The sequence below is a fragment of the Deinococcus cellulosilyticus NBRC 106333 = KACC 11606 genome, from assembly GCF_007990775.1.
In the GTDB taxonomy this organism is placed as follows: Bacteria; Deinococcota; Deinococci; order Deinococcales; family Deinococcaceae; genus Deinococcus_C; species Deinococcus_C cellulosilyticus.
Window position 1 is genome coordinate 1 of the sequence record NZ_BJXB01000019.1, and the last position, 112,398, is coordinate 112,398.

The window sequence follows — 112,398 nt, forward strand, 5'->3', positions numbered from 1 at the left end:
CATCATGAAAACCTCACATGTCACCCTGCTTTTTGCCACCCTCACCCTCGCTCTGGCCGCATGTGGTCAGCATACCCCACAAGCAGGGAGCAACCCATCTGCGGGCACCATCATTCCCAACGCCGACTACACCCAGGGGGTGAGTGTTTCGGGTTCGACAGCCACCATCTGGTTCAAATCCTCCGTGAACACCAGCTGGGTGGATGTGCACTACAGGGTCAATGGCGGGACCCAGCAGAACTTCCGCATGACCTACAACAGTGCCTCGGCCCGATATGAAAGAACCCTGACTGTGGCCAGTGGCAACGTCATCACCTACAATTTCACCTACAACAATGGCACCCCTGCCTATGACACACCGCAATTTTCCTACACGGTGGGCGGCACAACCAATCCGCCACCCACTGGAACCTCGGGCTCCATCTTTTCTGTGGCAGCTTCTTCCATACCAGTACCCACAGGGAGCGGGGTGATGACGTTTAAAGTGCTCAACGGCACCAACGGAGCCTATGCAGACAGCAACATCTACTGGGGTGTGCTGGGCATCAACCCGGCCAATGGACGCTGGAGTTACCTGGACCGCAATGGCGTTTTGCAGCCCATCAGCACTGCCCTCAATGATGCCTCCAACCGCCTGGTGAAAAACGGCGTGAATTACGCCAACATCTACACCCGCATCAGCGAGGCCAACTGGGTGAGCCTGCCCCGCATCACCTCTGGACGGATGTTCCTGTGCGTCGGCAGCCCCTGCTACATCAAGACCTTCGACAATGGTTTTGCAGGACCGGACATCAACAACCCCACCGACCCCAACCGCAACATCTACTTTGATTTCATTGAATTTACGGTGGATGCCACCGGATACCACGGCAACACCACCCGTGTGGATGGCTTTGGTTTTCCCATCCAGCACCGTCTGGTGAACAGAGCAGGAAATTTTGACCGCACCGTGGGAGAACTGGAGAGTGAAACCCGCTCGGGCCTCTTCACCAAGTACCAGAATGAGGTGCCTGCAGAGTTCAAGCACCTCGGGACCCTGCAAGCCCCCTACCGCATTGTGGCTCCGATCTTTGGCAATTTCAAAGCTGGAGGCAGTCAGGCCAATTATTTCGCCAGTTATGTGAACCAGTACTGGACCACCACAGCGACCAAGCCCACCACCCAGGAGATCTTCCTGTGCAACGGCAATGCTGCCAACGCAGCAGCCTGTGCAGCTGTGAACAGACGGATCTACCACAATCCATCTGCCTGGAACACCCCTTCCCAGTACTATCTGGCTGGTCCAGCGAATTATTACGCCAGATTCTGGCATGACCACAGCTACAACAAACTGGCTTACGGTTTCGCCTATGATGACGTGAACCAGCAGGCCGCTTACCTGGAAGTGGGAGACCCCAAAGGCCTGATTGTGCGTGTGGGCTGGTAAAAGCAGGGTTTGAAAACACTTTGGACCTCCAGAGGCAATTCCCTCTGGAGTTTTTTTGTTGTCTGGAAAGGGAGATGTGGCCTTTTTCTTGATTTTATGAAAGGCCAAGCATGTCCGATGCAGGTTTTGTTGCAAAGGGGAGATGGGTGGGAAAACAGCACCTTCAAGGGAGGCCAGTGGGGCGCTGTGGGGGGGAAAATTCATGAAAGTGGGGAGAAGTGGGGGAGAAGGTGGGGAATTGTGGTAAAAGGTGGGGAAGTGTGGTAGCTTGATGCTTAGGTGACACAAAGATAACACGTCACTCAACTCACTCCTGTTGCAGCAGGGGTAGTGGAGATCTGCTGACATGCCCTTCGGAGAGTACGATTACGCCATGGACGACAAAGGTAGAGTGGTGATTCCTCCTGCCTTTCGTGAATTCGTTGAAGATGGAATGATCATCACCCGTGGCATGGAAGGCTGTCTCTACGTTTTTCCGCTTGATGTCTGGAAGCGCCTCGAGGAGCAGCTTGAAAAGCTCCCCCTCACAGACGCCCCCTCCAGATCCTTCGTGCGGTTTTTCTACAGTGGGGCAAGCAAGAACAGACTCGACAACCAGTACAGACTTTCGATCCCGCAGCCCCTGCGCCAGTTTGCCGCTCTGGAAACAGAAGTGGTGGTGGCCGGGGCGCCGAACCGTCTGGAACTGTGGAACCCGCAGCGCTGGAATGAGGTGCTTTCCGAGGTGCAGACCTCGCCACCCAAACCCGAGCTGCTGGAGAACTTCATCGCCTGAGGAGCATCATGGATTACAGTCACATTCCCGTCCTGGCAAAAGAAGTGGTGGAGGGTCTAGACCCCCGGCCCGGCAAGGTGTTCATTGATGGAACCCTTGGTGGGGCAGGTCACACCCGACTGCTGCTTGAAAAGGGCGCTCAGGTGTACGGCATCGATCAGGACCCTTTTGTCACCTCCCGCACCCCCGAACTTCCCGGTCTCACCGTTCTGAAAGGCAACTACCGGGACATGGTGGACCTGATGCAGGACACCGGTGTATCACAGGTGGATGGCATTCTGCTGGACATTGGCGTTTCCAGTTTTCAGCTGGACGACGCCTCCAGAGGCTTCTCTTACCACGAGGAGGCCCCGCTGGACATGCGCATGAGCCAGGATGGCCTCTCTGCTTTTGAAGTCATCAACGAATACGACCTTGAAGACATTGCCGCCATCCTGTACGAGTACGCGGAAGAGCGTCACAGCCGCCGGATCGCCCGTTACATTGTAGAGGCACGTCAAAAGAAACCCATCGAAACCACCACCGAGCTCGCTGCAATCATCAAGCGGGCCTACCCCGGACAGCATGCCCGGGGCATCCACCCGGCCAGACGGAGTTTTCAGGCCTTGCGCATCCACGTCAATGACGAACTGGGTGCCCTGAAAGATGGCCTGCAGGCCGCAAAAACCCTCATCAAACCCGGTGGTCGCCTCGCTGTGATCAGCTTTCACAGTCTGGAAGACCGCATCGTGAAGCAATTTGTCAAAGGCAACAACGGGTTCAAACCCCTCACCAAAAGGCCCCTGGAAGCAACCGAAGAAGAACTGGAGCACAACCCCAGATCCCGCAGCGCCAAACTGCGGGTGGCAGAACGAACGGAGGAGGATGGACAGTGAGCTGGCAGGACCGGGCGGTTCGATACATGCTGGTGTACTTCATTCTGGCCACAGTGCTTGTGGCCTGGCGGTACATCCAGCGGGACCTGCCCACCCGGATCACCGAGCTGCAGGACCAGGAAGAACAGCTTTACAACGAACGCAGCAACCTGTCCATTGAACTGCAGTCCCTGACCAGTCCGGTGCGCATCCGGGAATGGGCCGTCAAAAACGGCATGATTCCCTTCTCAAAGGCGAAAAAAGAACCCACCGACTTTGAGGCACCCTCACAGGAGACCCTCACCCTGCCGCAACCCAAACCTCTGGAGGTCGAGACCCAGTGGAACTGAAACGCATCAAAATCCGCTCCCGAGTCCTGCTGGGATTCAGCATTTTCATGTTCATGATCCTGGTGATTGCGTACGCCAAACTGGAATGGCACATGCCCACCCAGCCCATGCTGGACCCCGACGTTCTGCGTGGGCGCATCCTCACCGAAGATGGAACCATTCTCGCGCAGACCATCCGGGGCGAAAATTACGGAGAGGTCAAACGCATCTACCCACAAAAAACCCTGGCAGGCCAACTGATTGGGGTGATGGGCAAAGACAGAGGTCTGACTGGACTGGAACTGTTCTACGAGGAAGAACTGCGTTCAGGCCGGGATGTGGTGGTCTCGATTGATCCCTGGGTGCAGAGCATTCTGGAATCCCACCTGCACAAGCAGGCCACCGAAAACATGGGCGAATATGGAAGCGCTGTGGTGCTTGACACCCACACAGGCAAGATTCTGGCAGCAGCAAGCTGGCCCACATTTGATCCCAACAAGTGGCGTGAATACCCTGATTTCCAGAAACAGTGGCAGAACCGTCCCTTCATGGACACCTACGAACCTGGAAGTGTGGTCAAGGCCCTGACCATTGCCTCCGTGCTCAACGATGGCAGGCTCACCCCCAACACCTGGTTTGACACCCCAATGGCCCGCAGGGTCGGTGGGGCAACCATTCACGATTCCGTGTTCCACCCCCCCAGACTGGACACCCGCCATGTGCTCAGGTACTCCAGCAACGTGGGCATCAGCCACATGGTGGAGGACTACAGCAACGAGCAGATGTACAACTATTTCAAAGCCTACGGGATTGGACAGGAAGTTCCGCTGGAAAACATCCCCACTCAGGATGGAATTCTGTACAACTGGAAGAACTGGAAGCTGATCCAGAAGGTCAACATGGGATTCGGGCAGGGCCTGACCACCACCACCCTGCAGATGGCAGCAGCTTACAATGTCATCGCAAACGAGGGACGTTACATCGCGCCCTATCTGGTCAGCAAAGACCGCATCCGTGAAGAAAGGGAAGTGCTGCGCCCAGAAACTGCTCGCACCATGCGGAACATGCTCCGTTCGGTGATTGAAGAGGGCATTCCCACTGCTGCCAGTGTTCCCGGATACCAGTTGGGAGGCAAGACGGGCACGGCACAGGTGGTGGTCAATGGCCGTTACTCCAGCGAGATTTACAACAGTGTGTTCGCAGGATTTTTCCCGAGCAACCAGCCCAGAGTGACCATGGTGGTGATGGTGCACGGGGCCAAAAAGAACCATCACGGCTCACAACTTGCTGCCCCCATCTTCCGGGATGTTGCTGCCGAAATGCTCTCTGCCTGGGGTCTGCCTCCCGAATGGAAAGTGATGGAAGAGCAGAAAGAAGCCCGCAAGAACCCCAACCCCTGAATTTTTTGACACAGAAAAGACCCGCAGATGCGGGTCTTTTTGATTCACGGTTGCTGTGACGGTTACTCCAGCACCATCACAGCAGCATCTTTGATGTTCTGCAACACCTGTGTGGTGAGGGTCTTCCCACCTGCAAGGGTCACCAGATTCCAGCCGGGTTTCAGGACCACATTCAGGCCTTTTTCGCCCGTGATGGTGGTGCCGTCCTCCACGTACACCATCACCACATTGGCCTTGCCGGACATCAGGCTGGTGTCCAGCAGTTTTTCGTTGCTGGAGTGTTTTTTGTTGCCATCTGCATCCAGATAGGTGAAGAGTTTCAGCTCGGTGGTGGCGGTGGTGCCACTGATTTTCACATTGCCCACCACGCCCGGCCAGGTCAGGGTGTCCGCAGAGAGGGACCACAGACCTCTGGTGGGGGGATCATCGAGCAACTGGATGGAGAAGGTGCTGCCTGAAAGGGCAGTGCTGCTCCATTCGTATTGGGGGGTACCTGAGGGGTTCACCACAAAAACGCCCAGTCTGGCATTCCCCTTGACTGGTGTTTTGAGGGTGCCTTCCAGATTCAGTGCACTGGCACTGCCGAGGAGCAACATGACGAGGGTGGTGTGTATAGGCTTCATGGCTTCCCTGCCCTTCCAGATTCACAATATCACGTGAAGTTCTCATAATGAATTTAGCTTTGTTTGTCTCTTGTGCCAGTTCTTTCAGTTGAGCACTTCTCCAGGAAGTCTCAAAGTGAACATCGGAATGTTGACCTGAAAAGGTTCATGTTCAGCATTGAGGCACAGGTAATGGCCTCGCATGAAGGCAGGAAGGCGCTTTACCTGTACCCAGGAGCTGTATTCAAAAGAAGCACCACTCTCGATCACGGGTTGCAGCCCAATCACACCCTCACCTTCCACCACGGTGGTTTCTCCCTGTGCCTCTTCAATGACCCAGTGACGGGCCATCAGTTGAATGCGCACTGGAAGCAGGTTTTCCAGACGGATGTGATAGGAAAAAACATAAAGACCCGTTCTGGACGCGTCGGGTCGGAACTCTGGTGTAACTTGCACAATGACACTCATGCTTCTAACCATGGTATACCTTTTTTCACCGTCAGGTTTCACACCGGGCGGGACTTTTATTTGGTGTACATGTGACATATTGTTACTGAGGTTAGCAAGCTTCTCCACCGGAGGGCAGTGGGCCACCCCGGAGCAGAGAAGCCTCAAACACAGAAGGCGGTTATCCCTATGATTTCTTTGCTCAGCGAAAACCCCATCCTGGTGGTGTTTATCGTCGCAACCCTCGGGTACCTGATTGGACGGGTGCGCATTGCTGGTTTCAGCCTTGGGGTTGCAGGTGTCCTGTTTGCAGGACTGATCGTCAGTTCATTCAGCCCGGACATCAAACTGGACCCCAGCATCTACGAAATGGGTCTGGTGCTCTTCGTTTACACCATCGCCCTGGCCAGTGGTCCCCACTTTGTGGCCGCACTCAAAGGCTCTGGTGTGAAATACAACGTGCTGGTGGCCGGGGTTCTGGTTCTGGCTCCCGTGCTTGTGTTTCTGATCAGCAAGGCTTTCGGCTTCAAAGAAGGGGTGATGGCGGGTCTGTTCGCAGGAAGCCTCACCAACACCCCGGCACTTGCAGCGGTGCTCGAAGCCACCAAAAACCAGACGGACATTGGTGATCCCGTGATCGGGTACTCACTGGCCTACCCCATGGGTGTGATTGGTGTGTTGCTGGTCGCCCACATCCTCAAATCTGTTTTCAAAATCAATTACAAACAGGAAGCCAGAGACCTGCACATGCAGGTGGAGGAACTCGTTACGCAGGCCGTGGTGGTCAGAGACAACCAGGTGCGCAACGTGCGGGACCTGCTTCAGGACAACCACTGGAACGTGATGTTCGCCCGTGTGAAAAGACAGGGTGAAGTCCACATCGTCTATGACGACCTCGTGCTGCAGAAAAACGACATTGTGTCAGTGGTGGGTGCCCCCGACGACGTGAAAATCGTGGTCAAAGTCCTTGGGACACCCAGCGATGAAATGCTGGAAGTGGATCGCAGCCACTTTGACTTCAGGCGCATCTTCGTGTCAAGTGACTTCGCAGTGGGCAAACCCATGAGTGCCCTCAACCTCAGAAAACAGTACGGCGTGATCGTGACCCGGGTTCGTCGGGGCGATAAGGACATCGTTCCCACCCCCAATACCGTGCTGGAACTCGGAGACCGGGTGCGGGTGCTCGGGGAACGTGCCAACCTCGCCGGGGTGGCCAAGTTCTTCGGGGACTCCTACAAACACCTCTCAGAAATCAACCTGCTGACCTTCAGCCTGGGCCTGTGCATCGGGCTCCTGCTCGGAACCATCCAGTTCCCCCTGCCTGGAGGCGGCACCTTCAAACTCGGGATCGCAGGTGGACCCCTGATCGTGGGCCTGATCTTCGGTGCATTGGGCCGCACTGGAAAACTGGTCTGGACGGTGCCCTACAGCGCCAACCTGACCCTCAGGCAGATCGGTGTGGTGCTGTTCCTCGCTGGCGTGGGGGTGCGCAGTGGATACAAATTCGTCTCGCAATTCAATGGAACCGAGAGCCTCTACATCTTCCTGACCGGGGCGCTTGTCACTGTCCTGACCGCTGTTCTGACCCTTACCATAGGATACAAGGTACTCAGAATCCCCATGAGCATCCTGCTGGGTGTCATGGCAGGACAGCAGACACAACCTGCCGTGCTGGCCTACGCCAATGAACAGACCCAGAACGATGCTCCAAACATCGGTTACGCCAGCGTGTACCCACTTGCGATGATCATGAAGATCATCCTGGTGCAGGTGCTGCTGCTGTTCTGAGACAGGAGGCAAAGGTATGACAGGGCACGATTACATTCCCAGGGGAGCCAAACGCTTCGCCATCCTCCCCAGAGGTGCATATCCACTGCAACTTCATCTGCATCTCAAGACACTGCCGGGAGCACGCCTGATGGCACTGGTCACCGAACAACTCGAAGATGTGTTCCTCGACTTCGAATACGACCACCAGTCCTTCCGGATTCTGGAGTTGCCAGATGAATACTGGTTCGTGGTGCGCGATCCCAGGTGCCCTCCTCAGACCATGCGATACGTACTGGAGCACTTTCAGGCGTGACACCTCTCCATTGAAGGCCCACATGGGGCACCTCCAGGTGCCCCACTTCTTTTGCTGAAATACACTGGGGCATGCGGGTGATCATTGCTGGCTCCAGAGACCACGACCATTTTGTTTTGCAGGACCTCTGTCAGGCCATTGAGGAGAGTGGTTTTGAGATCACAGCAGTGCTGGTCACCGGAGATGACGGCGTATCCGAACTGGCTGCAAAGTGGGCCGGGCAGCATCAGATTCCGATTCTGGTGTTCGCCAGAGAGCCAGCAGACCCCACAAAGTCAGCAGCGGCAAAACGCAATTCCAGCATGGCCGATCAGGCGGATGCCCTCATCTGCCTGCACCACGGAACCAAGGGAAGCTGGAGCATCATGCAGGAAATGCGCAGGAGGGGAAAACCTGTGCATGAGGTGCAGTGGAGCGGGAAACTTGGAGAGGCATGAAGCACTGGAATCCTGATCAGCGTTTGAGCAAGACCTCCATTGCCCGGGTCACCGCTTCATCCTGATCTGGAAGGAGGATGGGGGTTTTGGGCAGAACGATGTCGGGTTCAACAGGTTTCAAACCCAGAGGGGTGCCATCGGGCAAAAAGAGCTGTTCAAAGCTGACCCACACCCGTGCACCATAGGATGGCAAATCATAAGCTCTTGCGCTCAACAGAGCATTGGCTGTGGGTTGACCCAGCAGCACAGCCCCTTTTTGCTGGCGAAGCAATGCAGCAATGTGTTCCCCTGCACTGGCGGTCAAATCGCTGATCAGAATGGCGATGGGAAGGTCCAGGGGATCTGGATCTCCAGGCAGGATGGATGCGGTGTATCGCCGCTCTGCTCCACCCCGTCCTTTCTGGATGGAAAGGGTCTGGCCATCCGGCAGGAAGGCACTCAGAAAATGGCTGGTTTCAGACTGCAAGCCACCTTCATGGTTGCGCAAGTCCAGTACGATCCCCCTGGTTTCGCCACCTCTGACCTGATCGGTCAGCTTGCGGCGCAGAGCGATGCTGATCGCCGTTTCCTTAAAATTGTCTATGCGAATGTAAAGAATGCCGGGTTCTTTCTGCAGGCGAGTCACCATCAGTGGCTGATGGGCCCGGACCATGCCCCGAATTCCGGTGAGTTTGCGCACAGGAACCCCAGGTGACTGAACGTCCAGGACCACCCTGGTGCCTTCGGGTCCTCTGATGTCATTGGAGGATGGACATGCCTTGCCATTGGCCGACAGAATGATGTCCCCGATCTTCAGTCCTGCCTGTTCAGCAGGGGAACCCTGAAACACCCAGGTGATCTGCATCTGGTTCTCGTGGTTCAGGACGGTCTGTATCCCGAGGCCATAAAAGCTGTCCTGGGCATTGTTGACCTGGGTGGCCCGATCCACCTGGGCTGGAGAATGGTAGTAGGTGTGGTGGTCCTGCAGGCTCCAGACCAGCTCACGCAGTTGCTGGTGGTAACTGGCATCGTCTGGTGCGGACATGATGCTGGACCGGAGCTGTTCCACCTTCTGCGTCCAGGCTTCCCCTCCCACCTCTGGAGTCATGTGGTTTTCACGGATGGTGCTCACCACCTGATTGAGCAGGTCAAGGCGAGCCTGTTCACCGAGGGTCTTTGATGTTCCATCCAGCTCAGCAAACTCGCTGGCAACGGATTCCACTGGAGGGGGGCAAAGGGGAGACTGGGCGAAGACCTGACCAAACGCTAAACTGAACATCAACATCAAAAGTTTACGATTCACCCAACCAGCCTATGAATGATGATGCAGTCTGGTCAAGCTGAAAAGGAGCTCTGTCTATGTGACTCCCCATGCACCGGCAATCCAGGGCGAGGAGAAACAGAGCTTCATCATCCACTGAAGTTCAACCATTCAGGGCACATCAGGCAATACGTCCCTTTTCGATCCTGCAGAAAAGCTATAGTGTAAAAAGATATGTCGCTGTACCGAGTGAACCACCGAGACGTTCCCGAACAAAAGGTGATCTGCCTGCAGGGTGTGGTCAATGCCTTTGAACTTCCTGCTTTCCTGCAACAGGGCCTGACCACCCTGGCCGGACATGCTGCTGCCCACCAGACCGAGATTGCAGGTGCCCCCTTTGTGCTGTACCACGAACCCGTCAATGAAGATGAAGCCGGAGCGGTGGAACTGTGCTTGCCTGTGGAGGAGGCTGTTCCCACCACCGAAGCCATCTCCCTGAAACTCGACCGTGCACACCGGGAAATGTATGTGACCCTCAAGTACCATCAGGTGCAGGAAGGCAACCTGATGGGGGCATACGACAAAATCCGCCTGCTCATGCCTGCAAAGGGGTTGCGGCCTGAAGGTTCGCCGAGAGAAGTGTACTTCAACTTCAACCCCACCCCGGACCTCAACGAGGCTTTTCTGGATGTGGCCTTCACCGTGGTTCCTCAGGGATGCTGTGGTGGTTCCCTGACCTGCGCTGGGCCCAGTGCAGACCAGACCATCTGCTGACATGGGAAGAAAATTCACCGTTCAGGGCACCAATCAGGGTTTCACCTGTGCCCACTGTGGTTTGGAGGTGCCTGCCCTGCAGAACGGAAGCGTTCGCAACCACTGCCCGCGCTGCCTCTACAGCCTTCACGTGGACATCCAGCCCGGAGACCGGGCCAACCCCTGCAAAGGGGTCATGGAGCCCATCGGGGTGGAACACAACGCCAAAAAAGGCTGGATCATCCTGCACAAGTGCCAGAAGTGCGGGGAGGTGGGTCGCAACAAAGCTGCTCTGGATGACCCGGTGCCAGATGATTACGACCTGATCATTCGGCTCACCCAGGACAGAGAGCCCTTGCTCTAACAAGCCTTACACATCTGGATTGGCAACCCTGTCGGTCCAGATGCTATTGTGTCGTGCAGGCTTTGCAAGACACAGTGACACAGAACAAAGGAGAACAAAACATGGAAGGAGCCTTCTGGTTTCTGGTGGGCCTGCTGGTGGTGGTGCCACTGGGCATTTTCTGGGCGGTGGCTGGACCCCTCAAGGGAACCCACAGTGGCAAGATCCTCAGGAACATTGGCATTCTGCAACTGGCTGTGGCCGTGATTGCGATTCTGGTGAAGGTGGTGCGGGGGTAAGGGCCCCCTGCTTCTCATTGCATTCGAAGCTGTCCCCCGTATCAAGGGGAACTTGTTGTTTGTCTGGGTGCACTGGGACCAAATCCCCCTGCTCATCGCTAAAGCTCTGAGCTGTCGCCCTTAACGAAGGGGGATTTCTGTTGTCCTACACCAATTCCCTTTTGTTAAGGGGGAACCAACAGGCAAAGCGAGCTGCAAGGGGATCTTACCCCTCTAGAGCGAAGACTGTCCCAGCCCTCTCGGTCTGGTTTCATATCCCACTGCATTGAGGGCGGCATGGGCACGTTCCAGCAGCTCTCCTGTCTCAAACCCGAGGCGCAGAGCACCGCCCTCTTCACGAATGGCCAGCACTTCGATGTCTTTGATGTTGATGCCTTTGTCTCCAAGGATGTTGGCGATGCGGCCAATCTCGCCGGGTTTGTCTGGAATGGCGACCACCAGATCAAACAGGCCAGGGATCAGGCTGCGTTTCACGATGGGCAGGCTGTCTCTGGTGCGTTTCCCTTCCATCGCGGACTCGAAGAGCATTTCAGGGCTGTCCAATTGTTCTTCGAGCTGGTCCAGTTCCTTGCGGAACCTGGAAATGGCTTCCCTGAGGGCTTCTTTGTTGTTGATCACCATGTCGCGGCTCATGCGGGGGTCGCCGCTGGCCACTCGGGTGATGTCCCGGAAACCCCCTGCAGCGAGCAGGGCCAGACGTTCATCGCGGGCCACCATGTGCGTGAGGGCCAGGGCCGTCATGTAGGGAAGGTGGGAAATGGTGGCAATCAACTGGTCATGGGCATCGGGGGGCATCACCACAGGATTGGCGCCAAGTTTGGTCACAAGTTGCTTCACCCGATTCAGCAGAGGGAGAGGCGTGTTGGCGGTGGGGGTCAGCACCCAGATGGCATTTTCCAGCAGAGAAGCCCTTGCTGCCGTGACGCCCGCTTTTTCACTGCCTGCCATGGGGTGTCCGGGAACAAAGTTTCGCAGGTCGGAAAGCAGGTCGGTGACTTTTCCCTTCACACTGCCCACGTCTGTGAAAACAGCATCCTCACGGGCGTGGCTGGAGAGGTCGCGGGCAATGCGCGCCAGCGATCCCACAGGTGTGGCCAGAATGATCAGGTCGGCCTGCTGCGCCCAGTCTCCTGGGGTGACGTAACCCTCATCAATGACACCCAGCGCCAGTGCGAGTTTCAGCGTTTCAGGGTTGGCGTCATAGCCGATGATTTTGTCTGCAAGAAAGCGGCCTTTGAGCCCGAGTGCGACCGAACCACCGATCAGTCCCACGCCAGCGATCACCACGGTTTTGAAGGGGTTGGGCGTCACCATACAGGGTAATGTATCACTTTTGTCAGGGTTCGATAAGGGCCATTTGGAGGTGGGAACTGAGGGCTTCAGTCACCATTTTTGAAGTGCAGGGTTGTCATCAGCAAAACCCCTCCACTTTCGCGGAGGGCAGTCTGAAGGAAGGTTGTGGAATTTCAGGATTCAGGGGTGCTGGATGAAAATCCGGTTGCAAGTTGCATTGTTGTTTTCCAGCCATTCGGTGACCTTGTTGCCCGGGTCCACTTTGGCGCAGAGGTAATAGTAACCGGTGGGGGTGTCTTTGGGGATGGTCGCTCCGATGGGGTAGCTCTGACTGGCTCCAGCAGCCAGATCCTGGGTGTTGCTGGCCCGGCCTCCGAGCAGCAGCACATCCTCGCTGAAGTTGGGAGAGTAGATGGCCCAGGTGTTGGGGGTCACGGTGTCAGTGGAGAGCATCAGGTCCAGCATGTAACCATTTGCACCTGCGGTCAGGGTGCCTTTTGCAGTGCCATTTCCGACGTTCAGGGCGGTCAGTTTCACCAGGGAACTGATGTCTTCTCCTGCATGGGCTGCAGTTGGGGAGGAGAGGGCCACTTTCAGGTCCGGCAGCAGAATTTTGACCGGGGTGATGGGCGCAGCTGCGGTTTTGGCACTGGTGATGAACTGGGGATTTCCGGTTTGAACCAGGTCAATGGCGCATCCCTGCAGCAGCAGTGGGTCGACCACGCCGTTGTTCTGGCACTGGGTTTTTGCATTGGTTTCCTGCACGGAGGTCATGGCAGGCAGGGCAGAGGGGAAGTTGGGAACGGTGAAGCCACCGAAAGACTCACCTGCACCGTAATAGAACAGGGATTCAGCAAGGGAGGGAACCCGCCAGCTGCTGGCGTAGGTGGTGTACATGGTGTTGAAGTCAATGGGGTTGGGCAGCACCACGCCACTTCTCAGGGCAAAGTCATTGGCCGTGTTGCCATCGAAGTTTCCGAGGAGCCCCTTAACGCGGGATTGTGCACTGGGAGGGAGGATCAGTTTCACGTCGATGTAACTGCCATTCAGGGTGGCTTCCATCTTTTCGCCACCAGGGTAGCTGAAGGTGTATTTGTTGCCTGCCTGATGGATGGTGTAACCCCCACCCATGTTCAGACCGCCGGCAGGCACGGCAGTGGGGGTTCCAGCAGGACCCATGCGCAGGTTGGGTGCTGCACCGATGTAGATCCCTGCTTTGAAGCCGTTCATGGAGGTGGCAACGGCGGTGTTCACGCTGACCGTGCTGCTTCCACCCCAGGGACGCTGACGCACCTGCACCCGGAAGGGATTGACCGTGGACATGGAGAGGTCGAATTCTCCGGTGCTCTGGAATTCCACGCCCAGACCGTCACAGGTGGTCAGGTGGGGGTCGCCCCAGCTGGTGCAGATGGTGCTGTTTGCGGGTGCAGTGGAAATGTCGATTCCGGCTTCATTGCCGTTGCGGATGGCCATTCTGGAACCAGCAGCAGCCGGACCGCTGAACGTTTCGGTCCCATCGTTGTAGGCGTAAACCCGGATTTTGACAGCTTTGTCAGCAGGGAGTTTGCCTGCAGGAATGGAATAATTTCGCGCTGTCCCAGGGAGGTCGGGGGAAGTCCATCCGGTGCCGCATCCCACCCCGCAGGACCAGGTGGCACTCACCACGAAACGGTCAGGGTTGAGGCCATAACTGTTGTTCCACGCGACAGGCAGGGGTGTGGCAGAGTTGACCACCGTTGACGCCACTGGGGCCGTGACCACTGGAGCTCCAGGTACCCAGTCCTGTGCATGCACGATGCCATCTGGCGTGCGCACATCCAGACTCAACCCATTGCCCACAGCCACAGCGAAGCCCAGATTGCCCTGATACAGACCACTGGAGGTGTGGGGCATGTTGATGGTGTTCACCCGCACGTCAGCACCTGTGTAGGCGACACCTCCATTGGTTACGCGGATGTTCTGGAACATGGGTCCCATGTCGGTGCCCCGGACCAGATAGGTCCCTGCCTGCTGGGAAATCTGGTTGTCCTGTCCACTTTGAACTGCAGGGGTGTTATTACATGATGCGAGAATCACGGCGACAGTCAGGGTGCTCAGGGCAGAAATCGACTTTTTCATGGGCTCCTCCTTGAATCCTCCTGATGTCCTCAGGGGAAACCGAAATCCAGCCTCTTGGTGGGGGGGAACGCTGGATTTCTCTGTTGTTTCAAAGGTACGCTTCCCCTGTTGAACACCCCCTGAACAAAGCATGAACACCCCAGCCTCCTGTACATACACCAGAAAATCCTGTCCAGAGCGGGATCTAGAATGGAAGCATGAAGCTGCTGATCTGGGATTTTGATGGCACACTTGGATACCGGGAAGAGAATTTCAAAACCGCATGGAGCACAACTGCAAAAGAAATCCTGCAGGAGCACCACTCAGAGGTGCCGTATTCAGGAGGTCTCCTGAGCAGTGGATTTCCCTGGCACACCTGGGAGAACCCACATGAGAACCAGCATCCAGATGCGTACTGGAGCCAGATTGAGCAGGTGTACCACCAGTTGTTCGAAACGCTGGGGTTGAAAGAACAGGCCCTGACCCTCAGCAAAAAAGTGAGAGGTCAGTTCTGTGATGTCAACAGGTGGCACAGTTATCCTGACAGTGCTCATGTGCTGGAGGCCCTGTCTCAGAAGGGATACGTGCATGTGATGCTGTCAAACCATGTCCCGGAACTCTCCACAATTGTGGACCATCTGGGGCTGGGTGGGTTTTTTGACCACATTTTCAACAGCGGCATCACAGGATTTGAGAAACCACACCCTGAAAGCTACCAGATGGTTCTGCGAAAGTACCCTCAGGCTGAAACAGTGACCATGCTGGGCGACAATCGCAAAGCAGATGTCATCGAACCCGGGAAGCATGGCATTCGCGGCATTCTGGTGCGTGCAGTGGACACCGAGCTTCCCTGTGTGCCGGGTCTGAACCACCTGTTGCAGGGCGTGCTCTGATCAGGTGCTTTCTTCCAGCCCATGCCGAGAAGATTCATCTTTCAGGTGCACCCCACTGAACTGCAGCCTCAGGGCAGAGGAGGCCAGAAAAACCAGAGAGTGGATGGCTGCTTCATCAGAGAGCCCTTTTGCGTTGATGTTGGAAACGCAATTGCGCTCTGAATCCATGCGCCCCATTCTGGGCTGGAAAGTCAGGTATGCTCCCAGGCTGTCGCTGCTGGACAGTCCTGGCCTTTCACCGATCAGCATGATGGAGAGCCTTGCCTGCAACATCTCTCCGATGGAATCTGCAAGGGCAACCCTTGACTGTGAGGCCAGCACCACAGGTGCAACGGAAAAGCCTTTGCTGCTCAGGGCAGAGACCAGTTTCAGGGCCACCCTTGCAGCATGCTCGTTCACTGCAGTGGCAGACAGGCCATCTCCAATAACGATCAGAATGTCTGTGGGTTCAGGGTGCAGGCTTTGCAGATGTTCAGCGTCTGAGGGGTGCAACGACCGCCCAAGATCAGGACGCTTCAGGTACGCAACGCGATCTGCGGCCTGGGACCTGATGTGCAGCACCTCCAGACCCGCTTTCTCAAGTTGTTCTTGCATTTCTGCAAAACGGGCTTGCTGGTGAATGGCGTCCCGGGCCTGTGCATGAGAAAGCTGGAATTTCAGGTTCTCTTCGGTGGTGACGGCGTGGCCCACCCGGTTGATCGCCACCCTGGCATGGGTGAATTCCTTCAGGACCTCCCAGGGGGTGCGACTCACCTTCATGCCACGCCCCCATCGGGCAGGGCCAGCCTGAGGAGTTGATTTGCGGCAGAGGAAGCAAGCTGACCTCCCCGGGTGATCTGAAACCGCTCCAGCCACGCTTCAAATTCTGGAGCAGGTCTGAGGTTAAAGAGGTCCCGCACATACCACGCATCGTGGTAGGAGGTGCTCTGGTAATGCAGCATGATGTCGTCCGCTCCAGGCACCCCCATGATGAAATTCACCCCTGAGGCGGCAAGCAGGGTCAGCAGCACATCCATGTCGTCCTGATCGGCCTCGGCGTGGTTGGTGTAGCAGATGTCCACACCCATGGGGAGCCCGAGCAGTTTCCCGCAGAAATGGTCTTCCAGGCCTGCCCGGATGATCTGTTTGCCGTCATAGAGGTATTCCGGTCCAATGAAACCCACCACCGTGTTCACCAGATGCGGGTCATACAGGCGGGCCAGTCCGTAAGCGCGGGCTTCCAGGGTTTGCTGGTCCACTCCAAAGTGGGCTTCAGCAGAGAGGGCACTGCCCTGTCCGGTTTCGAAGTACATCACATTGTTTCCGACGGTTCCTCGTTTCAGGGAAAGACCTGCAAGGTGCGCTTCATGCAGCAGGTTTGCATCAATCCCAAAGCCTGTGTTGGCTTTCTCGGTGCCTGCAATGCTCTGGAAGATCAGGTCCACCGGAGCCCCTTTCTCGATGGCCTGAAGCTGGTTGGTGACGTGGGTCAGCACGCAGGACTGGGTGGGAATGTCCAGTTTCTGGCGCAGGTCATCCAGCATGGTGAGCAGGCTGCAGATGCGGTCCACCTGATCGAGGGCCGGATTGATGCCGATCACTGCGTCCCCGATCCCAAGCAACAGACCATCCAGAATGGACGCCAGAATGCCTTTCGGGTCGTCTGTGGGATGGTTGGGTTGCAACCTGGTGGAGAAACGTCCTTCCAGGCCCACCGTGCTCCTGAATCCGGTGACCACCCTGCATTTGCGGGCCACCGTGATCAGGTCCTGGTTGCGCATCAGTTTGCTGACTGCGGCAGCCATTTCTGGTGTGATGGCCCACTTCAGGGCAGAGAGCGTTTCCGGGGTGGTTTCAGGATCAAGCAGGAACTCCCGAAATTCTCCCACCGTCTTTCCAGCAATCATCTGAAAGGTCTGCAGGTCATGCGACTGCAGAATCAGGCGGGTCACCTCGTCCTGCTCTTCTGGGATCAGCTGTTCCTGCAGAAAGGTCTCCAGTGGAAGTTCTGCCAGCAGATGGCGGGCAGCCACCCGTTCGGTCTGGCTTTCTGCCCCAAGTCCTGCGAGAACATCCCCGGATTTCTCCGGAGATGCTTTTGCCATCAGGGTTTTCAGATCATGGAAGAGGTGGGTGGTGGGTCCCAGTTTGATGCGGTACACGGTTCAGGCCTCCAGGGGAACTGCCAGATCGTCTGTCAGGTTGGCACGTTGCTTATGGGTGACACTGTAATACACAAATCCCAGCAGCAGAAGCCCCAGGTACAGGCCAAAGATCAGCAGGTTGAAATACACCATCGTGCAGAGGCTGAGGACAGCAAGAACCAGGGCAACGATGGGAAGAATGGGGTAGAGGGGGGTGCGATAAGGTCTTTCCAGATGGGGTTCAGTCTGGCGGAGTTTCAGCACACTCGCCATGGAAAGGATGTACATGGTGATGGCCCCGAAAACACTCATGGTCACGATGTTGGCAGTGAGGGGCAACCCTCCGAGCTTGATGAAGCTGTCGCTGTAAATCGCCAGAATGCCCACGACGCCTCCAGCCAGAATGGCCCAGTGGGGAGTGCGGGTTGATGGGTGGATGCGGCTCAGGCCTCTGGGCATGAAGCCTGCGCGTGCAAGAGCAAAAAGCTGCCTGGAATACCCCATGATGATCCCGTGAAAAGAAGCAAGCAGTCCAAATAGCCCGATCCAGATCAGCATGTGCAGCCAGGTGCTGTTTTCTCCCACGACCACTTTCATGGCCTGGGGCAGCGGATCATTGATGTTGCTGAGGGTTTTCCAGTCCGTGACCCCACCAGCAAAAACCATCACTCCGAAAGCCAGCACGAGCAGGGTCAGGATGCCGCCAATGTAAGCACGGGGGATGGTTTTCTTCGGGTTTTCTGCTTCTTCTGCAGCCATTGCAGCCCCTTCAATGGCCAGGAAAAACCAGATGGCAAAAGGAATGGCGGCAAAAATCCCACTGAATGCCTGTGCCGAAAAGGTGTCGCTGCCTGCCCAGCCATTCTGCACAAAGCGGACCAGTGAAAACCCTGGCGAAACCACCCCCATGAACACCAGCAACTCCACGATCGCCAGCACGGTGACGATGAGTTCAAAGGTGGCGGCAATGGTGACCCCGAGGATGTTCAGGGCCATGAAGACCACATAGGCTCCAACAGCAACCAGTTTGGCGTCCAGTGCAGGGAACTGCACGTTCATGTATGCACCGATGGCCAGTGCGATGGCGGGTGGGGCAAAAACGAATTCAATCAGGGTCGCCAGACCAGCCAGAAAGCCCGCTTTTTCACCAAAGGCGCGTCTGGCATAAGCAAAAGGACCACCGGCGTGTGGGATTGCGGTGGTCAGTTCGGTGTAACTGAAGATGAAGGTGGTGTACATCAGGGCGATCAGAACGGTGGTGATCAGGAACCCCAGAGTGCCTGCAGTGGCCCAGCCGTAACTCCATCCGAAGTACTCTCCAGAGATCACCAGGCCCACCGCAATGCCCCACAGGTGAATGGCCTTGAGGCCGCGTTTGAGTTGAGGTGCAGTCATAGGTACCCCCGCCATCAATCAAATTTGAATTGACTATAAGAGGCAGAAGTCTGGCTGTCAATGCTTATTGAAAAAACAAAAATCAGATTGAAGATTTTTCCTGTTGTTGAAAAATTTACTTGAGGTGCTGCCAGGAAGTGTCTGCTGGTGGGGTATCAGCGACATGAAAAAACCCAGGCATGGGGCCTGGGTTTGCATTTGATTTCCGCCTTATGCTTCAACTTCTGCGGTCACTTCGACCGGGCAGTTCAGGCTGGCGGCAACAGAGCAGTATTTTTCGTGAGACAGGTGGGCTGCTTTCTCAAGCTGCTCTCTGGTCACCCCTTCACCCTTCCCGATGTGCCTGAGGGTGATTTTCACGTAACGGGCAGGAATGCCTTCTGCCCGCTCCCCTTCAGCCTCGATGCGGTAAGCGGCCAGAGGGGTTTTTCTTTTGCGCATGATCTCAACCACATCCACTGCAGTGCAGGCGGCCAGGGCGCCCAGCAGCACTTCCATGGGGCTCGGGCCCACTTTGGTGGCACTGTTGTCAATGAGCACCTGCTGCCCTGTTTCATTGAATCCGACATAACGCTGTTCACCGAGGTGATGCAAAACCATTTTCTTCACAGCCATGAGGTTCAATGTAACAGATCGGGTACGGGACATTGAGAGCCTGTCCACCCTTTAAAATAAGGACATGCGTAGCCTTCACGTTCTTCTGACAATCTTGGTGGGTGTGGCAGGCAGCCTGGTGGCTTACGGAGCGGTGTACAACCACTTCCGTCCCCGTGCTGGCATTGCCGATCCAGAACTTGCTTTCCGCATGATTCCCCTGGAGCTCATTTTCGGACTGTTGATGGGCTTCTGGGTGTACCGCACTTTTGGTTCAAGGCTGCAGGATGGAGCCCATCCCAGGCTGGACATTCAGGAACGGATGCTGTTCAGGCTTCTGGCCCGTAAGGGAGGAAAGATCACCTGGAAAGACATACAGGATTCCACCCCCCTCTCGGAACAGGATGCCCGCAATCTGCTGCAAAAATGGGTGGCAGAAGGCAGACTCCGTGAAGTGGGACAGCAGGAGTTTGTTCTGAATTGAGCACCCCGGACGGTCTTTTTGACACCATCATCAACCGGGCGGATGGCTTTCTGAGGATCTCCCGTCCCACCAACCGCCTGGACGCCCTGCAAGAATGGCATGCCCGGACCCGCTTTGCCCGCAGGGTCTCTTTTGACGATCTGGTGCACATTCTGGAAGGCAGGCCCGAGGGCCAGTACCACTGGGAAGGTGGCCTTCAGGGAGCGTGGATTGAGGGGGAGCCCCGGTTTCCATGAAGGGTTTGGTACGGCCCGCGCCTGCGTGGTCTCTGAAATGTTTCCGGCCCACCCTCTCTGGATTCTCGACATAAAATAAACCCGATGAAACTCTCTCACCTGCTGGACCTGAGTGCTTTCCATTTCCGGCCTGTGACAGGGGTGTCACTGGACCAGGACATCCGCTGGGTGGCGGTGATTGACATTCCCAATGCCTGGAACTGGATTCAGGAGGGGCAGTTGCTGCTCACCACCGGGTACACCTGGCCACATGATCCTGAGGAATTGCAGGTTTTCATCGCCCGGATTGCCGAGCGCAGGCCTGTCGGGATTGCCCTTGCGGTGCCGCATTTTTTTGAGCAGTTCCCGGAGGCGGCCCGTGAGGAGGCAGAGCGGCAGGGTCTGGCCGCCTTTGAGCTTCCCTGGGAGATCCCATTTGGGGTGCTGACTGAGGCCATCCACAAGGAACTCCTGAGGGAGCATTATGTCCTGCTGGAGCGTTCCGAGCAGATTCACCGGGCACTGACACAGGCGGTGGCAACCCTGGCTGGATTCAGGGAACTGGCGAGGGTCCTGGCTGACCTGCTGGACCGGGAAGTGATTTTTGTGGGTTCAGGAGGGGAGGTGCTTGGTGCCCACCCTGCAGTTCAGCCTTTTCTGCTTCCAGAGTTTGCCTACAGCCTGAAAGGTGCAGTCCTCAAAAAAGAAGGTGTGGTGTCCCCAATCCGGGTGGGTGAGCAGCTTTCCGGATGGGTGGTGGTGCGGGGAGGGAAGACCCCTCTTTCAGAACTCGATGTGCGGGCAGCCGAGCATGCCTCGGTGGTGGCGGCCCTGCAGATCGTGCACGAGCGTGCCCTGAGCCTGCAGGAGGCCCGTCTGGGTTATGCCTTTTTTGAGTCGTTGCTGGATGCTTCAGAAAGCATGTCCTCACAGGTGATTGAGCGCGCGGCACGTCTGGGCTTCAAGAAGGACCTGAGGTTCAGGCTGGGGGCAGTGCAGCTTCATACGCCAGTTCCCCTGTCCGAAGCGGCTTTCAAGGCCAGAGAAGCCCTGGCATCGGACCTCAGAGATGCACTGAAAAGCTGTTCTGCGCCGCAACTGCTCAGCTTGCAGCAGAACCATGTGATTTTTGTGCTCCCTGAAGACCATGCTCCAGTGCAGCTCTGGAGCAGGATCAGGCGTCCGGGGTGCAGCATGGCCTTTTCTCGCCTGTACCAGGGGCTTTCTGAGGTGGGACTGGCCTATCAGGACCTGCAAATGATGTTGCCCCACTCGAAAGAGGGGCAGTTGCACCATTATGATGACCTGCTGATTCCCAGGGTGCTTGCCGGAGACAGAGAAGCCAGGACAGCTTTTCTGGATGACCTGTTTTCCAGGCTGCCCCGCGAAGATCTGCGTGGCACCCTGATGGCTTTTGTGCAGTGTGGCTTTCAGTTGAAGAAAACTGCCATGAAGTTGCAGGTCCACATCAACACCCTGCGGTACCGTCTGGAGCGGATTTCGGAGGCCACAGGCTGGGATTTGGAGGATGTGCAGACCCGCTTTAAGCTGCAACTGGCCGACCACCTGTTGTTGGAAAACCACAAAAAGTAGCCTGATTTTTGGATGTTGTCTACATGGTTTGTAACCGTCTAGACAGGTAGCGTAAAGAACAACAAAAGTCTGTGGGAAGTGCTGGAATCCAGCACCCTGAACGTCCGGTGTGTCACCACATCCGGGAAGGCATTTCACATTCCGCCAGACTTCAGACACTGGGAGGTGTCCCTTGACCCGAGCAGAATCGCGAACCCGACACTTGCTGGACCTGAGAGCGAAACATGTTCCCCGGGGGGTCAGCAATGCCCACCCCATCTTTGCAGCACGGGCAGAGGGGGCCAGGCTGTGGGATGTGGACGGCAGGGAATACCTGGATTTCGTGGGGGGCATCGGAGTGCAGAATGTCGGGCACAGCCACCCCAAAGTGGTAAATGCCGTGCAGGCCCAGCTTGAGCGCTACTCCCACACCTGCTTTCAGGTGACCATGTACGAGCCTTACGTCAAACTGGCAGAGCGCCTGAACCAGCTGGCTCCCGGGGACTTCGAGAAGAAAACCATCTTCCTGACCACCGGTGCGGAGGCCGTCGAGAACGCCGTAAAAATCGCCCGGGCCTATACGGACAGGCCTGCCATTGTCAGCCTGACCAGTTCTTTCCACGGGCGCACCCTTCTGGGCATGAGCCTGACGGGAAAAGCAGCATACTACAAACAAAACTTTGGCCCTTACGCACCAGAGGTCTACCACGCACCTGTGCCCCATGCCTACCGAGGAAGGGACACTGCTCAGGCCCTCGAAGCCCTGAGGGAACTCTTCCAGACCACAGTGGACCCCTCCAGGGTTGCTGCCATCATTTTTGAACCTGTGCTCGGAGAGGGTGGATTCATTCCTCTTCCAGCAGCCTACCTGCAAGGCCTTCGAGAACTGGCAGACCAGCATGGTTTCCTTTTGATCGCAGATGAAATCCAGTCTGGGTTTGGTCGCACCGGAAAAATGTTTGCCATTGAGCACTCTGGCGTGGTGCCTGACCTGATCACCGTGGCAAAAAGCCTTGCAGGCGGACTTCCCCTCTCTGGTGTGATCGGCAGGGCAGAGGTGATGGACGCACCCGCCCCAGGAGGACTCGGAGGTACCTATGCAGGGAATCCGCTGGCCTGTGCTGCAGGTCTTGCAGTGCTGGACATTCTGGAAGAAGAAGGGCTGGCACAGGCAGATGCCCTTGGAGCCCTGTTGAAAGACGAATTCCAGCGCCTCTCCGAGAAGCATCCTTTTGTGGGAGAGGTGCGAGGGCTCGGTGCCATGATGGCCCTCGAAATCGTGCAGAATAGAGACAGTCGCACCCCCGACGCGGCCCTCACCCAGCGGATCATCGATCATGCGCGGGACAGAGGTTTGCTCCTTCTGAAGGCTGGAATGCACGGATCGGTGATCCGGGTTCTGGTGCCAGTGACCGCAGATTTGACAGATGTGCAGCGTGGTTTAAACCTTCTCGATGAAGCCATGACGGCAGCCAGTGGGGTGATATGAGCGCACAGGGACTCAGACTGCAGAACATCCACAAGACCTTCGCCGGGGTGGAAGCCCTCGGCAACATCAACCTCGACATCGAGGCCGGAGAGTTTTTCACCCTGCTCGGGCCATCAGGGTGTGGAAAAACCACCTTGTTGAGGATCATTGCCGGATTTGAAGTGCCAGACCGGGGCGAGGTCATCTTGCACGGTCAGGACATCTCCCAGAAAAGCGCCATGCAGCGGCCTGTGAACACCGTGTTCCAGTCCTACGCGCTTTTTCCACACCTCAACGTCTATGAGAATGTGGCTTTTGGTCTGCGCAGCAAACGCATTTCCGGCGCAGAGGTGGACAGAAGGGTCAAAAACGCACTGGAAATGCTGCGTCTGGGAGAATTTGCAAAGCGGTTCTCCCACCAGATGTCCGGCGGTCAGCAGCAACGGGTCGCCCTCGCCCGTGCCCTGGTCAATGAACCAGAAGTGCTGTTGCTCGATGAGCCCCTCAGCGCACTGGATGCCAAACTCCGCACCGAGGTGCAAATTGAGCTGCGCAGGCTGCAACACCAGCTGGGCACCACCTTCATTCTGGTGACCCACGACCAGGACGAGGCCATGAGCGTCTCGGACCGCATTGCTGTGATGCGCAAAGGAGCCATTGAACAGGTCGGGTTGCCCAGAGAGGTGTACGCAACCCCAAAAAGCCGTTTTGTTGCCGAGTTTCTGGGCCTGGCAAACCTGATTCAGGCCAGAATGGACCAGAAGACCGCCACCACTCCATTTGGTCGCTTGCACCTGTCAAATGCCCCCTCCTGGCAGGAAGGCATGCTGGTGATCCGCCCCGAGCGGGTTCAACTCTGTGAAGATCCACCCCTGGTGAACACCTTCCCCTCAAAAGTGCGGGATGTGGTGTACCGGGGGTCCTACCTTGAGGTGTGGCTGGACCGGGAAGACCTGCGGGTGCGCACGCCTCCCCACCAGAACCTCAGCGTCGGGCAGGAGATCTACGTGCACTTTCCCCAGGAAGCCCTGGTTCCCCTGGAGGCAACCCCATGAGAAACGTGCTGGTCTGGTACGGTGAACTCACCTCTGCCGGGAGCCTGCGCAGACGGGGCCTGGTCTTTCTGCTTCCTGCCCTTTTGTGGCTTCTGGGTTTCCTGATCCTGCCGGGTCTGGTCCTGATCGCTGTGAGCTTCGCAGAGCGTGGAACATACGGGGACATCGTGTGGAACCTGAGCCCTGAAAACTACAAACGGGCGCTGGGTTTTGGATTGTTTGGATGGAGCCCTGATTATCTGCTGATCCTCTGGCGCTCTGTTCTGGTGGCTGGGGTGACCAGTCTTTTTTCCGTGCTGCTGGCCTACCCGCTTGCTTTTTTCATTGCCTCCCGTCCAGAGCGCACCCGCTATTTGTGGCTGACCCTGGTGATCATTCCCTTCTGGACCAATCTGGTGATTCGCACCTACGCATGGTTTCTGCTGCTGGCCCCCGAGTCTCCTTTTGTGAAGCTGCTGGCTTCCCTGAATCTGGTGCAGCCTGGAGACGCGCTTTACCCCAGTGCATTCGCCGTTTACCTGGGGATGGTCTCTGCTTTTCTGCCTTTTGTGGTTCTGCCCCTCTACAGCAGTGTTGAGCGCCTCAACTGGAGGCTGGTGGAGGCCGCGCAGGACCTGTACGCCAATCCGATCCGGGTGTTCATGCAGGCGATCTTGCCCCAGACCCTCCCTGGCCTCACGGTGGGGGTGATCCTCACCTTCATTCCGGCAATGGGCATGTTTGTGGTGCCAGACCTCCTTGGAGGGGCAAAATACCTGCTGGTGGGGAACCTGATCCAGCAGCAGTTCGGAGCGAGCCGTGACTGGCCTTTCGCTGCTGCCATCGCTCTGGGTCTGATGCTCATGACCCTGGTGGCCCTGAGGATCTACCGCACCCGCGCCACCGAGGTGGACCTCGTATGAGGCGGCATCTGGTTTCCGGCATCGCCCTGGCCACCCTGGCCTTCCTGTACCTCCCGATGCTGGCCGTCGCCGTCTACTCGGTGAATCAGGCGAAATATGGCATGGTCTTCACCGGATTCACCCTGAACTGGTACAGGCAGCTCATTCAGAACCAGGAGATTCTGGAGGCTGCCAGAAACACCCTGTTCCTGGCGCTGGTTTCCACGCTGATTGCCACGGTGCTCGGGACCATGCTTGCCATTGCCCTGGAACGCTACCCGTGGGGCAAGCGGGCGCAGAACTTCTTCAGCACCGTGCTCTATCTGCCTGTGGTCACTCCAGACATCATTCTGGCTGCCTCACTGGTGGTCGGATTCAGCCTGCTCAGGGTGGTTTTCAGTGGATTTGAACTGGGCATGCCTGCCATGATCATCGGGCATGTGACGTTTCAGGTGGCTTTTGTGACCCTCGTGGTGCAGGGCCGCATGAAGGCCTTTTCGCGCGATCTGGAAGAAGCGGCCCGCGACCTCTACGCCAGCAATGCAGATGTGCTCAGGCGCGTGCTGCTTCCGCTCCTCACCCCCGGAATCGTTGCAGGGGCCATGCTGGCCTTTACCCTCTCCCTTGATGATTTCGTCATCAGCTTCTTCACCGCAGGACCCGCAAGCACCACCCTTCCCCTTTTCATTTACGCCTCGGTCCGGCGCGGGGTCACCCCCGAGATTCACGCCCTCTCCACCCTGGTTTTTCTGGTCACGGTCATTCTGGTGCTTGTCGCAGAGCGCCTCTCAAGGAGGAAGTCACAATGAAAACTTCAAAATGCTGGATGCTGGGCCTCACGCTGATCTCGGGAATGGCTTTTGGTGCAGGAAAAGAACTGCGCATCTACAACTGGTCGGAATACATGGACCCACAGATCCTCAAGGACTTTGAGAAGAAAACCGGCATCAAGGTGCGCCAGGACCTCTTTGAATCCAACGAGGAGATGGTTGCCAAGCTGCAGGCCGGAGGGGTGAGCCAGTACGACATCATCGTGCCTTCCAACTTCATTGTGCCCACCCTGATCAACCTGAAACTGGTGCAACCGCTGGACCTCAAGAAAATCCCCAACCTCAAGAACCTCGATCCCAAATTCAAGAAACTCCCCTTCGATCCCAACAACAAGTACTCGGTGGCTTACCAGTGGGGCACCATTGGACTGGTCTACAACAAGGATGTGATCAAAAAGCCTCCAACCAGCTGGGCAGTGATCTTCGATCCCAAACAGGCCAACAAGAAATTCGTGATGTTTGACTCCATCCGCGAGATGATGGCCATTGCACTCGGATACCTCGGACACGACATCAACACCGTGGACCCCAACCAGGTGAAAGCCGCTGGCAAACTCTTGTTCGACACCAAAAAGAACAGCAATTTCCAGGGATTCGATGCGGGCGTGGTGGGCAAGAACAAGGTGCTGGCAGGCACCGTCACCATGGCCGTGGCCTACAACGGCGACGCGGCCCGCGCCATGAGCGAGAGCCCCAAGATCGGCTATGTGCTTCCCAAAGAAGGGGGCAGCATCTGGGTGGATTCCCTGATGGTTCCAGCCAAAGCGCCCAACAAGGACGCCGCCATGCAATTCATCAATTACATTCTGGACGCCAAGGTGGGAGCGCAGCTCTCCAATTTCATCCAGTACGCCACCCCCAACAAGGCCTCGCTGCCCTACATCAATGCGAAAGACCGCAAAAACCCTGCCATCTACCCCACAGAAGCAGAGATCAAAAACCTCAAGTACATCGTTGATCTGGGCAAGAACAACCGCCTCTACGATGAAGTCTGGACCGAGGTCAAGTCGAGGTGACATGCTTCCGCTGACTGCGTGCATTCCACCTCCGGTATGGAGTGAGTTGACCGTTCACTGAAGCATGGCGGTGATGCCGAGGGCCAAGAGCCGAGGGCCGAGGGCATGACGAACAGCCTTTGCTTCAGCAACAACCTGAATCCGTGGGTCTGGGCGAGGGCTTTTCTGGCTCTCGGCCCTCGGCCCTCGGCCCTCGGCCCTCAAGGAGACATCCATGCCCCACATCCAGCTCAACACCCCCATCCCAGGCCCGAAAAGCACAGAAATCATGAAACGCCGCATGGAGGCCGTCTCCAATGCCCTCGGTCAGGCCATGCCCATCTCGGTGAAACGGGCAAAAGGTTCACTGGTCGAAGATGTCGATGGGAATGTCCTGATTGACCTTGCCGGGGGGATTGGCACCCTCGGGGTGGGCCATGCACCTGATTTTGTGGTGAAAGCCATCCAGGAGCAGGCAGAAAACCTGGTTCACATGTGCTCCATCGTGGCCACCTATGAGCCTTATGTGGAGCTCTGTGAGGAACTGAACCGCATCACCCCCGGAGACTTCAAAAAGAAAACCCTGCTGGCCAACGGTGGCTCTGAAGCCGTGGAAAACGCTGTGAAGTTTGCCCGCAGGTACACCGGACGCCAGGGGGTGATTGTTTTTGAAGGGGCCTACCACGGACGCACCAACCTGACCATGAGCATGACCAGCAAATACGCCCTGTTCAAAAAGGGATTTGGTCCATTCGCCTCGGAAATTTACCGTGTGCCTGCCCCCAGCTTCTACCGTGTTCCAAAAGGCATGACGCAGGAAGCCTACCTGGAGTGGTGCTGCAACAATCTGGAGCATGCCCTGATCTCCCATGTGGATGGGAGTGCTCTGGCTGCGATTGTCATTGAGCCTGTGCTCGGAGAGGGGGGCTTCATCCCGATGCCTGAACCCTTCCTGCGCAAAATCCGCGAAATCTGCACCCGTGAAGGGGCTGTGATGATCGCCGATGAGATCCAGTCTGGCTCTGGCCGCACTGGAAAACTCTATGCCATTGAGCATTCTGGGGTGGTTCCTGATCTCATCATCAGTGCCAAGAGCCTGGGTGGAGGAATGCCCATCAGTGCCGTGACGGGACGTGCAGAGATCATTGATGCACCGCACACCGGAGGGGTGGGCAGCACCTACGGGGGCAATCCGGTGGCCTGTGCTGCAGCCCTGGCCGCCATAAGGCACATCAACACGCCAGAAGTGCTGTCTCAGGCCGCCAGGGTGGAGCGTGTGGTCCGGGAGGTCTTTGAGCCTTTAAAAGGCAAAGTGGCTGCCCTGGGTGATGTGCGTGGGGTCGGGGCCATGATGGCCGTTGAGTTTGTCAAAGACCACGATACGCTGGAGCCCTGGTCGGACTTCGTGATGGAAGTGGTGAAACGCAGCCTGCAACGGGGTGTCATTGTGATCCGGGCTGGCCTGTACACCAATTGCATCCGCTTCCTGCCTCAGCTTGACATTCCTGAAGACCAGCTTCGTGAAGCCCTGCAGGTGGTCGCAGAAGTGGTGCAGCAGGTGGACCAGGACCTGGGGGTGGTCCGTGCCTGAGCGTTTTCGGGTGGTGCAGTCCACCCCGGACATGGCGCACAGGCTCGCTGAAATCCAGCGGGCCTGCTTCCCCGACCTTGCCGAAGGGGAACTGATGCGGGCAGAGCACTACCTCTCCCACCAGAAGGTCTTTCCGGAAGGTCAGCATGCCGTTCTGGATGAAGAGACTGGACAGGTTGCAGCATCAAGCAGTGACCTCAGGATGAATGTGGATTTCGAGCACTTTGAGCACCGCTACATGGACGCTGTGGACAACAATTACCTCACCAATCACAACCCGGCAGGGGAGTGGCTGTATGGGGCAGACATTGCCGTGCATCCAGAGTACAGAGGTCATGGTCTGAGCACACTCCTGTACAACGCCAGGCACGATCTGATCCGCAGGCTGGGTTTAAAGGGTCATGTGGCTGGAGCGATGCCCAAAGGCTACCACTTGCATCCAGATTTGAGCATCGAAGAATATGTACAGAAAGTCGTGGCAGGCGAACTCAGAGATCCGGTGCTCAGTGTGCAATTGAAAAGGGGCTATCAGGTGCATGGCATCATTCCGGATTATCTGGAAGACCCGAGCTGTGGACATTACGGGGTGTTCATCGTCTGGCACAACCCTGAGGTGTCCCAATGAGCACCCTGTACCGCAATGCCAACATCTGGGGCAGTGAAGCCACCTCCATTCTGGTGCGAGATGGGACCATTGAAGCCATAGGGTGGGAAGGAGCAGCAGATCAGGTGATCGACCTGCAGGGTGCCCACCTGCTTCCTGGTTTCAATGATGCCCATGTTCACATCTGGAAAGTGGGCCAGCTTCGCACAACCACCCTGGACCTCAGGGGCATTCAGACCCTGCCCGATCTTTTTGACCTCATCAGGGACAGGTTGCAGACCCTGAAGCCTGGAGAGTGGCTGTATGCCAGAGGCTGGAATGAGGCGAACCTGCAGGAAAAACGGCCACCACTGCGCACAGAGCTGGATCAGATCGCACCAGAGAACCCAATCCTGCTCACCCGCACCTGTGCCCACATTCATGCTGCAAATTCTCTGGCCTTTGAGCTTGCTGGAATCCATGCGGAAACCCCCAGTCCTCCTGGAGGTGAGGTGCACTTCGAGAAAGGCTTGCTGCTCGAAACGGCCCTCGGCCTCATCCAGAAAGCCATGCCAAGGCCTACCGTGCAGGACTACGAACGCTGGGTCCTGGCCGGGTGCGAACACCTGCGGGACCAGGGCTGCACCCACGCCACCGATCCAGCAGTTGACCCCCCACTCCTGCAGGCTTACATCAACCTGGCAGAGCGGGGTGAGCTGCCCATCCGGGTGAATGTCCTGTACATTCGCAGGCCTGATGGAGGCAAGGAAACCTACCCCCTGCCTGAGCCACATGAGCACCCTTACCTGCGTGTGAAGTCCGTCAAGTTCTTTGCAGACGGCGGTCTTTCTGGAGCCACGGCAGCGCTCAGCGTTCCCTACCAGAACACCCCTGAGCCATCCCAGGGGGTCTTGCGTTTTGACACCGATGAACTTTATGAGCTCATGCTCGAAGCCCATCTGGCAGGGTTTCAGATTGGCACGCACGCCATTGGAGACCGGACCCTTACACAGGTCCTTGGCATCTACCAGAGGCTGTACACAGAGCATCCCAGCAATGTGCGCCACCGCATCGAGCATTTCGGTCTTCCTGACCCACAACACCTGAATCTCGCCCATGAACTGGGGATCATTGTGGTGCCCCAGGCGATCTTCCTCAGGGAATTGCGGGTCAACTTTGAGCGTTACCTCCCTGAAAGTTTCAAAGCCAGATGTTATAACCTCAGGCAGATGCTGGATGCCGGACTCACTGTGGCCCTGTCGAGTGACGGTCCGGTGGTGAAAGAACTCCGGGTGCTAGAAGGCATCCAGGCCGCCATACATGAAGGCATAAGGCCAGAGAACAACCTCACCCTTGAAGAAGCTGTGGAAGCCTACACCCTTGGAGGGGCGAAAGCCCAGCAGCAAGAACACCTGTACGGAGACCTCACTCCAGGCAAGAAGGCAGATTTTGTGCTGCTCAGCCACTCCCCTGATGATCCGCAGGCCCGCATTCTCAGAACCATCCTTGCAGAGGAGCACCCATCATGACCACCCAGGTACTGGATTACCCCACCCAGGCTTACATCAACGGACAGTGGACCTCCACTGGACGCACCTTCACCATCACCAACCCGGCCACTGCAGAAAAACTCTTTGAAGTGACCGACTGTGGTGCACCCCAGGCAGAGGCTGCACTCCAAGCCGCTCTGGAAGCACAGAAGACCTGGAGGAAAGTGAACCCCTTCGAACGAGGACGCATCATTGCAAAGTGGGCCGCCCTGATGCACGAGAACAGTGAAAAACTCGCTCGCATCATGACCCTGGAGATGGGCAAACCCATCATCGAAACCAGAGGTGAGGTCAAGTACGCTGCCAGTTTTGCGGAGTGGTACGCCGAAGAAGGCAAGCGTTACGCAGGGGAGATGCTGCACATGCCTTTCGACCACAAGCGGGCCATGGTGCGCTATGACCCGGTGGGCGTGTGCTATGCCGTCACCCCCTGGAATTTCCCTGCTGGCATGGTCACCCGAAAAGTGGCACCAGCCCTGGCCGCAGGTTGCGTGATGGTCCTCAAACCCGCAGAACAGAGCCCGGTCACAGCCCTTTATCTGGCTGAACTCTGGGAGCAGGCCGGAGGTCCAGAAGGCACCTTCCAGGTTCTGCCCTCACTGGACCCAGTGCCGGTCAGCAAACCTTTCATCGACAGTGCAGACTGCCGCAAGATCACCTTCACCGGAAGCACCGAGGTCGGGCGTATCCTCTTCACCCAGGCTGCGCAGACCCTCAAACGCATCTCCTTTGAGCTTGGGGGACACGCGCCTTTCATCATCTTCCCCGATGCAGACCTCGATCTGGCCGTCAAGGAAGTGATGCTGGCAAAATACCGCAATGCGGGGCAGACCTGCGTGTGCGTGAACCGCCTGTACGTGCACGAGGACATTGCAGAGGCCTTCACAGCAAAACTGGTGGAGAAAGTGAAAACCCTCAAGGTGGGCAACCCCATCGAGCAGACCACCAGCATCGGGCCACTGGTGGAAGAACAGGGCCTCAGAAAAGTGGAGCGCCACGTTCAGGATGCTGTAGAAAAAGGCGCGACGCTGGACTTTGGAGGGGAAAGTCTGGGTGGACTGTTCTACTCCCCCACCGTGCTCTCCAACGTCACCTCAGACATGCTGATCATGAACGAAGAGACTTTTGGACCCGTGGCCGCCATCACCACCTTCAAAACCACCGAGGAGGCCATCGAACTTGCCAACAACACCCCCTTTGGTCTTGCCGCCTACCTGTGGACCAAAGACATTGCCACAGGCTTCAAGGTCTCAGAAGCCCTGGAATACGGCATTGTTGGCGTGAACGATGGTGTCCCGAGCGCTGCAAGCCCTCACGTTCCCTTCGGAGGCATGAAGTTCTCGGGGGTCGGACGTGAAGGGGGGCACTGGGGCCTGATGGAGTACCTGGAGCCCAAACTGGTCAGTTACGGCCTCTATGACTGATTGACCTGCCACACAAAACCAAAAAGGCGTTCCCCCCGACCAGGGAACGCCTTCCATTTGCTGTTGAGGTGTGCTCTCTATTCTCAGTAGTAGTGGTACCAGCCAGCGGCACGCACGGCTGCATGGTACGCCTCGGCGCTCTTGTTGCAGGCGTAACGCAGGGGGTTGTACCAGGCGTAGTTGCTGGAGCAGATGGAGAGCATGTTGCTGTAGAACTTCGAGTCGATTTTCAGGCGGTTCCACTCATTGGCCATGCCGAACTTCCGGTAATTGCGGTAACCAAAGTCATGCTGGTTGCAGGCATTGCGGAAGCGGCTGTTGGCATCTCCGAAAATGGTGGAGACCCAGCCAGGCGCAGAGCATCCATCCCGGCCCCAGTTGAATTGGGGGTAAGATCCACGTCTGCTGTAGTAGGAGTTGTAGTTGGACATGCTGCCCAGGGCAATGGAGACCATCAGGGCATTCTGGGGTTCAATGGCAATCTGTCCATCTGCCTCTGCGGACTGTTTGAGGGCTTCACGGAAGCTCTGGGCCACCTCGGGCTGGTTGGCCTCCAGTTCCTGCAACAGGGCCTGGTCTTCTGCGCTGATGCCGCTCTGGATGTCGGCGCCAGGCACCTGGGTGCTGGAACAGGCCGCGAGGGTCAGGGTGAGCAGGGCTGCGGGAAGAATCATTTTCAGGTTCATGTGCGCCTCCTAATGCAGTGGTGTGGAATCTGGGGAAGAGAAAGACGGTGACTGTGCCCCTTTGCCTTTCACTGGGATCATGATAGCCAGGGGCTGTAGAATGGGCGTAAATCGAAAAATGGTGTCTGGAAAGGCGGGAATACGCATTTCTTGGCTGGGCTTCAGGTGTGCAGGGGAATTCCCTTAATCCAGAGGCTGCTGCCTTTTTTGTTAAACTGGGTCAAGAAGCAGTGCAAGTTCGCTGATCACTGGTGCTGAGAGCATCAGCAGTTGTCTTTTGCCGTTTCACAACAGCAGAAACAGCGATGACCTGCCTTCTGGACGATGTATGACATGAAAAGATCCCGCAAGCCTGACATGCAGATCTGCTGCCTGGGGCTCCCGGTCCTGATCCAGGGGTCCAGAAGCCATCCGTTGCCCAATGAACGCTCCCTGTGGTTTCTGACCTACCTGGCCGCACAGGAGGGCTGGGTGATGCGAGAAGAACTGGCCCGTGTGTTGTGGCCCGATGCAGAATCCAGTGTGGGACGGACCCGGCTCAGGCAATTGATTTTGCGCATCAAGGACCAGGATCTCGCTCCGCAACTGGAAATCGAGCCACACCGTCTGCGCTGGAATTCGGGCTGTGATCTTCATGTTTTCCGGGAGGCTTACCAGCGGGAAGACTGGGAGATGGTGAACCAGATTTACCGGGGGGCTCTGCTCATGGGGTGCTCCACAGAGGCATCCGATGAATTCACGGCCTGGCTGGATCTGGAGCGTTTCAAATTGCAGACCCAGTGGAGGCAGGCGGCCCACCAGCACGCCCTTGTGCTGCAGAAGCAGGGCCAGGTGCAACAGGCACAGGTCGTGCTGGAACGCATTCTGGATTCAGATCCTCTTGCAGAGGATGTGCTCTGTGATTACCTGCGCATGGCCACCCACAATGGTCATGCAGATGCTGCCACATCCCGTTACCGGCATTTTGTGCGGGAACTTCAGGAGCAGCTGCAGATGAAACCCAGACAGGAAACCCAGGATCTTTTTGCCCTGCTCAGGCAGGAATTGCCCCAGGAGGGAACAGAAAAACCTGCTTTAGAGCGTTCTGCTCCCATGCAAATGACCTCCTCGCTGATGGGCAGAACGCAAGAATTGCAGGAGATCCTGACCCAGCTTTCCCAGGCACAGGTGCGTCTGGTGTCCCTGACCGGAGTGGGAGGGGCAGGGAAGACCCGCCTGGCCCTGGAAGTGGCCCGACAGTTCCCGATGCCCTCGCTTTTTGTCAGTCTGGTGGGACATCCAACGGAAGAGTCCATTCTGCCCCGTCTGGCACAGGAACTCGGAGTGACCCTCACCTCCCTCCAGCAGGGATCGGAGCAGGTTCAGAGGGCACTTTCAGGCAAACAACTGCTGGTGATTCTCGACAACGCTGAGCAGGTTCTGGAGCACACCCGAGAAGGGGTGAATGTGCTGCTGCAGTGCCCAGATGTGAAGGTGCTGGTGACCTCCAGAATTTGCCTGGGTCTGCCAGGAGAGCATGTGCATGCCCTTGGGGGTCTCGATGCAGGTGAACTTGAAGCGGAGGTGTCTCCTGCCCTGCAGCTCCTGATGGAAGCCGCCAACAAGGTGATGCCCCAGAACCAGTGGACTGAAGAAGAACGGGACGCTGCACGTCAGATCTGTAATCGGGTGCAGGGGCTCCCTCTGGGTCTGGAACTCGCCGGGGCCTGGAGACGGCTGCTGGGCTGGACGGAAATTCGGGATGAACTGGAGCAGAGCCTCGATTTCCTGACTGGAGCCCTTCCAGGTCTGCCAGAAAGGCATTCTGGCATCCGCATTGTGTTTGAGCATTCCTGGCGTCTGCTTCCCACAGGATTGCAGCAGGCCCTGCTGGACCTGATGGTGTTCCGGGGCAGTTTCGAAAGGGCCTCTGCCCTGAAGGTCACCGGCATCAGCAACCGCGACCTGCTTTCCCTGGTGGACCACTCCCTGGTCAAACGGGTGAGGGGAAGCGACCAGCGTTTTGAGGTGCATGAACTTATAAGGGAATTCGTCGCAGAGAAACAACCTGGGGGCAACGTTCAGACCCAGGTGCGTCGGAACCACGCCCGCTATTTTGTGGGGTTCATCCAGCAGCATGATCCGTATGCTCCCGGGGCCAACCAGCAGTGGGCCCTGCAGAAATTGACCCAGGAGTACGACAACCTCCAGATTGCCCTGCATTCCCTGTATGAGGCCTGTGACACCCGCACACTGCTGTCCCTCCTCACGCCTCTGTGCCTGTTGTGGGTCACCCGCAACATGACCCTGCAGGCTTACGACTGGCTGGGCAGAATCCGGGACATGCCGGGCGTGCAATCCGACCCTGCCCAGTACGCAGAACTGCTGCTGAACTACGGCAACCTGGCCCGTTTTCTCGGAGACTTCTCCACAGCAGAGCCTTACTACCTGGACAGCCTGAGCCGTGCCGAGGAGCATGGCCTGCATCACACAGCTTCTGCTGCCCGCAACAGCCTGGGGGCCATGTACCTGATTCACCGGAGGGTTCAGGAAGCACAGCGGCTGTTTCAGGAGAACCTGCACAGGCTTTCCACCCAGCAGGACGCATGCACCCACCAGCAATCCTTCAGCCGACTGGGGATGGGACATGTGTGCCGCTTTCACGGCGATTTCGGGGCTGCAAAACAGTACTTTCAGGACAGCCTGAGGCTCATCCAGTGCCGTGGGACCCACCATTTCCTGGCTTACGTGTATGAGGGGCTTGGCATTCTCGCCCTGGACCAGGGGGAACTGGAAGACGCCCACCTGTGGATCTCTCGCTGTATAGCTGAAAAAAACCGCATGGACAACAAGTTCGAACTGGCTGTTTCATACTACGATCTGGCGTGCATCGCCAGGGCTCAGGGGAACACCACCGAGGCCCTCACCCACCTGGTGAACAGCATTCAGCTGTCTGTGCATGGAAACCAGTTGCAATCCCTCCCCGCGGCGGTGGAACAGCTTGCGGAGGTGATGGCCCTTCTGCGGTGCCCTCTGGATGCCCTGCAACTGTGGGGTACAGCCTCCGTGCTCAGAAACCGCATTCAGCTTCCATTTGCCCGTCCCTTTCCTGAACGCTCCAGAGCGCTGTACCGCAGCGCCAGAGAAGTGGTGGGTCCTCTGGAAGCCAGCCAGCACGAGGCAGAGGGCAGCAGGTTGACCCTGGTTCAACTGTCTCGACTGGTGACAGACCTGTCCTGCAGGGTTCAGAAGCAGCCTTTGCCTCTGGCAGGTGGGAATGGAACCCAGCGCTGGTCTGTGCACTGATCGGGGAAAGACCTGATCGGCAGCTTCCTGATGGCGCACTGCAGTTCTGGACGCTAGATTGGGTCAGGAGGACCAGCCTTGATTCCTTTTTACAATGCCCCTGCCCTGAACCAGCCACCTGCTGAACTGGTGGTTTATGTCAAGGAGCACACCCTCAAAAAACCCCAGACCCTGCAAATGCTCACCATTGATTTCCCGGATGGGATGCGGGTCAAATACGCCCTGACCAACCAGAAGAACTGGCAAAAAATCACCGAACAATCCAGGTGCCTGAACCCACAGCAGTCTGTTCTGGTGACCCTGATTCCCCGCAAGGAGAGCGCAAGACACTCTGCCATCAGTTACACCCTGCTTTGTGAGGACATCAAAAACCACGTGGTGCTCAGTTTTGCCCAGAGCAGTTCCGGGGGCATCACGGTGAAACAGACCTCCAGTCCAGGTGACAGCATGAAAAAGGCAGCCCTGCTGAAACGCTGAGCTGCCTGCGCCTGCGTGTGTTCCTTACTGTTTGAGTTCTTTGCGTTCCTCTCTGGCCGTGCGGATCAGTGAGAAGATCACTCCACCTGCCAGCAGTCCCAGGGTCACGCTGAGGGAGAGCACAGGGTCCATCTTGCCGAAAATCTGGTTGTAGAAAATCTTGAATCCAATGAACACCAGCACCAGGGCCAGGGCATACTTCAGGTATTCGAAGCGGTTCACCATGGCGGCCAGAGCAAAATACAGTGCCCTCAGGCCCAGAATGGCGAAAATGTTCGAGGTGTACACGATGAAGGGGTCCTGGGTGATGGCGAAAATCGCTGGAATGCTGTCCACTGCGAAGATCACGTCTGCAAACTCGACCATCACCAGGGCCAGGAAAAGGGGTGTGGCATAACGCACGGACTTCTGGGTCACTGGATCTTTCAGGCGAACAAAGAAGTTCTGGCCGTGCAGGGTGGGGGTGACTTTGATGCGCTTGCGAATGAAAGACAGGATCTTGTTGTTCTCGATGTCCTCTTCTTCGTCTTTGCTGAAAAGCATCTTCAAACCTGTGAAGAGCAGGAAAGCCCCGAACACATACAGCACCCAGTCAAAATTGCTGACCAGCGTTGCCCCCAGACCAATCATGATGGCCCTCAGGACAATCACGCCCAGAATGCCCCAGAAGAGCACCCGGTGCTGGTACTTTCTGGGAATCGCCAGTGCAGAAAAAATCAGGGAGATCACAAAAACATTGTCCAGCGAGAGGCTTTTCTCAACGGCGTAGCCCGTGTAGTAAGACAGGGCAGCTTCAGATCCCATCTGCCACCAGATGAAACCACCGTACAGCACAGCAATGGCGATGTAGAACGCCGAGAGTTTCAGGCTCTGGGCCACCCCGATTTCTTCGGTCTGGCGTCTCTTGCTGAGAATGCCAAGGTCAAAGGCCAGCAAGCCCAGCACCAGCACAATGAACATCAGCCAGGTCCACAACGGCTTTCCGAGGTAACTGAGGGTCAGGAGGTCCATCACAACGCGCACTTCCTTTCCGACTGGTGGTCTGCAAAACGACAGAAACCCTGAGCAAACCAAACACAGTCTGCTCAGAGTCTCGCGATTTTCTGGTCCTGACCGGGCACTGTGCGTGCCGTACTGACGATCAACACCACCACCGGAAAGTGGGTGCTACTCCCTCTGAATGGTTTCATGCTAAACAAAAATGATGAGAATCTTCTTTGAACCTGTGCAGGGAAGCCCCTGGATAGTGCTACAGATCACAATAGAAATCATGAACCAAAAGAACTCCACATGAAGGCCGCGTAAGTCAGGCCTCCCAGACCTGCAATTTTCTTCGCCAGTTCAGGGTTGGAAGGGGCCACAAAACAGGCAATGGCCAGAAACACCCACACCAGACTGTGCCCCCAGCGTTGCAGAAAATACCGCAAGCCCACAGCAGGACGGTGGGGAAACACAAACACAAAGACCGTCGCCACCCCCATGCACAGCAAACCCCAGATCCAAAAAGGCACACCAAACAGATTCATTTTTTACCTCTCATGAAGAGTGAAGCCACCAGCAGGGCCAGCAGGGCCAGGCTGGGAACAAGTTCAGGTGACAGGGGCACAAGCAGCACAGCAACCCCCAGCACCACGAGAGCCACACTGAACCCGTACCTGTCCCGGAATGAAGTGAGGTGCTCGGGCACCTGCCATGCAAACCATCCTGCGAGGGAAAAACACACCAGGGTCCAGATCCAATGGGGCAGTCCAAAGAAGTCCATGTCTGAATTCAGGTACGAGGTGATGGGGTTGGGGTTCCCTGAAGGAGGCGTTGATGGGAAGGCGTGCAGAAACAGACAGCCAAAAATATGGAGCAAGACACAGTTGGAGTTTTTCCTGCTTCAAAGAAGTTCCCCCGGTGTGCACCGGGGGAAACCAAAGAGCCTGCGGGTTTTGCGCAGATTGTTATTTTGAAGAGACCACTGGAATTTTGCGCAATTGCAGAGCGTAATAGCTTTTGGCGCCTTCCGTGTTTTTCTGGTTGGAAACTTTCAGGTAATAAAGGCCGCTGCTGGGTGCAGTGTAAACCACTGCACTGTCTGCCATGCCCATTTGCACACCTGTTGCAACCTGCTCCTGTTGTGAATTGTAGATTTCGATCTGTGCAAAAGCCTGTGACCCCAGGTTGGAAGCCAGTGCAGCAAACTGGAAGGTGTCACCAGCATTTATCACAGCACTGTAGATGTCCACATCTGCACCCTTGGTGGGAACAACGGGCCTGTAGTTCTCATTGTCGAAGGTGCCACCCACCACCACTCCTTTTTCCAGCCACTCTTGTGGTGCACCAGAGGTGTTTGTCGCATAAGTGAAGGTGTTGTTGCGGGCATACCCTCCCTGGACATACTCGTACAGGTCAGCTGACATGGTGTAATTGAGCATCACTGCTTTTTCCACTCCAGATGCCACGGTGATGTTCCCGGTGAGGGTGGTGCGCTGTCCGCCAATCCCAAAGAGGTCTGGACCTCCCACATTGACCTGATAGCGTCCAGGTTCCACCCCTGCGAAGACAGCGATGCCCTGGTTGTCCAGAAGCCCGGCACCCGTTTTGGTCAGGTAAGGCAGCCCTTTGTTTTGCCCATCCTGTGGAACCAGGGTTACATCCACTCCGGGCAGACCAAAACGGTCAATCAGCGAGGTGACCCGCACTGCCAGGTAACCCCCGTCCTGTGGGAGGGTGTCTTTGCTGAAGGCCAGGGCTTTTTGCAGGTTCAAGCGACCCTGGGGCTGGTCTTTCATGGGGTCCGTGCTGTTCACCAGGATTTTCTTGACCTGATAAGGGGTGAGTGTGACACCCAGTGCAGCTGCCCTTTCGAGCACCAGGGCTGCTCCCCCTGCCACCACTGGACCGGCCATGGAGGTTCCACCGAAGAGGCCATAACCGTTGTTTGTGCTGCCATAGGTGGTGAGCCCATCTGTCCCAGGAGCGAACAGGTCCACCCGTGGACCAATGTTTGAGAAGTTGGTTTTGGTGTCGGTGTTGGTGCTGGCACCCACCGAGATCACACCAGGGAAGGCCTCAATGCCGTTGTGCAGGTCGCTGTAATCGTTGCCCGCCGAGGCGACCACAACCACATTGTTGGCAAGTGCGTAATCCACGGCATCTTTGAGCAGGGGGCTGTAACCGCCTCCACCCCAGGAGTTGTTGAGGACCTTGGCGCCATGATCCACAGCCCACATCATTCCGAAAGCAATGGCAAAATCATATCCGAATCCCCAGATTTCAGAACCGATACGCACGGGCATGAGGATTGCATCCGGGGCCACACCTGCGCCACCCACCCCGTTGTTCATGCGTTCGGCAATGGTTCCGGCACTGCCGCTGCCGTGGGTGCTGTCGGTGAGTGGATCACTGGGTTGCAGCAAGTTGGGTTTTGTGAAGTCGGTGGTGGTGAAGGCATCAATGCCAGTGACAATTTTTCCATCGGCTTTGAGGTCTTCATGCAGGCGGTTGAAATCCGTGTCCACCACGCCCACAATGATGCCTTTGCCTGTGGCGATGTTCCGCACCTGATTGGCCTTGACGTTGTTCAGCCACCACTGTTTGATGACCAGCGGATCACTGGCAGTGCTTTGTTTTTCAAGGGTGGGTTTGCTGGTCAGGGGTCCAGAAGTGCCCGCAAGGGGCACCCTGGGCATCAGATGCTTTTGAGCGGACTGGGCATATCTCAGCAGGCCAGTGTTGCTGAGGGCACGTGATACTTTGCTGGCAGAAAGGTCCCCAGGCAGGGTCAGCACGGCAAACCGGTTGCTGCTTCGGGCGGGCACCATTCGGGTCGTGAGGGTGGCTCCCAGTGAACGCACCATGACTTCAAAGGCGTTTTCCGTCTGGGCTGTGTAACTGACCACCACCTGGTTGGTGCTGTCCTGGGTGTCCTGGTCTTTGAGCAGGGCTTCACGTGGAGGCAACTGCTGCTGAACCATTCCAGCGAGTGAAGGGTTGCTGTAAACAGACTGCCATGCTTTTTCAGTGTTCTGTTGGGCTTCTGGGGTGACGCTTCCACATGCGGCCAGCGTCAGGGCCAGACTCAGCCCCAGAATGGATTTGGTGGTTTTCATCAATTGCTCCCATCCCCGGTAGAGAAAGTGCTGAGTTTTCCGTCACAAACAGGACCGCCGAAGTTGCACTGACCAAACGGCAGGAAGATGAAACTCCAGTCCTGGGCCACAGAAATGGCGGTGAAGTCCTTGTTGAAGGCTGCAGCAGAAAGGGCAAAGGTGTACGAGTGGTAAGACTGCAGTTTTGGTGCTACGGCTTTCCCGTTTTCATTGAACGGCAGGCTGTAGATGTTGCCAGCACGCTTCAATCCCGGGGTTTTTCCATCATCGGAATACATGTAGTCCGGGCTCCCTTTGCAAAAGGCCATGCCCCAGTAGCATGTGGAGTTCTGCGATGGGTAATCCCAGATGGCGGGATAAAAGTAGCGCACATCACCCACCAGTTTGTCCACCGTCCAGGTCAGGGTGGGATTGACAGACACATTGGTGCTGTGGTTGTCGGGACCCAGTGAAACCACATTGAAAGCGTCCAGAGGGGTGGTGCTGGTGGTTTTGCCATAAGAATTGGTGGTGCTGTTGTAGGCTTCCACCTGATAGTAGGTGGTCTTTCCGGCTTCCAGGGTGGGATCAGAATCCCAGATGGTGCGCTGGTTGCCTGCCACCTGTGTGAGGGGCCTGAACACCTTGTTGTCGTAGCTTTTCCAGATGCGGAAGCCCAGCGGCTCACCACTGAGGTTGTTGTAATTCCAGCGAACCTGCACAAAGAGGTTGGTGTTGGCCGCAGGAGCAGCCATGGGTCCGACAGGGGTGCTCAGGTTGAGATCCGTGGAAACCGTGTAGGCCAGAGCCGAGGCTGTGGGGCCCTCTCCAAGGGGAGTGGTGCTGGGTGCAGACACCACATTCACTGGAATCAACTTCTGGATGCGGTTGCCGTTGAAATCATAGGCCACCACATTGAGCACCGTCAGGCCCTGGGCACCATTGAAAATGGGACCTCCCAGTGCAAAAATTCCGGTGTCCAGTTCAGTGTTTTTCGGATCATTGAAGAAGCGGAGTCCCGGGTCCATGTCGCTGTTGTGGTTGCCAATGGTCACATAAGCAGAAGTGGCACTCAGGGATTCATCTGCAGCTTTCACCTTGACCTGCAGGGCGAAAGGACGGTCGGTGGGGATGACCGTGCCGGGGGTCACATCCACCATGCTGTCTCCGACGGGGGTCTGTACAGCAGTCACCACTGGGGGTTTTGCCACCAGGGCATGAATCGCAATTTTCTGGATCACTTTGAGGGGCACTGCAGTTCCCGATTCTGTGACAATCACCCCTTCAATGCGGGATGCCGCATGGCCCTCCCTGCTGAAGTTCAAATTGTATACACCAGGATTCAGGTCCAGACTGAACTGGCCATTGCTGTCGGTTTCAATCGCGATGTCTGGCAGACCATCAACGGTGATGTGGCTGTCTGACACTGCAGCCCCAGCGTTGCTGGACACCACATTGCCTTCCACTTTGACCGTGCCTGTGCCATTGGCGTCGTAATTGATTTTGAAGGTGCTTTCTTTCTTGTTGCCTGCCTCATCGGTGGCGAGAATGAGCACGGTGTTGCTGCCCACCTGCAAGCCTGTCACTTCGGTGCTGAAGGTTCCATTTGCTGCCACGTTCAATGGCTGTGCAGGTCCAGCATTCAGACTGATGGTGGCAGCTTTGAATTTCACGTCATCGGTGATGGTGCCTTCAAGCAGCAATTTGGTCTTCGTGGTGGTCTGGTTGTTTGGAGTGCTGAATGTGATGGTGGGTGGGGTTTTGTCATTCAAGGACGGATTGTAATTGACCTTGAACTCGAATGTTTTTTCATTGTTCGACCCATCCACCACTTTGAGCAATACGGTATTGACTCCGGATTTCAGGCCAGTGACCTTGACCGTGAAAGCCCCTCCTGTGCCAAGGGTGATGACCTGCACTGCTCCACCATTCAGACTGTAGCTTGCAGATTTGATGCTGCCGTTGTCTTTGATGGTGCCCTGCAAGGTGACAGAATCTGTGCCCAGGGTCTGGTTGTTTTCAGTGACGACTTTAATCTCCGGTGGGGTTGTGTCTTTTGGGACCGAAACTGTTCCGCATGAAGCAAGGAGCAGTACAGCTGTTAAAGACAGACCAAACAGCTTTCCATTCATTTATCACCTCACAAGTCGCTTTCCGCATGAGGTTCGGGTATTCATTCAATTCCCCTGCCACAATGAGGATTATGGTGCTCATTCAACCCCATAAATCAGCTTCTTGTGATGCCAATCATATCTTTTCAGGAAATGCACTGTCAATAAGCAGGATGTCAACTTGATGGGTGAGGTTGTCAAAAGACAATTGACTGATTGTGACAACGAAAAGTTCAATGTACAACAGATGTTTTGACATGATGTTTGTGGTCATTCATGCCTCAATTTCACCTGATAAGAAAGTGCAGGTGAAAGATATAGATAAGTATGCATCAGACAATTGATGCTTCACCAAACCCTATTCGGCCTGTTTCATCCTCTTTCCCATTGTGATTGCCATTGAACAATAAAGTCCAGATTCCATTACACGACTGCCAGGAAAACTGCACAATCCCACAGCCGACTGATGTCTCACAACCACTTTAACAGCAAACGATGAACACGTCTGTGCTCAATGCTGAACCAGCAGCCCAGCCACCTCCTGCATGGTCCCACCTCCTGCATGGTCCCACCTCCTGCATGGTCCCACCTCCTGTGCAGGAGGTCACACAACTTCCTGTTTTCTCGCAGAAATATGGATTCAGCAGAAAGGGGCACGCCCGGCAGGGAGGCAGACGAAGGGTTTTCAAAAGATCGAGCAATTTGCTTTCACCTTTTGCACCAGGTGCCTGAGGGTACCCATCCTGACTCTATCCTTCAGGGCAACCCAGTCGGCACAGGACTGCAGTCCTTCGTCAATTGACCATTTTTCCATCGCTTTCTCTGCTAACCTATAGCGTATGTCGCGCATCACGCTGAAAAACGCACAGGACATCGAAGCACTGCGAAAGGCCGGAGGACTGGTTGCGGAAACCTTCCGTTACCTGGAACCTTTTGTGAAGCCCGGAGCCAGCCTGCTCGAACTGGACAAACTTGCGGAAGATTACATCCGCTCCAAAGGGGCCATTCCAGCCTACATCGGGTACAGGGGTTTTCCCAACACCATCTGTGTCGCTGTCAATGAAGGCATCTGCCACGGCATTCCCAGCCCATACCGCCTCAGAGAAGGTGACATTGTGGGCGTAGACATTGGGGTGCAGCTGAATGGCTACTACGGAGACGCCTGCTACACCTACACAGTGGGCCATGTTTCCCCTCTGGCTCGCAAACTGGTGGAAACCACCCGCGAGTGTCTGGAAGCCGCAATCAAGACCGTCAAACCTGGTTCTTACATCAAAGACATTGGTTTTGCCATTCAGGAACTCGCAGAATCCAGAGGGTTCAGTGTGGTCCGGGAATACATCGGGCACGGCATTGGCAAGAAATTGCACGAACAGCCGGACATTCCCCACTGGGTGCCAAAATCCCGCTCCCTGAACAGCACCTACAACACCCGTCTGAAAGAGGGAATGGTCTTCACCATTGAACCGATGATCAACGCTGGACATTATGCCACCAAGTTGCTGGCCGACCAGTGGACCGTGGTGACCGCCGATGGCTCTCTGTCTGCGCAGTTCGAGCACACCATTGCGGTGACCTCAAAGGGTGCAGACATTCTGACGTTATAGCCGAGAGCCAAGGGCCGAGGGCAAAAAGCCTCAGCTTTTAGCAGTCAGCGCTCAGCACTTGACACAATGCCTTTGCCAAAGCACCTTACGCTCTCGGCTCTCGGCTCTCGGCTCTCGGCTCTCGGCTCACTCACTGTTAAGCTCGCTGTCTAGGTTGAACACAGACTTGTGAATCCAGAACCGTTAGCATCAGGATAGATGAGCACGCAAAGACCAGCCCCTAGCTTCAGCTTTTATTATTTCGCTCGGTAACTTCCCGGGTGCGCTAGGCTTGCTGGATTCACTGCGCTCGGGAGACACCGGGCGCAGTTTTTTTGTGCTTTTCGATTGCCAGGACCAACGCTGAGGAGACTGAGATGCATAAACTGGAAAACCTGCACGTCACAGAGGTGCGACCCCTGATCACTCCCAAAGAACTCAAGGCCGAGTTGCCCCGCACCGAGAAGGCTGACCGTACAGTATTTGAGTCCCGTCAGATCATTGAAGACATTTTGACCAAGAAAGACGACCGTCTGCTGGTCATCACCGGTCCCTGCTCCATTCATGATGTGGATCAGGCCGTGGAGTACGCCACCCGTCTGAAAGCCCTCAAGGACAAATTGGAAGACAAGCTTTTCATCGTGATGCGCGTTTATGTGGACAAGCCCCGCACCACGGTGGGCTGGCGTGGTTTCATCCATGATCCTGAAATGAAGTACCAGAGCGACTTCAACCTGGGTTTGCGCAAGACCCGTGAAGTGATGCTGAAGATCAATGAACTCGGGGTGCCTGTGGCCACCGAGCTCCTCGATCCTTTTGTCCCCCAGTACATTGCGGACCTGCTGGTGTGGGGGGCCATTGGTGCCCGCACCACCGAGTCCCAGACGCACCGCACCATGGCGAGTGGCGTATCCATTCCGGTGGGCTTCAAGAACTCCACCGATGGCAATGTGAAAGTGGCCGTTGATGCGATCATTGCAGCGCAGAACAGACACACTTTCCTGGGCATCGACGAGAATGGCCAGGCGGCCATGATCGGTACCGAAGGCAACCCTTACGGCCATGTGATTCTGCGCGGTGGCCGCAATGGCCCCAACTACTCTGCCCAACATGTGCAGGAAGCCGCCCGTGAATTGCGTGAGGCAGGTCTGAACCCGGCCATCGTGGTGGACTGCTCCCACGCCAACTCCAACAAGGATTTCCGCAAGCAGAGCATCGCCTGGAATGAAGTGGTGACGCAACGCCTGGCAGGAGACCACGATCTGGTGGGTGTGATGCTGGAAAGCCACCTGAACGAGGGGGCCCAGAAGATCCCCGAGGACCTCAGTCAGCTCAGGTATGGCGTGAGTGTCACCGATGCCTGTGTGAGCTGGGAGGTCACCGAGCAGCTTTTGCAGCAGGCCCATGATGCCCTCTCCCAGAGTGTGGTTTCCAGGTAAGCCCGGAACACTTCATTTGCCGCCCGGACAGGGCGGCTTTTTGCTGGCCTATTTGATCGTAAGCGTTTCAAAATGGGTTCAAAAAGTGTATTTTCTGGATGAATTCAAACATTTAAACATCATGGTGAACATTAAAAACGTTTATCAACTCTGACTTTTATGGGTCAGAGTTCTGTGGGAGCGATTCCAGTACACTGCACTTCAAGCACAGGGTCCTGGACTTCAGGCAGGGTGCAAGGTCAGGAGCCAGATGTGAACATCGATCCCGCACAACCCATGTTTCGGAAGGACAGCCAGACCCGACAGAAGGAGAATTCCCGGTTGAAACTCAAATTCCGACCCCCCAGAGTGGCAGCCCTGCTTGGTCTGCTTTTCGCATTTCTGGTGCCCCTTGCTGTGATGCTGTTCTTTTTCCTTTCCGAGATCAATGACCGGATCGCGTTTTCGAAGAAGGAACTTCGCGGACTGGAATACACTCAGGGGGCAGCAAGGGTTCTGGAAATTCTTTCCCGCCAGAGGCTCTTGACCTCCTACAATCTGGCTGAAGGAACAGCACTGGTCGACCCTGAACTGGACCGTGAGCTGGAGCAGGCTGTGTCTACCCTCGAAGCCCTCACCAGGCAATATGGCAAGTCCCTGGACCTTTTGCAGGACTGGGAAAGCTGGCTGAATGGCTGGCGCAATGTTCACCAGCAAACCTCAGACTCCCAGCTGCTCAATGCCGCATCTCAGGCCTTCCTGATTCAGGAGGTGCAACACCTGATGGCAAAAGCAGGGGACACCTCAAACCTGATTCTGGACCCTGAACTCGACACCTACTACCTGATGAATGGTCTGATCAACATCCTGCCACAGCTGGCCTCCCAGCGGGGAGACATCTTGCATTCTGCCATGCAGATTGCGGCCAGCCAGAGAACCCTCATGACAGAGGGAAACCACCTGAGTGTGAAACTGGGCCTGCTTGCAGAGACCCAGGACCGCCTGTGGCACAGCCTTGAACACGCCATGACAGACAGTCCAGACCTCTCTGGGACCCTGAAGCCTGTGATGCAGCAAAACCTCAACTTTCAGCACCTCTTTGAAGACACTGTGCAGAGCAAGTTGCTGGACACCTCTGACATTTCTGTTTCCTCCAGGTTGTTCTTTGAACTTGGCGACCAGGCGCTCAGCCTGCAGTCTCAGCTGGACCGCCAGATGGCCCATGAGCTGGCCGGGTTGCTGAACATCCGCATTGGAACTCTGGAAACCCGAAGAAATGTGGTGCTGCTGCTGGCCCTCATCATGGTTGGGGTCAGTTTCGTTGTGGTGCAGGGTTTTCTCAGAACCATGCGCCGCCAGCAAGGCCTGGAGGCCAATGCCCAGCTCATCTCCACCGTCTTCTCAACATCTGGAGAAGCCTTTTTCATTGCGGACCTCAAGCAACGGATCACAGGGATCAACCCTGCATTCGAGCAGATCACGGGATATGGTCTGGAGGATGTCCTGCACCATCCTGCCCTCATGCTGGCCGAGCGTGCCTATGACAATGAGGTGTACCGGGGACTCCTTGAAGAACTCACCACCAGTGGGCAGTACAAAGGAGAGGTGTTCTTCAGGCGTCGCAACAACCAGGTGTATCCTGTCCAGCTCAGCATCACTGTGCTGAAAGATGCTCGGGGAGTTCTGTCCGGATATGTGGGCAGTTTTGCAGACATCAGTGAGAAGAAGGAGTTTGAACACAGCCTGCTTCACCTGGTGCACCATGATGTGCTGACTGGCCTTCCCAACCGTGCCCTCTTTGAAGATCGCGTGCAGCACGCCCTTGTTCAGCAATCCCATGGCAATGGTCTGGTGGCGGTGCTTTTCCTCAACCTGGACCATTTCAAACAGATCAATGAGGGATTCGGACATGCCACCGGGGACCTGATCCTCTGCGAAGTGGCGTCCCGTCTGAAGCAGGCGGTCTGCGAGCACGCGACTGTGGCCAGACAGGGTGGGGATGAATTCATGGTGCTGCTGCCAGATGCCGCCTCCTGGGAAGCCGTGGCAGATGTGGCACAGCTGTTGCTGGACGCCCTCTCGGTGCCTTTCCGGGTGGAAAACGATGAATTTGCCCTGCTGGGAAGCATCGGGATCACCATGGCCCCCAGGGATGGTCAGGACGTGGGAACCCTGCTGAAAAATGCGGACACTGCTGTCTCAAGAGCAAAACGCCAGGGTCGCAACACCTTCCAGTTCTACACCGCCGAGATGAACGCTGTCACCCTCGAGAAACTCAGGCTGGAAAACGAACTCAGGCATGCCCTGTCCCGCAAGGAACTGGTCCTGCACTACCAACCCCAGGTGAACCTGCAGACCGGACAGGTGATCGGTGTGGAAGCCCTGATCCGCTGGAAGCATCCCACAATGGGCATGGTGTCACCTGCCAAATTCATCCCTCTGGCTGAAGAGTCGGGCCTGATTGTGCCCATCGGGGAATGGGTTCTCAGGGAAGCCTGCCAGCAGAGCATCAGGTGGCAGGAGATGGGACTTCCCGCGCTCAAGATGTCGGTGAACCTGTCTGCCCTGCAATTCAAGAAACAGGATGTTGCCGAACTGGTCAGGCTGGTCCTGGAAGAAACAGGTCTCGCTCCTCACCTGCTGGATCTGGAATTCACAGAAAGTCTGGTGATGGAGGACACCGAACACATTCTCGCCGTTCTCGCCTCCCTCAAGCAAATTGGGGTCAGGCTCTCTGTGGATGACTTCGGAACAGGGTATTCCAGCCTGAGCTACCTGAAACGCTTCCCGGTGGACACCATCAAAATAGACCGTGCGTTCGTGCAATCCGTGCACCACACCCAGGAAGATGCCATGCTCACCCGTGCGATCATTGCGCTGGCCCACAGCATGAACCTGAAAACGGTGGCCGAAGGGGTCGAAACCGAAGCGCAACTGGATTTCCTGATGGAGCACCAGTGCAATGAAGTGCAGGGGTTTTACTTCAGCAGACCTCTGGTGGTGCAGGATCTGGAACAGTTGCTCTTGCAGCGGGCCCACTTCGAGATCAAAACCAGTGCAATCAAAACCAGTGAGATCAGAGACTGGGCCTGAAAACAGAAAAGTGCTGCTTTTTCGGCAGCACTTTTCGGTCTGTTCACTCAGAGTTTTGAGTAGGCCACTGCAATCTGGGCACCCAGACGGGCGTTGTTCTTCACCAGGGCGATGTTTGATTTCAGGCTCTGTCCGGCGGTGATCTCACTGATCTTGGCGAGCAGGAAAGGGGTCACATCCTTGCCCTTGATGCCGTTTTCCTGGGCCTCCTGCAGGGCCTGTGCGATGTGGGGATCAATCACACTGGCTGGAATTTCATCCTCTGCAGGAATGGGGTTGGCAATACTGAGGCCTCCGGTGAGCTGCAGGGTCCACTTGTCCTTCATGACCTTGGCGATGTCGGCAGGATCTGAAAGGGTCATGGGGACCTTGAAGCCAGAGACCCTGGAATAGAAAGCAGGGAAGTCCTCTGTGCCGTACCCGATCACTGGAACGCCCAGGGTTTCGAGTTTTTCCAGGGTCAGGCCGATGTCCAGAATGGACTTGACCCCTGCACTGATCACGGCCACATTGCTGAGCGTGAACTCGGTGAGGTCGGCAGAGACATCAAAAGTGGTTTCTGCTCCCCGGTGCACGCCGCCGAGGCCCCCGGTCACAAAGACGGCAATTCCGGCCTGGTGGGCAATGCGCATGGTGCTTGCCACGGTGGTCGCCCCATTGAGCTTCAGGGCGGTCACGTAAGGCAAATCCCGGATGGAAACTTTGAGGACATCTTTGCTGGAACCGAGCATTTCAAGTTCCTCATCGCTGAGGCCCACCTTGATGTCTCCGTTCAGGATGGCGATGGTGGCTGGGATGGCCCCCTGTTCACGGATGATGGTTTCCACTTTGCGGGCGGTTTGCACGTTCTGGGGGTAGGGCATGCCGTGGGAGATGATGGTGGATTCCAGGGCCACCACGGGCTTGCCTGCTTGAAGGGCTTCACGGACTTCAGGGTGTAACGTGATCATTTCTCCTGCTTTCTAAAGAACTGACGCTCAGTTCGGGATTGACGGTGCTGGAACTTTCCAGGGTGAGGACCGCTGCGGCCTGACCGTAATCACAGGCGGTTTTGAGGTCCTCATTGTGGCTGAGGGCATACAGCATGCCCGAGATGAAGGCGTCTCCGGCTCCGGTAACGTCCTGCACGGTGGCCGGAAAGGCACGAAGCTGAATGCGGTTTTTGGGGCTGGAGACGTAAACCCCCTCCTCACCCAGGGTGACCACCACATGTTCCACATTCAGGGCGTGCAGGTTCTTGCAGGCCTGTTTGAGGTCGCGGGTGCCGGTCAGGGCCTCAAGTTCATCCAGGTTGGGGGTGATGGCGAAAATCGGGTGGGTGCCAATCACGGTTTTGAGGGGCAGGGATTTGCTGACACTCACCGGTTCAAGCACCACCTTGCCCCGTGCGGTTTTCAGGGCGTATTCCAGGGTGTCTGCCCTGAGGTTGGCGTCGAGCACCAGGTAAGGTGCGCTCTTGATGTGCTGCTCCCTCTGCCTGAGCACGTCAGGAGAAAGCTCCTGCATGATGCTCATGTCACTGATGGCAATCAGCAGGCTTCCATCCGGGTTCAGCACGGCGTTGTAGGTGCCCGTCGAGGTGTCAGAGTAGAAGCTGAGCCTGAGGTCCACCCCGGCACTCTGGGTGTGCATTTTCAGGCGTTCTCCACTGGCGTCCCTGCCCAGCATGCTGATCAGGCTGACCTGCACCCCGAGTCGGGCAAGGTTTTCAGCAATGTTGCGTCCCACACCACCAAAGGTGGAGGTGGTCTGCCCGGGGTTGGAACTGGCCATCACTGGTGCGGCAAGACTGCGGGCCTTGAAGTCCAGGTTAGCTCCGCCGATCACCAGCACACTGCTTTCCTGGCGCACGATGTACCCACGCCCCAGAATCACCCCTTTTTTGGTGAGGTTGGAGAGGTGCACAGCAATGGCACTCGGGGTGGTTTTCAGACGTTCTGCAAGCTCTCTGGGAGAGAGCAGGGGATTGTCGTTGAGGAGAGAAAGCAACTGTTGTTCCCGCTCGGTCAGGGCCATGCTTAAATGATATAAAGAATTTTAAGAAATTTAAAGGGAGGCATCAGGCCTCCCAAAATCGCCAGACAGGTTGAGACCTTATTCTGCGTTGATCACCTTGGTGCTTTTCTCAAAAGAAATGACCAGCACCCCATTGCGGAGCCTCGCCTGCGCCGAACCGGGCATGGTGTCACGGGGCATCTGGAATTCACGCACAAAATCTGCGCCAGGACGCTCTTTGTGGATGGCCGTCCCTGGGATTTCCAGGTCTTCACGCTTGCCAGCCACCGTCAGAAGGGTGTCCTCCTCCTGAATTTCCAGGCTCTCGGGGTCAATGCCCGGCAGGTCCATCACCAGAATCACATGCGAATCGGTTTCCAGCCAATCAGAAGAGGGTGTCCAGCGGCCTGTTCCAGACAGGACTTCAATGTCTTCACGCAATTTCATCAGCGAACCGAGTCGCTTGAGCACCAGATCATCCATAGGGGTATTTTAACGTGATTTTTCCCACAGGATTCAACCGTGTGTAGTTTACATTCGGGGCATCTGGGCGATTAATGCGCAGCCCTTTCCCTGTCGGTCACATCAACATGGCCTGACAGGGTGGGTGCAATCTGGATGAGGATTCCTGCCTCTAAAGGGCGAGCCGACGGCCCGCCGCTACTTGCATGTCTCCAGACGATTTCTCTACACTGAAACCCCATGAAGCCCATCCCTGTCCTGCTCGGTCCCACTGCCAGTGGCAAAACAGCCCTTGCCCTGGAGGTGGCCCGGAATTTTGAGGTGGAAATTGTCTCTGCAGATGCCATGCTGGTGTACCGGGGACTGGACATCGGGACAGCCAAACCCACCCTGGCCGAGCTGCAGGCCGTGCCCCATCACCTGATTGACATTGTCGAGCCAGAAGAGGATTACGATGTGGCCCAGTTTGTGCAGGACGCAGAACGTGCGATTCTTCAGATCACTGCTGTGGGCAAGGTTCCCCTGATTGTGGGAGGGACGGGATTCTACGTCAAGGCCCTCAAGCAGGGTCTGCCTCTCACCCCCAGAGCAGATGAAGAGGTGCAGCAGCAGATCTGGGCAGAGCTGGAAGAAAAAGGACTGGACCACCTGCTGGGAGAGATCTCCGCAGTGAATCCCCAGGAGGCCGGGCGCATGCAACGCAATCCGAGACGTGTTGTGCGTGCTCTTGAGGTGTTCCGCAGAACAGGACAATTTCCTGGAGAGTTTGGATATTCCACGCCAAAGTTTGAATACCGACTTTTTGGCCTCTCTCCGGACCTCCCTGTTCTGGAACAGCGCATTGCCAGGCGTGTGGAGCGCATGTTTGAAGAGGGTTTGCTGGATGAAGTCAGGCAATTGCTGGTCCGCTGGTCTGACCACCCTTCCCGCAGGCCCACAGCATTGCAGGCCATCGGGTACAAAGAAGTGCTGGAGGGAATGGAGAAAGGCGAGGACCAGAACACCATGATCCAGAAGATCACCCTGGCCACCCGCCAGTATGCCAAACGTCAACTGACCTGGCTGAAGACCCAGCTTCAGGTGGAGTGTCAGGATGCTGCCCAGATGAAACCCGAATTGCTGGCTTATTTGCAGGATTTCTGAAGGGATGTGCTGCAAAAGTCCAGCAAAGACACAAGGACACGGGTAAAGCACTTCCAGTGGGCACTTCTGGCTGAGGCAAAAGCCTGACGGTGTTGCTGATGGCTGAAAGCTGACAGCTGATGGCTATCTTCAGCATCCTTTCCCTGCGTTTCGAGGTGATGGTTGTATCATTGTATTATAGTTATGATACATTGATACAGGAGGTGAGGTTAGACCATGTTGCATCTCAGGGTGGACCCACACAGTGGCATCCCCATATATCTGCAGATCCTGACCACCATCAAGGATGCCATTGAACACGGCGTTCTCAGGCAGGGAGACACCCTCCCCACGGTCCGGCAACTTGCCACTGAGCACCGCATTGCCCCCAACACCGTGATGAAAGCTTACAGCGAACTGCAACGGGAAGGCCTGATTGAATCCCGGCCCGGGGTGGGAACGGTCATCATTGCACCGAGCACCACCACCCGGGACCTCAGGGTGAACAGTGCCATCGAACACTTCAGAGACGCCGCCCTCAGGCTCAGAGGGCTGGGTGTGCCCCGCACCACCTTGCAAGAGGTGCTGTCAGAAACCTACGGAACGGAGGAACCATGACCCAGAGTTTTTTGTCGTCTGCAGCTGTGCAGGCCCAGCAGCATCTTCCCCTCAGCATTCAGGGCCTGACCGTCAGGGACCGCAATCAGGTCATCATCGAAGACCTGTGGCTCGACCTGCAGTCCGGACAGACCACCGCACTCCTCGGCCCAAACGGGGCAGGGAAGAGCACCCTGATGCATGCCCTGATGGGCCTGGTCCCCCTGAGCAGTGGTTCGGCCAGCATTCTGGGACACGACATCACGACTTCGGGTGTGCAAGCCAGAAACCACACCATGCTGATCAGTGACAGCATCGGACTGCTGGAAGATTTCACTGCCCTGGAGCACTTCGAGTACGGTCAGGACATGCGCTCTGCCTGGGACCAGAATCAGGCCCTGGAGGTGGCAAAACAGTTTGGCTTGCCCCTCAACCAGCCTGCTCGCAGGCTTTCCAAAGGCCAGAGGATGGCCCTCAGAACGGCGTTTGCTTTCGGTGCTCAGCCTGAATTGCTCCTGCTGGACGAGCCCACCAATGGACTGGACCCTGAAAACCGCTCCAGATTCCTGTCTCTGATGGTGGATTTTGTGGCCACGGGAGGCACGGTCCTGATCGCCACCCATGTGCTCTCCGAAATCGAGACCATTGCCGACCGTCTGGTGATCATGAAGCGCGGTACCCTCCTCATGAATGCCGAGATGGAAGAACTCCGGCAGCACCGCAACCTGCTCCATGTGAATTTTGACCGCGAACTGACCGATGCAGAGACGACCCGCCTGCGCAATGTGCCGGGCGTGTACCGGATGGGCACACGGGGTCGCAGCCTGACCCTGCATGTGCGCGGGGAAGTCACCCTGCTGACCCAGATGATCGAACAGGAGTTTCCGGTGCAGAACATTCACATCCAGCCCCTCACGCTGGAACAGGTCTATGTCGAAACCATGGGAGGACAGCTGTGAAACCTTACGAACTCAAGCCCCTGCGCTGGATTCTGCTTGCTGCAACAGCCATTTTCCTTCTGCTTTTCCTGACAGGGTTTCCTGCCGACTGGACCGACACCCACACCATCTATCGATATGGTGATGACCAGACCACCTTGACCGTTCCTTTCAGGGCACCCTGGTTTCTGGTGGCCGGTCCCATTTTTCTGAACACCCTAGCGATTCTGATGGCTGCAGCCATGGGAGCGAGTCCTTCCCAGTTGCGTTTCCAGTTGATCCAGCCTGTGTCCCGTTCCACGTTGCTCTTCCGTCAGATCAAACAGATGGCCCTAATCCTCGCTGCTTTTGCGGTGGTGGGCAGTTTCTGGGCTTGCATGAGCAGCGGTGTTCCACTGGTCTGGGGCCTGACCCCCCTCAAGAACACGCTCCTCCTGTGGGCTGTTGCGATGTTCTGGGGCACCCTGACCCTGGGCCTCACCTACGGCTTAAAGGTGCCTGCGGTGCTGGTGGTGCCTGCAGTGCTGGTTTGCTGTTTCGTCCTGGTTGGAATTTTCAGCAGCCATGATGCATTGGAACTCCGACCCATCTACCAGATGCAATTCAGCTTCCAGGGAAGAATGCTGGAAGCTCCGCTGTCACAGACAGAAATCTTGCAGGTCATGCAGGAGAGCACCCGGCCTCACACCATCAGTGGAGACCTGAAACTCCTCTGGTCCCTGTTGGTGCTGGCACTTGTTTATGGTGCTGCCCTGCTGGGCTTCAACCGCCGCAGCCTGGTCTGACTTCAAAACCCAGAAGGGAGGGGCATCCAGCCCCTCCCTTTTTTCTTGTTGCATCACCAGAGGGTACTCATGCTGAACTGCACATCTGCATCTCTGGAAGCATACTGGAATTTCTTCATGGTCTCTTCCCACTCGGGATCTCCCACCGCTTTCTGGGAGAGGGCAAGACCATACAGGGCCCTGGGACTGAGGGGTTGTTTCTTCAGGGATTCCTTAAACACCCGCACCGCCGCCTGATACTGCCGGGTCTGGAAATACGCTGCCCCGAGTGCATCTCTGGCAGGGAAGAACCAGGGAGGGGGTTCGTCATAGACCAGGGCATCATCGCTGTCCACAGTCAGTTTCAGGAGTTCGAGGGCCGCGTCCATGTTTCCCTGTGCTGCAGCAAGTTTTGCCCGCAGGAGGTTGCTGGCCACAGCCAGAATGGCCTGGGCGGTGTTGTTGCCGTAAGACAGGTTGTAAGGGATTTCCTGCTGAACAGCAAAGAACTGCTGCTGTTCACTTTCTGCTTCTTTGAGCTGTCCCAGAGCGGCCAGGGCATAGCTTCTGGACCAGTGCCACAGGGCTGTGGCGGCCTGCAGGGACTCCAGGGGTCTGGGTTGTGCCAGGATGTCCTGCCATTTCTGAAAGCCGACCTGCATCAGGGAAAGACCACCCACGTAGTGTTCCAGTTCAGGCTGTCCCACAATGAAAGCCAGAGCGTTGTCGTGGGTTTTGCGTGCTGTGGCCAGGGCGTCTTTTGAGGCCCCCATGAAGGCGTAGGACTCTGCAAGAAACATCAGGTTGTGGCTGTAGTAGTGCCCCACATAGATGGGCAGGCAGTCCTGCTGCTGCACTGGAAAGCACTTCTGGTAATACGACTGGTCCACCTGCACAGCGTTCAGGTTGGCATCCCGACTCATCTGGTAATTGCCCAGCCGCATGAAAATGTGGGACGGCATGTGCTGCATGTGCCCTGCATTGGGCACCAGCCTGGACAGTTTCAGGGCACTGTTCAGGGCAAGTTCTGGACGGTCTGAGGCCTCAAGTGCATGGATGTTGTAGTGGTTCGCACCGAGGTGGTCCGGGTCCTGTTTCAGCACAGTGTTGATGTTGCCCAGAATGGTGCTGGTTTCGGTGTTGGGTTTGCCGTTCAGCCACAGCATCCACGGGCGCAGGTCCATCAGACCTTCCACGTAAACGATTCGGGCGTCCGTGTCCTGGGGATACCGTTCGGTCAGGCGCTGCTGGGCCAGTTTGAAATCCACGGCCAGACGCACCAGATCCGGGTTGGGCCTTCCGGTGTAACGTGCAGCCAGTGCATTGATGTAGGCCTTTTCCGCTGCAGTGGTGGGGTAGGTGCCTGCGAGCCTCTGGGCTTCTGAAATGGCTTGAAATGCCACCTCTTCGCAGGCTGGATCAATGTTGATGTTGATGTTGGCTCCAGAGGCCATGGCAATTCCCCACTGTGCCATTGCCAGCTGGGGATCAAGTTTTGCCGCCTGCCGGAAGGACCGCACAGCATCCTCAAAGTTGTAGGAAAACAGCAGGGTCAGCCCCTGGTTGAAGAAAGCCTGGGCCTGAGGATGCTGCGTGCTGACCTTGTGAAACAGGTGCCCGAGGTCGGGGATCAGGGTGGCTTCCGTCTGCATGGCGGGTTCGGTGCACTGGGAGAACGTGCTGTGCATGGGATGGGCAGCAGCCAGACCTGCCAGGGCACACACGGTCAACAACAGGATTTTTCTCATGGTTTTCCTCCGGTGATGGGTGATTGCAGCATAGAGGCCACAACTGCAATCGGCACTCAGGGGAACACCCTATAGACAACGGGGACCGGCAAAAGAGATGCGGTGCTTTTCGTCGATGCCTCCGGCAAGAACACCATTCTTCTGCTTTGAACAGAACCGTGATAACCTGTTCTTGATGCAAACGAGCCCATCTCTGAGCTGGCTGTTCGGAAATGATCCCACACCAGGGATCATCAGCGCATGGGCCGACTGGAAAGGACAGGCCCTGGTCTGGAGGCGCACCGACAGAGGCCTGACCCTGGAAAGGCACACGTTCGCTCCCTGGGTGTATGCAGACCACCTGACCGATCTTCAGCTGTCCGGGGTGCCCTTCAGAATGGCCGAGGAAGAGCGTCCAGAAGGCATCATCACCGTGCAGGCTTTGCCTGGACAGGAGGGCAGTTCAATGTATCTGCTGCAATGCACAGATGGCAGGACCCTCAGAAATGCCATCTTGCAGGGTGCCTCGAAACGTCTGGGTCGCAGTGTGAAACACCTCGCAGACCTGCACGATTATTACGTGATGGCTCCCCTCGAACAGTACCTGATGCTCTCAGGGCGCACCTACTTCAAGGACATGAAATTTGACGACCTGCACCGAATGCAGATCGACCTTGAAACCACCAGCCTGAGCCCTGAGGACGGCCACATCTTCCTGATTTCCGTGAAGGACTCGCAGGGATTTGAAGCCGTTCTGGAACATCCCGACGAAAAAGAACTCATCGGGTCCCTGACCCGCCTGATTCAGGACCGCAATCCGGACGTTCTGGAAAACCACAACCTGATGGGTTTCGACATGCCTTTCCTTGTGCGCCGTGCTGAAAAACTGGGCCTGAAGCTGCTCTGGGGCAGGGAAGGTGCACCCCAGGAAGTGGTGGCCCTCAGGTACCAGGATGGCACCCGCTACAGTGTGGCAGGCCGGGAAATGATCGACACCCTGGACGCTGTGCGCAGGCACCAGTTTGTGGCCCGCGACATGCCCAGTCAAAGGCTCAAAGACGTGGCAAGGTACTTCGGGGTGGCAGGCCCGGACCGGGTGTACATCGCTGGCGAGAAAATCCATCAGACCTACCTCACCGATCCCGAACAGGTCAGGCACTACGCTCTCGATGATGTGCGGGAAGTGTCCGCCATTTCCGAACGCCTGATGCAGCCTGCTTTCGCCCTCAGTCAGATGGCCCCCAGAAGCTTCGAGCGGGTGGCCTACGCTGGAACGGCCACAGGCATTCTGGAACCCATGCTGGTGCGGGCCTACCTGCAGGAAAGGCGGGCATTGCCCTGTGCCCAGCATGGGGTTTCTGAAGCACCCCATGAAGGTGGAGCGGTGTACCTCTTCCAGGCAGGGGTGGCCCGGAATGTGGTCAAGGCAGACATCTCCTCTCTGTACCCATCCATCATGCGGCAGTACCAGATTGGCCCCGCCTGCGATGAACTCGGGGTGATGACCACATTGGTGGATGAACTCACCCGCAGACGCCTGCATCACAAAGAAATGGCAAAAGGCAGCGGTGAGGACGCCCCTTACCACAATGCCATTCAGGCTGCCATGAAACTGGTGATCAACTCTGCATACGGTTACCTCGGGGCAGGGAAGATGGCCCGGTTTGCAGATCGGGACGCTGCAGACCGCATCACCTCACTGGGCAGGGAGATCCTGCACCATGTGCTTGAAGAACTGCAATCCAGAGGCATGACCCTGATTGAAGCCGACACCGATGGGGTGTTCTTCTCGATGCCTGAACACTGGACCGAAGCGCAAGGCAAGGCGCTGGTGCAGGACATCAGCACAACGCTCCCAGAAATGATCCATCTGGATTTTGAAGGCTGGTACCCGGCCATGTTCAGTCACCAGGTGAAAAACTATGCCCTGCTCACCCGCGACGACAAACTGATCCTGAAAGGTGCCTCGCTGCACTCCATCCGCTCAGAGGCGTTTGGAAGCCATTTTCTCCGTCAGGCCCTGATGGCCCTGCTGCATGGAGATGTTGAGGGGGTGCATCAGGCCTTCAATGAGACGGTGGAAAAACTTCGGTCCAGGGCCTTCAAAACCCGAGAAGTGACCATGCGGGTGCGCCTGACCAAATCCTCGCAACAGTACCTGCACCGCCGCACCGAACGCAAAGAATCCCCCTACGAGGCCATGCTGCACTCTGGCAGAGAAAGCTGGAGCAAGGGGGAACGCATCCTGATGTATCAGGCCCAGGGCAAAGGGGCCAGAATTCTGCAGGACCAGGACCTCCGCGACTACGATGTGCGGCACTACATCGATGCCCTGAAAAAGCATTATGCAGAACGCCTTTCCAGTGCCTTCTCCAGAGAAGATTTCGATGCTGTGTTTCCTGCTCAACTTCAGGGCAGGCTGTTCGAGCGGAGTTTGACCGAGGTACAGATTCAGTATGTGGCGTATGGGGAGGATTTGCAGGGATCTTGAAGGGCCGAGCGCAGCAACAGCATCAGCTGATGCATTTAAAAGAAAAATGCAGTTTTCCCGAGTGAATGGTGTTTGAGTCGCATGAACACATGGGTTGCTCTGAATCCAGCAGCGTTGGACAGCACTCAGCCCCTGGCCCTCAGCAGGCCAGCCCCCTGCTCCGTTCTATTGTCTTTTCCCCCTCCAAAACGCTATAATCCCTGCGATTGATGAAGAGAAGCCAGCGCACCATCCTGTACACCATCGGTGCCCTGCTGGTTGGTGCGGGTGCTTATTATGCAATGGATTCTGCACTGACGCTTTATGCACAGCGTCAGATTCAGGGAGAACTCTTCAACACCCTTTCCGGGCAGCGCATTTCCCTGGGGGATTTCCTGATCCGCTGGGATGGTCACAGCCTGAACGTGACCCACGCTCTGGAGCCAGAGCGCACCCTGTTCTCGACCCTGCCTGATCAGGGGTTCATTGCCTCGGCCATTGGAGAGGAAAGTGTCACCGAATCCGGGAATGCCCTGAGCATCACCGACCAGCGCTTCAACACCTGTCGGGACCAGACCATGAAACAGGTGGTTTCCAATGGGGGATACGCCCTTTTCAAAGGGAGGTTGCGCTGTGCTGGTGGTGGGCAAGTTCCTTATGAACTGGCCTTCGCCCTGAAAAGCAACAACCAGCTTGGGTTCAGCATCAAGGTGCAGGACCCCCGGTACAACCGCCTCTACCTGACATATGCTTCTGACCCGGATGAGCGCTTTTATGGTTTTGGTGAACAGTTTTCCCGCTTTGACCTGAAAGGCAGCAGACTGGCTGTTTTTGTGCGGGACCAGGGGGTTGGAAGAGGACTGGAACCCCTCACTTCCGGAGCCAATGCCCTCACCCAGTCTGGTGGAACCTGGGACTCCACCTCCATCAGCGTGCCCCATTACCTGACCAGCAAGATGCGCTCGGTGATGCTGGAAAACAGCGAGTACATGGTGTTTGATCTGCGAAAGAAAGACCGGGTGCACCTGCAGCTGTTTTCTGGAGAAATGCACGGCCAGATCCTGTACGGCAACACCCCGATCCAGCTGATCAAGGCCTACACCCAGGTGGTGGGACGCATGCGTGCCCTGCCCGACTGGATCACCCGTGGGGCAGTGGTGGGCATGCAGGGCGGAACCCAGAAAGTCCGTGAAGTCTGGGAGAAGTTGAAGGCCCTGGGCACCCCCATCTCAGCTTTCTGGTTGCAGGACTGGGTCGGGCAACGCAACACCCGTTTTGGCAAGCAGTTGTGGTGGAACTGGGAGCTCGACGAGGAGCATTATCCTGAGTTCAGAAAACTCACTGCGGACCTGCAAAACGCAGGCATCCGTACATTGGGTTACATCAGCCCGATGCTGGCAGATGCCTCCCGAAAACCTGGCGTGAAACGCAACCTTTTTCGGGAAGCCCTGGATCACGGGTATTTCGTTCGCAATGACGATGGAGAACCCTACCTGATCCAGTTGTCCGATTTCCGGGCAGGTCTGATTGACCTGACCAACCAGGAAGCTGCACGCTGGCTGACCGAAGTGGCTGAACAGAACTTGATCGGCAGTGGTTTTTCGGGCTGGATGGCCGATGGAGGCGAAAACCTGCCCTATTCGTCAAGGCTGTATGCCGGAGGAACAGGCAAGGACAACCACAACCTCTATCCAGTGATGTGGTCCATTTTCAACCGCAACCTCGTGGACCGCCAGAAGCACCCCCAGGATTACGTGTTCATGATGCGCTCGGGGTTCACGGGAAGCCCGTATTTTTCCTCCCTGTTCTGGACTGGAGATCAGCTGGTGAGCTGGGACGACCGGGACGGCATCAAGACCGCTGTGCTGGCCCTCCTCAGCAGTGGCCTCTCAGGGTTCAGCTTCAACCATTCAGACATTGGTGGGTACACCACCGTGAAAACCCCTCTGAAAAGTTACACCCGCAGCAAGGAACTGCTGAAACGCTGGATGGAGCTCAGTGCCTTCACCCCGGTGTTCCGCACCCACGAAGGCAACCTCCCAGAGGACAACGCCCAGTTCTATACCGACGATGAGACCCTGAAGCAATTTGACCGCATGGCAAAAGTGTACAAAGCCTGGGGATTCTACCGGACCCAGCTGATCGCAGAAGCCGCCAGCACAGGGGTTCCGGTGGTCCGTCCGATGTTCCTGCACTTCCCGAATGATCCTGAGGTGCTTGGGCTCTCCTACCAGCAGTTCATGGTGGGAAGCCAGCTTCTGGTGGCCCCCGTGCTGGACCCCGGCCAGGAAGAAGTGGAGGTCTACCTCCCGGCAGGAAGCTGGGTGGAAGCCTGGACCGGAGAAAGCTTCCTGCACGAAACAGGGGAGAAAGTCCGGGTCAAGGCTCCCATCGGGTATCCAGCGGTGTTCTATCCAGCAGGATCAAAGGTGGGCGAGATCTTCAGCCGCAACCTGCGCAATCTGGGCCTGATTCCCCTGGAGACACTGCAGCAGCACTGCCTGCACATCACTCCAGCTTGCCTTCCCTGAGCCTGCGGATGTTCAGGGGGTTGCTCTCCTGCAAGGCTTCAGGCAGCAGATCATCTGGGAAATCCTGATAACAGCTGAGCCGTGTGAATCGCACAATGGCCCGTGTGCCCACTGAAGTGCTTCTGGGATCTGTGGTGGAGGGATAGGGTCCACCATGCACCATCGCATGACAGACCTCCACACCTGTGGGGTATCCATTCACAATCACACGACCTGCCCGGTCCTGCAACACAGGCAGCAAGTCAGCAAAGGCTCTCCTGTCGCTGTCTGCAATGTGGGCACTGGCTGTCAGCTGTCCTTCGAGGTGCTGCAGAATGCTTTCCACCTCAGAGAGGGACTGGTACAGGCACAAAACCGTGCTGGGTCCGAACACTTCTTGTTGCAAGGCATCGTTCCAGTCTTTCGCTTCGACACGGAAGACATGAGCCGGGCAGGCTCCAGACCCCTGGGCCAGCAGGTCCACACCCGTAGATGTTTTCAGCTGTGTGATGCCAGAAGCGTAATGCTGTTCAATTCCTGAAGTCAGCAGGTGGAACGCACCTGTGGTTTCTGTAAGGGTCTTCAGTTCTTGCAAGAACACCTCACTGCCTGCTGGAACACAAACCAGTCCCGGATTTGTGCAGAACTGTCCAGCACCCAGGGTGAAAGAGGCATGAAGTCCTCGCGCCAGAGCTTCAGGCCGCTCGTGCATGGCTCCTGGAAAGACCACCATTGGATTGATGCTGCTCATCTCTGCGTAGACAGGAATGGGTTCTTTGCGTTGCTGGGCAAGTCTGGTCAGTGCAAGGCCTCCTGCCCGTGATCCGGTGAACCCCACCGCTTTCACCGCTGGATGCTGGACCAGAGTCTCACCAATCTGGTTGTCTGCACCGAACACCAGACTGAACACCCCCTCGGGAAGCCCACAGGACTGAACTGCTTTCTGGATGGCCTCTCCGGCCAGATAACCTGTTCTTGGGTGGGCATTGTGCCCTTTGACAATCACAGGACATCCTGCGGCCAGGGCACTGGCGGTGTCTCCTCCTGCAACAGAGAAAGCCAGTGGGAAATTGCTGGCCCCAAACACGCCCACCACCCCCAGAGGAACCAGCATGCTGCGGATGTCCGGTCTGGGAGGAGTGCGTTCTGGCAGAGCGGGATCAATGCGCGCATCCACCCAGGAGCCTTCTTGCACCACATCTGCAAAGAGTTTCAACTGCCCGGTCGTGCGGGTGAGTTCACCGTTCAGTCGGGCCATCGGAAGTGCTGTTTCCAGATGGGCCGCACTGGTGATCTCCTCCCGCACGTTTTCCAATTCAGCGGCTATCTGTCGCAGAAATGCAGCCCTGAGGTCTTTGTGCAGGTTGGCATAAGGGCGCACCGCTGCCTGAGCCCTTTCAAACACCTGCTCCAGTTCTGCGGCAGTGGTGAGGGGAACGCCCTCCAGACGTTCCCCGGTCACCGGATTGATGCCCTGTATCACGATTCCACCAGCAGAGAAGGACGGTTTTCGAGCGCTGTTTTCAACAGACCCCTGGCATATGCGGCTTCCTCAGGATTCAATTCCAGTCTGGGAGGACGCACCCGTGCAGAACCCATGCCCACCTCTTCCTGCACAAATTTGATGTACTGCACGAATTTCACCACCGTGTCCAGCCTCAGGAGGGGCAGGAACCACTCGTAAAGCGCCCGGGCTTCATCCCATTTGCCTGCCATGCTGAGGTTGTACAGGCGAACAGACTCCTCCGGGAAAGCATTGACCAGACCTGCAATCCAGCCTGTGGCCCCTGCAGAAACCCCCTCCACCAGCAGGTCGTCCACACCCACCAGGAGGGTCAGTCGGTCTTTCAGCAGGGCACGGATGCTGCTGACCCGGCGCACATCGGCACTGGATTCCTTCACGGCGTGCAGGTTTTCATGTTTTTCTGCGAGTTCCAGCATCTGTTCCGGCAGGAAGTCGGTCCTGTAAGCGATGGGGTTGTTGTACAGCATGCAGCTCAGGGAAGTCGCCTCAATCACACTGGACATGTGGTGTTTCATCTCAGCCCAGTCGGAAGAGTACACGTAAGGGGGCAGCACCATCAGGCCCCGACAGCCCACTTCTTCCGCAGCCTGGGCAAGCTGCACCGCTTCCCGGGTGGAGAGGGCAGCAATGCCTGCGACCACAGGTGCATCTCCTGCAGCCTCCACACAGGCTTTCAGGATCTCCACTTTCTCCTGAAAACTCAGGGTGGCACTTTCACCAAGTGAGCCCAGCGCAGTGATGCCTGTGCAGCCATGCCCCAGCATCCAGCGAATGTGGTTTTTCAGAAAATCAAAATCCACAGAGAGGTCTTCGTGAAAGGGGGTGGTGATGGCCGGAATGACACCTTTGTAATTCATGGGTTGGTTCATGGTTGTTCCTCCAGAAGCAGGTTTTTCAGTGGGGTGGCGAAAACGGGTGGGCGGCTTTGTGGGGCATCAAACCCCAGGAGGGTCTGGCAGATGGGACCGCAGGTTCTGCCCTGGCAGCCCCCCATCCCCAGACGGGTGTGCAGTTTGGCACTGCGCCAGCCGGAATGGCCTTCAAGCTGGGACAGTTGCACATCCTCACAGCGGCAGATCACAGTGTCGGGTCTGGCCCGTTCAAGAACTTCTTTTCTGAGGGCAAAGCTCTGTCTGAGCTTGCGGACAAACGATTGGGTTTTCTGGAGTCGGGGAACCAGCTTTGGGATGGGCTGACCTGTGGCTGCCAGACCTGCGATTTCACCTTCCAGCAGGGCCTTGTCCAGCCCTCCAATGCCAGTCACTTCACCGGCAGCGTAGACATCCCTGACTGAGGTCTTGCAGGTGTCGTCCACCTGAATGAAGCCCTGATCGACCTTGCATCCCAGTTGCAGGGCCAGTTCCAGATTGGGCACCAGACCATCCCCGACAGCAAGCAAGTCACAGCTGATCTGAAGTGTTTTTCCCTGAATCTGGCAGGTGACCGTTTCCAGCTTATGTGCTCCTGAAGCATGGAGCACATAAGCATCCGGGACATACCTGGACAGCAGGGCCGGTCCCATTCTGGCCGCCTGAAGCAGTTTCCCGGCAGACAGAGCTTGCAAGAAGGGGAGAAGCTGTGATCTGGGAGCCTGCTCCAGAATGTGCAGCACCTGTGCACCTTTCTGGTGGGCCAATTCGGCCACTGCGAGAAGCAGAGGGCCTGAACCTGCAATCACCACCTGTTTCCCATGAACATCCAGACCACTTTTGATCATGGCCTGCAGTCCTCCTGCCCCGACCACTCCGGGGAGGGTCCATCCAGGGAAAGGCAGAAACAGTTCACGGGCTCCGGTGGCAAGGATCAGCTTTTCAAAATGCAGGACGTGCCCTTCTACCAGCAAGGTCTTTTCACCCATGACTCCGGTGATGCCTGTCGAGGGAAGCCAATGAATCCCTGGTGGCAGGTCAAGGTCCTTGCGGTTTCGCCAGATCTGTCCTCCGGGTCTGGGATTGTCATCCAGCAGGGTGACCTGGGCGTTTCTGGATGCTGCTTTAGCTGCTGCGATCCCAGCAGGACCTGCACCCACAATCAGCACTTCAGTCTGCATTGAGCATCACCTGCATATTCTGCTGCACGATCACCTGACAGGTTTTCTCGGTTTTCCCATCGACCTGCAACCTGCATTCATAACAGACGCCCATTCCACACAGGGCTCCACGTGCCTCACCAGACACACTGTTCCTGAGTTTCCACATGCCCAGGTTCTGCAGGGCAGCCAGTACGGTGATGCCCTCTTTGACCTGAAAGGTTTTGCCACCCACGTTCAGTTCAGGCATGGGCCACCTCTCTTGTGGGCAGGTAGGGCCTCGGGTCAATCTGGCACCCTGCTCCGCTGATGTGCGAGAACACCAGTTCAGCGGTGCCCAGGGAGGTGGTGATGCCCAGACCTTCATGACCCGTGGCCAGAATCAGTCCTTTCCTTGCAGGATGTGGACCGATCAGGGGCAAACTGTCCGGTGTGGCAGCACGAAAGCCTGTCCACACACGGGTGACAAGCACCTCCCTCAGGGCAGGCATGAAGGTGGTTGCTTTCCTCAGCATGCGACTGAGGATGTCAAAATCCACCTTTCCATCGGGAGCATCAAATTGCCTGCTCGATCCGATGAGGACCTGTCCGGTGCTTCTGGGCTGCACATTGAAAGCCACACTGTCCCGGTCCGACCCATGGGCACTTTTCAGGTAGGACAGTTCCACAAGTTGGTGTTTCACCAGCCCGGGCATCCGGTCTGTGATCGCTAGATGCCCTTTTCTGGGTCGTATGGGAAGCTCTGGAATCAGCTTTGTGGATGGTACGCCAGCAGCAAGAATGATCCACGGGGCATTCAGAACCTCTCCACCCTTCAGTCTGACCCCCTGATCCAGAATTTCAGAAACCTCTCCTTCCATCACCTTCACCTGACTGCTTTCCAGAAGGTATGCAGCAACCCTGGGCGGATAGACCACACTGTCATTGCGGATCAGCAACCCTCCTTCCAGACCGTCTCGCAGATGGGGTTCAAGTTGTCTGAGCTGCGAGTTGGAAATCAGTTCTGCCTTCATTCCATGTTGCAGGTAACCAGCTTGTTTTCGGCTTGCCCCTGCCATTTCTTCCTCATCGGAGGCCACCCAGAGGGTTCCGGCATGCACACGCTCAGCATCTGCGGGCAGATCCATCCTGTCCCAGAGCATCTGGGAGTAATGGGTCAGGGCGAACTCGGGTTCATTGTCATCCATCACCACCACATGTCCCATTCCCGCTGCTGTCGCACCTCCTCCGATGCAACTGCGCTCGATGACCGCCACCTTCATTCCTGCACGGGCCAGGCGGTGGGCGCAGGCAGCACCAACAATGCCCCCTCCGACCACAATGGCGTCCGTGTTCATGCCTGAATGCCCCAGCAGTAAGGGTCCGTTTCGTCCAGCACCAGGACGCCCCGCATGTTCACGAAAGCCGTTCCGGTGATGCTTGGAACCACCTGATTGCCCTGCCACTGGTAAGTCCCCTCAAACACACTGCCGATGATGCTTTCCTGCTTCCAGACCTCGCCTTCCTGCAACTTGCCCTCTGCGGCCAGACAGGCCAGTTTGGCACTGGTGCCTGTGCCGCAGGGACTGCGGTCATAGGCCTTGCCAGGGCACAGCACGAAATTCCTGCTGTCTGCCTTCTCAGATGGTCCAAACACCTCGATGTGGTCGATCAGGGCCCCGTCTTTTCCAGTGATGCCCTGGGCCTCCAGGGCTTTCCGTACGGCCCAGGTGAAATCGGTGAGTTTCTCCAGGTTGTTGAATTCCACAGGAACCGGACCATCCTGAATCAGGAAAAACCAGTTCCCTCCCCAGGCGACATCTCCCGTCACGGTGCCGTATTCTGGCACCTCCACCTGCACCTGTTTCAGATGCCGGTACGCAGGCACGTTCTGCACGGTCACCCGTCCATCTTCGTGAAGGGTGGTGCGAACCACACCCACTGGGGTCTCCAGCAGGTGTTCTCCCGGAGTGATCCTGCCCATGGCCTGCAAGGTGCGAACCACCCCGATGGTGCCGTGCCCACACATCCCCAGCACACTGACATTGTTGAAAAAAATCACCCCGGTGACACAATCAGGATTTGTAGGTGAAACCAGCAGGGCACCCACCACGGTGTCTGAGGCCCTCGGCTCATTGCACACAGCACGCCTGAAGTGATCCCACTTTGTTTTGAAAACCTCTCTTTGCTCTGCCAGAGAGCCCTCTCCAAGGCTGAAAGGAAACGCCACAACCACGCGGGTGGGTTCACCTGCGGTATGGGAATCGATGAAAGGCACCTCCATGTCCTTCCTCCTGTCCCGGACCAGAAGATCACCATCCTCTGTCCGGATGAACTCGGTCTATGCGATTTACATTAATCCCTGGCATGCCATACTGTCTTGTAGAAAATGGATGCCAGAACTGCCCGTTTGATACAAATCCCACTTCCTGCCCTGGAAACCATCTTTGACCGCTCGCCCGACACGGTCTTTTTTGTGAAGGACACAGAAGGACGTTACCTCTCCGTCAACCAGACCCTGCTTGATCGTCTGGGCCTCAGGTACCCACAGGAACTCATCGGCAAGACCCCTACAGAAGTGTTCCCCCCCTCTCTGGGGATGGGTTTTGCAGATCAGGACCAGCTTGTGCTTTCTGGAGAAACGCTGCTGGACCAGCTTGAGTTGCACCTTTACGCTTCGGGCGGTGCAGGATGGTGTTTGACCCACAAGGTCCCGCTCACCGACGATGCAGGCAACATCTGGGGCATGATCGGCATCTCAAAGGACCTGGGCATGCCTGACATGACCGGAAGTGTGTACGCAGAGGTGGCCCGTGCTGTGCAATTCATCCAGACAGATTACATGCAGCCCCTGACCTTGCAGGATCTGGCAGATGCAGCAGGAATCACCATCAACAAACTGGAGCGCCAGATCCGCCGGATTTTTGGGATCACCACCTATCAACTGTTGTTGCAGACCCGCATTGAGCAGGCCTCCAGACTCTTAAAGACCACCCGGGACAGCACCGCTCAGATTGCGCTGGCCTGCGGTTTTTATGACCAGAGTGCTTTCTCAAAACAGTTCAAGGCTGCGGTGGGCATGACCCCCAGCCAGTACCGGGCGTTTCATGCTTTGCAAGACGGCTGACCCTGACCTGGACCCGCGTGCACTTGCCAGAATTTTGAACCCGGTTGTATGCTCTTTTCAGTTTTGTAACAAAATCTCTGGGGAGTACACTGAATTGTGACCAAAAACCGTCGTTCACAGGGCCGCATCCGGGGCCACATTTTTACCGTTCTGGGCATCATTTCCGCCCTCATCGGGGTGGGCATGCTGGTGGCCGGATACTACGTCAAGGATGTGATCATGCTGATCGGGGCTGCCTTTCTGGTCTGCTGTTACGGCATCTGGCAGTACAAATCTTCCGATTACTGAGCATTGAGATATCAAGAAAAACGCCCCTCTGATCAGAGGGGCGTTGCGTTTGAGGGCTCAGGTCAGGCTCTGGCCACAGCCAGTTTGCCACCCTCAACTTCAGCCACAAAACCGTCTGTGTTTCCAGAGAACAGCACATCCACAGAGAGGGTTTCCTCTGCGATGGTGTCTCTGAACGCCTGTGCAGCTTCCAGCATGTCACCAGAGAAATCCAGGGTCAGTCGAATGCGGTCACTGACCTCCAGACCTGCATCTTTGCGGGCATTCTGCACGCTGCGCACGATGTCACGCATCAGGCCCTCAAGTTCCAGTTCACGGGAGATCTGGGTGTCAAAGGCCACCAGGTACCCCTGGTCTTCCAGTGCAGCGTAGCCTTCGGGAGACTTGGCATCCACCAGCACCTCATTGGGCTGCAGCTCAAAGCGGACCCCGTCGGCCTCGACTTCAAAAGCGAGGTTGTCCCGGACCATGCGGGCCACATAACTGGCATCGGCCTGATCCAGGGCTTTTTTCAGCACAGGAACCTGTTTGCCCACTTTTTTGCCGACCACGGGCAGGTTGGGCTTCAGGGTGTACTGCACCAGATCGGCGTACTGGTCTAAAAGCTCAACTTCCTTGACGTTCAGTTCTTCCTTGATCTGTTCAACAAAGCGTCCCAGCGACTGGGTCTGCTCTTTGCTTCTGGCTCTGAGGAGCACCCTGGGCAGAGGCTGACGGTTCTTGATGTTGTTCTGACCACGCACGGCACGACCCAGAGCCACCACCCGGATCACGGCATTCATCTCATCGACCAGTTGGCTGTCCTTCAAAGCCTCGTTCACGGTGGGCCATCTGGTCATGTGCACAGATTCGGGGGCGTCACTTTTCACGGAGAGCACCAGATTCTGGTACAGCACCTCTGCGATGAAAGGAGTGAATGGAGCCGTCAGGTGGGTCACGGTCACCAGTGCTTCATGCAGGGTGGCGTAAGCAGAGAGGTCCACACCATCAGACTTCCAGAAACGGCGGCGGTTGCGGCGAACGTACCAGTTGGACAGGTCCTCGACCACAAAGTCCTGGATCAGGCGTCCGGCAGTGGTGGGGTCGTACCCTTCCAGGGATTTGGTGACATCCTCGATCAGCACCTGCAATTGCGCGATCAGCCAGCGGTCCACCTCCGGGCGGTCCTTGACTTCAGGGGCACTTGCCAGATCGGGTTTGTCCAGATTGGCGTACATCACAAAGAAGCTGTAGGTGTTCCACAGGGTCAGCAGGTAATTGCGCAGCGCTTCACCCACCAGTCCGGGACCAAATCGGCGAGACAGTTCAGGTGGGGCAGAGGTGTACATGTACCAGCGCACCGCATCCGCACCAAACGAAGAGAACATCTCCCAGGGGTCCACGATGTTGCCCTTGCTCTTGGACATCTTGAAGCCCTTCTCGTCCAGGATGTGCCCGCAGCAGATCACATCTTTGTAGGTCACAGAATCAAAGAGCATCGTCCCGATCTGGTGCAGGGTGTTGAACCAGCCACGGGTCTGGTCGATGGCTTCAGAGATGAAATCTGCAGGGTACCGCTCCTCAAAGACCTCTTTGTTCTCAAAAGGATAGTGGTACTGTGCGAAAGGCATGGCCCCGGAGTCGTACCACACATCAATCACGTAGGGCACGCGTTTCATGGGTTCGCCAGACTCGGGGTGGAACAGCACGATGTCATCCACCATCGGTCTGTGGGGATCAAAGTCAGGGCTCTTCGGATCGACGGCCCCTCTGGAAAGCTCAGCGAGTTCAGCGTAACTGCCGACCACGTAATGTTTGCCAGACTCGGTTTCCCACACAGGCAGAGGGGTGCCCCAGAAGCGGTTTCTGGAGAGGTTCCAGTCCACCAGATTCTCCAGCCAGCCACCGTAACGGCCATTCTTGATGTGTTCGGGGTGCCAGCCCACGGTCTGGTTCAGCTCGATCAGGCGCTCTCTGTACTTGGTGTTGGCGATGAACCAGCTCTCGGTGGCGTAGTACATCAGGGGCGTACCACACCTCCAGCAGTGGGGGTAACTGTGGTTGAAGTTGTGCAGCTTCCACAGGAACCCTTTTTCCTTCAGGTCCCGGTTGATCTGGCTGTTGGCATCCCGGAAGAACACGCCCTGCCAGGGACCGAAGCGGTGCTTGCCCTCATTGTCCACACCCACGATCACGGGGAAGCCATAATTGCGGGCCAGACGCAAGTCATCCTCACCGAAAGCAGGGGCGGTGTGCACAATGCCCGTACCATCGCTGTCGGAAACGTAAGTGTCCAGGCCGGAGAACCACACAGGTTTGCCTTCCCCTTCAGCCTCGTAAGCCTCGGAGTAAGGGGCAGTGTAAGCCACCCGTTCCAGTTCGCTGCCCTTGAAGGTTGTGACCACTTCTGCAGACTCCCCCAGAACTTTGTCCTTCAGGCTGGAAGCCAGGATCAGGACTTTTCCAGCTTCATCTTTTGCCGCGGTGTACTCAAATTCGGGGTGGATGGCCACACCCACGTTGTAAGGGATGGTCCAGGGGGTGGTGGTCCACACCAGGAAAGCAGAACCCTCAGGCAGGCCCAGTTTTTCAGGTTCCTTCAGGTCAAAGGTCAGGTAGATGGAGGGGTCCTGGATGTCCTTGTACCCGTCGCTCACCTCTGCGTTGGACAGGGTGGTGCCGTCCTTCGGGCAGTAAGGAGCCACACGGAAACCTTTGTAAAGCAGGCCTTTGCCGTTCAGTTCTTTCAGGGACCACCAGATGGACTCGATGTAGTCCTTGTGGAGGGTCATGTAAGGGTTGTCGAGGTCCAGCCAGTACCCCATGCGTTCGGTGAACTCACGCCACTTGTCCTCGAAGACAAAAACACTGTCCCGGCACTCCTGGTTGAATTTCGCAATGCCGTACTCTTCCACTTCACGCTTGGAGCTCAGTCCGATGCGCTTCTCCACACCAAGCTCAACAGGCAGACCGTGGGTGTCCCATCCAGCCTTGCGGGGCACGTAATACCCCTGCATGGTCTTGAACCTGGGAAAAAGGTCCTTGTAGGCCCGCGCCTGCACGTGGTGGATGCCGGGCGTTCCGTTCGCAGTGGGTGGTCCTTCAAAGAAGGAATAGGTGGGCTTGTCCTGATCTTCAACGGTTTTCTTGAAGATCTCTTTCTCCTGCCAGAACCTGAGGACACTCTCTTCAAGTTTGGGGAAACTGGGGTTGGATTCTACGGGTTTGAACATGCTGGGTTGCTCCTGTGAGGGGGAGATGGGGTTTTCTGGAGGAAACTCTTTTGCCGGGGGCCCAGAGCCGAGGGTCGAGGGCAGGGATCAAAAAGATTGGGTGGTTTCACTTGGACAGAAAAGGCCATAGCTCAAGCTTTTTTAGCTCTCGGCTCTCGGCCCTCGGCTTCGGGCTAATCCACAATGAACAGCTTCGCCCCTTGCGGTGCCCTGGACCTGTGGGCTTCAGCCTGATCTGCCACCTGATAGCTCATGCCGGGTGTAAGCGTGAACATTCTTCCATCTTCGAGTTCGGTGATCAGTTCGCCTTCTAAAACCAGCAGAATGTGGCCTTTTTTGCACCAGTGGTCGGAAATGTAGCCAGGGGTGTACTCCACCATCCGCACGCGCACATCTCCAAACATCTGGGTTCGCCAGAAGGCTTGCCCTGCTTCTGCTGAGTGCTCGGTGGGGGAGATGTCGTCCCACCGGGTGGTGTGAAAGGGCAGGTTTTCTATTCGCATCATCCCTCCTTCGCCTGAGCCTGTTCGCTCTGAAAAACGAAAATCCCGGCATTCCTATGCAGAAATGCCGGGACGTTGTTGACCAACGTGGTACCACCCGAGCTTCAAAAGCAGCTTTTGCTGACTTTCCTTGTTCTTTCCTCTGACGGGGGAGGTCCGTTCCGTTCTACTCAAAGCCTTGCTGATCTCTAAAGCTTTTTTCTTCGGACAGCGTCACCAGAATCCTCTGGCAAAGTGAGGTGATTTTCAGAAACGTCCGGACCTGCTGGACTCGCACCATCTCCAGCTCGCTGAAGGCGTCCATTTCGTACTCTTCTCACATGCGCTTTTGCTTGTTCGAAGGTGTTCTGACCTGCTAGAGGACCAGATCCCCTTCTTAAGGCCTATGGTAAAGGTGAAAGGTAAGAAGAGTCAATCCGCATGAAAGCCGAGGGCCGAGAGCAAAAGACCCTGAACAGGAAGATGGAAAGAATTGGCAAAAGATCAGGCCACACACGGACAGAGCACCATCAAGAAAACAGAATCAGCATGCCACAAGCTGAAGTCATGGCTGGTTTTGAGCTCTTGGCCCTCGGCATCACTCCCTATCAGCCCCCGCTCATCCCCACCCCGTACAATGACCATTGGAGAGGTCCGCACCTCCCGAACCCCAAAACAATCCAGTCTTTCCATCTCCAGACTGTCCTTTACACAGGTACAGATGTCCTTTTCTGGGGTGGTATCTTCTGCGTGAAGGCCGTCTGATTGGGGCGGCCCGGGACACGCAAGGTGGGCGGTTTCAGTCACCCTTCAGGAGGCAGGTCTTGTGATAGACTCTGCTTGAGGTGGCACCTGGCTGCCACGCCTCCCCCCAAAACTCAGCAATCAATGATCCGTCAGCCGTTGACTGACACAACCATGAAACAGTTGATGGAAGACTGGGCCAGAAGGAAACAATGAGAAAACAGCACAAGACCGACGACAGCCTGAAATTCCAGGACCTTCAGAGCAAACTGCTTCCTGAGTTGCACCTGCTGGCAACCCAGGTGGGCATCGACAATTACCGCAAACTCAAGAAAGACGAACTGGCCATTGCCATTCTGGAAAAGCAGGCGGAGCAGGACGGTTTCCGTCTGGCCCGGGGCTTTCTGGAGATTTCTCCTGATGGTTACGGTTTCTTGCAGGACAACCTGCTGTCCACCGAATCCCGCAGTGTGATTGTCAGTGCAGGCCTGATCAAGCAGTTCCAGCTTCGCACCGGAGACAAGATTCTGGGCCGTGCCCGTCCTCCCCGCGAGAACGAGCGTTACGGCACCCTGATGCGGGTGGAGGCCGTCAACGGACTTGATCCCCTGACAGCTTCTCGCCGCCCCAAGTTTGATGACCTGATCCCCACCTTCCCGGACCGTCAACTGGTGCTGGAAGACCCCACCATGGACGATAACCTCGCTCTTAGGGTGATCGATCTGCTGGTGCCGATTGGCCTGGGTCAGCGTGGTCTGATTGTGGCCCCTCCCAAGGCCGGTAAGACCACCCTGATGAAGAAGATCGCCAACAGCATCGTCAAGAACTATCCCGAAATCACCGTGATGGTTCTGCTGGTGGACGAGCGCCCCGAAGAAGTGACCGATTTCCGTGAATCCGTGAAGGGTGCACAGGTTGTGGCTTCCACTTTTGATGAGCCCCCACAGAACCACGTGCGTGTGGCCGAGTTCGTCCATGAGCGTGCCCGTCGCATTGTGGAAGAGGGTGGGCATGTGGTGATCCTGCTGGACTCCATCACCCGTCTGGCCCGTGCCAACAACCTGGTGACCCCTCCCACAGGCCGCACCCTCTCCGGTGGTCTGGATTCCAACGCCCTGCACTGGCCCAAACGTTTCCTGGGTGCAGCCAGAAACATCCGTGGTGGCGGAAGCCTGACCATTCTGGCAACGGCTCTGGTGGAAACCGGGTCTCGCATGGATGATGTGATCTTCGAGGAGTTCAAGGGAACGGGCAACATGGAACTGGTGCTGTCCCGTCGCCTGGAAGAGCGCCGCATCTTCCCTGCACTGGACATTCTGAAGTCCGGCACCCGCAAAGAGGAACTGCTGCTGGCCCCTGAAGTGCTGCACAAAATGTGGCTCCTGCGCAAGGTGATCAGTGAGATGGACCCTGCCGAGGCCATGGACATGTTGCTCAACCGCATGTCCAAGACCCGCAACAACGCCGAGTTCCTGTCCACACTGGCAGGGGCAGGCGCATAACCAGCCAGACAAGAGTCTTACAAACAGGCCTCTGCACTGTGGTTTTTGCCGCAATGCAGAGGCTGACTTTGACCTTTTTAAGCATTTTCGCTTAAATGTTGAAGTCAAATTGACTGAAGCCAGTCTGAGGGAAATTTGTTGCCTGACAAAGCAAACAGCTACAGCCAGCATTCAGGTCTAAAGTGAACGTTTCATGTTCTCATCTTGTGTTTTGGTGTCTGAAACACAAAAACCTTGAAAGGCCTGAAAATGAGCCTCTCATGAGCTGTCATTGAAATTGCTTAAGGCAGCCCTTAGTATGGCTTCTGGGAGGAAGAGTTGAAGTCATTTTCGAAAAACGCCCGTCGGATCACGGCGGCCGCGATTGCTCTACTGCTTCAGCAGGCGGTTGCAACACCTCTGGTGTTCCCCTACAACTTCCGTACTGCGACCAAAACCATCTCCGTCAAATCTGTGGAATCGACGGTTGAGCGTGGGTCTGCCATCGTTCGCATTCAGCCCGGAGATTCCCTCACCCAGATCGCAGCCGATTACGGGGTGCGTGTCAAATCCATCATGTGGGCCACAGGCATCAAGAAAGACCAGCTCAAACCTGGAATGCTCGTCCGGGTTCCGCTGGTGGCCGTGGTGGAAAACAACATCACCAAATTGCCCCCCGGAGTGTTTGTGCACGAAGTGGAATCAGGGGAGACCCTCTCCACCATTGCCCGGCGCTACGGCCTGTCGATCATCGAACTGATCAGTGCCAATCCCTACACTTCCAGTCTGGACCGCATGAAAGAAGGAGACAGGCTCTTCATTCCCAGTGCCCAGCGGGGTCTGATTGTCAAAATCAAACCCGGTCAGGACCTGGTGAGCCTTGCAGAATTCTACGGTGTGGATGTGGGACAGGTGGCCAAGGCCAACAATGCCACCCTGCCCTCCGACCTCTCTGAAGGCGACTATGTGCTCCTCCCGGGCGTGATGGCTGAAGGAACCCTTGAAGCCCTCAACACCCGCCGCCAGAACGAAATCGAAAACCGCAAGAAACGCGAGCTTCTGGAGCGTTACCAGCGTTACCTCGTTTTCGTGAAGCGCAAGAAACAGCAGCAATACGAGCGTTATCTGGCATTCCTTGAAGAGAAGAAGGAGCGCAAGGCCAGAGAGGCTGAACTGGCCAAACAGCAGGCCATCGAAGAGGCCAGACAGCAGGCCATTGCCCGTGAGCAGGCTCGCAAAGCGGAAGCCAGAGCAGCAGTCCTGGCCAAACAACGCCAGCAGCAGCAGGCCGCCCTGGCCCAGCAGGCCAGAGCCGCCAGACGCAGCACCAGCAAAACAAGCGTGGTGCGCACCTCTTTTGATTCCAAACCTGCAGCCTCAACAGGCTTCCAGTGGCCCATGCGCAGCTTCACCATCACCAGTGGATACGGCAGACGTGGGTTCTGGATTGGTTCCAGCAACTTCCACACCGGTGTGGACATGGGTGCACCCACAGGTACACCCATTTATGCTGCCTCAAGTGGTCGCATCACCGCTTCGGGCTGGGGAAGTTACGGTATCAATGTTTTTGTCTCCAATGGTAATATGAGGGTCATCTACGGACACATGAGCCGCACTGCAGTGCAGGTCGGGCAATATGTAGACCGTGGAGATTTGCTCGGGTATGTGGGCTGTACAGGCATTTGCACCGGACCCCACCTGCACTTTGAAGTGCAGATCGGCGGAAGCCACGTGAATCCTTACAACTACCTGCCCTGAAATCTGCACCATTTTATCTACAGATGTCCACGGGGTGATCATGCAACGCATTTTGCTGGTAGATGATGAAGAACAAATTCTGCAACTGCTGGAGATGTTCCTGGAGATGAACGGGTACCGTCCGGTGCTCGCTCACTCCAGGCAGGAAGCCCTCCGTCAGGTGGCCAGCAATGACATTGATCTGGCCATTCTGGATGTGTGCCTGGATGATGCCAATGGTTTCGATCTGGGCCGAGAGATCAAAGCAGACCACCCACAGCTTCCTCTGGTCTTTCTGACTGGACTCAGTGCCGAGAAAGACCGGGAGACAGGCCTCAGCATTGGGAATGCATACCTGGTCAAACCTTTTCAGCCAGATGTGCTGCTGAACGTCATCCAGCAACAGCTTTCCAGTTCACCTGCTTAAACTGGTACCTAAAAAGTCTGAAAACTGGTTCTTCTAAAGAACCAGTTTTTTCTTTAACATGCAAGACATGGAAAAAGGCACCTTACCCATCAAAACCGGTTTCGCAGAAATGTTCAAAGGCGGCGTGATCATGGACGTGGTCACCCCCGAACAGGCCATCATTGCAGAACAGGCCGGAGCCACTGCCGTCATGGCCCTTGAGCGCGTTCCTGCAGACATCCGTGCAGACGGTGGCGTTGCCCGCATGAGTGACCCCAAAATGATCAAAGGCATCATCGAGGCGGTCTCCATTCCCGTGATGGCCAAAGTGCGCATCGGTCACTTCGTGGAAGCCCAGATCCTGCAGGCCCTGGGTGTGGACTTCATCGACGAATCCGAAGTGCTGACCCCCGCAGACGAGTCCTACCACATCTTCAAGCACGACTTCAAAGTGCCCTTCGTGTGCGGAGCAAAAAACCTCGGGGAAGCCCTGCGCCGCATCGGTGAAGGTGCCGCAATGATCCGCACCAAAGGCGAAGCAGGCACCGGCAACGTGGTGGAAGCTGTGCGCCATGCCCGCACCGTTCTCGGTGAAATCCGTGCCATCCAGACCAAGCCCGTTGAGGAACTCATGACTGTGGCCCGTGACCTCCAGGCTCCCTATGAACTGGTCCGTTACATCCACGAGCACGGCAAACTGCCTGTTGTGAACTTCGCCGCAGGTGGCGTGGCCACCCCAGCAGACGCTGCCCTGATGATGCAACTGGGCCTCGAAGGTGTGTTCGTGGGCTCCGGCATCTTCAAATCCGACAACCCCGAAAAACGCGCCCGTGCCATCGTGAAGGCCGTCACCCACTACAACGACGCCGACATCCTGGCCGAAGTCTCCGAAGACCTCGGGGCACCCATGACTGGCATTGGCATCGATGAAATCATCGAAGCCGACAGAATGGCAAAACGGGGCTGGTAAGACCCTCTTGGTGGGCGTTGCACGTTGCGCCCCTACACCTGGGTGCTAACGTAGGGGCGCAGCGTGCTGCGCCCTTCTTTGCTGGAGGAACCACATGAAAATCGGCGTTCTGGCCCTGCAGGGGGCCTTTCGTGAGCACAGACAGATGCTGGAAAAGCTGGGGGTGGAGGTCACTGAGGTCCGGCTCCCGAAACATCTTGTAGGTTTAAGTGGACTGGTGATTCCCGGAGGGGAGTCCACCACCATGGGCAAACTGATGATGGATTATGACCTGAAAGAACCCATCCAGAAGTTTTATCAGGAGGGTGGGGCCATTTTCGGGACCTGTGCCGGGGCGATCATGCTGGCCAGTGAGATTGAAGGGCAACCGAAGCACATCCAGGGCAAACAGCCCTCCCTGGAATTGATGGACATCACCGTGGCCCGCAATGCTTTCGGGCGTCAGGTGGACTCCTTCAAAGAACCCCTGACCATCAAAGGTCTGGAGAGCAGCTTTGATGCGGTCTTCATCCGGGCTCCAGTGATCACCCATGTGGGTCAGGATGTGGAGGTGCTCTGTGAGCACCAGGGGCAAGTGGTGCTGGCCCGTTCTGGTCGCCTGATGGCTGCGAGCTTTCACCCAGAACTGACCAGAGATGCCAGGGTCCACGAACTCTTCCTGAAAACTTGCGTGAAAGCGTAATCTCAAAAGTTCAATTGTGCAGAGGCAGATTTCTTGTGCCTCTGCACCTTTTTGGGTCTGCCAATTGTCTAAATGCGTATAAATGTCCGTTTCACACCATCCCTGAAGCTGATACACTACACACCGAGAGCTTGCAGGATTGGCCCACGCCAGGACTGCCAGAGCACATCAAAGCTGACATGCTGTGACCAAAGAAAGCTGGGTTTTTCAGCATCTGGCGCAGCTTCCAACGGGAGGTCTGGATGATTATCATGAAATTCGGTGGCACGCTGATGGGCTCAGCGCAGGCCATCCAACATTCCGCAGGTCTGGTGGCACATACCGTCCAGCAAGGGGAGAGAGCGGTGGCTGTGGTGTCCGCCATGTCGGGTGTGACCGACACCCTGATCAAGGTGGCAGGCAGTGCAGAAAACGGCGACATCGCCTTCGCCAACGACGAACTGGCCCTCCTGAGGAACCGTCACCTGAACACCGCCCATGAACTGGGTGCTGCTCCAGACAGCCACACCATGCTGGAAATCCGCGAACTGCTTGAAACCCTGCGCCAGACGGTGGTGGGTGTGTACCTGCTTCGCGAACTGAGCCCCAGAAGCCGTGACCTGATCGTGTCCTTCGGAGAGCGTCTTTCTGCCCCCCTGATGGCCATTGCCCTGCAGCAACTCGGTGTGCATGCCCACAACCTGACCGGGGGTCAGGCGGGCATCCTCACCGACCAGCACTTTGGCAATGCCCGTCCGCTGCCGGAGGCCTTTGATCGCATTCCTGCTCGCCTGGAAGGACTTTTTGGTGCAGGCATCACCCCTGTGGTCGCTGGTTTTATCGGGGAGACCAAAGAGGGCGCCATCACCACCCTCGGGCGTGGAGGCACGGACTACACCGCCACCATCATCGGTGCTGCCCTCAAAGCCGATGAAGTGTGGGCCTGGAAGGACGTGGATGGGGTCATGACCACCGATCCCCGCATGGTCCCTGAAGCCCAGAACATCCAGCACCTCTCGTACGCCGAGATCATGGAGCTGGCTTTCTTCGGGGCAAAAGTGCTGCACCCCCTGGCCGTGACCCCTCTGCAGGAGCACGCCATCCCCCTGCGTGTGAAGAGTGCCGCTGATCCTTCCTTCGCAGGCACCCTGATCACTGGCAAGGCCGTGCGCAACAAGCCTGTGAAGGCCGTAACGGCCATCCGTCAGGTGTCCATCATCACCGTGGGTGGAGCCCTGGTGGGTGTGCCCGAGACGGTTGCTGAGATCTTCGATACACTGGCCCGGGCCCAGATCCCGGTCCTGATGATCTCCCAGAGTTCCAGCATGGCCAACGTGTCTCTGGTGATCCAGAACGCTTACGCCAGAAAAGCCATGTCTGAGCTCAAGGCTGCTTTTGCCAAAGCGGACCTGGTGCGGGATTTTGAATTCCAGGAGAACATCGCTGTGGTCGCCATCGTCGGTGAAGGCATGCGTGGGGCCAGAGGGATTGCTGCCAAACTCTTCTCTGCACTGGCAGAAGAGGGCATCAACCTGCTGATGATCTCCCAGGGGTCTTCCGAGTTCAACATCTCCCTGGCCATTGAGGACCGGGATGTGGCCAAGGCCGTTCAGGCCGCCCACAAGGCTTTCGAACTGGAAAAAGCCGACTGAGACTCTGGATCTGTGGGGGCGGGCCGCTGGCTCGCCCTCTTTCTTGCAACAAACAATCTGGGCGGCGAGGAATCCCTCTGCCGCCCGGCATCATGTATGTGTATTGCAGGGTCCTTAAGAGAACTTTCCGGTCTGGATCACTTGAACGAGCACCGGAGGCAGGTTCCAGGCGAGAATGTCGAAGGCTGCGGCATGGAAGTCGTAAACCACTTTGTGCATCTTGATTTTGACTTCCTGCTCACCGATGTCCATGATGCACACGTCTGCTCCGGGCTCACGGTTGAGGGTGAGGCCCACCGATCCGGGATCAACCACGTACCCACCATTGCGCAATTCACGCACCATGGGGATGTGGCTTCCGCCGCAGACCAGAATCTTGCAGTTGAGCGAAGTGAGCAGGTCCTCGAGGGTTTTGCTGCCCTGAGAGAGGTCCAGGCGTCCTTCTGGACTTAAAGGACTGCCGTGGCAGTAGCGCAAGCGACCATAAGGGGTCATGAGCCTTCCGGTGGGGCTGAAGGATTGCAGATAGAGCTTGTCTTCTTTGGAGAGCACCCCTCGGGTCCATTCCAGGACCTCCTCGGAAATGCCTTTGCGTCGCTCGGCTTTGGCGACGCCTTCAAAGCTGACTCTCAGATCGCTGCTGCCCAGTCCGCAGGTGATGGAGTGGTTGCGCACAAACTCGATGCACTCTGCGGGGCTGGCTCCGTAACCTACCAGGTCACCAAGGGAGATGACCTGATCCACTCGGGAGTCCTGGATGACTCTCCAGGCGGCTTGCAAGGCGTGGATGTTGGCATGGATGTCGCTGATGAAGGCCAGTTTCATATTCCCGTTCCTTGCATGATTTTACAATATCCGAATTGATGTTGTGGTGCATGAAAATGAGTGGATTACACAATAATTACAGGACTGGACAGCAAATTTCAAGGCCCTGTTCTGAATCAAAGCTGTGGTGTAGCTGAAAAACCTTCAGTTTGACGGATTCCGACTTCAGCTTCGGGCTAGACAACCTGAGACTGGCTTCAGACTGGAAGAGCGACCCTTCAGGGGGCCAAAGAGAGAAGCCCGATGCTTCTCAGAAAACTGCGTTAAAATTTGGGGGTGTTTCTCCTCCCTTTCATTTTTCTGGCACTCAGCAGCCTGAACATCATCTGGGGCTTTTTGACTCCGCTTTTTTTGGCCTGGGTATTTAAAGTTCTGATTGACACACAGACCCGCCGTGCTGCCCTGCGCCGCATGTTCTGGGGAATGAGCCTGTTTTTTGCCATTTTTCTGTACTGGCTTCCCATCAGTTTTTATGGCCAGTATGGGATTTTTGGAGCGGTCATCTTCATTCCGCTGTGGTTCATTGAGGGGGCATTCTGGATGCTGATGGCCGCAGTGGTCTTCAACCTGAGCCGTGACCGCTACACCAGACTGTGGTTGTTGGCCTTTGGCTGGGTGCTGCTGGAGTGGTTGCGTCACCTCGGCATGTTCGCCTTCCCCTGGGGGACACTGGGGTACACATTGCTGGGCACCCCTCTGATTCAGGCCGCAGACCTTGGAGGAGTGATGCTGCTGAGCCTTCTCACCACGGTCACGGCTGCAGCCCTGGTGAGTGTGCTGGAAGGACAGTTCATTCCTGTTGCCTTGACGGCCGCTTTGTGGGTGGGCGGCTGGTTCTATGGCATCACGCGCGATGCACCCACGGGAACCCCCCAGCAGGCCACACTGGTGCAGGGAAACATTGATCCCAGACTCAAGGCGCAGGATGTGAACCACCAGATGCGGTCCATCGACATCTACAACAACCTGAGTCAGGGGACAGGGCTTTTCATCTGGCCCGAAACCGCCATTTACGACCACAATCTGGAAGAGGCGCAACCTGCACAGCTCATCACCGGCATGAGCGACCAGACCACCATCCACAACCGCGTGGTGGCCCGTGAGGTGGATGTGGCCTCCAACCAGACCCGCGTGACGACCCACGACAAAATCCGCCTGGTGCCCTTTGGTGAGTGGTATCCCATGCGTGAACAACTGGCCTCCGTCTATGAACCCATCGAGAAACAGCTGGGCGTGTACCTGGGAAGCTGGCGTGTGGGCGAAAAAGCCGAGCCTCTGGAGATGGAGGGTCAGAAACTGGGCACTTACGTGTGTTACGAGAGCGTTTTTGGCTGGATTGCCCGCCGCATGGTCCTGAATGGTGCAGATGTGCTGGTCAATGTTTCAAACGATGCCTGGTTCGGCACAGGTGCAGGCCTGAGGCAGCACTATGACATGGGACGTGTGCGTGCCATCGAGACCCACCGTTACATCCTGAGGGCCGGGAACACCGGGGTCACGGCAGTGATTGACCCTCTGGGGCGCACCCTGGAGCGCCTCCCCCTGTGGGAGGAAGGCACCCTGAAAGCAAACTACCAGTCCCTGACCGGAGCAACAATTTACATGCTGGTCGGAGACTGGCTGGTGATTGGCATCTGCCTTTTTGGCAGCATCTGGGTGCTGTTTACAGGGTCCAGGAAAGCTCGAGTGCTTCTATAAGGCCGCCTTCATCCACATGGCCCACATGGTGGTTGGCGGCAGCACGGGCTTCGTCATCGGCGTTGGCCATGGCGACTCCATGACCGACCACCCGCATGGCCTCGGCGTCGTTGTGACCATCGCCCACCATCATCACCTGATCCACTGTCAGACCCAGCCTGGCAGCGATTTTTTCAATCCCTGAGGCCTTGGAGACGCCCCTGCGGGTCATGGAGATGAACATGGCATCCGGCATGATCGGACTTCCAGCAGGGGAGAGCGTGACACTTTCAGGCATCAGGGCCATGCATTCCTGGGTTTGCTCGATGGGCACCACCCACTGGGCACGCACAGGGGTCCCTTTCAGTGCACTGAAGGGCTTGGGATCAAAAGGGAGCCCGAGCAGGTCGGCATGTTCACGGGCGAACCTGTGGGTGTCCTCAACGGCATAATCCGTGTCAGAGTACAGTTCCAGCACCCAGTTTTTTTCTTTGCCCAGTCTTTCAAACTCAGGCAGCAGTTCCTCTGGGAAAGGCACAGAGAGGGTTTCTTCCGTCTGAACGTGATAAATGCTTGCTCCATTCTGGAAGATGTGCCAGCCTTCAGGGTCGAGTTGCTTTGCATATCCCAGGGCCTTGCCAAAGGCCGGGCGTCCGGTGCACAGGACCAGATGCTGCCCCCGTTTTCTGGCTTCCCGGGTGGCTTCCCAGACTTCTTCGAGAACGGTTCCACTTGAGCCGACCAGCGTTCCATCCACATCAATGCATACCAGTTTCAACACCGTAACAGCTTAATGGATTTTGGTGAGGAAAAGGTTCTGCTGAATAGCCGAATTGATGAGTGTATGGAGTATCATGTGTAACATGATCATCTGGATCAATGGACCATTTGGTGTGGGCAAGACCCAGACTGCATTTGAACTGCATTTTCGCCTGCCAGGAAGTTTTGTCAGTGATCCGGAACAGCACGGCTTTGCATTGTTCAAAACCCTTCCACGTGAACTCAGAGGAGACTTTCAGGACCTTCCAATGTGGCGACAGACCACCTTTGAAACCCTCAGGTACCTGGACCAGAGCCACCATGGAGTCACCATTGTTCCCATGACCGTGGTCAACCCTCAGTACTTTGCGGAAACCGTGGGTCAACTCAGGGAGGCAGGGGTGGATGTCCAACACTTCAGCCTTCTGGCCTCCAAAGAAACCCTTCTGAAAAGGCTCAGGAGCAGGGGAGATTCTTCCCGCTCCTGGGCTGCCCAGCAGGTGGAACGCTGTATGGATGGCTTGCAAGATCCAGTGTTTGCCACCCATGTTCAGACGGAAAACCTGACCATTGCGGGGCAGGCAGAGACCATAGCAGAAGCCTGCGGTCTGACCCTGTTGCCTGCCCAGAAAAACCGGATTGCTCAGGCGCTGAGGAGGTTCTCAACGGTTTTGCATCACATCCGCTGATCCCTCGGCGGCGGCTTTCACGGCCAGGGGCATCACGGTCAGGCCCTGCACGAGAATGCTGAACACCACCACCCCATAGGTCAACGTCAGAATCAGTTCACGGTAAGCACTTTCAACAGGGATGGAAAGGGCCAGAGCAATGGCAATTCCTCCTCTGAGTCCTCCCCAGGTCATCATGCGCACAGTATAGGGCTGCAAGGCAAAAGGTTTGCGCAAAAGGGAGACAGGCAACCCCACGCTGATCCAGCGCACCGCCAGAACCACAGGAACCATCACCAGCAGGAGCAGGTGACCGTTGTCGGGCCATTTCAGCAGCAGCACTTCCAGACCGATCAACACGAACAGCACTGCATTCAGGATCTGGTCCGTCATTTCCCAGAACTGGTCCACGTGTTCACGGGTTTTGTCACTCATGGCATGCTGCCTGCCCTGCTGCCCGATGATCAGGCCCGCAATCACCATGGCAATGGGGCCAGACACATGTAAGGTCTGGGCCAGAGCGTACCCTCCCATCACCAGGGCAATGGTGATCAGGAGTTCTGGAATGTACTGGTCGATGCTGCGCAGCATCAGAAAAGCGAAATAACCCAGCACAGCTCCGAACAGGGCACCTCCCAGAGCTTCCTGGGCAAACAGACGCAGGATGTCCAGTGCTCCCATTGCCTCATGCCCACCATGCCCACCTCCAAAGGCCAGACTGGCGATCACTGCAAAAACCACCACGCCCACACCGTCATTGAACAGGGACTCACCTGCAATCAGGCTTTCAAGCTTTTGGGGGACTTTTGCCCGCTTGACCAGATCCAGCACCGCAATGGGATCTGTGGGAGAGATCAGGGCCCCGAACAGCAGAGCATAAATCAGAGGAATCTGCATGCCAAAGAGTCCCAGAATCCAGTACGTGAGCCCACCAATCAAAAAAGTCGAGATCAGTGTGCTGAACACGGCCATCACCAGCACAGGAGTCTTGTACTTTCTGAGCACCTCTGCATTGACATTCAGGGCACCTGCAAACAGCAGGAAACTCAAGACCCCTTCCATCAGGAAGGTCCCGAAATCGATCTGCTCCAGCACTTTCTGAGCTGTTGGAACAAGGTTTGCCCCCATGGCATTCACAGCAAGCAGGAACAATGAAGCCACCAGACCCACCAGGGTCACCCCGATGGTGGATGGCAGTTTGAGGAATTTCTCGTTGAAATAGGCGAAAAGTGCGGTCAGGGTGATGATCAGAGCAAAAGCGTCAAGTAGCTGCATGGCAATCTCCTGCGGGGTGTGAAATCGTGGCAACACAGACATTCTGGGCCGAAGGGACCAGCCCTGCTGTGGCATTGGGCAAAAGAAAAACGGAGACCGTGTGAACAGTCTCCGCCAGGCCAACATATGGAGGTTGGTCTCCGGCCCATGGCCTCATTTCTTTCATGATACCGTCTGGCAACCTGCGCTGCAAGCCCTGCAACACGCAGAAATACAGAATGAAAACCAGGAAAATGAAAAACAGGGAGGATCATCCTCCCTGTTCATGCCTACAGCTTAAGCCTGGGCAGCAGGAACGTAACCTTCCAGGGAGGCATAATCGTCCTGGAAGTGCATCAGCACACCGCTGAACAGGGTGTCAAAGGTGGTCTGGGGGAATTCGCAGAGGGTGGGGTAGAAGCCCACGTACTCCAGCCACACGTTGCCATCGTCGTCGATGCTGCGGGAAAAAGCGCGTTCACGGTTGCGCTGGTTCAGCATGGTGACCACTTCGTCACGGCGCTCGGTGTAGGTCTTCTGGGTCACGCAGGTGATTTCTAGACGGCTGGTGTCGTTGGGACCGTCAGAAACACTGACCAGAACAGCAGCGTCGCCCATTTCAAATTTCCAGCCCATGCGGATGAAGCGTTGACCATTGTTCTCCTGGACATCCAGGTGCACTTCTTTTTCTTTCAGGTACTTCGCGATGGTATCGAGCGTCAGCAGAGCGACATCAGACATGATTTTTCCTCCTAGAATTGATGGACAAAGCCTAGCACATCCTACATGATTTTGTTGAGGAATGCTCCTGCATTTGCCCCGACGTTGTGGCTGATGTTTGCCCTGCAATAACCCCGTGTTCAACCGTGGAATCTGGAGCTTCAGTTGCCTGAAACAACCCGGATTTCCACAGGTGCAACGCCCTCAGAGATGATTCCCAGTGCTTTTGCAGCAGCGATGGACAGATCAATGATGCGCTGTTTGTTGCCAAAAGGTCCCCGGTCATTGATCTTGACCCGGATGGTTTTTCCGGTCTTCTGGTGTTTGACCTCCACCCAGGTGCCAAAAGGCAGGGTGGGGTGGGCCGCTGTGAGGGGGGTTTCTTTGTCTTTGAGGCCGCCATAATACACGGCATAACCGGTCTGTAGGGCCTGGGTCTGGGCCATGCCCATCATGGGCACAACCAGCAGAAGAATGGCCAGAAGGTACTTCATTTACACCTCCGCAAAGGGAGCGTGGCTCAAAACCTCGCAACCCGTTTCCGTGACCAGCACAAGCTCTTCCAGGCGGACGCCACCCACCCCGGAAATGTAGAGGCCAGGTTCGATGGTCACAACCATCCCGGCCTGCAGTGGGACGTTGAATTGTGGACGCTCCGGGCTGAATTTCGCCAACCTGGGGTCCTCGTGAATGGCCAGACCCACCCCGTGACCCAGGGAGTGCACGAAGTGTTCTGCCAGGCCCTGCTCAGCCAGATAACCTCTGGCCACCTGGTCAATGTCACTGGTCATGGCTCCGGGCCTGACCGCCTGAAGGGCCAGTTGCAGGGCCTGATGGGTGTGACGGTACAGGTTTTTCAGCTCCTCGCTGATTTCACCCACAGGGAAAGCACGGGTGGTGTCGCTGTGGTAGCCCTGGTAGCGGGCCCCCCAGTCAAAAGTCACCAGTTCACCCTCCTGAATCACCTTTTCACTGGCGGTTCCGTGGGGCATGGCGCTCCGGTAACCACTGGCAACGGTGATGTCAAAAGCCCGGTCCTCTGCCCCATGGGAGCGCATGTAAAGCTCCATCTGCAAGGCAAGGTCCACTTCACGCACTCCAGCTTTCAGCATGGGGAGCACATGTCGCATGGCCTCATCTGCAATGCGCTGGGCTTCGCGGATCTTCTGCACTTCCTCGGGGGTTTTGATCAGGCGGATGCCTTCCAGCAGTCCCTCGGTGGGCACCAGTTGTGCGGCGTGCAGGCCGTCCAGTTGCCGGAGTTTGTTCACCATCAGGGCATCGGCTTCAAATCCAACCACCTTGCCCTCCAGCAGGGTGCGGGCATGTCGGATCACATCAATGTCGCGGGCAATGTGCTGTGGAACAAAGCACTCTTCCTCGGCCTGAACGGTGTAACGGGCATCTGTGTACAGCAAAACCCCGTCTTTGTGCAGCAGCACCAAACCGTCTTTTGGGGTGGAAAATCCACTCAGGTAGCGGACATTCTCAGGTTTGCTCACCCACAGGGCATCCAGGCCATGAGAAGTCAGCAGGTCAGTGAGTTGTTGCATACGGTAGAGTATAACCCGCTGACCCGTGCTCCCGTCTAGCCCCTCTCAGGGTTTTATCTGTCCAGCAGCCCATTTGACGGCATCACGCAGGGTGGTGCCGGGTTCGTCGGGGACAACCCCCACCCCTTCCCAGGTCTTGCCACTGAAGGGTGCAAGCTGTCCAGAAGCGAGAAAAAGCATGCTTCCGTCATTGAAGCAATACGGATAGATGGCTTCAACGTTTCCTGCACTGGTCTCCCCGAACACCCTGGCACGGCCCACACGCTGCAATCCACCACTGAAGCCCTCGGCAGCACTGTTCACATGCCTGTCAATGACCAGGGCCAGGGGGACTTGCCCGTAACTGCGGTTCCCAAGGGCAGGCAGGGGAATGGGAAAAGACCCTTTCAGGCGCATGCGCCACAGAAAACCTGACTGAAAGAACCCTGCTGCACGCATCATCTCCACGGCAAGCCCACCAGGGTTGCCTCTGAGGTCAATCACAAACGCTTTTGCTCCCTTTGCTGTGAGGGCATCGAGCGCCTCTTTTACACCTGCGCTGCGGTCAAATCCTGCAAAGTCTTCAATCAGGATGATGCCCACCCTGGGATCTTCCGCCGAGATTTCATACTTCACCAGTCCCGTGGCCCGGGTGGGAGTGGCTTGCAGGGCGTAATTCAGGCAGGGGAGGTCTCCATAGGTTTGCTTGATGGCCTTTGCTTCAATGGCACTGAAATACACGGAGTGGTTGTCTCCCAGCCAGTCCACCACTGATTTCAAGGCAGAATCTACAGAACTGGGGTCCTGGGTGACCTGATTCCGGTGGTGTTTTTTGACCTCTTCCCAGTTGTTGGAATTCTGAATCAAGGTTTGCTGAAGGCCACGGGGCGTCTCAGACAGTAAGGAAGCAGGCAGAGCCAGCGTGCGGGGCGCGGTTAAATGGGAGGTGTAGATGTATTTTTCAGTGATCATGTCGGTGATTTTCTGGAATTTGTCTAATTCTGGGCTGAAGACACCGGTCAGGAGCACTGCAGAAAGCGTTACACTGGAAAACATGCTTTCACCATAGCAGGAGAAAGCATAAGGAAAATACATGAGCCAGAATACAGATCTCCTTCTTTTGACTCCAGGCCCGACGCCCATCCAGCCTGATGCACTCCAAGCCCTCCTGATTCCCATGGTTGGACACATGGACCCTGCGGTTTTCGCGCTGAACGCGCGCATCCAGGCGAACCTGAAAGTCCTCTACGGAGCGGCGGCGGATGCGTTCACGGCACTGGTGGCGGGCACCGGCAGTCTGGGAATGGAGACTGGCTTTGCCAACCTCATTGAACCCGGCGACACCGTGGTGGTGGCCACCAACGGCTCATTCGGGGACCGCATGGTTGAGATGTGCGAGCGTTACGGTGCAAAAGTCATCGTCGTTCGTGCCCCCATCGGCGAAGCCGTGCGTCTTGAAGACGTGGAAAAAGCCCTCAAGGAACACCAACCCAAAATGGTCAGTGTGGTCCACGGCGAGACCAGCACGGGTGTCCTCAACCCCGCTCCAGAAATTGCCCGCATGGCCCAGGACATGGGCATCCTCGTGACCGTGGATGCTGTGACCACTGCTGGCATGATGCCCTACGAGATGGAAAAATGGGGCATCGACTACGCCTACACCGGTTCTCAGAAGTGCCTTTCGGCCCCTCCTGGAGTTGCCCCTGTGGCAGTGAGTGCCCGCGCCATGGAAGTGGTCCGCAACCGCAAGACCCCCGTGACCCTGTGGTACTCCGATTTTCTGGGACTGCAGGCCTACTGGGACCACCGGGATTACCACCACACCATTCCCGTGCAGCTGCACTACTCTCTGGACGCAGCCCTCAGTGCCGCCCTCAATGAAGGACTGGATGTGCGTGCCCGCCATGCTGCCGAACTGAGTGTCGCTGTGGCCCGCACCCTGGAAACCATCGGTTTCTCCCACTTTGTGAAAAACCCCAGGGAGCGCCTCCCAAGCGTGCTCTCCCTGCGCCTCCCAGAAGGCATGAATGACCTTCAGGTGCGCACCGCCCTCCGTGAAAAAGGCATCAGCATCACCGGAGGACTGGATGCCACCCGTGGCCTGATCTGGCGACTTGGCCTGATGGGCGAAGCCGCCCGCACCGAACACTACATGCGCTTCATGCGCACCCTGGACGAGATTCTGGGCCACAGGCACCTGGAAAGCACCCTCGAACAGAACCTCACAGCTGTTCACGCCTGAGACCGAAACCACCAAAAAAGCCCTCCTGGGTCACAGGAGGGCTTTCTGTTTTTACGGCACCTGTTCTCAGGCCATCTGCATTCTGGAAATCAAGGCATCCACAATGCGCTCAGGGCTTCCCTCACGGGTGTCTGCCCAGGAGAGACGGGCTTTCAGTTCAGGCAACTCGGCAAGGTGATGGATCAATTCTTCTTTTTGCTGGTGGTCCAGGATGAACACAAACCGTTCTGCCTCAAGTCGATACACGTGTAGGGTGCGCTGGGACAGGATGCGCACCACCTGCAGCACCAGCAGGTCATTGAAGGCTTGATGGGAGGTTTCCTCAGGAGACATCCTCGACACTTCCAGCAGACCCACATGGTAGGAAGACAGCAGCCGACCATAGGCATCAAGCTGTCGATACAGCTGAAAGCGGTGCGGCAGTCCAGTCAGCCAGTCCCGTCTGGCCTGGCGGTCCAATTCCTCCTGAAAGGCAACCAGTTTGACTGCACGTTCAAATTGATTCAGGAAAGCGTCCAGCAGGGTCTTCTCTGTTTCGTTCAGTGGATTTTCGAGCCTGACCCGATACGAAAGGGGAGAGGGCGGAACACTGATGTATCCTCTGAATTCCACAGGGGAAAGCCAGCCCACAGGCAGCAGGGTCTCCTCGTCCCGTCTGAATTGGCTGCCCGGAAAAAGAGCGGACAGGGCGGCTTCCATGGCAGCAAGCACTTCACGGATGCTGTTGCCTTGCAAGTCAATGCAGGCCTGGGCAAATCGGATGGTGGTCTCAGAGGGATTCTGCATGGCGGGCTCCATTGAAGGGAAAGGGCAATGAACAACCGGGTTCATCAATAAGGCACCTGCAAGCCTGACGTGCAGCTTGCAAAGGTCACCTGGATGCACCCAGTATGACAGGCAGACTCTGACACAATTATGAGCGACGCATCCGTCGGACCATCCATGCAATGAATGCAATGACCACCACCAAAATCAACACATTGAAAATCAGGCTGAGGATGCCCATGAAACTGAAAGGACTGTACCCATACCCCAGGTGTCCAAATCCAAAAAAGGGAATGAAAATGAAGCTCGGGAATCCTGGGGCACGGTATCTGGAGTTGTAAGAGGTTCTGGGGGCCACATACGGCCTGGAGGGGGCCTTATATGGAGTGGAATAACTGGGCTTGGACCTGAGGGACCTGCCAAAGCCTCCCCCAGTGCGTCTGGCTGCAAAAGCATCTGCTAAAAAGCCAAAGAACAGGAGGCCCACCATGAGCCACACAAACGAGCGCTTCATGCTTACTTATAAGCGCTCTGGTTTTCTGCTGTTGCAAGAAATTCTCAAATCTACACGGTCCATCAAGGCCTTTCTCAGATTGCTGATGCATATTACAGAATTCTGAATTCGGCTTTGTAACGCTGCCGTGAGCAAAAAAAGACAGAGGGAATACCTCTGCCTCATTCAACACGAATGGATTTATTTCAGGGCTTCAACCATGCCGACCACTCCGGCCACCTGCAGGCTTGCGCCACCCACCAATGCACCATTGACGTTGGGCTGGCTGCAGATTTCACTGATGTTGTCGGGTTTGACACTGCCCCCGTACTGCACCACGATCTGGTCAGCAAACTGGGGGTACAGTTCCTTCAATACACCACGAATGGCAGCGCACAGTTCCTCTGCATCCTGAGCGGTGGCGGTTTTCCCGGTTCCGATGGCCCACACAGGTTCGTAAGCAATCACGAGGTCATCTGCAGATTTCAGTTCCACACCTGCCAGGCTTCCGCGAAGCTGGTTGAGGGTGTAGCTGACATGCTCGCCTTTTTCGCGCTCGGGCAGTTTCTCACCGACACACACGATGGGCACAATGCCGTTCTTGATGGCCTGAACAGCTTTGGCAGCCACCACTGCATCAGACTCAAAGTGGTACTCGCGGCGCTCACTGTGCCCGATCACCGCATACTGAACACCGAGGTCTTTCAGCATGGCAGCACTGACTTCTCCGGTGTAAGCACCAGACTCATGCTGGGAGATGTCCTGTGCACCCAGGCCCACCTGAGCGTCACCCAGAACACCGCTCAGGCCAGCAAGGCTGACACTCGGGGCCATGATGGCAAGCTTGATGTTCAGGTCACCGAGTTTGTCCAGCAGTTCTTCCGCCCACTGCACGGACTCGGAAGGGGTTTTGTTCATTTTCCAGTTTAAAGCCAGGAAAGTCTGGGGTTTGGTCATGTTGGGTTCCTTTCGTCACAACAGAAGGCAGAAGGCCAAAGGCTGAAGGCAATGTTGCTTTAGCTTGAGCTTGTTGTGCCTTCTGCTTTCTGCTTTCTGCCTTCTGCAAATCTTTTATTTCACTGCTTCAACGCCGGGCAGTTTCTTGCCTTCGAGCAGTTCCAGGCTGGCTCCACCACCGGTGGAGATGTGGCTGATTCTGTCGGCCTGACCGCTCTTGTTGATGGCACTCACGGAGTCGCCACCCCCAACCAGGGTGTAAGCGCCTTGCAGGCCTGCGACGGCAGCAGCAATGGCGTTGGTGCCGTTGGCAAACTTGCTGAATTCGAAAACGCCCATGGGGCCGTTCCAGAATACGGTTTTGGCTCCCTGCAGGGCAGTGGTGAAGGCTTCAATGCTGGCAGGACCGATGTCCATGCCTTCCCACTCGTCGGGGATGTTGAAGACATCGAAGACTTCCACATTGGCGTCGTTGCTGAAGGCGTCACCTGCGAGGGTGTCGGTGGGCAGCACGATCTTGTCGCCGTACGCTTTGAGGAGTTCATTGGCCTTGTCCAGGAAGTCGTCTTCATGGATGGATTTGCCAATTTTGCCGCCCTGTGCCTTCACGAAAGTGTAGGCCATGCCTCCACCGATCAGGATGCGGTCCACTTTGGGCAGCAGGTTTTCGATCACCAGCAGTTTGTCGGAGACTTTGGCTCCACCGATGATCACCACATAGGGGCGTTCGGGCTCTCCCAGCAGGTTGCCGAGGGCGTCCACTTCCTTCTGGAGCAGGAAGCCTGCTGCGGAGGGAATGAGTTCTGCCACGCCAGAGACGCTGCTGTGGGCACGGTGGGCACTGCCGAAGGCGTCCAGCACGAATGCGTCTGCCAGTTTTGCAAATTTGGCGCTGAGTTCAGCGTTGTTTTTCTCTTCGCCTGCAGCAAAACGCACGTTTTCAATGAGGGCCACTTCACCGGGCTGGAGTTGCTGCACGGCAGCAAGGGTTTCATCGCTGTCGGGACTGCCAGCAATGAATTTCACGGGCACACCCAGGTATTTTTCCACCACAGGAGCGATGGGCTCCAGGCTGTACTTGGGATCGGGTCCGTTCTTGGGGCGTCCCAGGTGGCTGGAAAGCACCAGGCTTGCGCCCTGATCGAGCAGGTGCTTCAGGGTGGGGATGGAGGCCTCCACGCGGGTTTCGTCCTGCACCACACCTTCTTTGATCGGCACGTTGTAATCGACGCGCACCAGCACGCGTTTGCCCTGTACGTTTAAATCTTCCAGTTTCATGGTCACTCCTTGAAGTTGAAATGCCCCCCTGGGCTGAGGCAATCCCTCTCATCAAGAAGGATGTCCATCGGACAGGGGGGCAGACAGGATTAAGCTTTGTTCTGGATGAGTTCGACGAGGTCAGCAATGCGGTTGCTGTAGCCCCACTCGTTGTCGTACCAGCTGAAGAACTTCACCAGGTTGCCCATGGCCATGGTCAGACCACCATCGATGATGGCGCTGTGGGGGTCGCCCTGGATGTCGGTCAGCACGATGGGATCTTCGGTGTAGCTGATGATGCCCTTGTGGGAACCTTCGGCAGCAGCCTTGAACACAGCGTTGACTTCGGCAACGGTGACTTCCTTCTTGAGGATGACCACCACGTCACTGATGGAGCCAGTGGGGGTGGGCACGCGAAGGCTGGTGCCGTCGAATTTGCCTTTCAGGTTGGGGTAAACCTGAGAAACAGCCTTGGCAGCTCCGGTGCTGGTGGGGATGATGTTCACGCCGGCAGCACGGGCGCGGCGCAGGTCGCTGTGGGGCAGGTCGAGCACGCGCTGGTCGTTGGTGTAGCTGTGCACGGTGGTCATGATGGCTTTTTCGATGCCGAAGGCTTCGTCGATCAGCTTCATGGGTGCGCCCAGGGAGTTGGTGGTGCAGGAGGCGTTGGAGATGATGTTGTGGTTGGCGGGATCATAATCCTGCTCGTTCACGCCCAGCACGATGGAGATGTCTTCACCTTTGGCAGGAGCGGTGATCAGCACCTTTTTGGCTCCGGCTTCGATGTGCAGACCGGCCTTGTCGCGGCTGGTGAAAATCCCGGTGGACTCGATGACCAGATCCACGCCGAGGTCCTTCCAGGGGAGCTCTGCGGGGTTTCTGACGGCCAGGGCAGCAATTTTCTTGCCGTTGACGGTCAGGGACTCTTCGTCATATTCCACGGTGCCTTTGAAGCGGCCTGCGGTGGAGTCATATTTCAACAGGGTGGCGAGGGTTTTGTTGTCGGTGAGGTCGTTGATGGCAACAACTTCAATGCCGCGTTCGACGAGAATACGGAAGACCAAGCGTCCGATGCGTCCGAAACCGTTAATGCCTACTTTCATGGTCATTTCCTCCGCTGAGTAGTTTAACACCATTCCATCAGGACAAATACCCGACTTGTTTGGATTTTGGTGTCGATGTGACGCTAAATACCAGGATGCTCCTCAATTGGTGTAGAAGCCCTCTCAACAGATTAATCTGCAAGAGGTGATTTTTCTGAGAAAGAGATGGGATTTAGACCGGGTCTAAGTAAAAAATAAAAAACTCACAAGTATGGTACTCAATTCCAGGTCTCCCAATTCATGATTTCTGTCCCTTCAGGCCCTACACTGCTTCCTATGAAAAGAAACCTGATTCAGACCACCTTTGTCTCTGTGCTCATGGCTGGCATGGGCAGTGCACTTGCAGACACAAGCCTCGGTTTTGGAGCCTCCTATCAATTCCTGACGGGGAACAACAATGTGAACAACACCGGGCTTTTTGTCCAGTTTGACCAGAGCGGTCTGCTGGTGGGCAGTCGCCTTGAGGCCGGAATTCAGCAGGGAAACAATCCTGGTTTCAACCTCAAAGCAGCAGTGATGGCCGAACTGCCTGCTGCACTCGGGCTCACCCTGAAATTTGGTGCCGGTCCAGAAGTTCTCAGAGACACCAGAAACAACAGCTGGGCGGTCAGTGGTTACGTGTTTGCCAGCCCGGAGTTTGATCTGGCACTGGGATTGTCTGCTTTTGCAGAACTGTCTTACAGCAAGGTGCTTTATGCTCAGGTGCCCACACCAGATGCGTTTGGGGTCAAGGCAGGGGTGCGTTTCACGTTCTGAGGTTTCATGGCGAAAAAATTGCTTCTGAAAGCCCCTTTAACGCTGGAGTGGGAGGACCATCCCGTTCCAGCGTTAAAGCAAGACCATGTGGTCCTCAGGACCCTGAAAACGGCAGTCAGTGTCTCATCCACCCTGTCTGAATACCTTGGAAACATCCCGGTTTCCTATCCCAGAGCTGCAGGTTATGAAAGTCTGGCCCTGGTAGAGGAGACCTCCGACCCGGAAGCCTTTCCAGTGGGCATGCGGGTGGTGGCAACATATGGTCACACTGACCATCTGGTTTTGCCGGTCCATCGACTTGTTCCGGTCCCGGAACCCATCTGTGATGAAGTGGCCCTGCTATCCATCCTGGTCTGCGATGCTTTTAAAGGGGTGTACCGTGTCCGGCCACGCAGTCAGGATCGGGTTCTGGTGATGGGAGCAGGGGTGATGGGAATCTTGACGGCATGGAACCTGCTTGCACTCGGTATGCAGGTGGACATCCATGATCCATTGCATGATCGCCTGGAGCTTGCGCGACACATGGGAGCCAGACCTGTTGATCCCACCAATCAATCGGGTGGGTACACCTGTGGTTTTGAATGCAGTGGAAATCCAGAGGCCTTCTCGATGCTGCAGTCTGCCATGTCATCAGAGGGGAGAATCTGTGTCCTTTCGGATGGGAACTGGGGAAGTTTGCAACTGACCAGGGATTTTCATCAGAGGGAACTGGCAATTCTGGCCGCAAGTGATGGTTTGCGTTACCAGGACCATGCCCGCATTTTTTTCCGGGAAGTGGAAGAACAGCAGTCTCTTCTCAAACGGCTGTATGACCTCGAAGTGTCTTCTGCAGACCTGATTCCAACCTTTGAATGGCTGGCTGTGGGTCCCCGACCCCGGAAGATTCTGGTTCACTGGTGATCCCACAGTGCACTCTGTATTGCCGAAAACAAACGTGAACCTCCAAATGGACGTTTAAAGCAGGAGGAGATCCCTGATGGCCGATCAGGATTCTCCCTTATTTGGGATAAGCGTCTTGCCCTAATGTGACCACAACAGGGCCTCTCAGGGTCTCATAAACCCCTTAAAAACAGTGGCGTCATACGTATGATTTTGTAACAAGTTTGTTCGCTGCAGGACCAGAAATTTCGTGACAAACGTGTGCGTTTTTCTGGCTTCAGCTTGCTCCAGGGGAGGATCAAAGGCTGTAATCCGGCAGGGTTCTTTTTGAATTTGGACATGACCGTGCTCACATCGGAAGAGAAGGGCACCCCCCATACTGAATCTCAACATGAAACCTCATACTTCCCCCTTTAACCCTGTACAACAACAAGAAATGCAACATGGAGATACACTTAGTTCCTCATCCGTGGCCTCTTCCAGTTGCCCCAGAAGTGTGGCCTCCGAAGGCACCCTCCGTTACCTTGCACAGAGACGCACCCAGAAAACCCCAGTCGGTCCTGGCTGCCAGACCCCATCACTGGAAGGTGTGATGAACCCGGATTTCCTGGCGCTTGGCCTCGGTGGAACCAACATGCTTGCCATGCTGTGGGCTGTTGCCATGGGCCGCCGTTCCGTGGGTGTCGAAATGCGAGGAGATCCTTTCCTGGGCGTGCACTGGAACATCCGTGAGGACCTCTACCACCAGCTGGGCCTGATCGACCAGATGATGCTGGAACGTTACGGTGAATCCCGCATTCCCAGAAAAGACGATGGCACCCTGATCAGCCTTGCAGACTGCTTTTACCACCCCAGCACCCGTGCAGGGGACATCGTGGCCGACGAAGTGATCGACGGTTACGACAGAGACCAGCACATTGTCGGAACCATCCACCATGTGGAGTACATCGATGACCGCTGGAAAGACGGGATGCCCAGCCGTGTCATCACCGAACTGCAGCCCCCCATTCCCCCCATGACCCCCGATCCTGCAAAGATTCGCAGTGACATGCAAGAAGTGCTGGATGGCCCCTCCACGTTCCAGGCCTCAGCTGCTTCCATCCAACTGTTGCTTCGCAGATACCTGGAAAAGCTTGAAGAACTTGACCTCAAAATGGGCCTCTTTCCTCGGGTCCGGCTCTTCACCCACCACCGTGTGGTTCAGGCTGCAGGAGACGGATTCATTCCCCAGGCGGATGGTCGCATGCAGGTCCGCATCGAAGAGATCACCGAAATGGACTTCAAAGGCAAAATGGTCCGTCTGCGCACCCCTGGCAGTGAAACCATTGACCTCGGCGTTCCTGAGCTCTTCAGCATTGCCCAGGGATTCCACAGCAGCGATGGTGAGCGTCTGGGATTTGTTCAGCAGGATGTCATGGTGGATCACGGAGATGGACGGGGTCCAGTGGTTGCCCAGGCCGACTTCATTGCAGGACTCATCGAGATTCTGGTGGATGGTCGTCTGCGCCGCCGCATCGCCTCCGAATTCGACAAAGACGGCAATGAATACTGGGTGCGCCAGATTGCCGTGGGGCACGAGAATGATCCTGAAGTGGGCTGGGTGCTGGTTCAGGTCCCCGATTACATGACCTTCTGCCCGATTGAAGCAGGTCTGGTGCCAGAAGGCACCTGTAAAAATTCTCCCGAGTATTTCTCTGCCTACCAGATCCTGCTGTATGACTTTTATATAGAGCAATCTGCCCTGATTCTTGAAGTGGAACCCCATGAACTGAGACGCATCCAGATGGTGTACGGACCCAAACTGTTCAGCCTGATTGAACGCATGGGAGAAGATGCCCGCATTGCCCCCAACGGTGTGATCGCCGGAGATTCCTTTGGAAACGGTCACTTCCTGACCAGTGCAGGGGCCATGACCGGCATGATCGGCCACTCCTACCGCTTTCTGGAGTACTGGCAGCGCAGAGCAGAAGGCAAGTGTGTGGAATCCTCCATCCGCCTGCTCGCAGACCGCATCAAGAGTGACACCGAAGCCTGGCTCGGCGTGAGTGCCAAAGAGTTCAGTGAAGCCATCCCAATCAACTTCGGGGCAGAGCGTGGTGCACAGATCGCCGCTGCCAGTGGGATTGATCCACACAAACACGCCCACAGCATTGCTGCAGGCCGCAGACAGCGTCACTCCCTGCTTCCCCTTGATCCCTCCGACTGGAGAAGGCTGTTCCTGCGCAATGGACGGGTGGTGTCTGCCAGTTTGCCCCCCCTCAGCCCGGAACACCCTGCATTGAGGGAATGGGAGAAGGCCATGAACATGGACCCCATGATGTCTTCCATGCTGGAACCTGCGCTGGGCGACTGATGCTTTCCTTTTAACCCCTGATTTCAAGACCAGAGCCATCTCAAACTTGAGGCCCGGTGCCAGACGCCAGGCCTCAGGGAACCCGTGTGCCTTCACACACAAACCCTACAGGACGGTATTTGTGCACCTGACATTGATGTTTCTTCAAATTGCCATCATCCTGCTGCTCTCCAGACTGGTGGGCCTCCTCATGAAACGCATGGGCCAGCCCCAGGTGATCGGCGAAATTCTCACAGGCATTGCCCTCGGTCCTTCACTCCTTGGTTTGTTCTTTCCCCAGGTTCAGCACGCCCTTTTTCCAAAAGAAAGTGTGGACCTGCTGAAAAGCCTCAGCAGCATCGGTCTTGTGCTGTTCATGTTCCTGGTCGGCCTGGAACTGGACATGGGACAGATCCGCAAGATGTACCACAAGGCCATCAGCATTTCTCTGGGAGGCATTCTGTTTCCCCTCTTGCTGGGGGTTGGGGCAGGGGCACTTCTTCTGAATTCTGCTGATTTTTTCCCACCCACCCAGGACCCTCTGGTCAGTGTGGCCTTTCTGGGGGTGGCCATGTCCGTGACCGCTTTCCCGGTGCTGGCCCGCATTCTTTCGGAGTTCCGCATGACCCGCTCCCGCATCGGGTCCCTGGCCCTTGCAAGTGCTGCCATTGACGACCTGCTGGCCTGGATGCTTCTTGCAGTGGTGATGATCCTGTCCAAAGGCACCTCACAGGCAGCCATCGTCACCGGACTGGGCATTGTTGGAGTCAGTGCCGTGTCTTTTCTGCTGCTGCGACCTCTGTTGGCAAAACTCGCAGTGTGGCTGGAAGAACACAAACACGAAAACTGGATTCTTCCCATCTGGATGGTGCTGCTGCTGCTGCTGGCCTCTGTTACGGAGGCTGTGGGCATGCACTTCATCATGGGGGCGTTCATTCTGGGTCTGATCACCCCCAGAGGCTGGATTGCAGAGCAACTTGAGCACCGCATCGCACCCCTGGCCACCCAGCTTTTCCTGCCCATTTTCTTCGTGATTTCTGGCCTGAACACCCAGGTCAACCTGCTCAGCGGCTGGCATGCCTGGATGGTTGCTGGGGGCATCATTCTGGTGGCAAGCCTCGGGAAACTGCTGGGTTGCGGCTACGTGGCCTGGCGTTCTGGCGAGACCCCAGGAGACGCCCTCACCGTGGCAGGCTTGATGAATGCGCGCGGCCTGATGGAACTGGTTGTGCTCAACATCGGCCTGCAGATGGGACTGATCAGCCCCCTGCTGTTCAGCATCATGGTGGTGATGACCGTGGTGACCACGGTTCTGGCCACACCCCTGTTCAGGCTGGGAACCCGCTGGAACCAGAAGCAGGAAGCCCAGGTGGGTCGGCTCCCTGTGGTATGAAGTGAGCAGAGGGCCTCTGACCAGTGACATGGAACATGCTGTTGAAGAAGTTGAACGTTCACAGTGAACAGTTGACAGCGAACAACGTCTCAATGTGCATCATCTCAACCGGGATGAACAGCAAAAGCCAGTCTGAATGAGACTGGCTTTTTTGTTGTTTGTGTCTGGATCTCAGGGGTACATGCGGGTGAGCATTCTTGGGAAAGGGATGGCTTCCCGCAGGTGGTCAATTCCGGTGATCCAGGCCACCAGACGTTCCAGACCCAGACCAAAGCCACTGTGAGGGACACTGCCGTAACGGCGCAGATCGAGGTACCATTCAAACGCTTCCAGTGGGAGGTGATGCTCCTCAATGCGGCTCTTGAGAAGTTCGTAATCGTGGATGCGCTGTGAACCTCCGATGATCTCTCCATAACCTTCTGGAGCAATCATGTCGTCACAGAGCACGGTTTCAGGGTTTTCAGGGTCAGGCTGCATGTAGAAAGCCTTGATGGCGGTGGGGTACTTCTCGATGATGACCGGGCGGTCAAAGTGGTTCCCGAGGATGGTTTCATCGGGGGCACCGAAATCCTCACCCCAGGGGATGTGGCGGTCGTAGCCCTTGAGGATCTCCAGAGCTTCGGTGTAGGTGATGCGAGGGAAATTTCCCTCGGAAGCAGGCCGGAGTTTCTCAATGTCGCGTTCCAGGATCTTGAGTTCCTCCTGGCAGTGGTCCAGCACACGCTTCAGGATGAAGCTGATCATGCCCTCCTGCAGCTTCATGTTGTCCTGGTGGTCGGCGTAGGCCACTTCCGGTTCGATCATCCAGAATTCCAGCAGGTGCCTTCTGGTTTTGCTCTTTTCGGCGCGGAAGGTGGGACCGAAAGTGTAAATCTTGCCGAAAGCCAGAGCGCCTGCTTCACCGTAAAGCTGGCCGGACTGGCTCAGGTAGGCCTTGTCCTCATCAAAGAGGTTGATTTCAAAGAGGTTGGTGGTGCCTTCTGCTGCGTTGGGGGTGAAGAAAGGTGAATCAAAACGAATGAACCCTTCCTGATGGAAAAAATCATTGATGGCCGTTTGCACTGCATCTCGAACCCGGATGATGGCCCAGGGGCGCTTGTGGCGCAGCCAGAGGTGGCGGTGCTCCAGCAGAAAATCAATGCCGTGTTCCTTGGGGGTCAGGGGGTAGTCGGCAGCATTGTCTGCCACCACCTGAATTTCACGGACGCTGAGCTCGACACCTCCAGGAGCACGGTCATCGAGGCGGGCAAGTCCAGTCAAAAGGACGCTTTCTTCCTGTTGCAGGCGCTTTGCCGTCTGAAAGACCTCTTCTGTGACATCTCCTTTAAATACGGTGGCCTGCATGAAACCAGAGCCATCTCGGATCTGAAGAAAGTGAATTTTGCCGCTGGAGCGGATTCCGGTCAGCCAGCCCTGCACGGTGACAGTCTGGTCGGCATGTTGTTTGAGGTCGCGGATGAGCGTCATAACGCCATGATTATAAGTTGTCCAGTCAAATTGTGGGAGGGGAGAGAGGGGAGGGGATCTGTTTGGAAACCTTTACGGATCTTTGTAAGGTTTCTGCAAACGCATGAGGATATACTGAAACTGTTCTGGGAAACGGTGTGATTGAAAGTCGTGGAAGCAGTTCCCTTTTTCTTGAAAGATCTTGAAAGGGGGCTTTACAGGCTGGGGGGAATTCTGATACCTTTAGTTTGTTCTGAAAACTAAGTATGCTGTTTGTGCCGCGAACAGCATATGAAGACTGCTTTAGATCCCACTTCAAGCACCGCCACTCACGTGTTGCCGCCACGTTCTGAGTGTGTATGGTCGTGCGGTTGCAGGTACATCAGGACACATGGGAGGCCTTGACAGAGATTGTTTTGGGCGTTACGGTTTGAGTAACGACTTCACAATCTGATCAAGGTGGAAAGGGAGCAACTATGAAGAAAGTACTCGCCGCCGTTACTGTTTCACTGCTGGCTGCATCTGCAGCAGCCCAGTCCAAGCAGCTTGAGATCTTCTCCTGGTGGGCTGGAGACGAAGGTCCCGCCCTCGAAGCACTCGTCAAGCTGTACAAAGCCAAGTACCCCTCCGTGGACGTGCAAAACGCCACTGTGACCGGGGGATCAGGTGTGAACGCCCGCGCCGTCCTCAAAACCCGCATGCTCGGGGGAGATCCACCAGACTCCTTCCAGGTGCACGCTGGTCAGGAACTGACCGGCACCTGGGTGGCTGCAGGTCGCATGGACGACCTCAGTGCCCTCTACAAAGAGCAGGGCTGGAGCAAAGTGTTCCCCAAGGGCCTGATGGACCTGATCAGCACCAACGGCAAACCCTGGGTCGTTCCCGTGAACGTCCACCGCAGCAACGTGATGTGGTACAACCCCGCCAAGCTGCGTGAATGGGGCATCACCCCTCCCAAGACCTGGGACCAATTCTTCACCGTCTGTAAGACCCTGCAGGCCAAAGGCGTCACCCCCCTGGTTGTGGGTGAAAACTGGACCCAGCAGCACCTGTGGGAGAGCGTTGCCCTCGGCACCCTGGGCCCCGCCGACTACAACAACCTCTGGAACCGCAAGCTGAAGTTCAACAGCCCCAAAGCCATCAAGGTGTGGGAAAACTTCGGCAAGGTCCTCAACTGCACCAACAAAGACGCCTCCGGCCTCAGCTGGCAACAGGCTGTGGACCGCGTGGTTGACGGCGAAGCTGCCTTCAACATCATGGGTGACTGGGCTGCAGGCTACCTGAGCACCACCAAGGGCCTCGAAGCAGGCACCGGATTCGGCTACGTGCCTTCCCCTGGCACCGGCGGCAGCTTCATCATGCTCGCAGACGCTTTCGGTCTGCCCAAAGGCGTGAAGAACAGAACCGAAGTGCTGAACTGGCTGCGTCTGCTCGGCTCCAAAGCTGGCCAGGATGCCTTCAACCCCCTCAAGGGTTCCATCTCTGCCCGCAATGATTCCGACCTCAGCAAGTACAGCAAGTACTCCCAGTCTGCTGCCAAGGACTTCCGCACCAACAAGATCGTCGGAAGCCTGGTGCACGGTGCTGCTGCGAACGAAACCTTCATGAGCAACTTCGCCACCGTCATGGAAATCTACCTCTCCACCAAGAGCGCCAGCAAGGCCGCCAACGCCGCCGAAGCCATCGCCACCCAGAGCAACCTGGGCAAGTAAGATTTCCACGCACAACCCCTAAAACTCCCGAGGGTCAGTTCACCGGAGGGTGAGCTGGCCCCTTTTTCATCGGGAGACCGAACGTCGTCTCTTCATCCTTCCTGAACTGGTGGGATTTTTTTGGCGTTCTGGTTGTGCGACAGAGTAGGAGCCGAAACATGGCGAATGCAAAACAACCCATCCTGAAAAACACACCCACCCCGAAAGCAGCCAGCAAGAAACCGCTGGATGCAGACCGGATTGTCGCAGCATTGCTGCTGATCCCGAGCATCATCCTGGTGGGTATTTTTGTGTACGGCTTCATCGGTCAGACCATGTACACCTCGCTGACCGACTGGGGACAGAACCCCGCGCAAGCCCTGGCCCTCAACCCTGAACTGAAGTACATCGGGTTCCAGAACTATGCTGACCTGTTCACCGGTCTGCTGGACTCCCGCTTCAGACAGGACCTGGTGTCCACCCTGTTCTTCACCCTCTTTTTCATCGTGGGCAGCCTCGGACTGGGCCTGGTGCTCGCCGTCATGCTGGACCAGAATCCCAAAGGGGAAAGTTTCTTCCGTACGCTCTTCCTGTTCCCGATGTCCCTGTCTTTCATCGTGACCGGAACCATCTGGCGCTGGCTCTTGCAACCCGAAGGGGGCTTCAACCAGCTGCTGGGCACCAAATTCCAGTGGCTGAACTCCCGTGAACAGGTCTTCCAGTTCAACTGGCAGGACATCCCCTTCTACACCGCCCTGGTGGTGAGCCTTGTCTTCTTCTGGATTGCTTTCCAGGCTTTCCAGAACAAGAAGACCAACCGCCTGATTGTGGCTGCGGCCTCTGGCCTGGTGCTGCTGTTGTGGGGCATCATCTTCGGACGCAACGCCGAATGGGTGTACCCCATCCCTGAAACCCACGGTTTCAACCTGGCCTTCATCGGGATCATCATTGCGGCCGTCTGGCAGATGGCCGGATACACCATGGCCCTGTACCTTGCAGGCATCCGTGGGGTTCCCGAAGACCTCCGTGAAGCTGCCCGTGTGGACGGTTGCACCGAGATCCAGATCTACCAGAAGGTCATCTTCCCCCTGCTGACCCCCATCACCCTCTCGGCCATCATCATTCTGGGCCACATCAGCCTGAAGATCTTTGACCTGGTGTTTGCCATGGCCGGAGCAGACAACGCAACAACCGACGTGCCTGCCCTCCTGATGTACCTCACCAGCTTCCGCAGCAACCAGTTCGCCAAAGGTGCCGCCATCTCCATGGTGCTCCTGGTGATGGTCGCCGCAGTGATCGTGCCCTACCTGTACACCTCTCTGAGAAAGGACCGCAGATGACCAAGGCTGCTCCTGCTGCTGCTCACGGCAGCTCCCACAAAACCCTGATTCCCTTGCCGGTGGTTTACGTGGTCCTCGGGATCATGACCCTGTTCTTCCTGATTCCCATGTACATGGTGGTCATCACCGCGTTCAAAGATCCCGCCAACATCAACCTCGCCACCGCCTGGGTTCCACCCACCTCTCCCAACTGGCAGGGGTTCGCGCAGGCCATGCAGATGTTCCTGCCCAAATTCCAGAACAGCCTGGTGCTGACCATCTCGGCCACCCTGCTTTCCGCCCTGCTGGGCTCACTGAACGGATACATCCTGTCCAAATGGAAATTCATTGGCAGTGACATCCTGTTCGCCCTGATGCTCTTCGGGATGTTCATTCCCTACCAGAGCACCCTGATCCCCATCTTCCAGACCCTCAAGGACCTGGGCCTTTACGGTTCCATCTGGGGCCTGGTCCTGGTGCATGTGATCTACGGCATTCCCATCACCACCCTGATCTTCAAGAATTACTACTCTGAAGTTCCAGACGAACTGATGGAAGCTGCCAAAATTGACGGTGCTGGATTCTTCCAGGCTTACCGCCACATCATCCTGCCCATCTCCATCCCCGGATTCGTGGTGGTGATCATCTGGCAGTTCACCCAGGTGTGGAACGAGTTCCTGTTCGCAGTGACCCTCACCAACCCCGATTCCCAGCCCATCACGGTGGCCCTGGCGCAACTCGCGGGTGGTGAAGCCGTGAAGTGGAACCTCCCCATGGCAGGAAGCCTGCTGGCTGCCCTCCCCACCCTGCTGGTGTACATCTTCCTCGGGAAGTACTTCATCCGTGGTCTGCTGGCAGGGTCTGTTAAAGGTTAAGTCAAGCTTCTTAAGCACTCCGGCGGTTTCGTCGGAGTGCTTTTTTCTTTAGGATGTCAGGATGGATGTTTCAAGACCCATTGTTGAATTTTATGGATCAGGAAATGAAGCCGAGCGTCTTTCCAGAGGCATTGGACCTCTGGAATTTCTGCGCACCTGCGAAATCCTGCAACAGGTTCTTCCAGAAGTTTCCATTTCCATCTGTGATGTGGGTGGGGCACATGGGGTGTATTCCTTCTGGCTTGCAGGTCTGGGCCATCAGGTGCATCTGCTGGATCTGTCCCCAGAGCTCATTGAGGCAGCACGCAGAACTGCACAGCAGGTGGATGTTCCCGCACTGGCCAGTGTTCAGGTTGGAGATGCCAGAAGCCTGCCTTACGATGACAGGACCATGGATCTGGTCATTTTGCAGGGGCCTCTGTACCATCTGCAGGACCATGAAGACCGCTTCAGGTGTCTCAGAGAGGCCTTTCGTGTTCTGAAGCCCGGAGGTGCCTTGCTCGCTTTTGGAATCACCCACACTGCCTCACTCATGGTGGGCCTGCAAAGAGGGTGGATCTGGAATGACGACCACTTCAAGATGGTGCAGGGTGAAGTGACCACTGGTGAGCACCTCCGTCCTGAAAGCTGGCCCAACCTGTTCATGGATGCTTACTTTCACCGCCCAGAGGGTATGAATGCAGAAGTGCAGACCTGTGGATTTCAGGTGTTGGGCACCCTGGGCATCGAGGGACCTGCCTGGATGGTCGACCGGTATGATGAACACTGGAAGGACGAGGTGCACCAGCAGCGCATTTTACAGGTGGCCCGTCTGGTCGAGAGAGACCCCATCCTGAGCCCTCACTTTGTCTGTGTTGCCCGCAAACCACAGGATTCCTGAACCCTGTGTGATCTAAGGACTCTTTCAAGAAAAGAGGATAGAATGTCAGTCGTGTACGTTAACCGTCGTGCGAACTTCGAGTATGAAATTCTGGAGCGTTATGAAGCCGGGATCGTCCTGACCGGTACGGAAGTCAAAAGCATCCGTGCAGGAGGGGTGGATTTCCGGGACGCTTTTGCCCGCCTGGAAGATGGCAACATTGAGCTGGAAGGGCTTTACATTCCCACTTACGACAAGGGCTCCTACAACAACCACGAGCCCCGCCGCAAACGCCGCCTGCTGCTGCACCGCTCTGAAATCCAGAAGCTGCGCAAGGCCCTGGTGCAAAAAGGCCTGACCCTCGTTCCGACCAAAATGTACTTCAAAGGCCAGTACGTCAAGGTGGAAGTGGCGGTTGCCAGGGGCAAGAAGCTGCACGATAAACGCCGTGCCGAGGCTGAAAAAACCATGAAACGGGAACTGCGCGAATTGTGAAACGTCTTGTTGTCCTGCTGCTTTTGCTTCTGAATTCTGCTTTTGCCCAGTACACCCTGCAGAGCACCAGGGTGGGCGACAGGACATTCCAGAGCATCAGCTATTACGGCATTGGCTTCATCCGTGCGGAATTCCTCAGTCCTTATTTTCTGGTGTCGGTGGACAGCAGGTCTGTGCGGGTCAGCTACGGTCCCAACAGTCTGACCTTACCCATCGAGAACAGTCCTGAGCGGGGCATTTACCAGTCATATTACGTGGAGGTCAACAACGAAGTCCGCACGGGATTTCCAGCCATTGTGGTCAATCGGGGCATCTTTGTTCCGGTGCAGGCGGTGGCAGAAGCACTGAAAATCAACCTTTCTGGCAACACAATGGTGATTCCCACGGCCAGACTGGGCAATGTGGCGTCAAAAACCGATGCAAAGTATGACCGTCTGGTGTTCGAACTGGACCAGAACGTGGTGATTGAAGACCAGTCCACCAGCAAAAACATCAAACTGGTGGTGCGCAATGCCTGGGGAAAAAGCACCACCTACACCACCACAGGCAAATACCTCCCCAAGGTCAAAGCAGAAGTCGTGGGCAAGGATCTGGTCTTCACGGCTCCGCTCCCCAAAGCTTCCGGGTACCAGTTTTTCTTCACTCCCCTGAGCGACAGGAAGGCCCGATTGGTGCTTGATGCTGGCTCTCAATTCACACCCAAACAAACCGTGCTGGAAGAACGCATCCTCAAACCTGTGATTGTGCTGGATGCTGGACATGGGGGGAATGACACTGGAGGCACCAAAGGGGTCACCGAAAAGGACCTGACCCTGGAAGTGGTGCGCAAAATGGGGCAGGCCCTCTCCAAAGCGGGTTGGACAGTGAAATACACCCGAACCAGCGATACGGCGGTCTCTCTGGCAAACCGCGCTGCGCTGGCCCGCAGCAGTGATGCTTTTGTCAGCATCCATCTTGGGTATGGCCTGGGTGCGTCCCAGAGTGGTGTGGTGCTGTCTTACCCCTCGGGAGATGAGCACCTGGAGTACATCCGGCAGGTGAGGGGAGAAACCCAGCCCAGTCTGGGAGTCAGTTCGAACGAGCAGATCAAGACGTTTGCCCAGACGGTGCAGAAGGAACTGTCCAGGGTCAAGGTGACAGCAAAATTGCGACCGACCAGAGACCTGTACCTGCTGTCAGAGGCACCCAAAGCCGCCATGATGGTGGAACTCGGTTTCCCTGAAAACCCCCAGGACCTGGTCCTTCTGAAAGACCCCACGCATCTGGATGCGCTGGCCCTTGCCCTGGCCCGGGGGATCACCGTGTACCTGACCCCCAAAGACCAGAAAACCGCCCAGACCCCCAAAAAGGACGCCAAGCCATGAACAAAGTGCTCACCCCTGTGAACATCATCTGTCTGCTGCTCCTGGCTGCAGCAGGGATTTTCTATTACGTTGTGACCCTGCCCCCGAAAGTGCCTGCATATGAACTGAACAATGGTCCTGCCACAGTGACCAAAAGTGTCAGGTTGTACTTCAACGATGCAGCACTTGAAAAATACCGCACAGAAGAGCGGGACCTCGAACTCTCGGTGGACAATGAGACCACGCTGGCCAACATGGCCATCAAGGCCCTGATGGATGGCCCGAAAGCCGAAGGAAGTGTCAGCAGCCTGCCCAGAACCGAGGATGCCCCAAGTGTCTTCACCCGTGAAGGCCACTATTATGTGAACCTTCCTGCATCCTGGCAGAAACTGAATTACGGGAGCACGGCAGAGTTGCTGCTGATCTGCACCATCACCCGCACCCTGCTGGATCTCAACCCCAACAACCTGGATGTGGCCTTCATGGTGGAAGGCAAAACCGTGGAGAGTCTGGCGGGTCATGTGGATCTGCGCAATGCATTCAATCGGGAGAGTTGCCCTTGAGAATTGAGTCCATCAGCCTGCAGGGCTTCAAGAGCTTTGGAGAAAAAACCCGCATCGAATTTGTTCCCGGAATCAATGCAGTCATTGGGCCAAACGGCAGCGGTAAGAGCAACGTGATTGAGGCGATCCGCTGGGCCACCCACACGGCCCGGGTGCGTGAGTTGCGGGCAGGAAATGCCACAGAACTGATCTTCCATGGGAGCCAGGGCAAAAGTTCACTTGGACTTGCAGAGGTGATGCTGGAACTGTCTGGCCTGCACCGCAGCCACCTTCCCGAAAGACTGAACCTTGCCCGTCGGGTGTACCGGGATGGGGACACCGAGCAGGAGCTGCTGGGCAAGAATGTACTGGTCCGTGACATCCAGAATGCCCTCCGGGGAAGCGGCCTCGGGCCAGGGGGGCTTGCCGCAATTGGACAGGGAGAGGTTTCAGGGGTGGTGACTGCAGACAGCAAGACCCTTCTGGGTTACCTGGAGGAGGCCGCCGGGCTCAGTGCCCTGACCCACCGTGAAAAGCAAACCCTGGACCGTCTGGTGGAAGTGGAAAGGCACCTTGAACAGCTGGAACTGGTCGCTGCTGGGGTGCGAGAGCGCACAGAGCAACTCAATAGAGAAGCAGAAACGGCCCGCAAGCACACCCAATACACCCAGGAACTTCAGCAGTTGCAAGACGCTGTGCAGTGGGCAAAACACCAGACCCTGACCCAGGAACTGCAGGATTTGCAGGTCCAGGAGGAGAACCTTCAGGGGTCTGTCCAGCAAACGGCAGCAGACCTGAGAGAAGTACAGGCGAAACAGGAAGAACTGCGCCTGACCCTGCAGGCCGCTGGTGTGGAGCGTGCCGAATACGAGAGCACCCTGCGCCTGATCAAAAACGCCGAAGAGCGGGTGAGGGACACTGAAAAGTACCTTGAGCTCCTGCAGCTGGACCAGCAGAACCTGCTTTCAGAGATGGAAGTGCTCGAAGCCCTCGCACCCGTGGAAAAGCCCACTGCAGATCCTGTGCAGATCGAGGCCAGCCTCAGGTCGCTGAAGATCCGTTTGCAGAGCGCTGAGCGCCGACTTCAGGCCAGTGAAAACGAACTGAAACAGGCTTATGCCCAGGCCCAGGAAGCCGCCCGTGAAGAAGCCCAGAATGCCACTTTGCAGGAGGAAGCCAGCAAGCTGCAAGCTCTGGTCGAACAGGAAACCGCAAACCTGAAGGCCACCGAAGAACAATTGGTTGCAGTGCGTGGACTGCTTTCTGTCACTGAAGAGCAGTACCGGACCACACTGGAATCTTTTGAAACGGCCCGCAAAAATCTGCAGGTCGCCAAAAGCGACCTTTCCAGGGCCAACAATGAAAAGGCCCCACTGGAGCGTGAACTGAAACGCCTGGAGGTGGTGCTGAACAGTTATGCCCGTTATGGAGAAGGGTCCAGAAACGCCCTCAACAGTGACATTGAAGGCATCGTGGGCAGCGTTGCCGACTGCCTGAATGTCCCCGAGGAGTATGAAACTGCCATCACTGCCGCCCTCGGACGCAGGCTTGAACAGGTGGTGGTGCAAAATGCACAGGTGGCCCAGGAAATCATCGAGCACCTGAAACGGGCAGGAGGGCGGGCCACATTTCTGCCCCTGGACCTCATCAAGTCCCGCGTGCGCCCCGACAGTCGCCTGCTGACCGAAAGGGGGGTCCTGGGCTACGCCCACAACAAATGCCCCAGTGATCCTCCTCTGATCAGTGAACACCTGCTGGGTGACACCCTGATGGTGCAGGACCACCCCACCGCCATTCGCATTGCCCGCAATCATGCCCAGAGGCCCCGACTGGTCACCCTGGATGGTGAGGTGATCGAGGCCACAGGAGCAGTGACCGGAGGAAAACTCAAGGACTCTGGCCTGACCGTCCTTGCAGACCAGCGCCGCTACCATGACCTGCAGGATGAACTCGATGACCTGGACCGCAAGGCTGACAAAGCACGCAAACAGGAACGCAGCATCGAAGAGAGCCTGAAGAAGCTTGAAGACCAGGTGCGTGAGCTGCGCCTCAAACACCAGCAGGAAAAGGGTCAGGAAGCCGTGCTGGAACGCACCCTCACCCAGGCAGGAGCCAGACGCGACACCCTGCAATCCCAGCTGAGAAGCGTGCACAGCCGAATGCACGAAAGCTCAGGCACAGAACGCTTCACCGGAGTGCAGGTGCTGGAAGACACCATCACCCAGATCCGTCAGGAAATTGAGGTTCTGCGTGCCCAGGAACAGCAATTCACTGCAGACCTGCACGGCATTCGAGAGCAGCATACCGCACACCAGCATCACCAGCAGGAAATGCAGCGTCTGGCTGCAAACCGTGAAAAGTATCAGCGCCTGCAAGGACAGATTCAGGGATACCTGCTGAACCTCGACAACCACCAGCGTGAACTTGCGGCCCACCAGAGCAAGCTGGCCTCCCTCAGCAGGCCTGAGCTTCTCCCGCTGGAAAAAGAATACAAACAGCTTTCCGAACAGCACGCTGCCCAGACCCGCAAGATTGCAGAGCTGCAGCGCACCCTGGAAAACACCCGATTGAACCTGGCCCGCAAGGAAACCCAGCGGCAGGAACTTGGAGAGGTGAAGGCTCCAGAGGTGCTGCCGGAAGGGGATGCCAGACGCTGGACTGGCCGCATCCAGACCCTGGAGCGCCTGTTGATGGAACTCGGGGCCATCAATGCCCTGGCAGAGCAGGAACATGAGCACGAATCCCGGCGTCTGCAGACCATGGAAAAAGACATTCAGGACACCCGGGGTGCCATTCAGCAGATCCGGGATGCCCTCAGGGACCTCAGGCAGGACATTCACAGCAAGCTGTTCCTGGCCTTTGAACGGGTGAAAACCGCGTTCTCAAACTATGCCCAGGAGCTTCTTGGGGGCCTGGGAGAACTGCAACTGGAGCAGGACGAAAACGGCAAACCCACAGGCATGGGCATGGTGGTGCAGCCCCGCAGCAAACGCACCCGCAACATCCACCTGCTCTCGGCAGGAGAGAGGACCATGGTCGGACTGGCCTTCCTGTTTGCCCTGTCGGAAGCCCCAGAAGACCAGAGGGGCCTGCCCATCGCCATTCTGGACGAGGTGGATGCCCCCCTGGACGAGGCCAACATCCGCAGGTTCACGCACTTTTTAAAACTGCTGGCCTCCAAGGGCAGCCAGTTCATTCTGGTCACCCACCAGAAAGCCACCATGGAAATCGCCCATGCGCTCTGGGGGGTCACCACCGACGCCAAAGGGGTGTCCAGAACCTTCAGCATCAAAAACAGCGACATAGAGACTTTTGTTCAGTAAGAAACTCCAGTAGAGGACAGCCCAGTGAAGAGGGCTGTCCTTTTTTGCTGGAAAGTGACCCACTCATGCAGGACCTTCCAGGGAAACGCGTGCCGCAGTGCAGCCAGAGAGGCATCCCCAGAGTCAAATTCTCCCTGAAGCCGTTGAAAACCCATCTGGTGTGCCTGCCATGCGGCATGGCTGAAAATGCTCAGGAGAAGAGCCTCTTCCAGTTCTGGATCAAGCCCTGCACTCCCAAACCATCCCATCTCCAGCAAGTCCTGATCATCCGTGGCCCTGAAACTCCCAAGTGCCCTGGGTTGGTCGTTGTGCATGGCCACCCACATGAGTTTCGAAATGAGATCCCCTCCCATGAATCGGGCCTGTGCAACCTCAGCGGAGGACAGAACGCTGGGATTGTGCCCATGGGAATTCAGGTAGATCTGTTGATGCAAAGCTGTTAGCACTGGAACCCATTCTTGTCCCAGGTCTGCCAGAGAACCCAGCTGAAAACCTTCTGGCGGTGGAATCCGATCCATGATTTCACGGATCTGCAGTTCACCTGTCCAGGTGCTCAGGGTTTCATGAAATCCGAGGTGCTGCAAAGCCTGAATGCCCTCAGGGAGGTGCCTGTAGGTGGCAGATTGCAGAGGCCTGCCCTGAAAACCACCGTTCTTTTGCAGCAGGGTTACCAGAAGTCCATGCCCCACACCTTGCCTCCTGTGTGCTGGATGCACATGCAGACCGACATAAAAAGGAACCGGGTGCAAGGTGCATTCTGTGAGGCTGCCATACCCTGCAATCTTTCCAGCGGTTTCAAAGACCACATGGAACTGGGTGCTTCCAGACCTGCGAAAATAGGGGAGAACGTCAGAATCTCCATGCCAGACTTCTTCGATCAACTGCTGAATCTGTGGTTCATCCATTGGATTCATTTCTCGAATCTTGGCTATCATTGTACAGACGGCAAGCAAAAACCCCCTCCTGATCAGGAAGGGGCTGAAGGTCAATGCAATCAATGCCCGAGGATCTGACTCAGGAACAGTCTGGAGCGTTCATGCTGGGGGTTGTTGTAGAAATCATTCGGGGTGGCCTCCTCCACAATCGCCCCCTTGTCGAAAAACACCACCCGGTCTGCCACCTCTCTGGCAAACCCCATCTCGTGCGTCACCACCAGCATGGTGATCCCCGAGTGCGCCAGTTCCTTCATCACGTCCAGCACTTCCTTGATCATCTCCGGGTCCAGCGCGGAAGTCGGCTCATCAAACAGCAG

General features: G+C 56.5%; 100 protein-coding genes. 58 read left to right on the forward strand and 42 right to left on the reverse strand.

What is annotated here, in order from left to right:
- The 5 genes from DC3_RS18955 to DC3_RS18975 all read left to right on the forward strand — a co-directional run.
- Positions 1–1,426, forward strand: a 1,426-nt coding sequence (locus DC3_RS18955) for a glycoside hydrolase family 64 protein (RefSeq protein WP_222594797.1), incomplete at its 5' end; no start/stop codon positions are given.
- 346 nt (positions 1,427–1,772) lie between these two features.
- Positions 1,773–2,201 (forward strand): division/cell wall cluster transcriptional repressor MraZ, encoded by a 429-nt coding sequence (gene mraZ / locus DC3_RS18960; protein ID WP_146887115.1) that lies wholly within the window; start codon positions 1,773–1,775, stop codon positions 2,199–2,201.
- A gap of 8 nt (positions 2,202–2,209) precedes the next feature.
- A complete protein-coding gene (rsmH, locus tag DC3_RS18965) occupies positions 2,210–3,076 on the forward strand; it encodes a 16S rRNA (cytosine(1402)-N(4))-methyltransferase RsmH (protein WP_146887117.1) in 867 nt (288 codons plus the stop codon).
- Positions 3,073–3,405 carry a cell division protein FtsL gene (locus DC3_RS18970; protein WP_146887118.1) on the forward strand — a complete coding sequence of 111 codons (333 nt, stop codon included), beginning with the start codon at positions 3,073–3,075 and terminating at the stop codon, positions 3,403–3,405. Before rsmH ends, DC3_RS18970 begins: the two co-directional genes overlap by 4 nt.
- Positions 3,396–4,784 carry a peptidoglycan D,D-transpeptidase FtsI family protein gene (locus tag DC3_RS18975; RefSeq protein WP_146887120.1) on the forward strand — a complete coding sequence of 463 codons (1,389 nt, stop codon included), beginning with the start codon at positions 3,396–3,398 and terminating at the stop codon, positions 4,782–4,784. The genes DC3_RS18970 and DC3_RS18975 overlap by 10 nt, the downstream gene beginning before the upstream one ends.
- 62 nt (positions 4,785–4,846) lie before the next feature.
- Here DC3_RS18975 and DC3_RS18980 read toward each other — a convergent pair whose 3' ends face one another.
- Together DC3_RS18980 and apaG are read right to left on the reverse strand one after the other, a co-directional pair.
- Complete coding sequence (locus tag DC3_RS18980; protein ID WP_146887122.1) at positions 4,847–5,407, reverse strand: hypothetical protein; 561 nt, start codon at positions 5,405–5,407, stop codon at positions 4,847–4,849.
- An 84-nt stretch (positions 5,408–5,491) separates the two neighbouring features.
- Complete coding sequence (apaG, locus tag DC3_RS18985; protein WP_146887124.1) at positions 5,492–5,854, reverse strand: Co2+/Mg2+ efflux facilitator ApaG/CorD; 363 nt, start codon at positions 5,852–5,854, stop codon at positions 5,492–5,494.
- Between the two features lie 168 nt (positions 5,855–6,022).
- Between apaG and DC3_RS18990 the strand changes: the two genes are divergently transcribed.
- The 3 genes from DC3_RS18990 (at position 6,023) to DC3_RS19000 (ending at position 8,353) form a co-directional block, all read left to right on the forward strand.
- Entirely contained in the window at positions 6,023–7,621 is a 1,599-nt protein-coding gene (locus DC3_RS18990) for an aspartate:alanine exchanger family transporter (RefSeq protein ID WP_146887126.1), read from the forward strand.
- A 16-nt stretch (positions 7,622–7,637) separates the two neighbouring features.
- Positions 7,638–7,916, forward strand: coding sequence for a hypothetical protein (locus DC3_RS18995; RefSeq protein ID WP_146887127.1), 279 nt, complete (start codon positions 7,638–7,640; stop codon positions 7,914–7,916).
- 71 nt (positions 7,917–7,987) lie between these two features.
- Positions 7,988–8,353, forward strand: a complete 366-nt coding sequence (locus tag DC3_RS19000; RefSeq protein WP_146887129.1) for a DUF2493 domain-containing protein — start codon at positions 7,988–7,990, stop codon at positions 8,351–8,353.
- A 16-nt stretch (positions 8,354–8,369) separates the two neighbouring features.
- On the opposite strand, the gene DC3_RS19005 is transcribed toward DC3_RS19000, so the two are convergent.
- The gene (locus tag DC3_RS19005) at positions 8,370–9,611 is read right to left on the reverse strand and encodes a S41 family peptidase (RefSeq protein ID WP_222594798.1); all 1,242 of its coding nucleotides are present in this window, start codon (positions 9,609–9,611) and stop codon (positions 8,370–8,372) included.
- 216 nt (positions 9,612–9,827) lie between these two features.
- Between DC3_RS19005 and DC3_RS19010 the strand changes: the two genes are divergently transcribed.
- The 3 genes from DC3_RS19010 to DC3_RS29255 all read left to right on the forward strand — a co-directional run bounded on the left by DC3_RS19010 (position 9,828) and on the right by DC3_RS29255 (position 10,988).
- Positions 9,828–10,367 (forward strand): GyrI-like domain-containing protein, encoded by a 540-nt coding sequence (locus DC3_RS19010; protein WP_146887133.1) that lies wholly within the window; start codon positions 9,828–9,830, stop codon positions 10,365–10,367.
- A gap of 1 nt (position 10,368) precedes the next feature.
- Positions 10,369–10,710, forward strand: a complete 342-nt coding sequence (locus tag DC3_RS19015) for an RNHCP domain-containing protein (RefSeq protein ID WP_146887135.1) — start codon at positions 10,369–10,371, stop codon at positions 10,708–10,710.
- Between the two features lie 101 nt (positions 10,711–10,811).
- On the forward strand, positions 10,812–10,988 hold the full coding sequence (locus DC3_RS29255; protein ID WP_186816126.1) for a hypothetical protein: 177 nt from the start codon (positions 10,812–10,814) through the stop codon (positions 10,986–10,988).
- Between the two features lie 213 nt (positions 10,989–11,201).
- Here DC3_RS29255 and DC3_RS19020 read toward each other — a convergent pair whose 3' ends face one another.
- Entirely contained in the window at positions 11,202–12,302 is a 1,101-nt protein-coding gene (locus tag DC3_RS19020; RefSeq protein WP_146887137.1) for a prephenate dehydrogenase, read from the reverse strand.
- A 159-nt stretch (positions 12,303–12,461) separates the two neighbouring features.
- Positions 12,462–14,399, reverse strand: coding sequence for a VWD domain-containing protein (locus DC3_RS19025; RefSeq protein ID WP_186816127.1), 1,938 nt, complete (start codon positions 14,397–14,399; stop codon positions 12,462–12,464).
- Positions 14,400–14,596: 197 nt separating this feature from the next.
- Between DC3_RS19025 and DC3_RS19030 the strand changes: the two genes are divergently transcribed.
- Positions 14,597–15,271, forward strand: a complete 675-nt coding sequence (locus DC3_RS19030) for an HAD family hydrolase (RefSeq protein ID WP_146887141.1) — start codon at positions 14,597–14,599, stop codon at positions 15,269–15,271.
- Here DC3_RS19030 and eutC read toward each other — a convergent pair whose 3' ends face one another.
- From eutC to DC3_RS19050, 4 genes are all read right to left on the reverse strand, one after another.
- Positions 15,272–16,030, reverse strand: a complete 759-nt coding sequence (gene eutC, locus DC3_RS19035) for an ethanolamine ammonia-lyase subunit EutC (protein ID WP_146887143.1) — start codon at positions 16,028–16,030, stop codon at positions 15,272–15,274.
- Entirely contained in the window at positions 16,027–17,412 is a 1,386-nt protein-coding gene (locus tag DC3_RS19040) for an ethanolamine ammonia-lyase subunit EutB (RefSeq protein ID WP_246130742.1), read from the reverse strand. Before DC3_RS19040 ends, eutC begins: the two co-directional genes overlap by 4 nt.
- A 3-nt stretch (positions 17,413–17,415) precedes the next feature.
- The gene (gene eat, locus DC3_RS19045) at positions 17,416–18,789 is read right to left on the reverse strand and encodes an ethanolamine permease (RefSeq protein WP_222594799.1); all 1,374 of its coding nucleotides are present in this window, start codon (positions 18,787–18,789) and stop codon (positions 17,416–17,418) included.
- Between the two features lie 210 nt (positions 18,790–18,999).
- Positions 19,000–19,404, reverse strand: a complete 405-nt coding sequence (locus DC3_RS19050) for an OsmC family protein (RefSeq protein ID WP_146887147.1) — start codon at positions 19,402–19,404, stop codon at positions 19,000–19,002.
- A 64-nt stretch (positions 19,405–19,468) separates the two neighbouring features.
- On the opposite strand from DC3_RS19050, the gene DC3_RS19055 reads away from it, so the two are divergent.
- The 12 genes from DC3_RS19055 to DC3_RS19110 all read left to right on the forward strand — a co-directional run bounded on the left by DC3_RS19055 (position 19,469) and on the right by DC3_RS19110 (position 32,031).
- Entirely contained in the window at positions 19,469–19,867 is a 399-nt protein-coding gene (locus DC3_RS19055) for a hypothetical protein (protein ID WP_146887149.1), read from the forward strand.
- The gene (locus DC3_RS19060; RefSeq protein WP_146887151.1) at positions 19,864–20,103 is read left to right on the forward strand and encodes a hypothetical protein; all 240 of its coding nucleotides are present in this window, start codon (positions 19,864–19,866) and stop codon (positions 20,101–20,103) included. The genes DC3_RS19055 and DC3_RS19060 overlap by 4 nt, the downstream gene beginning before the upstream one ends.
- A gap of 84 nt (positions 20,104–20,187) precedes the next feature.
- A complete protein-coding gene (locus DC3_RS19065; protein ID WP_146887153.1) occupies positions 20,188–21,675 on the forward strand; it encodes a PucR family transcriptional regulator in 1,488 nt (495 codons plus the stop codon).
- 172 nt (positions 21,676–21,847) lie between these two features.
- Positions 21,848–23,143: a 4-aminobutyrate--2-oxoglutarate transaminase gene (gene gabT, locus DC3_RS19070; RefSeq protein ID WP_146887155.1), complete on the forward strand. Its 1,296-nt coding sequence runs from the start codon at positions 21,848–21,850 to the stop codon at positions 23,141–23,143.
- Positions 23,140–24,177 carry an ABC transporter ATP-binding protein gene (locus DC3_RS19075; RefSeq protein WP_146887157.1) on the forward strand — a complete coding sequence of 346 codons (1,038 nt, stop codon included), beginning with the start codon at positions 23,140–23,142 and terminating at the stop codon, positions 24,175–24,177. Before gabT ends, DC3_RS19075 begins: the two co-directional genes overlap by 4 nt.
- Positions 24,174–25,079, forward strand: coding sequence for an ABC transporter permease (locus tag DC3_RS19080; RefSeq protein WP_146887159.1), 906 nt, complete (start codon positions 24,174–24,176; stop codon positions 25,077–25,079). Before DC3_RS19075 ends, DC3_RS19080 begins: the two co-directional genes overlap by 4 nt.
- The gene (locus tag DC3_RS19085; protein ID WP_146887161.1) at positions 25,076–25,867 is read left to right on the forward strand and encodes an ABC transporter permease; all 792 of its coding nucleotides are present in this window, start codon (positions 25,076–25,078) and stop codon (positions 25,865–25,867) included. Before DC3_RS19080 ends, DC3_RS19085 begins: the two co-directional genes overlap by 4 nt.
- Positions 25,864–26,904 (forward strand): polyamine ABC transporter substrate-binding protein, encoded by a 1,041-nt coding sequence (locus DC3_RS19090; RefSeq protein WP_222594800.1) that lies wholly within the window; start codon positions 25,864–25,866, stop codon positions 26,902–26,904. The genes DC3_RS19085 and DC3_RS19090 overlap by 4 nt, the downstream gene beginning before the upstream one ends.
- A 214-nt stretch (positions 26,905–27,118) precedes the next feature.
- Entirely contained in the window at positions 27,119–28,474 is a 1,356-nt protein-coding gene (locus tag DC3_RS19095; protein ID WP_146887163.1) for an aspartate aminotransferase family protein, read from the forward strand.
- On the forward strand, positions 28,467–29,099 hold the full coding sequence (locus tag DC3_RS19100) for a GNAT family N-acetyltransferase (RefSeq protein ID WP_246130743.1): 633 nt from the start codon (positions 28,467–28,469) through the stop codon (positions 29,097–29,099). Before DC3_RS19095 ends, DC3_RS19100 begins: the two co-directional genes overlap by 8 nt.
- Positions 29,096–30,586 carry an amidohydrolase gene (locus tag DC3_RS19105; protein WP_146887165.1) on the forward strand — a complete coding sequence of 497 codons (1,491 nt, stop codon included), beginning with the start codon at positions 29,096–29,098 and terminating at the stop codon, positions 30,584–30,586. The genes DC3_RS19100 and DC3_RS19105 overlap by 4 nt, the downstream gene beginning before the upstream one ends.
- On the forward strand, positions 30,583–32,031 hold the full coding sequence (locus tag DC3_RS19110; RefSeq protein WP_146887167.1) for an NAD-dependent succinate-semialdehyde dehydrogenase: 1,449 nt from the start codon (positions 30,583–30,585) through the stop codon (positions 32,029–32,031). Before DC3_RS19105 ends, DC3_RS19110 begins: the two co-directional genes overlap by 4 nt.
- Before the next feature lie 83 nt (positions 32,032–32,114).
- Here DC3_RS19110 and DC3_RS19115 read toward each other — a convergent pair whose 3' ends face one another.
- Positions 32,115–32,717: a phospholipase A2 gene (locus tag DC3_RS19115; protein ID WP_146887169.1), complete on the reverse strand. Its 603-nt coding sequence runs from the start codon at positions 32,715–32,717 to the stop codon at positions 32,115–32,117.
- 333 nt (positions 32,718–33,050) lie between these two features.
- On the opposite strand from DC3_RS19115, the gene DC3_RS19120 reads away from it, so the two are divergent.
- Positions 33,051–36,002 carry an AfsR/SARP family transcriptional regulator gene (locus DC3_RS19120; protein WP_186816128.1) on the forward strand — a complete coding sequence of 984 codons (2,952 nt, stop codon included), beginning with the start codon at positions 33,051–33,053 and terminating at the stop codon, positions 36,000–36,002.
- A gap of 78 nt (positions 36,003–36,080) precedes the next feature.
- Positions 36,081–36,479 carry a hypothetical protein gene (locus DC3_RS19125; protein ID WP_146887172.1) on the forward strand — a complete coding sequence of 133 codons (399 nt, stop codon included), beginning with the start codon at positions 36,081–36,083 and terminating at the stop codon, positions 36,477–36,479.
- Between the two features lie 24 nt (positions 36,480–36,503).
- Here DC3_RS19125 and DC3_RS19130 read toward each other — a convergent pair whose 3' ends face one another.
- The 5 genes from DC3_RS19130 to DC3_RS19150 form a co-directional block, all read right to left on the reverse strand.
- The gene (locus DC3_RS19130; protein ID WP_246130744.1) at positions 36,504–37,502 is read right to left on the reverse strand and encodes a TerC family protein; all 999 of its coding nucleotides are present in this window, start codon (positions 37,500–37,502) and stop codon (positions 36,504–36,506) included.
- 245 nt (positions 37,503–37,747) lie between these two features.
- A complete protein-coding gene (locus tag DC3_RS19135; RefSeq protein ID WP_146887174.1) occupies positions 37,748–38,005 on the reverse strand; it encodes a hypothetical protein in 258 nt (85 codons plus the stop codon).
- Complete coding sequence (locus DC3_RS19140) at positions 38,002–38,241, reverse strand: hypothetical protein (RefSeq protein ID WP_146887176.1); 240 nt, start codon at positions 38,239–38,241, stop codon at positions 38,002–38,004. The genes DC3_RS19135 and DC3_RS19140 overlap by 4 nt, the downstream gene beginning before the upstream one ends.
- Positions 38,242–38,425: 184 nt before the next feature.
- Complete coding sequence (locus tag DC3_RS19145) at positions 38,426–40,576, reverse strand: S8 family peptidase (protein ID WP_146887178.1); 2,151 nt, start codon at positions 40,574–40,576, stop codon at positions 38,426–38,428.
- Positions 40,576–42,687 (reverse strand): carboxypeptidase regulatory-like domain-containing protein, encoded by a 2,112-nt coding sequence (locus DC3_RS19150; RefSeq protein WP_146887180.1) that lies wholly within the window; start codon positions 42,685–42,687, stop codon positions 40,576–40,578. Before DC3_RS19150 ends, DC3_RS19145 begins: the two co-directional genes overlap by 1 nt.
- A gap of 818 nt (positions 42,688–43,505) precedes the next feature.
- Between DC3_RS19150 and map the strand changes: the two genes are divergently transcribed.
- The 3 genes from map to DC3_RS19165 all read left to right on the forward strand — a co-directional run bounded on the left by map (position 43,506) and on the right by DC3_RS19165 (position 48,763).
- The gene (map, locus tag DC3_RS19155; RefSeq protein WP_146887182.1) at positions 43,506–44,273 is read left to right on the forward strand and encodes a type I methionyl aminopeptidase; all 768 of its coding nucleotides are present in this window, start codon (positions 43,506–43,508) and stop codon (positions 44,271–44,273) included.
- 356 nt (positions 44,274–44,629) lie between these two features.
- Positions 44,630–45,691 (forward strand): 3-deoxy-7-phosphoheptulonate synthase, encoded by a 1,062-nt coding sequence (locus tag DC3_RS19160; protein ID WP_146887183.1) that lies wholly within the window; start codon positions 44,630–44,632, stop codon positions 45,689–45,691.
- Positions 45,692–45,943: 252 nt separating this feature from the next.
- Entirely contained in the window at positions 45,944–48,763 is a 2,820-nt protein-coding gene (locus DC3_RS19165) for a putative bifunctional diguanylate cyclase/phosphodiesterase (RefSeq protein ID WP_186816129.1), read from the forward strand.
- A 47-nt stretch (positions 48,764–48,810) separates the two neighbouring features.
- Here DC3_RS19165 and DC3_RS19170 read toward each other — a convergent pair whose 3' ends face one another.
- From DC3_RS19170 to DC3_RS19180, 3 genes are all read right to left on the reverse strand, one after another.
- On the reverse strand, positions 48,811–49,713 hold the full coding sequence (locus DC3_RS19170; protein ID WP_146887187.1) for a pseudouridine-5'-phosphate glycosidase: 903 nt from the start codon (positions 49,711–49,713) through the stop codon (positions 48,811–48,813).
- Positions 49,694–50,779 carry a carbohydrate kinase gene (locus DC3_RS19175; protein WP_146887189.1) on the reverse strand — a complete coding sequence of 362 codons (1,086 nt, stop codon included), beginning with the start codon at positions 50,777–50,779 and terminating at the stop codon, positions 49,694–49,696. Before DC3_RS19175 ends, DC3_RS19170 begins: the two co-directional genes overlap by 20 nt.
- A gap of 78 nt (positions 50,780–50,857) precedes the next feature.
- A complete protein-coding gene (locus DC3_RS19180) occupies positions 50,858–51,241 on the reverse strand; it encodes an Hsp20/alpha crystallin family protein (protein WP_146887191.1) in 384 nt (127 codons plus the stop codon).
- 219 nt (positions 51,242–51,460) lie between these two features.
- Here DC3_RS19180 and miaA point away from each other — a divergent pair, with 219 nt between their 5' ends.
- From miaA to DC3_RS19200, 4 genes are all read left to right on the forward strand, one after another.
- A complete protein-coding gene (gene miaA, locus DC3_RS19185) occupies positions 51,461–52,363 on the forward strand; it encodes a tRNA (adenosine(37)-N6)-dimethylallyltransferase MiaA (RefSeq protein WP_146887193.1) in 903 nt (300 codons plus the stop codon).
- 216 nt (positions 52,364–52,579) lie between these two features.
- The gene (locus DC3_RS19190) at positions 52,580–52,960 is read left to right on the forward strand and encodes a GntR family transcriptional regulator (RefSeq protein ID WP_146887194.1); all 381 of its coding nucleotides are present in this window, start codon (positions 52,580–52,582) and stop codon (positions 52,958–52,960) included.
- The gene (locus DC3_RS19195; RefSeq protein WP_146887196.1) at positions 52,957–53,898 is read left to right on the forward strand and encodes an ABC transporter ATP-binding protein; all 942 of its coding nucleotides are present in this window, start codon (positions 52,957–52,959) and stop codon (positions 53,896–53,898) included. The genes DC3_RS19190 and DC3_RS19195 overlap by 4 nt, the downstream gene beginning before the upstream one ends.
- Positions 53,895–54,662, forward strand: a complete 768-nt coding sequence (locus DC3_RS19200; protein WP_146887198.1) for a hypothetical protein — start codon at positions 53,895–53,897, stop codon at positions 54,660–54,662. The genes DC3_RS19195 and DC3_RS19200 overlap by 4 nt, the downstream gene beginning before the upstream one ends.
- A 53-nt stretch (positions 54,663–54,715) precedes the next feature.
- On the opposite strand, the gene DC3_RS19205 is transcribed toward DC3_RS19200, so the two are convergent.
- Positions 54,716–56,389 carry a tetratricopeptide repeat protein gene (locus DC3_RS19205; RefSeq protein WP_146887200.1) on the reverse strand — a complete coding sequence of 558 codons (1,674 nt, stop codon included), beginning with the start codon at positions 56,387–56,389 and terminating at the stop codon, positions 54,716–54,718.
- 175 nt (positions 56,390–56,564) lie between these two features.
- On the opposite strand from DC3_RS19205, the gene DC3_RS19210 reads away from it, so the two are divergent.
- Together DC3_RS19210 and DC3_RS19215 are read left to right on the forward strand one after the other, a co-directional pair.
- Positions 56,565–58,859, forward strand: coding sequence for a DNA polymerase domain-containing protein (locus tag DC3_RS19210; protein ID WP_146887202.1), 2,295 nt, complete (start codon positions 56,565–56,567; stop codon positions 58,857–58,859).
- A gap of 209 nt (positions 58,860–59,068) precedes the next feature.
- Positions 59,069–61,369, forward strand: coding sequence for an alpha-glucosidase (locus DC3_RS19215; protein ID WP_146887204.1), 2,301 nt, complete (start codon positions 59,069–59,071; stop codon positions 61,367–61,369).
- On the opposite strand, the gene DC3_RS19220 is transcribed toward DC3_RS19215, so the two are convergent.
- From DC3_RS19220 to DC3_RS19245, 6 genes are read right to left on the reverse strand one after another with little or no spacing between them, the layout of a single operon-like run.
- Positions 61,347–62,831: an aldehyde dehydrogenase (NADP(+)) gene (locus DC3_RS19220; RefSeq protein WP_246130746.1), complete on the reverse strand. Its 1,485-nt coding sequence runs from the start codon at positions 62,829–62,831 to the stop codon at positions 61,347–61,349. The genes DC3_RS19215 and DC3_RS19220 overlap by 23 nt on opposite strands.
- Entirely contained in the window at positions 62,828–63,742 is a 915-nt protein-coding gene (locus DC3_RS19225) for a dihydrodipicolinate synthase family protein (protein ID WP_222594801.1), read from the reverse strand. Before DC3_RS19225 ends, DC3_RS19220 begins: the two co-directional genes overlap by 4 nt.
- Complete coding sequence (locus DC3_RS19230) at positions 63,739–64,923, reverse strand: NAD(P)/FAD-dependent oxidoreductase (protein WP_146887208.1); 1,185 nt, start codon at positions 64,921–64,923, stop codon at positions 63,739–63,741. The genes DC3_RS19225 and DC3_RS19230 overlap by 4 nt, the downstream gene beginning before the upstream one ends.
- Positions 64,913–65,152, reverse strand: coding sequence for a 2Fe-2S iron-sulfur cluster-binding protein (locus DC3_RS19235; protein ID WP_146887210.1), 240 nt, complete (start codon positions 65,150–65,152; stop codon positions 64,913–64,915). The genes DC3_RS19230 and DC3_RS19235 overlap by 11 nt, the downstream gene beginning before the upstream one ends.
- Positions 65,145–66,239, reverse strand: a complete 1,095-nt coding sequence (locus DC3_RS19240; RefSeq protein WP_146887212.1) for an NAD(P)/FAD-dependent oxidoreductase — start codon at positions 66,237–66,239, stop codon at positions 65,145–65,147. Before DC3_RS19240 ends, DC3_RS19235 begins: the two co-directional genes overlap by 8 nt.
- The gene (locus tag DC3_RS19245) at positions 66,236–67,165 is read right to left on the reverse strand and encodes a proline racemase family protein (protein WP_146887214.1); all 930 of its coding nucleotides are present in this window, start codon (positions 67,163–67,165) and stop codon (positions 66,236–66,238) included. Before DC3_RS19245 ends, DC3_RS19240 begins: the two co-directional genes overlap by 4 nt.
- Positions 67,166–67,270: 105 nt before the next feature.
- On the opposite strand from DC3_RS19245, the gene DC3_RS19250 reads away from it, so the two are divergent.
- Positions 67,271–68,008: an AraC family transcriptional regulator gene (locus DC3_RS19250; protein ID WP_146887216.1), complete on the forward strand. Its 738-nt coding sequence runs from the start codon at positions 67,271–67,273 to the stop codon at positions 68,006–68,008.
- Between the two features lie 96 nt (positions 68,009–68,104).
- A complete protein-coding gene (locus tag DC3_RS19255) occupies positions 68,105–68,296 on the forward strand; it encodes a hypothetical protein (protein WP_146887218.1) in 192 nt (63 codons plus the stop codon).
- Positions 68,297–68,358: 62 nt separating this feature from the next.
- On the opposite strand, the gene ileS is transcribed toward DC3_RS19255, so the two are convergent.
- Positions 68,359–71,508, reverse strand: a complete 3,150-nt coding sequence (ileS, locus tag DC3_RS19260) for an isoleucine--tRNA ligase (protein WP_146887219.1) — start codon at positions 71,506–71,508, stop codon at positions 68,359–68,361.
- Between the two features lie 173 nt (positions 71,509–71,681).
- Positions 71,682–72,014, reverse strand: a complete 333-nt coding sequence (locus DC3_RS19265) for a DHCW motif cupin fold protein (protein WP_246130748.1) — start codon at positions 72,012–72,014, stop codon at positions 71,682–71,684.
- Between the two features lie 932 nt (positions 72,015–72,946).
- Here DC3_RS19265 and rho point away from each other — a divergent pair.
- The 6 genes from rho (at position 72,947) to DC3_RS19295 (ending at position 79,641) form a co-directional block, all read left to right on the forward strand.
- Positions 72,947–74,236 carry a transcription termination factor Rho gene (rho, locus tag DC3_RS19270; protein ID WP_146887221.1) on the forward strand — a complete coding sequence of 430 codons (1,290 nt, stop codon included), beginning with the start codon at positions 72,947–72,949 and terminating at the stop codon, positions 74,234–74,236.
- A 318-nt stretch (positions 74,237–74,554) separates the two neighbouring features.
- Entirely contained in the window at positions 74,555–75,973 is a 1,419-nt protein-coding gene (locus DC3_RS19275) for a peptidoglycan DD-metalloendopeptidase family protein (RefSeq protein WP_146887223.1), read from the forward strand.
- A gap of 40 nt (positions 75,974–76,013) precedes the next feature.
- Entirely contained in the window at positions 76,014–76,379 is a 366-nt protein-coding gene (locus DC3_RS19280; RefSeq protein ID WP_146887225.1) for a response regulator transcription factor, read from the forward strand.
- A 67-nt stretch (positions 76,380–76,446) separates the two neighbouring features.
- Positions 76,447–77,328, forward strand: coding sequence for a pyridoxal 5'-phosphate synthase lyase subunit PdxS (pdxS, locus tag DC3_RS19285; RefSeq protein WP_246130750.1), 882 nt, complete (start codon positions 76,447–76,449; stop codon positions 77,326–77,328).
- Positions 77,329–77,422: 94 nt separating this feature from the next.
- Positions 77,423–78,010 (forward strand): pyridoxal 5'-phosphate synthase glutaminase subunit PdxT, encoded by a 588-nt coding sequence (pdxT, locus tag DC3_RS19290; protein WP_146887228.1) that lies wholly within the window; start codon positions 77,423–77,425, stop codon positions 78,008–78,010.
- A gap of 242 nt (positions 78,011–78,252) precedes the next feature.
- A complete protein-coding gene (locus DC3_RS19295; RefSeq protein WP_146887230.1) occupies positions 78,253–79,641 on the forward strand; it encodes an aspartate kinase in 1,389 nt (462 codons plus the stop codon).
- Between the two features lie 114 nt (positions 79,642–79,755).
- Here DC3_RS19295 and DC3_RS19300 read toward each other — a convergent pair whose 3' ends face one another.
- Entirely contained in the window at positions 79,756–80,466 is a 711-nt protein-coding gene (locus DC3_RS19300; protein WP_146887232.1) for a metallophosphoesterase family protein, read from the reverse strand.
- 276 nt (positions 80,467–80,742) lie between these two features.
- On the opposite strand from DC3_RS19300, the gene lnt reads away from it, so the two are divergent.
- Entirely contained in the window at positions 80,743–82,164 is a 1,422-nt protein-coding gene (lnt, locus tag DC3_RS19305; protein ID WP_146887234.1) for an apolipoprotein N-acyltransferase, read from the forward strand.
- Here the strand turns inward: lnt and DC3_RS19310 are convergent.
- Positions 82,130–82,924, reverse strand: a complete 795-nt coding sequence (locus DC3_RS19310; RefSeq protein WP_146887236.1) for a Cof-type HAD-IIB family hydrolase — start codon at positions 82,922–82,924, stop codon at positions 82,130–82,132. The two genes, lnt and DC3_RS19310, sit on opposite strands and share 35 nt — an antisense overlap.
- An 82-nt stretch (positions 82,925–83,006) precedes the next feature.
- Here DC3_RS19310 and DC3_RS19315 point away from each other — a divergent pair, with 82 nt between their 5' ends.
- The gene (locus DC3_RS19315; RefSeq protein WP_146887238.1) at positions 83,007–83,591 is read left to right on the forward strand and encodes an AAA family ATPase; all 585 of its coding nucleotides are present in this window, start codon (positions 83,007–83,009) and stop codon (positions 83,589–83,591) included.
- On the opposite strand, the gene DC3_RS19320 is transcribed toward DC3_RS19315, so the two are convergent.
- The 5 genes from DC3_RS19320 to DC3_RS19340 form a co-directional block, all read right to left on the reverse strand.
- Positions 83,565–84,845 (reverse strand): cation:proton antiporter, encoded by a 1,281-nt coding sequence (locus DC3_RS19320; protein ID WP_146887240.1) that lies wholly within the window; start codon positions 84,843–84,845, stop codon positions 83,565–83,567. The two genes, DC3_RS19315 and DC3_RS19320, sit on opposite strands and share 27 nt — an antisense overlap.
- A gap of 276 nt (positions 84,846–85,121) precedes the next feature.
- The gene (locus DC3_RS19325) at positions 85,122–85,565 is read right to left on the reverse strand and encodes a YbjN domain-containing protein (protein ID WP_146887241.1); all 444 of its coding nucleotides are present in this window, start codon (positions 85,563–85,565) and stop codon (positions 85,122–85,124) included.
- A 140-nt stretch (positions 85,566–85,705) separates the two neighbouring features.
- Positions 85,706–86,038 (reverse strand): septal ring lytic transglycosylase RlpA family protein, encoded by a 333-nt coding sequence (locus DC3_RS19330; RefSeq protein ID WP_146887243.1) that lies wholly within the window; start codon positions 86,036–86,038, stop codon positions 85,706–85,708.
- Positions 86,039–87,097, reverse strand: a complete 1,059-nt coding sequence (locus tag DC3_RS19335) for a M24 family metallopeptidase (RefSeq protein WP_146887245.1) — start codon at positions 87,095–87,097, stop codon at positions 86,039–86,041. It lies immediately after the preceding gene.
- 45 nt (positions 87,098–87,142) lie between these two features.
- A complete protein-coding gene (locus DC3_RS19340) occupies positions 87,143–88,132 on the reverse strand; it encodes a S41 family peptidase (RefSeq protein WP_186816130.1) in 990 nt (329 codons plus the stop codon).
- Between the two features lie 133 nt (positions 88,133–88,265).
- Here DC3_RS19340 and DC3_RS19345 point away from each other — a divergent pair, with 133 nt between their 5' ends.
- Positions 88,266–89,318 (forward strand): aminotransferase class V-fold PLP-dependent enzyme, encoded by a 1,053-nt coding sequence (locus tag DC3_RS19345; protein ID WP_307724748.1) that lies wholly within the window; start codon positions 88,266–88,268, stop codon positions 89,316–89,318.
- A 66-nt stretch (positions 89,319–89,384) separates the two neighbouring features.
- Here the strand turns inward: DC3_RS19345 and DC3_RS19350 are convergent, their stop codons facing one another.
- The 5 genes from DC3_RS19350 to gap form a co-directional block, all read right to left on the reverse strand.
- Complete coding sequence (locus DC3_RS19350) at positions 89,385–90,104, reverse strand: nucleotidyl cyclase domain-containing protein (RefSeq protein ID WP_146887252.1); 720 nt, start codon at positions 90,102–90,104, stop codon at positions 89,385–89,387.
- Positions 90,105–90,231: 127 nt separating this feature from the next.
- Positions 90,232–90,597 (reverse strand): hypothetical protein, encoded by a 366-nt coding sequence (locus DC3_RS19355; protein ID WP_146887253.1) that lies wholly within the window; start codon positions 90,595–90,597, stop codon positions 90,232–90,234.
- A gap of 180 nt (positions 90,598–90,777) precedes the next feature.
- Positions 90,778–91,533: a triose-phosphate isomerase gene (gene tpiA / locus DC3_RS19360; protein ID WP_146887256.1), complete on the reverse strand. Its 756-nt coding sequence runs from the start codon at positions 91,531–91,533 to the stop codon at positions 90,778–90,780.
- A 114-nt stretch (positions 91,534–91,647) separates the two neighbouring features.
- Complete coding sequence (locus DC3_RS19365; protein WP_146887257.1) at positions 91,648–92,811, reverse strand: phosphoglycerate kinase; 1,164 nt, start codon at positions 92,809–92,811, stop codon at positions 91,648–91,650.
- 89 nt (positions 92,812–92,900) lie between these two features.
- Positions 92,901–93,893: a type I glyceraldehyde-3-phosphate dehydrogenase gene (gene gap / locus DC3_RS19370; RefSeq protein ID WP_146887259.1), complete on the reverse strand. Its 993-nt coding sequence runs from the start codon at positions 93,891–93,893 to the stop codon at positions 92,901–92,903.
- 276 nt (positions 93,894–94,169) lie between these two features.
- Between gap and DC3_RS19375 the strand changes: the two genes are divergently transcribed.
- From DC3_RS19375 to DC3_RS19390, 4 genes are all read left to right on the forward strand, one after another.
- Positions 94,170–94,649: a hypothetical protein gene (locus DC3_RS19375; protein WP_146887261.1), complete on the forward strand. Its 480-nt coding sequence runs from the start codon at positions 94,170–94,172 to the stop codon at positions 94,647–94,649.
- A 6-nt stretch (positions 94,650–94,655) separates the two neighbouring features.
- Positions 94,656–95,549, forward strand: coding sequence for an MDR/zinc-dependent alcohol dehydrogenase-like family protein (locus DC3_RS19380; RefSeq protein ID WP_146887263.1), 894 nt, complete (start codon positions 94,656–94,658; stop codon positions 95,547–95,549).
- A gap of 448 nt (positions 95,550–95,997) precedes the next feature.
- Positions 95,998–97,881 carry an FHA domain-containing protein gene (locus DC3_RS19385; protein WP_186816132.1) on the forward strand — a complete coding sequence of 628 codons (1,884 nt, stop codon included), beginning with the start codon at positions 95,998–96,000 and terminating at the stop codon, positions 97,879–97,881.
- A 136-nt stretch (positions 97,882–98,017) separates the two neighbouring features.
- On the forward strand, positions 98,018–99,253 hold the full coding sequence (locus DC3_RS19390) for a cation:proton antiporter (protein ID WP_146887265.1): 1,236 nt from the start codon (positions 98,018–98,020) through the stop codon (positions 99,251–99,253).
- A gap of 171 nt (positions 99,254–99,424) precedes the next feature.
- On the opposite strand, the gene asnS is transcribed toward DC3_RS19390, so the two are convergent.
- Positions 99,425–100,720 carry an asparagine--tRNA ligase gene (gene asnS / locus DC3_RS19395; RefSeq protein WP_146887267.1) on the reverse strand — a complete coding sequence of 432 codons (1,296 nt, stop codon included), beginning with the start codon at positions 100,718–100,720 and terminating at the stop codon, positions 99,425–99,427.
- A 455-nt stretch (positions 100,721–101,175) separates the two neighbouring features.
- Here asnS and DC3_RS19400 point away from each other — a divergent pair, with 455 nt between their 5' ends.
- The 8 genes from DC3_RS19400 to smc all read left to right on the forward strand — a co-directional run bounded on the left by DC3_RS19400 (position 101,176) and on the right by smc (position 111,146).
- A complete protein-coding gene (locus DC3_RS19400; protein WP_146887269.1) occupies positions 101,176–102,411 on the forward strand; it encodes an ABC transporter substrate-binding protein in 1,236 nt (411 codons plus the stop codon).
- 158 nt (positions 102,412–102,569) lie between these two features.
- Positions 102,570–103,730: a carbohydrate ABC transporter permease gene (locus DC3_RS19405; RefSeq protein ID WP_146887271.1), complete on the forward strand. Its 1,161-nt coding sequence runs from the start codon at positions 102,570–102,572 to the stop codon at positions 103,728–103,730.
- Complete coding sequence (locus DC3_RS19410) at positions 103,727–104,584, forward strand: carbohydrate ABC transporter permease (protein WP_146887273.1); 858 nt, start codon at positions 103,727–103,729, stop codon at positions 104,582–104,584. Before DC3_RS19405 ends, DC3_RS19410 begins: the two co-directional genes overlap by 4 nt.
- A gap of 61 nt (positions 104,585–104,645) precedes the next feature.
- A complete protein-coding gene (locus DC3_RS19415; RefSeq protein ID WP_146887275.1) occupies positions 104,646–105,464 on the forward strand; it encodes a class I SAM-dependent methyltransferase in 819 nt (272 codons plus the stop codon).
- A 3-nt stretch (positions 105,465–105,467) separates the two neighbouring features.
- Positions 105,468–105,938: an SsrA-binding protein SmpB gene (gene smpB, locus DC3_RS19420; protein ID WP_281292555.1), complete on the forward strand. Its 471-nt coding sequence runs from the start codon at positions 105,468–105,470 to the stop codon at positions 105,936–105,938.
- Positions 105,935–107,302, forward strand: coding sequence for an N-acetylmuramoyl-L-alanine amidase (locus DC3_RS19425; protein WP_146887279.1), 1,368 nt, complete (start codon positions 105,935–105,937; stop codon positions 107,300–107,302). Before smpB ends, DC3_RS19425 begins: the two co-directional genes overlap by 4 nt.
- Positions 107,299–107,844 (forward strand): GerMN domain-containing protein, encoded by a 546-nt coding sequence (locus tag DC3_RS19430; RefSeq protein ID WP_146887281.1) that lies wholly within the window; start codon positions 107,299–107,301, stop codon positions 107,842–107,844. The genes DC3_RS19425 and DC3_RS19430 overlap by 4 nt, the downstream gene beginning before the upstream one ends.
- Positions 107,841–111,146: a chromosome segregation protein SMC gene (gene smc / locus DC3_RS19435; protein ID WP_186816133.1), complete on the forward strand. Its 3,306-nt coding sequence runs from the start codon at positions 107,841–107,843 to the stop codon at positions 111,144–111,146. Before DC3_RS19430 ends, smc begins: the two co-directional genes overlap by 4 nt.
- Here smc and DC3_RS19440 read toward each other — a convergent pair.
- Positions 111,140–112,060 carry a GNAT family N-acetyltransferase gene (locus tag DC3_RS19440; RefSeq protein WP_186816134.1) on the reverse strand — a complete coding sequence of 307 codons (921 nt, stop codon included), beginning with the start codon at positions 112,058–112,060 and terminating at the stop codon, positions 111,140–111,142. The two genes, smc and DC3_RS19440, sit on opposite strands and share 7 nt — an antisense overlap.
- An 80-nt stretch (positions 112,061–112,140) precedes the next feature.
- Positions 112,141–112,398, reverse strand: a 258-nt coding sequence (locus tag DC3_RS19445; RefSeq protein ID WP_146887286.1) for an AAA family ATPase, incomplete at its 5' end; no start/stop codon positions are given.

Excerpts from the sequence above, each read along its gene's own strand:
- DC3_RS19080 (WP_146887159.1), top strand. The coding sequence starts at position 24,174 with ATGAGAAACGTGCTGGTCTGGTACGGTGAACTCACCTCTGCCGGGAGC.
- DC3_RS19355 (WP_146887253.1), bottom strand. The coding sequence starts at position 90,597 with ATGAAGCGCTCGTTTGTGTGGCTCATGGTGGGCCTCCTGTTCTTTGGC.
- DC3_RS19020 (WP_146887137.1), bottom strand. The coding sequence starts at position 12,302 with ATGGTGACGCCCAACCCCTTCAAAACCGTGGTGATCGCTGGCGTGGGA.
- DC3_RS19235 (WP_146887210.1), bottom strand. The coding sequence starts at position 65,152 with ATGCCTGAACTGAACGTGGGTGGCAAAACCTTTCAGGTCAAAGAGGGC.
- DC3_RS19415 (WP_146887275.1), top strand. The coding sequence starts at position 104,646 with ATGGATGTTTCAAGACCCATTGTTGAATTTTATGGATCAGGAAATGAA.
- DC3_RS19245 (WP_146887214.1), bottom strand. The coding sequence starts at position 67,165 with ATGGAGGTGCCTTTCATCGATTCCCATACCGCAGGTGAACCCACCCGC.
- DC3_RS19230 (WP_146887208.1), bottom strand. The coding sequence starts at position 64,923 with ATGCAGACTGAAGTGCTGATTGTGGGTGCAGGTCCTGCTGGGATCGCA.
- asnS (WP_146887267.1), bottom strand. The coding sequence starts at position 100,720 with ATGACGCTCATCCGCGACCTCAAACAACATGCCGACCAGACTGTCACC.
- DC3_RS19065 (WP_146887153.1), top strand. The coding sequence starts at position 20,188 with ATGAAACTCTCTCACCTGCTGGACCTGAGTGCTTTCCATTTCCGGCCT.
- DC3_RS19180 (WP_146887191.1), bottom strand. The coding sequence starts at position 51,241 with ATGGATGATCTGGTGCTCAAGCGACTCGGTTCGCTGATGAAATTGCGT.
- DC3_RS19135 (WP_146887174.1), bottom strand. The coding sequence starts at position 38,005 with ATGAATCTGTTTGGTGTGCCTTTTTGGATCTGGGGTTTGCTGTGCATG.
- DC3_RS19335 (WP_146887245.1), bottom strand. The coding sequence starts at position 87,097 with ATGCAACAACTCACTGACCTGCTGACTTCTCATGGCCTGGATGCCCTG.
- DC3_RS19050 (WP_146887147.1), bottom strand. The coding sequence starts at position 19,404 with ATGGCTGTGAAGAAAATGGTTTTGCATCACCTCGGTGAACAGCGTTAT.
- DC3_RS19085 (WP_146887161.1), top strand. The coding sequence starts at position 25,076 with ATGAGGCGGCATCTGGTTTCCGGCATCGCCCTGGCCACCCTGGCCTTC.
- DC3_RS19210 (WP_146887202.1), top strand. The coding sequence starts at position 56,565 with ATGCAAACGAGCCCATCTCTGAGCTGGCTGTTCGGAAATGATCCCACA.
- DC3_RS18980 (WP_146887122.1), bottom strand. The coding sequence starts at position 5,407 with ATGAAGCCTATACACACCACCCTCGTCATGTTGCTCCTCGGCAGTGCC.
- DC3_RS19375 (WP_146887261.1), top strand. The coding sequence starts at position 94,170 with ATGAAAAGAAACCTGATTCAGACCACCTTTGTCTCTGTGCTCATGGCT.
- DC3_RS19075 (WP_146887157.1), top strand. The coding sequence starts at position 23,140 with ATGAGCGCACAGGGACTCAGACTGCAGAACATCCACAAGACCTTCGCC.
- DC3_RS19120 (WP_186816128.1), top strand. The coding sequence starts at position 33,051 with ATGAAAAGATCCCGCAAGCCTGACATGCAGATCTGCTGCCTGGGGCTC.
- DC3_RS19145 (WP_146887178.1), bottom strand. The coding sequence starts at position 40,576 with ATGAAAACCACCAAATCCATTCTGGGGCTGAGTCTGGCCCTGACGCTG.
- pdxT (WP_146887228.1), top strand. The coding sequence starts at position 77,423 with ATGAAAATCGGCGTTCTGGCCCTGCAGGGGGCCTTTCGTGAGCACAGA.
- DC3_RS19400 (WP_146887269.1), top strand. The coding sequence starts at position 101,176 with ATGAAGAAAGTACTCGCCGCCGTTACTGTTTCACTGCTGGCTGCATCT.
- rsmH (WP_146887117.1), top strand. The coding sequence starts at position 2,210 with ATGGATTACAGTCACATTCCCGTCCTGGCAAAAGAAGTGGTGGAGGGT.
- pdxS (WP_246130750.1), top strand. The coding sequence starts at position 76,447 with ATGGAAAAAGGCACCTTACCCATCAAAACCGGTTTCGCAGAAATGTTC.
- DC3_RS19090 (WP_222594800.1), top strand. The coding sequence starts at position 25,864 with ATGAAAACTTCAAAATGCTGGATGCTGGGCCTCACGCTGATCTCGGGA.
- DC3_RS19055 (WP_146887149.1), top strand. The coding sequence starts at position 19,469 with ATGCGTAGCCTTCACGTTCTTCTGACAATCTTGGTGGGTGTGGCAGGC.
- gap (WP_146887259.1), bottom strand. The coding sequence starts at position 93,893 with ATGAAAGTAGGCATTAACGGTTTCGGACGCATCGGACGCTTGGTCTTC.
- DC3_RS19325 (WP_146887241.1), bottom strand. The coding sequence starts at position 85,565 with ATGTCTGATGTCGCTCTGCTGACGCTCGATACCATCGCGAAGTACCTG.
- DC3_RS19440 (WP_186816134.1), bottom strand. The coding sequence starts at position 112,060 with ATGAATCCAATGGATGAACCACAGATTCAGCAGTTGATCGAAGAAGTC.
- eat (WP_222594799.1), bottom strand. The coding sequence starts at position 18,789 with ATGACTGCACCTCAACTCAAACGCGGCCTCAAGGCCATTCACCTGTGG.
- DC3_RS19300 (WP_146887232.1), bottom strand. The coding sequence starts at position 80,466 with ATGAAACTGGCCTTCATCAGCGACATCCATGCCAACATCCACGCCTTG.
- DC3_RS19030 (WP_146887141.1), top strand. The coding sequence starts at position 14,597 with ATGAAGCTGCTGATCTGGGATTTTGATGGCACACTTGGATACCGGGAA.
- DC3_RS19250 (WP_146887216.1), top strand. The coding sequence starts at position 67,271 with ATGGATGCCAGAACTGCCCGTTTGATACAAATCCCACTTCCTGCCCTG.
- DC3_RS19280 (WP_146887225.1), top strand. The coding sequence starts at position 76,014 with ATGCAACGCATTTTGCTGGTAGATGATGAAGAACAAATTCTGCAACTG.
- DC3_RS19330 (WP_146887243.1), bottom strand. The coding sequence starts at position 86,038 with ATGAAGTACCTTCTGGCCATTCTTCTGCTGGTTGTGCCCATGATGGGC.
- DC3_RS19000 (WP_146887129.1), top strand. The coding sequence starts at position 7,988 with ATGCGGGTGATCATTGCTGGCTCCAGAGACCACGACCATTTTGTTTTG.
- DC3_RS19430 (WP_146887281.1), top strand. The coding sequence starts at position 107,299 with ATGAACAAAGTGCTCACCCCTGTGAACATCATCTGTCTGCTGCTCCTG.
- DC3_RS19160 (WP_146887183.1), top strand. The coding sequence starts at position 44,630 with ATGCATAAACTGGAAAACCTGCACGTCACAGAGGTGCGACCCCTGATC.
- miaA (WP_146887193.1), top strand. The coding sequence starts at position 51,461 with ATGAAGCCCATCCCTGTCCTGCTCGGTCCCACTGCCAGTGGCAAAACA.
- DC3_RS18990 (WP_146887126.1), top strand. The coding sequence starts at position 6,023 with ATGATTTCTTTGCTCAGCGAAAACCCCATCCTGGTGGTGTTTATCGTC.
- DC3_RS19380 (WP_146887263.1), top strand. The coding sequence starts at position 94,656 with ATGGCGAAAAAATTGCTTCTGAAAGCCCCTTTAACGCTGGAGTGGGAG.
- DC3_RS19315 (WP_146887238.1), top strand. The coding sequence starts at position 83,007 with ATGATCATCTGGATCAATGGACCATTTGGTGTGGGCAAGACCCAGACT.
- DC3_RS19175 (WP_146887189.1), bottom strand. The coding sequence starts at position 50,779 with ATGGCCCTGACCGAGCGGGAACAACAGTTGCTTTCTCTCCTCAACGAC.
- map (WP_146887182.1), top strand. The coding sequence starts at position 43,506 with ATGTCGCGCATCACGCTGAAAAACGCACAGGACATCGAAGCACTGCGA.
- DC3_RS19295 (WP_146887230.1), top strand. The coding sequence starts at position 78,253 with ATGATTATCATGAAATTCGGTGGCACGCTGATGGGCTCAGCGCAGGCC.
- DC3_RS19265 (WP_246130748.1), bottom strand. The coding sequence starts at position 72,014 with ATGATGCGAATAGAAAACCTGCCCTTTCACACCACCCGGTGGGACGAC.
- DC3_RS19190 (WP_146887194.1), top strand. The coding sequence starts at position 52,580 with ATGTTGCATCTCAGGGTGGACCCACACAGTGGCATCCCCATATATCTG.
- DC3_RS19170 (WP_146887187.1), bottom strand. The coding sequence starts at position 49,713 with ATGATCACGTTACACCCTGAAGTCCGTGAAGCCCTTCAAGCAGGCAAG.
- rho (WP_146887221.1), top strand. The coding sequence starts at position 72,947 with ATGAGAAAACAGCACAAGACCGACGACAGCCTGAAATTCCAGGACCTT.
- DC3_RS29255 (WP_186816126.1), top strand. The coding sequence starts at position 10,812 with ATGGAAGGAGCCTTCTGGTTTCTGGTGGGCCTGCTGGTGGTGGTGCCA.
- DC3_RS19350 (WP_146887252.1), bottom strand. The coding sequence starts at position 90,104 with ATGCAGAATCCCTCTGAGACCACCATCCGATTTGCCCAGGCCTGCATT.
- DC3_RS19105 (WP_146887165.1), top strand. The coding sequence starts at position 29,096 with ATGAGCACCCTGTACCGCAATGCCAACATCTGGGGCAGTGAAGCCACC.
- DC3_RS19150 (WP_146887180.1), bottom strand. The coding sequence starts at position 42,687 with ATGAATGGAAAGCTGTTTGGTCTGTCTTTAACAGCTGTACTGCTCCTT.
- DC3_RS19205 (WP_146887200.1), bottom strand. The coding sequence starts at position 56,389 with ATGAGAAAAATCCTGTTGTTGACCGTGTGTGCCCTGGCAGGTCTGGCT.
- DC3_RS19405 (WP_146887271.1), top strand. The coding sequence starts at position 102,570 with ATGGCGAATGCAAAACAACCCATCCTGAAAAACACACCCACCCCGAAA.
- DC3_RS19345 (WP_307724748.1), top strand. The coding sequence starts at position 88,266 with ATGGACCCTGCGGTTTTCGCGCTGAACGCGCGCATCCAGGCGAACCTG.
- DC3_RS19095 (WP_146887163.1), top strand. The coding sequence starts at position 27,119 with ATGCCCCACATCCAGCTCAACACCCCCATCCCAGGCCCGAAAAGCACA.
- DC3_RS19010 (WP_146887133.1), top strand. The coding sequence starts at position 9,828 with ATGTCGCTGTACCGAGTGAACCACCGAGACGTTCCCGAACAAAAGGTG.
- DC3_RS19110 (WP_146887167.1), top strand. The coding sequence starts at position 30,583 with ATGACCACCCAGGTACTGGATTACCCCACCCAGGCTTACATCAACGGA.
- DC3_RS19195 (WP_146887196.1), top strand. The coding sequence starts at position 52,957 with ATGACCCAGAGTTTTTTGTCGTCTGCAGCTGTGCAGGCCCAGCAGCAT.
- DC3_RS19140 (WP_146887176.1), bottom strand. The coding sequence starts at position 38,241 with ATGGACTTCTTTGGACTGCCCCATTGGATCTGGACCCTGGTGTGTTTT.
- mraZ (WP_146887115.1), top strand. The coding sequence starts at position 1,773 with ATGCCCTTCGGAGAGTACGATTACGCCATGGACGACAAAGGTAGAGTG.
- tpiA (WP_146887256.1), bottom strand. The coding sequence starts at position 91,533 with ATGACCAAACCCCAGACTTTCCTGGCTTTAAACTGGAAAATGAACAAA.
- DC3_RS19025 (WP_186816127.1), bottom strand. The coding sequence starts at position 14,399 with ATGAAAAAGTCGATTTCTGCCCTGAGCACCCTGACTGTCGCCGTGATT.
- apaG (WP_146887124.1), bottom strand. The coding sequence starts at position 5,854 with ATGAGTGTCATTGTGCAAGTTACACCAGAGTTCCGACCCGACGCGTCC.
- DC3_RS18995 (WP_146887127.1), top strand. The coding sequence starts at position 7,638 with ATGACAGGGCACGATTACATTCCCAGGGGAGCCAAACGCTTCGCCATC.
- DC3_RS19015 (WP_146887135.1), top strand. The coding sequence starts at position 10,369 with ATGGGAAGAAAATTCACCGTTCAGGGCACCAATCAGGGTTTCACCTGT.
- DC3_RS19215 (WP_146887204.1), top strand. The coding sequence starts at position 59,069 with ATGAAGAGAAGCCAGCGCACCATCCTGTACACCATCGGTGCCCTGCTG.
- DC3_RS19340 (WP_186816130.1), bottom strand. The coding sequence starts at position 88,132 with ATGTTTTCCAGTGTAACGCTTTCTGCAGTGCTCCTGACCGGTGTCTTC.
- DC3_RS19115 (WP_146887169.1), bottom strand. The coding sequence starts at position 32,717 with ATGAACCTGAAAATGATTCTTCCCGCAGCCCTGCTCACCCTGACCCTC.
- DC3_RS19390 (WP_146887265.1), top strand. The coding sequence starts at position 98,018 with ATGTTTCTTCAAATTGCCATCATCCTGCTGCTCTCCAGACTGGTGGGC.
- DC3_RS19320 (WP_146887240.1), bottom strand. The coding sequence starts at position 84,845 with ATGCAGCTACTTGACGCTTTTGCTCTGATCATCACCCTGACCGCACTT.
- ileS (WP_146887219.1), bottom strand. The coding sequence starts at position 71,508 with ATGTTCAAACCCGTAGAATCCAACCCCAGTTTCCCCAAACTTGAAGAG.
- DC3_RS19005 (WP_222594798.1), bottom strand. The coding sequence starts at position 9,611 with ATGTTCAGTTTAGCGTTTGGTCAGGTCTTCGCCCAGTCTCCCCTTTGC.
- DC3_RS19240 (WP_146887212.1), bottom strand. The coding sequence starts at position 66,239 with ATGAACACGGACGCCATTGTGGTCGGAGGGGGCATTGTTGGTGCTGCC.
- DC3_RS19225 (WP_222594801.1), bottom strand. The coding sequence starts at position 63,742 with ATGAACCAACCCATGAATTACAAAGGTGTCATTCCGGCCATCACCACC.
- eutC (WP_146887143.1), bottom strand. The coding sequence starts at position 16,030 with ATGAAGGTGAGTCGCACCCCCTGGGAGGTCCTGAAGGAATTCACCCAT.
- DC3_RS19365 (WP_146887257.1), bottom strand. The coding sequence starts at position 92,811 with ATGAAACTGGAAGATTTAAACGTACAGGGCAAACGCGTGCTGGTGCGC.
- DC3_RS19410 (WP_146887273.1), top strand. The coding sequence starts at position 103,727 with ATGACCAAGGCTGCTCCTGCTGCTGCTCACGGCAGCTCCCACAAAACC.